Raw genomic sequence first — 115,343 nt, 5'->3', positions numbered from 1 at the left:
TGAGCGGCCATGTCAGGGGATGGAAGTGGAAATCATATTTATCGACGAAGATTTGGGATTTTAAAGGAGACTTGAAATGAATATCTTGTTTTTTCTGACGCCGAAAAGCGACGTGGCTTATATCCATGACGACGAAAGCCTGAGACAGGCACTGGAGAAGATGGAACATCATAAATATGCGGCTGTTCCGGTCGTGAGCCGTCAGGGCCGGTACGTGGGGACCCTGACCGAGGGCGATCTTCTCTGGTACATAAAAAACCAGCTTGACTTAAGCCTTCAGGATGCGGAACGGATTTCCGTCATGGCAGTTCCGAGGCGTTCCGACAACTATCCCGTCAATGCCGACTGCCGGATGGAGGATTTGATGGACAAGGCGCTGAATCAGAATTTTGTGCCTGTGCTGGACGATGAAAAATCCTTCATCGGGATTGTCACGAGAAAGGACATTATGAAATATTTTATGAAACAGTATGGGAAGCAGGAATAGACATGGATGTGTTAAAGAAAATTCTGAAAGCATATACGGATGAGGAGATTACGCCGGAGTCCAGGCTGATCGAAGACCTGGGACTGGATTCATTCCTTGTGATTTATGTGCTGTCGGAGGTGGAAGATGCCTTCGATACACGGATTGAGGACTATTCCTCGATTGTGACGGTGAGGGATATTCTGGACTGCATCAAAATGGAAGGAAAGGGTGCATGAAGGAAATGTTTCACATTTTTTTCACATCCTAATCATAATTCCTTCACAAATTTCCTGTATCTTATTTCCTGTAACAAGGTGCCAGACCTTTTTATAAATAACTTTTTCATACTTAGCCAGCGGCGTGTGCCGCTGGCTCCTCCCTTTTTATGGGGCCGCATACCTGCCTATTCGGCAAGGCCGGCCCATTTTTCATATAATTCTTCCAGCTTTTTGGAGATTTCCTCTTTTTCCCTGTTGAGTTCCATAAGCTTTTTCACGTCGGTGAACACGGCTTCCTCGCAGAGCAGTCCGTCGATCTCCCCATCCCTGGTTTCCAGGCGGTGAATTTCGTCCTCCAGCTTTTTTAAGTCGTTTTGGCGCTTCCGCTGCCTGGCCTGCTCTTCCTTCTGGGCTTTCCAGTCGGCCTTGGTGCCGTCACCTGCGGATGTTCCGGCTTTGGAAAGCGCCGCCGTCGCCGCAGCCGGAGAGACAGGGGTCGGTGCCATGCTGCCGAAATGGGCGGCCATCATGTCGTCATGCTTTTCCAGGTAGTAATCGTAATTCCCGATGTAGTTCACAAGCGACCCGTTGGTGAGATCGAGAATCCGCGTGGCTGTCCGGTTGATGAAATACCGGTCATGGGACACGTAGAGGACAGTTCCCGTATAGCTTCTTAAGGCGCTCTCCAGGATTTCCTTGGAGGTGATGTCCAGGTGGTTGGTGGGCTCGTCCAGGATTAGGAAATTGGCCTCCGACAGCATGAGCTTTGCCAGGGAGACGCGTCCCCTTTCGCCGCCGCTGATGTCGCCGATTCGCTTGAAGGCGTCATCGCCGGTGAATAAAAAGGCGGCCAGGGTGTTGCGGATCTGGGTATTCGTCATGCCCGGGTAGGCGTCAGAAATTTCCTCAAACAGCGTTTTTTCCATGTGGAGAACCTGATGATCCTGGTCGTAGTAACCGATATGAACCTTGGAGCCCAGGATGATTTCGCCGGTGTCCGGCTCCACGAGGCCGTTTAAAATCTTTAAAATGGTGGTCTTTCCCGTGCCGTTGTCTCCGATAATCGCCACCCGCTCGCCGCGCTGGATTTCAAAGTCCACATGGGAAAACAGGTGGTTGGAACCGAAGGACTTGGAGAGGTCATGGACCGTCAGGACATCGTTTCCGCTCACAATGTTGGGCTCTAAGCGGATGTCCATGGCGTCGTTGATTTCCGTGGGCTTTTCCAGCACCTCGATTTTGTTTAGCATCTTTTCCCGGCTCTCGGCGCGCTTGATGGACTTTTCCCGGTTGAAGGAGCGGAGCTTTTCAATGACTGCCTCCTGATGGCGGATTTCCTGCTGCTGGTTTAAATAGGCCTTCATCTGGATCGCACGCATCTGCGCCTTTTTCTCGCTGTATGCCGTGTAATTTCCGGAAAAGACCGTGGCCTTCCCGCCGTCCAGTTCGATGACCTTCGTGACGATCCGGTCGAGGAAGTAGCGGTCGTGGGCCACGATGATGACGCTTCCTTTATAATTTAAAAGGTACGTCTCCAGCCATGCGATGGAGGACATGTCCAGATGGTTGGTGGGCTCGTCTAAAAGAATGATGTCGGGGCTTGAAAGCAGGAGCTTTCCTAAGGAGACACGGGTCTTCTGGCCGCCGGATAAGGTGGAAATCTGTTTGGAAAAGTCCTCCTCCGAAAAGCCAAGGCCCTTTAAGACGCCGATGATTTCGCTTTTCCAGGCGTAGCCGTTGATGAGCTCAAACTGGTGGCTTAAACGGCTGTAACTGTCCATCATGGACTGGAGCTCCTCGCCTTCGGCAAACTTCATGGAAATTTCCATGTCACGGAGCTTTTCCTCCATCTCGATCACCGGGCGCTTGACGTCCACCATCTCGTCGTAAATGGTCTGGTGGCTTTTTAAATCCTGGTTCTGAGCCAGGTAGCCTAAGGTTTTCCCCTTTGAAAGGACGACATCGCCCGCATCGGGAGCCAGCTCGCCGACGATGATCTTTAAAAGCGTGGATTTCCCGGCGCCGTTGATGCCGACGATAGCCGCCTTTTCATGTTCTTCTATGTGGAAGGAAGCGCTTTTTAAGATGTCGTCGCTTCCAAAGGATTTGCAGATATTGCTGCACGATAATATCATAATTCCTCCTGACAGTATGTGTAGGTCAAAAAATACCGATCTCTCCTAGTATAATACAGGATCCGCGATTTTTCAAGGGAAGCCTCGGGACGGAACTGCATTGCAGAAAAGTTCGGAAAAGCGTCGAAAAACCTTTGTGAAGGCTTTGACAAATTCGGAGGGTATGGTATAATAGACGGAAACGGTTATTATACCAGCGCATATCGGTTTTTGCGTTTACCGCAAAAATCCGAGCGCTAAAATCCGCCGGAGGCACCATGGCTGCGCAGCGGACATGGTATAATAGACGGAAACGGTTGTATTTTGCATGGGAATATGCAGAGTTTTGACAGGACAACAATATGACGGACAGAAATTCCTTGAGAGGGTGGAAGTAAATTATGGTAGACCAGAAGCAGATTTCCAAGGCAGTGATTTCCAGGCTGCCTCGGTATTATAGATATTTGGGGGAACTGATGGAGGAGGGGATCGAGCGGATTTCTTCCAACGAACTCAGCGCCAGGATGAAGGTGACGGCGTCCCAGATCCGCCAGGATCTCAACAACTTCGGCGGCTTCGGCCAGCAGGGCTACGGCTACAACGTAAAATACCTGTACACGGAGATCGCCAGGATCCTGGGTATCGACAGGCAGCACAATCTTATCATCATCGGCGCAGGAAACCTGGGACAGGCCATCGCAAACTATACGAATTTTGAAAAACGCGGCTTCATCATCAAGGGGATGTTTGACATCAACCCGCGGTTAATCGGCCTCGTGGTGCGCGGCGTGGAAATCCGCGGCATTGAAGATCTGGAGCAGTTCATCGTGGAAAACGAGGTGCAGATCGCAGCCCTTACGATTCCGAAGTCCAAGGCGCCGGAGATTGCCGACAGGCTTGTGAAGGCCGGCATCAAGGCCATCTGGAACTTTGCCCACACCGACCTCAACGTGCCGGACGACGTGGTTGTGGAAAACGTCCACCTGTCCGAGAGCCTGATGCGGCTGTCCTACCGCGTATGCAGCATGCAGGACGAGAAGGAGCGGAAGGAGCGGGCAAAAAAGACTGCGAAAACCGGGAAAAAGACGGAGGTCAAGGCGTAAAGGATGGTAATGGGGACTGGCTGCGACCTGATTGAGATTGAACGGATCAAAAAGGCCTGTGAGAGAGAGGCTTTTTTGGCGCGTGTATATACGGAGAAAGAACGCCGGCTGGCAAAGGGGAAAGCCTCTTTCCTGGCCGGCAATTTTGCTGTCAAGGAGGCCGTATCGAAGGTACTTGGCACAGGCTTTCGGGAATTTATGCCGGCGGATATCGAAGTCTTAAGGGATCCGCTGGGGAAGCCGTTTGTGTGCCTTTACGGGAAAGCAGAGGAAACGGCAAAACGCCTGGGTATCGTGCGGCTGGAGGTTTCCATCAGCAACACGAAGGAATACGCCATGGCATTCGCCGTCGGGGAGGCATAAAAATGAGAAAACTGGTAAGCGCGAAAGAAATGAAGGAAATTGACCGGGTGAGCATGGAGGAGTTTAAGATCCCGTCCATGGTTCTTATGGAACGGGCAGCCCTTTCTGTGGCTGAGGCCGTGAAAAAGCGGATCCGTCCAGGCGGGACGGTGCTCTCTGTCTGCGGCACGGGAAACAACGGCGCCGACGGGGCGGCCGCCGCCAGGATCTTATCGTTCTGGGGCTATTCCTGCCGGATTTTAATCCCGTCTTTGCGCGGCAGGGAAAGCAGAGAGTTTTTAGCCCAGCTCGAAATTGCAAAAAAAGCCGGAATTTCGGTGGAGACGGCCGGGGACTGGATCCCAGGGCCCTGCGACGCCGTCATCGACGGGATTTTCGGAGTCGGCCTTTCCAGGGATGTGGAGGGCGAATACAGGGAGATGGCAGAGCTCATCTCAGAGCTTAAGAATGCGGCAGGAGAGCCGGCACTCACGGTGGCCGTGGACATGCCGTCTGGCATCAGCTCCGACACGGGAGCCGTTTTGGGATATGCCGTCCGCGCCGATGTGACCGTGACCTTCGGGGAGATGAAGCTTGGACAGGCGCTGTTTCCCGGGCGGGAATACTGCGGGGAGCTGATTGTCGCTGACATTGGCTTTCCGCCGGGAGCCGGCGGGGACGGGCATGTCTTTTCCTATGAAATCGGCGACCTGACAAAGCTTCCCGTGCGCCCGGCTTACTCCAATAAAGGCACCTTCGGAAAGGTTTTAGTGGCTGCCGGTTCCAAAAATATGGCGGGGGCGGCTTATTTTTCGGCGCTTGCCGCCATTCGGTGCGGAGCCGGACTTGTGAAAATTTTGACGACAGAAACCAACCGGGAAATTCTCCAGGCGCGGCTTCCGGAGGCCATCCTTTCCACTTATGATCCGGCCATGGCCGGGGAAGCGCCGGAGGAATTCCAGGCGCTTTTGCGGAAAGAGGCCGCCTGGGCAGACGTGATCGTTTTAGGGCCGGGGCTGGGAAAAGAGCCGTATGCCAGGAGACTGACGGAAACCATCTTAAGCGATGCCTGCGTCCCCATTATTATGGATGCGGACGCCATCAACCTGGCGGCAGAGTATCCGGAGCTTAAGACCTACTTTACGGAAAATATTATCGTGACGCCCCATCCCGGCGAGATGGCGAGGCTTACGGGAACCTCGGTTGGGGAACTGAAAAAAGATCTCATCGGCGCAGCCGTTTCTCTCACGGAATGCTGCGGCGTCACCTGCGTCTTAAAGGATGCGGCCACGGTGGTTTCCGGAAGCGACGGCCAGGTATTTGTCAACCGAAGCGGTTCTCCTGCCATGGCAAAGGGCGGTTCCGGCGACGTGCTCACCGGCATCATCGCAGGCCTGATCGCCTGCGGCATGGAGGAATGCGAAGCGGCGTCCTTCGGCGTCTGGCTCCACGGCCTGGCCGGAGAGGAGGCCGAAAGGCGGTTTGGAACGCATTCCGTGCTGGCGGGAGAGCTGGCAGACTGCCTGGGGGCTGTACTGAAACGGGCAGAAGAGGAAAGGGGGCCGAAACGATGAGACTTCCTGACAGAGCGTATGCGCCGGTGCATCTGGATCGGATCCGGGAGAACATGGAACTGCTCACCGGACGGCTCACGCCCGGCACAAAGGTCATCGGCATCGTAAAAGCCGACGGCTACGGCCATGGGGCGTCCCAGACGGCAAAGGCCATTGAGCCTTTTGTCTGCGGCTACGGTGTGGCAGCGGCCGATGAGGCCGTAAGGCTTCAGGAGGACGGGATCAAAAAGTGGATTCTCGTTCTGGGGCCGGTATCGCCCGTCCGGTTCGAGGAGATGGTAAACCGGGAAATCCGCCTTCCCGTGTTCCGTAAGGAACAGGCAGAGAAGCTTTCGGAAACGGCCGTCCGTCTCGGGAAAACGGCAAACATCCACCTGGCCGTGGACACCGGCATGAGCCGCATCGGCATGGAGCCGAACGAGGCGTCGGCCGGTCTGGCCCTTTCCATAAGCCGCCTTCCCGGCATCGAAATCGAGGGGATTTTTACCCATTTTGCAAAGGCGGACGAAAGGGAACGGGAGACGACGGAGCGGCAGCTTTTAAAGTTTAAAAACTTTGTCACCATGCTTTCGGAGCGGGGGCTTAACATCCCGGTCTGCCACTGTTCCAACAGCGCCGGCCTTATGAAATTCCGGGAGGCCGATTTAAACGCCGTCCGGGCCGGGATTGCCATGTACGGCCTTCATCCGTCCGGCGAGACAGCAGAGACGGGGCTACGGCTAAAGCCTGCCATGGAGCTTAAAAGCTTTGTGACGTTTATCAAGGAGGTTCCGGCCGGCGCCGAGATAAGCTACGGCGGGACGTATAAAGCCGAAGCGCCCATGCGGATTGCCACCGTGAGCATCGGCTACGGCGACGGCTATCCGCGGAACCTCTCCGGAAAAGGCGACGTACTGATCTGCGGAAAGCGGGCGAAGATCCTTGGCCGCATCTGCATGGATCAGCTCATGGCCGACGTGACCGGGATCCCGGAGGCGAGAGAGGGCGATGTAGTGACGCTTCTCGGCCGCGACGGCAGCGAGGAGATCACCATGGAGGAGCTGGCAGAAAGAAGCGGCGGCTTCCATTACGAGATCCCCTGCACCATCACGAAGCGGGTGCCGCGGGTCTATTTTGAAGGCGGGCGTCCCATTGCCATGTCAGACGTGCTTTTGTAAGGCAAAAACGGCCGGAAACGCATAAGGTAATCATATACTGTCAATACTACCTGTATCGGGGAAACCCAAATTGCAGCAGCGGAGTGTGAAAAATGTGATTATCAGACGCGGTGATATTTATTATGCGGATTTGAGGCCGGTGGTCGGCTCCGAGCAGGGAGGCGTCCGTCCCGTCCTGATTATACAGAACGATGTGGGCAACAAGCACAGCCCGACGGTGATCTGTGCGGCGATCACCTCGAAGATGAATAAGGCAAAGCTGCCCACCCATGTGGAGTTAAGTGCCAAGCAGTGCGACATGGTGAAGGATTCCGTGATTCTTTTGGAGCAGCTTCGCACCATCGACAAGCAGCGGCTCAGAGAGAAAATCTGCCACATCGACGGGGAGCTGACGGAGCGTGTCAACCAGGCCCTGCGGATCAGCCTGGAGCTGGTTACATAAGCCAGGCTGCATGCGGCAGTTGACGAAATGCCCAAAGAATGCTATATTGATGTACAAAAGAGTTAAAGGAGTGTTAAGATTTCTCATGGACGATGGTAATTCATGGATAGGGATTTTGCTGCTGTTTGCGGCAGTCTTCCTGTATGCCGTCTTATATGGTTTTGGGGCGGCAGTCCAGTCACTGAATACGAGTGCGCTGGAGGACGAAAGGGACGAAGGGAATAAAAAAGCGGAAATGCTTTTACATATTCAGGAATCGCCCGTTTCGTTCATCCGTACAAACCAGCTTGTAACCTGCCTTGTGGGGCTTCTCACAGGCGCTCTGTCCCTTGTGTGGGCGGCAGGGAGACTGCGGGCCGCGGTCTCGGGGGCGTTTGAGCTTCCGCCGGCCCTGGCTTTAGCAGTGTCCTATGTGGTTGCCCTGCTTCTTCTGGCATCGTTCCTGATCTGTTTCGGCATGGTGATTCCGAAGCGGATTGCCGGAAAGAGCCCGATCCGGTTCTGCTATAAGACGCTGTCCGTGGTAAACGTGCTGATTAAGATATTTTCGCCGTTTACCTGGCTGATCGAAGGTGTCGGCTATGTTGTTCTTAAAATCATGGGCATCGACATCCACGCAAAGGGCGAGAACGTGACCGAGGAGGACATCATGTACATGGTAAACGAAGGCCATGAACAAGGCGTCCTGGAGGCAAGCGAGGCCGAGATGATTACCAACATCTTTGAGTTTGACGATAAAGAAGCGGCCGATATCATGACCCACAGAAAGAGCATGGTGGCTCTCGACGGGGAAATGCCCCTTTCCGAAGCCATGGCCTTCGTGGTGAAGGAGGCCGTCAATTCCAGGTTCCCGGTCTATGAAGAGGACATCGACAACATCGTCGGGATCCTGCACATGCGGGACATGCTGGCTTTTGCCGAAAAAAGGGAGGATCTGGACAAGCCTATTTCCAAAATCCCCGGGCTTTTGAGGGAAGCCCACTTTATTCCGGAGACGAAGAACATCAACGCGCTGTTTAAGGAAATGCAGTCCGAGAAAATCCACATTGAGATCGTCGTGGACGAATACGGCCAGACGGCCGGCCTTGTGACGATGGAGGACATCCTGGAGGAAATCGTCGGAAATATCATGGATGAGTACGACAAGGAGGAGCCGGACATCGTGGAGCGCGGGAACGGCGCGTTCCTGCTTTCGGGACAGGCGCCGCTCGACGACGTGGAGGATGCCTTAAAGATCGAATTTGAGGAGGAAGACAGGGACAATTTTGATACCCTAAACGGCTTCCTGATTTCCAGGCTCGGACATTTGCCGGAGGAAAATGAGCGGGCGGAGGTCACATACGGAAATTATGTGTTCCGTATCCTGAAGGCAGAAAACAAGGTGATCCGAACGGTGAGCGCCGTGCCAGTCAAAGAAGAAAAAACAGAAGAATAAATGAAGCGAAGCAGACGGCTTTGGGAGCGGCGTTCCCGGCTGTCTGCTTTTTTGCTGTACAGGCCTGGCAAGCGGCATTATGCCTGCATGAAATTCCGTACAGGAGAAAACAGCCGCGTTATTTATGGTTTGAATTCCGAAAGAATGAGAAAATTGTCGCTAAGATGGCGGTACATGCCGCTAAAGACGCATTAAATTATAAAAAATCTATGGACGGTTTCTAAAAAAACTGTTAAAATTGAGACCAGTTAGGATAATTCGGATCATAAAAATGGGAAGGGGTTTGCTTATGAAAGAAAACACAGTAGAAAAAAGGACGTTTTTAGACAAATTTATGGATGTCGTCGAACGTGCCTGCAACAAACTGCCGCCGCCGGCCATTCTGTTCTGTATCCTGTTTGCGATTGTGGCAGTGCTCGGCGCGATCTTCACGGCTCTTGGAACGAGCCTGACGAACCCGGCAACCGGCGAAGTCGTCATGTCCAAGAACCTGTTCACAGAAGAAGGGCTTCATTGGTTCCTCGATAACATGGTGAAGAACTTCACCGGTTATGCACCGCTCGGCCTGGTGCTCTGTATGACGCTCGGAACCGGTATCTGTGAGGAATCGGGACTTCTCGTTTCCCTTCTGCGTTCGGCCATGAGAAATGTGCCCGGAGCTCTGGTTCCTTATGTATGCGTTTTCATCGGTATTATCGGAAACGTCGCTTCCGACGCGGCAAGCGTTATGATCCCGCCGCTTTCGGCGCTGGCGTTCATCGGTGTCGGAAAGAACCCGATTGCCGGTATGATCTGCGGCTACATCGGCGCGCAGGTCGGTTACGCTTCCAACCTTGTCATTTCCGGTACGGATACGCTGTTAATGGGTATCACCAACGACAGCCTTGCGGCGTTCCTTCCGGATGCCGGATTTACCGTCGATGCAACCTGCAACTGGTTCTTTAAGATTGGTTCCACATTCCTCTGTACGGTTGTTGCCGGTGTTTTGACAGAAAGAATCGTAGAGCCGCGCTTCGGAAAATATGAGGGCGAGGTTGAGGAAATTGAGGATATCACGGCTCAGCAGAAGAAAGGCCTTCGCGCAGCCGGTATCGCCTGTCTCGTCTATATTGCGATCCTTGTGGCACTGTTTCTGGCAGGCCCTCTGGCAGCAGAAGACGGCGGCATCATTGGTTCCCCGTTCCTTTCCGGCCTGATCCCGATTCTGTTCCTGTTGTTCATCACTGCAGGTATTACATACGGCTTTGTGGCAGGTACGTTTAAAAATGTTGCAGATATCAACACCGGCATGGTGAAGCAGATGGCAGCCATGGGCTCCTATGTAACCTTCTGTTTCTTCGGCGGACAGTTCCAGGGACTTTTCAACTGGACCCAGATTGGTACGCTTTCCGCCATTGCAGGCGCTGACTTCCTTGAGAGAATCGGCTTTACGGGAATCCCGATGTGCGTTGCATTCATTGTTCTGGTAACGGCAGTCGATATTTTCTTCTCCTCCGGTTCTGCAAAATGGGCGATCTTCGCACCGATTTTTGTCCCGATGTTCATGCTTCTCGGCTACCATCCGGCATTTGCCCAGGTAATTTACCGTCTCGGCGACTCCGCCGGAAACCTGTTCGGCCCGACGTCTGCTTACCTGTGGATGATGCTCAGCGTGGCTCAGGCCAAGTACGACAAGAACATCAAGATCGGCCAGATCATTTCCTGCAACTTCTCTGTTGCCATGATTCTGGAGATCTTCTGGCTCGTCATGCTGGTTGCATGGATGCTCCTTGGGCTTCCGATTGGACCTGGCGTAGGCGTCTATCTTCCGGAAGGAATTATCTAATTTTAAATGCTCTGATCTGAATTATCTGGGGCTGCCGGCGGGCAGCCCCTTTTTTCCGCTATGCGGAGACGAAAAAAATCCGCCCCATGCTTTTTAGCCGGGGCGGATTCGTCTGTATTCCGATTACTTTAAATAGGTGTCCATCCAGTTTACGATTTCCGTCATGCGGTCAATCCTGTTTTCCGGCTTTCCGGAGCGGGAGAGCTCATGGTTTTCGCCGTGGAACAGGCAGAGCTTTGCCGGAACGCCGTTTCTCTTTACGGCGCTGTACATGGCGAAGCCTTCTGCCATATAGCAGCGGTAGTCTTCATCGGAGTGGATGAATAAGGTCGGTGTCTTGCAGTTCGGCGCATACTGGAGCGGGGACTGTTTCCATAAAAGCTCCACGTTTTCCCGCGTGATCGTGCCCTGGTTATTGGGCGTGAAGGTATGTCCGATATCGGAGTTATGCTCGAAGGAAACCCAGTTGGCGATGGAACGCTGGGAGCAGGCAGCGGCGAACCGGTCGGTATGGCCGATGATCCAGTTTGTCATGAAGCCGCCGTAGGAGCCGCCGGCAACGCCGAGGCGCTTCTCGTCGATGTCCGGATATTTTTTCAGGCATTCGTCGGTGAATTCCATCAGGTTTACATAGTCAACGGTGCCGTAAATGCCGTTGATATTGCCAAAGTCGGTTCCGCGGCCGTCGGAGCCTCTCGGGTTGCAGAAGAGAACGAAATAGCCGGCATTGGCCCATACTTCCATCTCATGATGGTAAACATCGGAGAATACGGTGCGCGGGCCGCCATGGATATGGAGAATGGCAGGGTAGGATGTCCCTTCCGTATAGCCGGCAGGTTTTAATACCCATCCATGGATTTCCACACCGTCGGAGCCTGTGTAGGTGACAGCCTCCGGGACAGAGACAGAATATTCATTTGTGAAAGAGTCGTTAAAGTGTGTGATCTGCTCCCCGTCAAGATAGAGCTCGGCCAGCTTCATGCCCTGGAGCTCGCAGCTTACAAGATGGTCTTCGTTGATATCGAAGCTGTCGCAGCTGCTGCCCTTTGTAAGGCTTTCGGAGATTTTGCCGTCCTTGTCCAGCTTGAGAAGGTGTGCATAATCATTGACAGTAGAGATAAAATAAAAATCACCGTTCATGGCCTTCTGCGCCCGACCGGCCCCATATCTGGCATCGGAACCGACAGAGCCGCTTCCAATGGAGGCGTCATAGGGAAGATAGAATGTGAGGGAGGCGTCCGCCAGGTTTAACTTGTAGAAGTCGCAGTATTTTGTCGCATCCTTGTAGCTGTTGTCGGCGGCGGCAACGATGGCCTCCTTGTCATTTAAGAGCTCAAAGGTACCGGTACGCATGGTATCCGGCTCCAGCATGGTTTTCGTGGTCTTGTCGGCCATATTGTAGAGGTAAAGGCCGGCATTGGGGCCGTGAACACCATCTTTCCAGGGATATGCGCGGTAGAGGATCAGGTCGCCGTACACAGAAGCCTGTGTGCAGTCGGTCCACTCGCAGGCAAGGAAGGTGTTCTCCCCGGTATTTGCATCATATACGGAATAGCGGTTTCTCTTGGCGTTGGTAAAGCCGAGGCCGTTTCCCCAGAACGGAAGCTCGTCGATGATCTCATAGGATTTCTTCCGGATGTCCTTATGGTTGTCGTGGAGCGAGGTGAGAAGATAGCGGCCGCCCGTCAGGGTGCGGATGCCTGTCACCTTAAGCGGTACGGTGAAGGCTTCGGCGGCCTCTCCGCCGCAGGGGCAGATTTCATAGAAGGAAGTGATCTCCTCGCCGGCTTCGGCCTTCTTTTTGTTCTCCGGATTTCTGGATGCCGGGAAAAGAAGGGTGTTGTTTTCCGTCCATACATAGGACTTGGCGTCGCCGCCGCTTGTGAGCTGGCGCACCTCTTTTTTCTCCAGATCGTAAAGATGGAGGTTTCCCTTGTATGTATTGTCTGCCTTATCAGCAGTGCATACAACGAAGGCGACATATCTTCCGTTAGGGGAGAATGTCGGGTTGCTTACGAACTGGAACTGGAGAAAGGAATCAATTTCAATCTTCTTCATAATGTCTCCTTCTTTTTTCGATAAATTTATACCTCTATTATAACATGACGCAAAACGGTGTCAAGAAAAGCTCTTGCCTTCTTAAAAAAATAATGCTAGAATATTTAAGATTGACGGACTTTTGTGCGGAATGCACGGAAAATAAAGACGGACAGCAGATAGAAAGGGAGCGAAACGAGATGTCAGGACATTCCAAATTTGCCAACATCAAGCATAAGAAAGAGAAAAATGATGCTGCAAAGGGGAAAATCTTTACGGTGATCGGAAGAGAGATTGCCGTTGCAGTAAAAGAGGGCGGTTCTGATCCGGCCAACAACAGCAAGCTCCGCGACGTCATTGCGAAGGCAAAGGCCAACAACATGCCGAACGACACGATTGAGCGCGGAATCAAGAAGGCAGCCGGCGACCTGGGAGCCGTAAATTACGAGAACCTCACGTATGAGGGGTACGGCCCGAGCGGTGTTGCCATTATTGTCGATACCCTCACAGACAACAAAAACAGGACGGCGGCCAATGTGAGAAGCGCCTTCACGAAGGGCGGCGGAAACGTCGGCGCCCAGGGCAGTGTTTCCTTCATGTTTGACAGGAAGGGCCAGATCATCATCGACAAGGAAGAGTGCGAGATGGATGCGGACGAGTTAATGATGGCGGCTCTCGACGCCGGCGCCGAGGACTTCTCCGAGGAGGAGGACAGCTACGAGGTCGTGACGGATCCGGATTCCTTCAGCGCTGTGCGCGAGGCTCTGGAGAAGGCAGGAATCCCGATGATGCAGGCCGACGTGACGATGATCCCCCAGAACTGGGTGGAGCTTACGGACGAGGATGCCATCAAGAAGATGAATCGGATTCTTGATCTCCTCGACGAGGACGACGATGTCCAGGCCGTGTACCACAACTGGGACGAATAAAACGAAAACTGGGATCTCCTACCGGAGGCATGGAACATGCGGCGGCGGGAGATTCTTTTTTATTTCATAGGAAATTGCGTCCTATGAAATAAAACGCTCCGCGAGGATGCGCACTTCGCGCAGAGGAATATGGCTGCTGGCGCAGCCGCGCTCCGGCGCGAGTGTGCGCCGCGGCGCACACTTTTTTTCATGACCTATTCCTTATTTTCAGAAAATATGGTATGATGTTCCTAACATGAACATGATACCTGCGCATACCGGTTTCTGCGTTCACCGCAGAAATCCGGGCGCTAAGTTCCGCCGGAGGCACCGTGGCCGCGGAGCGGACATGGTAGAATGAAAATAATTCTTTGATACAGGGAGGCCTTCCATGAATAAGATTGAACTTGATACCTTTCTTAAGTTCCAGTTCGTAAGCAATCCTCATTTTTCTCCGGATGGTTCGGCGGTGGCTTTTGTTGTGACGACGGCAGACCGGGAGCAGAATACATACCACGGGAACCTGTATGTTTACAGGCTGGAGACGAAGACTCTTTTCAAACTGACTTCCGGCGGCGATGTGAAAACGTATGCCTGGAATTCGGACACGACGCTTTTATTCACGGCCGGACAGGGCCGCAGGACATCAGGCGGCAGCGAAGATTCTACGGCTTTCTATGAAATCTCCATCTGCGGCGGCGAGGCTCTGGAGGCTTTTTCTGTGCCCGCCAGGGTAACTTCGGTTCGCACGCTTTCTCGGAACCGCTATCTTTTCATGATCCCCTTTGACAATTATAAGGAAACGCGGAAAGCTTCCTATGAAGTCATTGACGAGCTTCCGTTCTGGAGCAACGGCCGCGGCTTTACAAACGCCAGGAGAAACCGGCTTGCCGTCTATGACCGGGACGCGGAAACGCTTTCCTGGGTAACGGACGAATGGACGGACTGCACGGCGTATTCGGTGTTTGGGGATCAGATCCTTTACCGCGGTTACCGGTGGAAGGATGAGGTTCAGGGGCCGAAGCCGGGCGTTTATCTCTATTCCATGAAGACGGGAGAGACGAAAACCATGATTGCTCCGAAAACCATGCGGACAGATGTTTTGGAGCTTTTAAGCGGGAGGGAAGCCATTGTCTCGGCTCTGCCGCCGTCGGAGCGGGAATATAACGAATACTGTGATTTTTATAAGCTGAATCTGGAGGACGGCACACTTTCGCTTTTTGCGCCGTTTGACGCTTCCGTGGGCTCATCCGTCGGCACGGATTCAAAGTACGGTTCCGGCCAGACCCGCAAGGCCGTGGACGGCGAGCTTTATTTTACCTCCACCACAGGCGACTATTCCTATTTATATAAGTTAAAGAAGGACGGAACCATTTCCGGCCCGCTGACGAAAGGGAGCGCCTGCGACAGCTTCGACATTTCTGGCGGACACCTGGCGACCTGTGAATTCCGCGGCCTGGCGCTTTCCGAGCTTTTTATCGACGGAGAGCAGGTGACGCATTTTAACGACTGGCTCGGAAACGAGTATGCCTTATCGGTTCCAGAGGCTTTTTCCTATACGGGAACGGACGGCTATGAGATCCACGGATGGGTCATGAAGCCGACGGAATATGAGGCGGGGAAATCGTATCCTGCGATTTTAAATATCCACGGCGGCCCCCGCTCGGCCTTTTCCGATGTCTACTATCATGAAATGCAGGTGTGGGCGGCTGCCGGATACTTTGTCTTTTTCTGCAACCCGAGAGGTTCCGACGGACGCGGCGCCGACTTCGGCGATGTGGACGGAAAGTATGGGACGATTGACTATGATAATCTGATGGAATTTACCGACGAGGTGTTAAAGCGGTATCCGGAGATTGATGAAACGCGTGTCGGCGTGACCGGCGGCTCCTACGGCGGATACATGACAAACTGGATCGTCAGCCATACGGACCGGTTTGCGGCTGCCGCGTCCCAGAGATCCATCTGCAACTGGGTTTCCTACGAGCACAGCTCCGACATCGGCCACACGTTTGTTTTGATGGATCTGGGCGGAAATACGAGAAATAACCTGGATCTGCTCTGGAAGCAGTCACCGCTTCAGTTTGCGGAAAATTGCAAAACGCCGATTCTCTTTATCCACTCTGACGAGGACTACCGCTGCTACATGGCCGAGGGCTTTGCCATGTTCAGCGCCGTAAAGAGGAATGGCTGTCCGGCAAAAATGTGCCTGTTCCACGGGGAAAACCATGAGCTTTCCAGAAGCGGAAAACCGGAAAACCGCATCGACCGCATGGCAGAGATTTTAAGCTGGATGGATACCTACTTAAAATAAGAATTGTTTTCGGCAGAAGAATTCCCTTCTGCCGGCTGCAAAACCATAAAAATCAACAGAAAATAAGGAGGAACTGCAAAAATGGAATATCAGGTATCGGAAAAGATTCAGGAAAAATTAAAGGCTCTGACGGAAAATGCCGATGTGCAGAAAGCTCTTGCCTTTATGGAGGAGGATCAGGAGAAGGTCATCGAGAAGCAGATCGAACTGACGCTCATTCCTGCGCCCACCTACCATGAGCAGGAGAAGGCCGCCAGAATGCTGGAAATGTTTAAGGAAGAGGGGCTTACGGACTGCCATATTGATGAGTACGGGAACTGCGTGGGAATCCGGAAGGGAACCGGCGGCGGAAAGACGACGCTCGTAGAAGGCCATATGGACACGGTATTTCCGTTGGATACGGAGCTTAAGATCGTCCGCGAGGACGGCTACATCAAGTGCCCGGGAATTGTGGATGACACAAGGGGCTGCGCGGCTGTCCTTTCTACGGTTCGGGCGTTAAATGCCGCGGGAATCCAGACAAAGGGCGATATTCACTTTGTGGGCACGGTTCAGGAGGAAGGAACCGGCGCTTTAAAGGGCATGCAGTATTACGTCAATCATCATCCGGAGCTTGAAGCCAGCATTTCCGTGGACGGCGCAGGCTATCAGGAGATCGTCTACGAGGCGACAGGCATCCAGACCTATGAGGTCAACTTCCACGGAATCGGCGGACATGCCTGCGGAATGTTCGGAAAGGTGGCAAACCCGCTCCACGCGGCTGCCAGGGCGATTTCCAAGATCGCCGATTTCCAGGTTCCGAAGGAGCCGATGACGACGTTTGCCGTGACGAACTTCCATGCCGGAAGCTTTGAATCGGTTCATGCCATTGTTCCTACGGCTCAGATCCGCTTCAATTTCCGTTCCAATTCCCAGGAGGAGCTTGAAAAGCTTCGTGACAGGATTTTCGCTGCTATCGAGGAGGCCTGCAAAGAGGAGACCGACCGCTGGGGACAGGATACGATCACGTATGATGTGAAGCATATCTGCGATGTCAACGCAGGCGGCCAGGATGCCCACGCGCCCATCGTGGAGGCTGCCATGGCGGCTTCCAAATATATCGGCGGCGAAGAAATGGAGCCGAAGCTTGGAAACGGCGGATCCACCAACTGCAACCGCGCGCTGGAGGCCGGGCTTCCGGCCGTGTGCCTGGGGATGGGCGCCGATTATGACTCCATGGCCCATACTTTAAGCGAGCAGTTTAAGGTTGAGGACGCTTATAAGGGCTGCCAGCTTACGCTTCTTCTTGCGCTTTTATGCGCCGGGACAGAGGCAGCGGACAGTGTGATTGAATAAGGGCTGAATTTGGAGAGGGGAGTTCCCGGAAGGTGTCGGGAGACTCCCCTTTTTGACTTTTCATAGAACCGGAATTTTCAGGAAACCGGATTTTTGCATTGACGCGGCATGGGAGACATGCTATAATGCGTGGAACTGAACAAGCTGTTTGCAGACGAAGCAGACAATGAAGATGATAGAGGCGCAGGCTTCAAGAGTACCAGAGCCGTTTGGCTGACCCGCTGTTTCTGGGAAAGGGGAGACTGCCGAAGGGATTCATGCCGGGTCAGGCTGGATTTCCTGGGCCGACGCAGAATATGCGGCGGACTGTCACGTAACGTGGAGCGCTATCTGTGCTGTTGGTTTCTATTTTTTGTATCTTACACCACAAACGCGTTTTCCGTCGGGGACTGTCGTTTGCGGTGCTTTTTTCTTTTCCGGGGAATTTTGCGGGAAAGTGTTCAGGAATCTGAAAAGAAAGGTACAAAAATATGAAGAAGAAACTGTTTCGGTTGGTTCTGGCTTCGGCGCTTCTTTCCGCATGTTTCTGCACGACTGCGTTCGCTGCGGACGGGGCAGAAGCGTACGTGCCGGGAACCTACGCGACGATCTGGGCGCTTTTGCCGCCTGTGGTGGCCATCTGTCTGGCGCTTATCACGAAGGAGGTGTACAGCTCGCTGTTTTTGGGGATCCTGGTGGGGGCTGTCCTCTATTCCGGCTTTGATTTTGAGATGGCTGTGACGCACATATTTGAGGGCGGGCTGATAAATGTCCTCTCCGACAGCTACAACGTGGGGATTCTGATGTTCCTTGTGATCCTCGGCACCATGGTCTGCCTGATGAACCAGGCCGGCGGTTCGGCCGCCTTCGGACGGTTCGCCGCGGAGCGGATTAAGAGCCGTGCCGGCGCGCAGCTTGCGACGGTGCTTCTCGGCGTCCTGATTTTCATCGACGACTATTTTAACTGCCTGACCGTCGGAAGCGTCATGCGCCCGGTTACGGACAAATTCCGGATTTCCAGGGCAAAGCTTTCCTACCTGATCGACGCCACGGCGGCGCCTATCTGCATCATCGCGCCGATTTCTTCCTGGGCGGCGGCCGTGACCGGCTTTGTGGAAGGCGAGGATGGCTTTTCCATTTTTATCCGGGCCATCCCGTATAACTTTTACGCGATTCTCACGCTTTTTATGATGGTTTCCATGATTGCCATGCGCGTGGAATTCGGGCCCATGAGACGTCATGAATTAAACGCCATAAACGGCGATCTTTTTACGACGCCCGGCCGTCCCTATGAGGAGGCGGAAAAGGAAGCAGCGTCCGGAAAAGGGGCGGTTATGGATCTTTTGATCCCGATTTTTTCCCTGATTGTCTGCTGTATCATCGGGATGCTGTACACCGGCGGCTTCTTTTCCGGGACGGATTTCGTGACGGCCTTTTCCCAGAGCGACGCCTCTTTGGGCCTTACGCTTGGGAGCTTTTTCGGCCTGGTGATTACGGTTCTCCTTTACCAGGTGCGCCGCGTCTTAAGCTTTTCCGACTGCATGTCCTGCATTCCGGAGGGCTTTAAGGCCATGGTTCCGGCCATTTTGATCCTGACCTTTGCATGGACGTTAAAGGCCATGACTGACAGCCTGGGCGCCAATGTTTATGTGGCAGGTGTGGTGGAAGAGGGCGCGAAAGGACTTCTCAATTTCCTTCCGGCCATTATTTTCCTGGTGGGCTGTTTCCTGGCGTTTGCGACGGGCACCTCCTGGGGGACTTTCGGCATCCTGATTCCCATTGTGGTATCTGTGTTTGAAAAGAGCAATCCGGAGCTTATGATTATCTCCATTTCCGCCTGCATGGCAGGGGCCGTCTGCGGCGATCATTGCTCGCCGATTTCTGACACGACGATTATGGCCTCGGCCGGGGCCAGGTGCGAGCATGTGAACCACGTGATGACGCAGCTTCCCTACGCGGCAGCAGCGGCGGCCGTCTCGTTTGTCACTTACCTTGCGGCAGGTTTTGTACAGACGCCGTGGATTGCGCTGCCGGTCGGGATTCTTCTCATGGCCTGCGCCCTGGCCTTTCTGCGGGTTTTCGGAGATACGGTTCCGGAATAAAGCTTATTCCAGCCCCTCAAACTGCATCTTATAGTAGTGGGCGTAAAGGCCGTTCTTTTCCAGAAGCTCTTTGTGGGTGCCGCGTTCGGTGATGTTCTGGTCGTGGATGACGATGATTTCGTCGGCATTCCGGATGGTGGAAAGCCGGTGGGCGATGGTGATGGTGGTGCGGTTTTTCGACAGCGCCTCCAGGCTTTTCTGGATATGGCGTTCGCTTTCGTTGTCCAGGGCGCTGGTGGCCTCGTCTAAGATCAGGATCGGCGGGTTTTTAAGGAAGACCCGGGCGATGGAGATCCGCTGCTTCTGGCCGCCGGAAAGTCTGGCGCCGCGCTCGCCCACGAAGGTGTCATAGCCGTCCGGCAGATCCATGATGAAGTCATGGATGTTGGCCTCTTTGGCGGCTGTGATGATTTCTTCTTCGGTGGCGTCCGGTTTTCCGTAGGCAATGTTTTCGCGTATGGTGCCGCCGAAGAGATAGACCTCCTGCTGGACGATGCCGATATTTTCGCGGAGGCTCTTTAAGGTGACGCGCCGGATGTCGCGGCCGTCGATGGTGACGGAGCCGCCGGTTACGTCATAGAACCGCGGCAGGAGAGAGCAGATCGTCGTCTTTCCGCCGCCGGAGGGGCCCACAAGGGCAATGCTTTTTCCGGCAGGGATGGAGAAGGTGACATGCTCTAGGACGGGCTCTTCTTCGTTGTAGCGGAAGCTCACATCCTGATAGGAAATGTCACCTTTTACGTCTCTTAAATCTTCGGCGTCCGGTGCGTCGACGATTTCCGGCTCCGTCTCAATGACGGCGAGGAAACGGCGGAAGCCGGAGAGGCCTTTCTGCATCATTTCCGTCAGCTCCACGAGAATCTGGATGGGGCTTATGAAAATGCCGATGTAGAGCGCGTACATGGCGAGATCTTCCGGCGCCATGTCACCGATGGCGATTAAAAAGCCGCCGGCCACCAGGACGAGAAGGTACATGAGCCCCTGGAAGAAGGCCGTGCCGGCCTGGAAATTGCCCATGCAGCGGTAGTTCCCGTCTTTGGAGATCAGGAAGTTTTCGTTGCTCACATGGAATTTCTTCCGTTCGATGTCCTCGTTGGCAAAGGACTGGACGACGCGGATGCCGGCCAGGGTGTCCTGGAGCCTGGCGTTTACGTCGCCGATTTTTTTCCGGTTGTCCATGAAGGTGGCCTGCATGCTGGAATTCTGGCGGTAGCAGAAGATCACCATGAGGAAGACAACGGCGGCGAGGACGAGCGCCAGCTTCCAGTTGATGAGAAACAGGAACACAAAGGAGCCGACGATTTTAATGGAAGAGATGAAAAGGTTCTCCGGGCCGTGGTGGGCGAATTCCGAGATATCGAACAGGTCGCTCACCAGCTTGCTCATCATCTGGCCCGTATTGTTTTTGTCGTAATATGAGAACGAAAGCTTTTCATAATGGTCGAAAAGCTGGCGCCGCATGTCGCGTTCCATGTAGGCGCCCATCACATGTCCCTGGTAAGAGACGAAATACTTGCATGCGGCCTGAAGAATGTAGAGAATTAAAAGGCCGAAAAGCAGAAAGCCCAGGGAATGAAAGATGACTTCTTTCGATTCCGTAAACAGGGTTTTCGTGGCTGTCCGGAGGATCTGCGGAAACGCCAGATCCACGACGCTTATGTAGGTGGCGCAGATCAGATCCAGAAAGAACAGCTTTTGATATGGTTTGTAGTAGCGGATAAATTTTTTCAGTACGTCCATGTTTTCCTCCCTGACAAAAATGCGGCCTGCCGATGGCGATGGAAAGGCGCTCTGTCCCCATCATAACCATAGCCGCACAGCGGCCATGGTGCACCCGGCAGATCTTGGCGCCCGGATCTCTGCGGCAAACACAGAAACCGGTATGCGCTGGTGCGATGACCGCTATGCGCCCATTGTACCATGAAGGGCGGAAGATGTAAACCTGGTTGATGGGACGCGTTTGTAATAAAACCGTAAGCTTTTTTTAAAGTCTGAGGGCGAAAAATGGAGTATATTGGAGATACAGATTTTTACAGAAAAGAGGAGAACACCTATGCGAACATATAAGAAAACGGCCGCGGCACTTTTGACGGCATGCCTCTGTCTTTCGTCTGCCATGACGGCGCTTGCAGATGAAACGATTCCCGTGGAGGGCGGCCCGGGGACGGAAGGCGGCCCCGGATATATGGTTACGGCCTGGGAGAAGATGGACGGGACGTATTTTGACGATCAGGGGAACGCCATCGAGGGGGCGCTCCTTCGCGGCATCAGCGTGTCCAAGTTCCAGGGAAATATCGACTGGAGCCGGGTGGCGCAGGACGACGTATCGTTTGCCATGATCCGTATGGTTTCCTACGGGTATGAAGGCGAGTACACCATGGACGAGACATTTGACCGGAACATGCGGGAGGCGGCGGCCAACGGAATCCATACGGCGCCTTACATCTACCTTCAGACGAGAACCGTCGAGGAGGCCAGGGAGGCAGCCAGGTTCGCCGTGGATACGGCGAGAAATTATCCGGTGGATTATCCCATCGCCGTGGATGTGGAGTCCCAGTATATTCTGGATCTTTCCACCCAGGAGCTGACGGACGTGGTGAACGCGTTCTGTCAGGTGGTGGCGGAGTCCGGATACACGCCGATTATTTACAGCGACTATTCAAAATTTACGACGGAGATGGATACGAGCCAGTTCCCGTATGATCTGTGGTTTGCAAGGTACGGAAGCAGCCATGAATTCCCGGGCCGCACCATGTGGCAGTGTACGGACAAAGGCCAGATTGACGGGATCGAGGGCAATGTCTGCCTGGAGTTTGCTTTTAAGGATTATGCGGCCCAGGGGCAGCCGGGGATTCCGGACGGCTGGCGCCCTGAAGCTGACGGGAAATGGTATTATTATACCGGCGGAAACAGAAAGACCGGATGGGTGGAGACAGACGGCGTGTGGTACTACCTGGATCCGTCGGCAGACGGCGCCATGGTTTCCGGTACGTCTATGGTGATTGACGGCGTTTCCTACGAGTTTGACGGAAGCGGCGCCATGATGTAAAAAACAGGCGCCCCGGCAGCTCATTCTTTTGCCGGGGCGCAGCTTCCCGGGGGGGATTATTCTTCCCACGGGAGGTTTACAAGCGTATATTCATGATGGACAGCAGGCAGGAATTTTTCCAGGATGTCTGCTGTCTTTATTTTCAGGCTGGAGGTATTCATGCAGGGGTGGCAGCCGATGGAATTGTCTTTCAAAACGTCGGCGTCAATTAAAAGCCGCACATGGTTTTCCGTGTCGTTGGCAAGCCCCAGGATGCTGACAGAGCCGGGCGTGATATCTAAGAACTGTTCCATGTATGTGCCGTCGGCGAAGGAGAGCCGGGCGGAGCCAATCTGCTTGGAGAGGTTTTTCGTTTTGAATTTCTTGCCGCCTGGCATCATGAGAAGATAAAAGTTTGTCTTTTGAGCGTTGCAGAGAAATAAGTTTTTGCAGATGGTGATGCCGAGCAGGGACTCGACGTCATGGCAGTCCTCGATGGTGGCTGCGGCGTCGTGGTCCATGCGGAGATAGGGGATGTTTAAGCTGTCTAAAAGGTCGTAGGTGCGGATTTCCCTCGGAAGTCGCGCGGATACGTCCTCCGGGCGCCCGGAATATACGGTTTTGTCGATATAGAATGCCATGGATTTTGTCCTTTCTTATTAAATGATTACTCCGGCTGTGAAAGTGCTGGCGTATTTTGACAAAAAAAGTTATACTTGGTGATAAGGGTACCAGGGATGAAATCCGGTATCACCGAAGTCAAAAGATCCTGGAACCTCGACATCTATTATAATCGAAGAATGAAAAAAATCAAGAAAATGGCAGCAGCCTGGCCGTTGTTTAAAAATCCGTCAGGGGACGGATGGCAGGGGCGGGCTGTTTGCAGGAAATATGAGGAGATGCCTACATGAAAGAATGCCCGATTTTTAAAAAGTGCGGCGGATGTCAGTATCTGGATGTGCCATATGAAAAACAGCTTGAGAAGAAGAAGGGGGAACTGGACAGGCTTTTAAAACCGTTCTGCCGGGTGGAGAAAATTTATGGCATGGACGATCCCTATCATTACCGAAACAAGGTGCATGCCGTTTTCGGCCGTGACAGGCGCGGGAAGATCATTTCCGGCGTTTATAAGGAAGGGACGCATACAATCCTGCCGGTGGACAAGTGCCTGATTGAGGATGAGAAGGCAGATGAGATTATCGTTTCGATCCGCAGTCTGCTCCCGTCGTTTAAGATCCGTGTGTTCGATGAGGACACGGGGTACGGGTTTCTCCGCCATGTGCTTGTGCGGACGGCCAGGGCGACGGGGGAGATCATGGTGGTGCTCGTGACGGCGTCTCCGGTGTTCCCGTCGAAAAATAATTTTGTGAAGGCCCTTAGAAAGCTGCACCCGGAGATTACGACTATCGTCCAGAACATCAATGGCAGGGACACCAGCATGGTTTTAGGAGAGAAGGAACACGTGCTTTACGGGCCGGGGTTCATTGTGGACGAGCTCTGCGGGTGCAGGTTCCGGATTTCTTCCAAGTCCTTTTATCAGGTGAATCCTGTCCAGACGGAGGTGCTCTATAACAAGGCTGTGGAGGCGGCCGGGCTTACGGGAGAGGAGACGGTGGTGGATGCCTACTGTGGAATCGGCACCATCGGGATTGTGGCCTCCCGCCATGCAAAGGAGGTCATCGGCGTGGAGCTCAATCAGGATGCCGTCCGGGACGCCGTGACGAACGCGAAGCTAAATGGGCGGAAGAATATTCGGTTTTATTCCAACGATGCCGGGCGTTTCATGGTTCAGATGGCTTCCCGCGGAGCGAAGGCAGACGTGGTGTTCCTTGACCCGCCGCGAAGCGGCAGCACCGAGGAGTTTATCCGCGCCGTGAAGATTTTGGGGCCAAAGCGTGTGGTATATGTTTCGTGCAATCCGGAGACGCTGGTGAGGGATCTGGGATGGTTCCGGAAGTGCGGGTACGAGGCGAAGATGGCCTGGGGTGTGGATATGTTTGGATGGACCGGGCATTGTGAGTGTGTGGTGAAGCTGGAGAGAAGATAGGCGGTGAGGGAGCGGAAATAAAGAAAGCAGCAGAGCGGTTTGTTTTTCCGGATGCGTACGGGAATCCTGTCCCGCTGTCAGGAGTTTTGCTTTGCGGCCTGCCAGGGGACAGTGTATCCTGAAGAAAGCTCATATTAGGAGAAGGCTGCGTTTTGCAAATGGTTCAGAAGCCCTTTGCACCCTTCCAGGACATCCTGGTAAGTGTCATCAAAGTTTCCTGTGTACCATGGGTCAGCAATGTCTTCTCTGGCGCGGCCTGCGAAGTCCAAAAGAAGATGAATTTTCCCTTCCGGGTCGCCGCCCAGCATCCGGTTCATGTTCCGGATATTCCATTTGTCCATCCCGATCAGGTAGTCATATTTTCCATAATCCGCCCGGCAGAGCTGGACGGCATACTTGCCTGCGGTGGAGATTCCGTACTGCCGAAGTTTTTCACGTGTTCCGCGGTGAACGGGATTTCCGATTTCCTCGGTGCTTGTGGCGGCAGAGGCGATGAAAAAGTCATGACTGCGGTTTTGTGACTTGACTAAGTCCTTCATGATGAATTCGGCCATGGGGGAGCGGCAGATGTTGCCGTGGCAGATGAATAGTATTTTTATCATATATCTTATATCCTTTCCTCATTTTTGGATAAGGTACAATAAGTTTCGCAAATTGAAAAGTAGTTAAAAAGAGACATGGTTTGCAGCCCTCTGGTAGAATGAAGTCACGACACACCATTCTGAAAGGAGACAACAAACCATGTCCGAAAAGATTGTACAGCTTAACGAGGAAGTAATCAAGGGTCAAATCAAAGAACTGGTACGAGGCAGCGTAGAGGAAACCCTCAACGAACTGCTGGAGGCCGAGGCGGAGAAGCTGACCCAGGCGGCCCGGTACGAGCGCAATGAGCAGCGTCAGGGCTATCGCAGCGGCCACTACAACCGTAACCTCACCACCACTTCCGGGGACGTCACTCTCAAGGTTCCCAAACTCAAGGGAATCTCTTTTGAAACCGCCATCATTGAGCGGTATCGCCGCCGGGAGAGCAGCGTGGAAGAAGCCCTCATTGAGATGTACCTGGCAGGCGTATCCGTTCGGCGTGTGGAGGATATTACCGAGGCCCTCTGGGGTAGCAAAGTCTCTCCCTCCACTATAAGTGAGTTAAACAAGAAAGCGTATGTCCACATCGAGGATTGGCGGAACCGTCCTCTGCAAGGCGGACGATATCCGTATGTCTATGTGGATGGGATCTATCTGCGCCGTAACTGGGGCGGCGAATTTGAAAACGTAGCCATTCTTGTGGCAATTGCGGTCAATGAGGACGGATACCGTGAGGTTCTGGGTGCCGCCGAGGGCATGAAGGAGGACAAGTCCAGCTGGGTCAGCTTCTTCCAGTGGCTGCGTGGCCGAGGTCTGGACGGTGTGAAACTCATTGTTGGAGACAAGTGCCTTGGTATGCTGGAGGCCGTGGGAGAAGTATTCCCCGAAGCCAAGTACCAGCGCTGTACCGTCCACTTTTACCGCAATGTATTCTCGGTCACGCCTCGCTCCAAGGTGAAGCTGGTGGCAAAGATGCTCAAGGCGGTCCACGCCCAGGAAAGCAAGAAAGCAGCCCGGGAAAAGGCCAAAGCTGTGGTGGAAGAACTGCGCTCCATGAAACTGAAAGAGGCGGCCAAGAAGGTAGAGGATGGCATTGAGGAGACGCTGACCTACTGCGATTTTCCCAGCGAGCACTGGACTCGCATCCGTACCAATAACGTTATTGAACGACTCAACCGGGAGATCCGCCGCCGTACCCGTGTGGTGGGCAGTTTCCCGGACGGCAATTCCGCCCTTATGCTGGTCTGTGCCCGGCTGCGCCATGTGGCCGGCACCCAGTGGGGCAACAAGAAGTACATGAACATGAAGCACCTGGAGGCAGCCCTTGAAGATGCCTCCATTGCTGGCTGACTTCACTCATGCCAGACCCTGCAAACCATTTTGCGAAAAATACTTGACACTACCCATTTTTGCGCTGTTTTTCAGCGCATCAGGGATACCCGGAGGGTGCTTCATAAGCCTTCAAACCTTGATATTACGGGCTTTCCGGCGTACTGACTTCTTTTAAGTCAATGATTTTCGCCATCTGCCCCGCTGCCCGGTCATAGCTCGCATGGGTGTAGACGTTCAGCGTCACTCCCACATCAGAGTGTCCCATTACATACTGCAAGGTCTTTATGTCCATACCAGCGTTTGCCACATTGGTACAGAATATATGGCGGAACACATGGGGCGTGATGTGCGGCAGCGGCTTGTCCGGGTATAATTCTTATAAGACCGTTATTATCTGGCTGGTTAAACCCTGGATAAGTCGGATTCCCGCCGACTTAGTTACACACCTTTAGCTGGGCGCACAACGGGGAGTTGATTATTTCCCCTTTCTGAAACACCCGCTTCCTCGGTAAGTGACACCAGTGCAAGTAAAGCACTGACCACAATTTTTACATTTAATCACATGACTTATAGCATCATCTATCCAATGTCCATTTTCATTTTTTATTTTATCTGTATCACAATCCTTAAATTCAAATTGAAAACTCCCACTATCCACCAAAGATTGTATGTATTGCAGACAGTCAAGATATGCTTTAGGAGTAGGAAAGAAATCAATCAATTTTACTTTTTCACATATTTCGCACATATGCTTTTCCTCGTCAACCTGGAATTTACTTAGCAGACTTGTTTATCCACTCATCAAGAAGTTTTTAAGTTCTGTATCTTTCCACAATTTTATTCGTGTCTTACTTTTACAAATAGGGCATAGAAGCCATTCTTTTTTTCATACCAACCCCTCACCATTGATTTACTCATACTATTCGTCTGTTTTTTTGTTGTATATCACAACTGTTAAAATCGAAACAAATACAATCACAGTATTTGCTACAACAGTTCCTGCCCAAGATGTTGTAGTAGTTGCAAAAACAGAATAAGCAGCATTAAACAAGGTATGAAATAGTACGCACATGAACACATAGCTTTTGCCCGATATTTTGCAGATCGCTCCAAAGAAAAACCTCAAAGCCATACATTGTATGGCAAACATTCCAAAATTGATAAGTCCCTCTTCATGATTTGTTCCTGGTATGAAAAAAAGCGGAATATGCCATGCAATCCAAATAATACCGGATAAGATACAAGATAGAACATAACCAAATTTCTTATTCAGTCCTGGTTGCAAAATATATGCCCAACCTGTTTCCTCCAAGCCTCCGATAAAAAGATTACCTGGTAAGGAAAGAAAAAATGTATAAAATGGGAGCGTTAATTCTACACTTCCTGTAATAAGAGCGTGTATTGAAAAGTACAAAATAAGTCCTGCAACAACAAAGAAATAAGGGTATATGTTGTTTTTAACGTAAAAAACAGTTTTTAACCATTCCCAAAGGTTTATTGTTTTGTTATTTTTCTTTAAAACGAAGTAAGAGGCAATAGCTGGTGACAGAATATATATCGCAAAAGGAATATCCATACAAAATTGCGGTAACGTATTAACCCAACCATAAACTCTATATCCCAATTTTCCAAGAACAATTAAACTGCCTGATACAAGATAGGCTATACAAAATGTTAGGACAGTAAAATGCACTATAATTTTTTTATCAGTCAAAATTTTCTCCCCCTCATATCATCTGTATAGTTTCTGTACTGTATATGCGCTATACAAAAAAGGCAAAAAAGAATATTTCGTATAAATAGCTATTATCAATTTTTATTTTCAGCAATTTGTTTGTCAAGGAATTGCTCAAATTTTTTTAACATCTTAAACAAATCGTTATAAGCACTTTCTGGTATTTCTCTTAATGCTACAAAGATTTCATCACTTAGCTGCTCATGAAGTTTTTTATGCCCTTCATAATAGTTGTCCTCCACAACTTCCGATTTGTCACTGGCTTTATTATACTCTATTTCATCACATAAGTATAGCTGTCTGCGGCGTTATCTGTCAAAATCGTATTTAAAGATTGCTGTCAATCGCGTTTCTGTGATGTAGTCCTCTGTGTCCCGGTCTACCCGTCCATCGACAAGAGCGTAACAACAGATACCCCCCGGTAATGCTGTAAAACAGTGTTGACCGTCTCCGGCTCGCCGCTGGTGGCCTGCACGATTGTTTCATAGGGGAGAAGTCGGCTATTCCTCATACGCCATTCCCTCCATTTCCTCATAAAGCCGCCGTATGGACTTGCGGATATGGCGGCCAGTCGCGCTGCGGCTGCGCCTGTACAGCTTGCCGATTTTCTCCTGTGAAATGCGGCGGTCGCCCTCTAGCTCGGCTGGCTTTGCTGCTTAGCCTAACGATTTTAGACTATTCCGATATTCCATCATTTTCGTTTCATCTGTCGTGTCAATGACATACTGTAATTCGCTGATTACGGAATCACGTTCTTTTGGCAAGTATGCTGTTATAGGATAAAAATTTGATTTTGAATTAGCAAATAGATGTGTGCGTATCTGTAAATTCTTTATGAAAATCTGTAATTCTTCTAACCGCTCTTTTTCTCCCGCAGGTATAAACTTTCCTTCCTGCGCCATTTGGTATAATTCCGTATCTGGAAATAGAGTCAAAGAATCAACCGAAATAAAACGCGGATTTACTTTGCTGAATACTCTCGCGCTATTAACAGCATTTCGATCACCATTTCCTTTCCCGGCAAGTCCTGTCATATATACAAAATAGTATTCCATACCCGCTGCATCTAATTTCCTGCATTGTTCAATCAATTCTTTTGCGGTATAGCCTTTATTCGCCAAAAGAAGTGTACTATCATCACCTGTTTCTGTTCCTATACTCAAACCGTTAATACCTAATGCGTGTAATCTTCTAAGCTGCCATACTTTCTTGTCCTTTATATCACGAATACTCGAAAACATAGCTATCGTTTGACATTCTACAAGATAGTCATGGACTAATAATGCCCGCTCAGCCAATTTTTCGTAATTCATAGCAAAAGGGTTCGCACCAGTCCAAAAAATGCGTCGTGCTGTTGGCTGATATTTTGCTAATTCTTTCAGATCCTCCTCAAATTCTTGTAATGGCGACATACGAAAACATTCATTTTTGTACAAGCTGCAAAACCTACATTTATTGTAAGTACAGCCTGACGTAACCTGTACGATAAAGGAATTTGTTTCATAGGGTGGCCGCCATGTCCTACCAGTAAAATGCAAAGTTAAAATCCTCCTTTATAAATGCCGGAGATTCTTTCTGTAATGTCGCAGTTCGCTTTCATCAACACTACCAATAATCTGCTCTAATACATTTATCACTTTTTTGTATCTTCCGGCAATGTACCTTGAATGGGAATCGCATTAGACGCCCCCATAGCTGCAAACCAAACAGGAATATTCAAATTTTCAACAAGCGCTTTTAACTCTTTATACTTTTCAATCTCTTGTTCTTCTTTCCAGTTTCCTTTTTGGATTTCTTCATACAGTTCGGAATTTGGATAAATTGTCAACATACTGGCTCCTATGATTTGAGGACGCAGTTGGTTACATACTGCGGCGGTTGCCTTTGCCCCAAACTCGCCGCGTCCTGCGCCGGAAACGCCTGTAAGATAGAAAAAGTTATAGCTGATCCCCACATCATCTAAACGCTTGCATTGAGTGACAATATCAGCCGAAACATACCCCTTGTTCATAAATATGAGTGCCTCGTCATCGCCTGTTTCAATTCCGATCGTCAGTCCATCATAGCCAGCTCTATGCAATTCTGCTAATTCTTTATCTGTTTTAATTGCAACATCGGTAACGCGTGCAAAGCTGCCTATCGTTTTACAAGTGGGAATGTATTTTTTTATTAGACCTGCAATTTCCAGCAGCTTTTCTGTTTTCAGCACAAATGGATTTGCGCCTGTATGGAATGTCCGACTGTATTTCAATCCATGCCACAATTTTACTGTTTCAGCAGTTTCTTTCAAATCAGCCTCTATGTCCTCAACCGGCGACATTCTAAACTTAAAAGGTAAATCATCATAAAGCGTACAGAATTTACATTTATGGTGGGTGCAGCCTGCTGTGACTTCCAGCAATAATGAAGAAGCCTCATACGGCGGACGCCAAATAGTTCCAGTATAGTGCATAAATATATCGCTCCTTTTCGTAGTTTTCTTTTCATCACTAAAATACCTTATTGCTCTGTCTGATACAAGTACTGTCTTTTTTGGTAGTAGTATCATTTTTAATACTAAAGCCAAAGAATCGTAGTACCTTGATTTTTGAGAGATTTTGAAATATACTTCTGTGTAAAGAGAGGTGTTTTATATGTCTGAAAACAAATTTAGTGATAAGAATGTGATTGCTCGCTGTGTGCCTATGAGTAAGTTACAATCTGTTATCGGTGGCAAATGGAAAATATTGATTTTGTGGTATGTTGCTTTCTATAAAGTCCAGCGATTCGGAGAGCTTATGCGCCGCCTTGATGGTATTACGCAATCCACATTAACAAAACAGCTCCGCGAATTAGAAAATGACGGATTTCTTCATAGGGAAATTTATAAAGAGATTCCTCCAAAAGTAGAGTATTCTCTCACTGATTTTGGAGAAAGTTTCATCCCTGTTCTTCAAACCATGATGACATGGAGTGAAAAATATTTATGCCCAGATTACGTTAATCCATATCAAGAAAAACCATAAGAAAAAAGCGTGTTTGTGAGGCGATAGCATGGAAAACTTTAATGAAATTTTAAGTTCATACATAAGCCGGTTTGAATTAACAAATGGGCTTAATAAAACTGCCATTCCCTATATTTCTATCTTGTTCTGCAATCAACAGGATTTTCTTTTGCCGGATATGGGAAATCCCTACATTCTCCTTGTGGTAGACGGAAATATGCGGCTTTACAATGAGAACGGATTTTGCGATTATTCTCCGGGACAATATTTTATTTCTGCCATTGACAGCCCTCGGACAGCAGAAACTTTTTCTGCATTATCAGAAAATACGTTTGCCGCACTTCTGATAGAGTTCTCTTTGGACGATGTGATTTCCGTCATGCTGGATATTGACGGCGATTTGCCTGAAAAAATATTTGACGAAAACATATCTGAACCCGTATTTTCCTGTACTGATGAAAAAATTATAAATATCGTTGTGCGGCTCTTTTCCATGACTTCTTCGGAATTATCCTTTATGGGAAAGCATTTGAAAAAGGAATTGATATTTGACCTTATTACCGGGCTGCATGGAAAGCAGTTTATGCAAAACATGATCAATATTCAGCAGGCAGGAGATATTTATTACATCAATAGCTGGATTAAACAAAACTACAAAATTGATTTTTCGGTTGAGGATTTAGCAGAACAGGGCAATATGAGCCTGTCCAGCTTTCATCAAAAATTCAAAAGCGCCGTAGGCATGGGGCCATTACAATGTCAAAAGAAACTTCGCCTTATGGAAGCCCGCCGCCTTATGTTGGACAACTCGGCAAATGTAACGGACGCAGCTATGGAAGTCGGCTATGAAAGTGTGTCGCAATTTATCCGCGATTATCGACGTATGTTTGGCCGTTCCCCGCAAAAAGATGTTCAGGAAATAAAAGAGTGTATCGGGGCGCAGGCAAAGAAAACGTAATGCTCCGATACGGAAGAAAGGCGCAGTTTTTTGTAACTGTGCCTTTCTGTCCGTAGAGGGCAGATAACACATTTATTTCCCCATATGCAGTACAGCGCGGAAATGTGTTTTTGCTGCCATCATTTTTTCGTATGCCTCTTTTGCCCGCTCCAACGGGAATACTTCAATCATAGGGCGAACATTGGTTAAAATGCTGAATCGGACAGCAGCCTCCATTTCCTTTATGTCTGTGAAAGTACCCTTGACCGTATTGGGGCCATTCAGAAAATCCATAGCAGACCATTTGAGCGGATTATCGTCTACGGCGGCAATAATTAACTCTCCTCCAGTACCCAGCCCGCCCATAAGTGAGGAAATGACATCTGCATTAGGAGCAGTTGCAAGAATAACTTTTGCGCCTCCCAAAGACTGCAAGGTTTCAGCGGCATTTTCCTTTTCACTGTCGATATAATGATGTGCGCCCAGTTCTCTTGCAAGCTGTTCCTTATCCTTGCCGCGGGAGATAGCCACTACCTCATATCCGGCTTTTTTCGCATACTGTATTGCAAGGTGTCCTAATCCTCCGACGCCGGATATTGCTACTAAATCGCCGGGTCTTGCGCTGCTGTTATGAAGTGCGCTGAATGTTGTTTCTCCTGCACAAAGCAGCGGGGCGGCTTCTTCGGCGGTAATTTCGTCGGGAATGGCAATCAGCCCATCCTCGTAAGCTACCATATACTCTGCATAGCCGCCGTCCGTTGTAAGTGCGGTTGTATGTCCATGCCCGCCATGCCAGCCGATTCCCACACGCTGGCCTACTTTCCACTGGCTGACTTCATCGCCTAGCTTGTCTACAATCCCGACTACCTCATGTCCGGGAATACGGGGATATGAGGACGCCGCGCCCTCAATTACTTTGGAATCGCCATGACAGATACCGCACGCCTCAACTTTCAAAAGCACCTGTCCTTTTCCCGGCTGAGGAATAGGGATTTCCACTAATGTCATAGGCTCGCCTTTTGCTGCTACCTGTATTGCTCGCATTGTTGCCATTGTCTTTACCTCCTGTTTGGTTGTTTAATCCCATTTTACAGAAATGACCGTCAAAATACTTGCCTGTTCCTACGAAAAAATTGCTTGATTCTCTTTGTGGAATACGGAATAATGGGGTGGCGTCTATCAAACCTTTTTGTGTTATTTTGTGTCACAGGTAGTGTCAAGTATTTTTCGCAAAATGGTTTGCAGGGTCTGGCATGAGTGAAGTCAGCCAGCAATGGAGGCATCTTCAAGGGCTGCCTCCAGGTGCTTCATGTTCATGTACTTCTTGTTGCCCCACTGGGTGCCGGCCACATGGCGCAGCCGGGCACAGACCAGCATAAGGGCGGAATTGCCGTCCGGGAAACTGCCCACCACACGGGTACGGCGGCGGATCTCCCGGTTGAGTCGTTCAATAACGTTATTGGTACGGATGCGAGTCCAGTGCTCGCTGGGAAAATCGCAGTAGGTCAGCGTCTCCTCAATGCCATCCTCTACCTTCTTGGCCGCCTCTTTCAGTTTCATGGAGCGCAGTTCTTCCACCACAGCTTTGGCCTTTTCCCGGGCTGCTTTCTTGCTTTCCTGGGCGTGGACCGCCTTGAGCATCTTTGCCACCAGCTTCACCTTGGAGCGAGGCGTGACCGAGAATACATTGCGGTAAAAGTGGACGGTACAGCGCTGGTACTTGGCTTCGGGGAATACTTCTCCCACGGCCTCCAGCATACCAAGGCACTTGTCTCCAACAATGAGTTTCACACCGTCCAGACCTCGGCCACGCAGCCACTGGAAGAAGCTGACCCAGCTGGACTTGTCCTCCTTCATGCCCTCGGCGGCACCCAGAACCTCACGGTATCCGTCCTCATTGACCGCAATTGCCACAAGAATGGCTACGTTTTCAAATTCGCCGCCCCAGTTACGGCGCAGATAGATCCCATCCACATAGACATACGGATATCGTCCGCCTTGCAGAGGACGGTTCCGCCAATCCTCGATGTGGACATACGCTTTCTTGTTTAACTCACTTATAGTGGAGGGAGAGACTTTGCTACCCCAGAGGGCCTCGGTAATATCCTCCACACGCCGAACGGATACGCCTGCCAGGTACATCTCAATGAGGGCTTCTTCCACGCTGCTCTCCCGGCGGCGATACCGCTCAATGATGGCGGTTTCAAAAGAGATTCCCTTGAGTTTGGGAACCTTGAGAGTGACGTCCCCGGAAGTGGTGGTGAGGTTACGGTTGTAGTGGCCGCTGCGATAGCCCTGACGCTGCTCATTGCGCTCGTACCGGGCCGCCTGGGTCAGCTTCTCCGCCTCGGCCTCCAGCAGTTCGTTGAGGGTTTCCTCTACGCTGCCTCGTACCAGTTCTTTGATTTGACCCTTGATTACTTCCTCGTTAAGCTGTACAATCTTTTCGGACATGGTTTGTTGTCTCCTTTCAGAATGGTGTGTCGTGACTTCATTCTACCAGAGGGCTGCAAACCATGTCTCTTTTTAACTACTTTTCAATTTGCGAAACTTATTGTACCTTATCGTGTCACATGAGCATTTACTCAAGATTCATATCCACTGCATGAAACAAGCGGCGATACTCCTACTTAGGAATACCGCCGCTTGCGTTTTCGTCTATTAAAATTTGTCACATCAAGGTTCTTTCTAAAATGGTGTAGTAGTGGTGTAGTAAGTGCCGTTCCTCTCCGTGAAACCATTGATTTTACTGGCTTTTCCGGAACTTTTCAAGATACTGCCGTGGCAGATGAAAAGTATTTTAATCATATTCGCATTTTTCCTTATATGTTGGTTTTCTTTGAGAAATTATATGCTTTATTTCTCTATGTTACATTGAACTACATATTTTTACAATTTACCGAAAGCATTATAACGTAAACTCTATGGTTACTTTTCCTTTTTATATACAATTTTACACTGTTGGCAAACTTTCTTTGTTAGTAACAGATTCCATGCATGCATTCTACTATGCCAGCGTTTATTCTTCAGAAATGTATTCCAATCCATTTCTAATACCGTTTGTAACTCATAGTTATCATCAAACTTACATACAATAACATATTCAAACTTCTGATTATCTGGTATATTTGATCCTGGTTCTTCTAATCCATAAAACACACTTGTTGTATTGCTACTTGTTGATTTTATACTGTATCTATCACCTTTTCTGCTAATTGCATCAATATTTTCTGTTCCTACTGGTGCGGGTGAAAGATTAGGCAAACCAGGTGTATTATTATATAGCTCTATTGCCAAATATTCGCCAAGTTCTCCAACTACATTATTTGTTCTAATAACCCCACGGTGTTTTAATTCTTTTATGGCCATACTATACAGTTGAATTATTTCTTTCGTTTCTTTTTCTTGTAAAATAATCATTTTATCCTCTGTTCCTTTAAATATTCAATCTTTGCCATATTCTCTTTTCAGTCTTCCTTCTCCTGTAAAGCTGGATGCTGCATGAAAAAGATTTCTTTCTGCCGTTCAATCTCTACCCGCAACTGCTCTTTTGTCGGCAAATAAGTTAGATATTTTGACATAAACAGCCGGTTGTTGTCATGGAGCACTGAGTATCTGGCTATATCCTCGTCCGTTTCTGAACACAATAAAATTCCAATGGTAGGATTGTCTCCTTGTCCCCTCTTTAACTCATCATACATACGCACATACATATCAATTTGTCCTACATCTTGATGGGTAATCTTTCCCATTTTTAAAGCCGAGAAATTCCGCAATCACCGGACTTTTAATCAATTCAAATTGGTTTTTCTGATATTCCGCAGTTTTTTGTTTCATTTCTTCAATTACAGCCTCCTTTTTTGGTGTCTGAAGAAGTCTGTAATAATATTGCGTACTGATATTACGGTCTAGCGTTCTTGAACTCCAGTTCTCGTCAATCGCCTCTTTCATATACCAATAGCGTGCATTTTCATCCGCAACACGAAGAAGGCTCCTAATATGCGTCCAATTAAGATTGTGAACGCATGCGTTCACAATCTGCTCATCGGTAAAGCACTGGTAAAACTTGATGTAATAATGCAAGTTCCTTTTGGAATAATTTTTACCAAACTCCTTTGTCAACTCCTCTGCCAAGGCAGAAATCAAACCTCTACCGTACTCTGCGCGTTCACTGCCGCCCAGTTCCTGCTCTACAATTCGTTTGCCTATATTCCAATAGGTAAGCAGCATCGCCTTACTGGATGCGCTATAAGCAGCTTCTTGTCCAGAAGAAATAATACTTTTAATTTCTGCAATAACTGATTCGTACGGCGTTAAATAATTCTCCATCATGTCACCTCAATTTTCCATAATAATTATATTTTAACTTTCTTTTTCTGTCACATCAAGGTTCTTTCCAAAATGGTGTAGTAGTGGTGTAGTAAACGCCGTTCCTCTCCATAAAACCATTGATTTTACTGGCTAAAGCATCTTAATCATATTTGAAACCCCTCCTAAAATGCGTATTCTGCCCCGTTTTGCCGCAATTTGCCAACTATTATTTTACCCATCAGCTTGCTAAATTTATCATAGAATAGGCAAAATGCGGCATATTGAGGACATCAATCGTAAGCCTTTTACTATTTGAAGCTCTTCCCATTTCCGCTTCTCTATTCGATCAATTCCCGTCTACCCTTTCAAGTTCTTTAAAGCAGATGGATTATTCTCTAAAATTGCCCCAACAAGGGGACATTTTTCCAAATCCTCGCAGCTGCCGCAAGTGGCGGCCCCTTTTTTCAATGCACACTGGCGGATACCACAGATACTGTCACAAAATACGGTTTTCATGCCATCGGCACGGCAGCCCTGGCAGTTAATATGTTCAGGAAGGATCGGTGCATGATTTAATTCAGCCCATAACTTTGCAGTTTTTATCCGCAGCTCCTGGTTGTCGTTGATTGTCGCAAGATAGGCGTCACATTTTTCACAATCCAGCCCGCAATATGCAATCAATTTTTTCATCATGATACCTCCTCAAAATCGTTTTTGCTGGTGGATATATTATACTATGGCCGGCTGCTTTTGGGAATAGGAAACGGCATCTGCCATAGGAAAATGCGCTGTGCTGTTGGCGGATTCTCCATAGGGCGGCCGCCATGTCCTGCCAGTAAAATGCAGGATAAACTCCTCCTTTATAAATGCCGGAGATTCTTTCTGTAATGCCGCAGTTCGCCTTCATCAACACTCCCAATAATCTGCTCCAATACATTTAATACTTTTCTCGTATCTTCTGGCAGCGTTCCCTGGATAGGGATGGCATTGGAAGCCCCCATAGCTGCAAACCAAACAGGAATATTCAAATTTTCGACAAGAGTTTTCAACTCTTTGTATTTTTCAATTTCCAGCTCTTCTTTCCAATTTCCTTTTTGAATTTCTCCATACAGTTCGGAATTTGGATAGATTGTCAGCATACTTGCTCCTATGATTTTGGGGTGCAGTTGGTTGCATACGGCGGCTGTTGCCTTTGCCCCAAATTCGCCGCGTCCCGCACCGGAAACACCTGTAAGATAGAAAAAGTTATAGCTAATCCCCGCATCGTCTAAACGCCTGCATTGAGTGATAATATCTGCCGAAGCATACCCTTTGTTCATAAATGTAAGTGCTTCGTCATCGCCAGTTTCAATACCAATAGTCAGACCGTCATATCCGGCATTTTTTAGCTGTACAAGTTCTCCATCCGTTTTCAGCGCAATATCCGTTATCCGCGAAAAGCAGCCGATTGTTTTACTGTCTGGAAAATATTGATGTATCAGGCCAGCAATTTCTAACAGGCGGGAAGCCTTTAACACAAAGGGATTTGCCCCAGTCAAAAATATGCGTGATATTTTATGACCGATAAGAAGACGGAGCTGCCCTTTTGCCTCCTTTAAGTCGGATTCCATATCTTCCAGAGGTGTCATTTTAAATTTGAATGGTAAATCATCATATAGTGTACAGAATTTGCATTGATGATGTGTACAGCCTGCTGTGGCCTCCAAAAGTAATGAGGAAACCTCATAAGGCGGCCTCCAAATGGTTCCTGTATAGTGCATAAAAATCGCTCCTTTCATGTTCTGTGCCCCCTATTATATCAATGTACAATAATTTGAAAAGTACTGTACTTTTTTGAAGTACATTGATTCTCTGATGTAAGCATGATAGGATAGAGTATAAGGAAGGGAGTGGCAAGATGAGAAAAAAGAAATTAGCGATTGAACGCTGTGCAACAATATCAACCGTACAGAAGTTGTTAGGCGGGAAATGGAAGTTGGAAATTCTCTATTATATGGGTGTCAAAAATATTCAAAGGTTTGGGGAACTTCGGCGGCACATTGGTGATATTACGGAGTCGTCTTTGACAAAACAGCTGAGGGAATTAGAAGCGGATGGTTTTATCTCCCGTTTCGATTATAAAGAAGTGCCGCCGAGAGTGGAATATTCTTTAACAGACCTCGGTAAGAGCTTTCTGCCTGTGCTGGATGTTATAAAAGAATGGGGAGAACAAAATCTGAACATCAGCGGATGAGCGTGTATTTGGGGCAGGAAAATTTCGCGGCTTTTAACGGTATGCAGAATTCGCATAAATGCTTTGCGATTTTGTCGGCGGAATATCGTTCAATGATTGGTTTTGTTTCGTCTATTGGCAAATTGCCGGCCGATTGCTGTATATTGCTCCAAAAGCAGGCAACATCTTGTTCCGTATGTGGAAGTTCAAATACAGCATAGATACCGTCTGGGATTTTGCGTATGCTTAATTCTGTGCTGCGGTCTTCGCTGATGATAAGACCAACATCGTACCGTAATTTGTCTTTCTCAGTGACAGCGGGGTTATCCAATGCGATTCCTAAAATAACGCTGTCCTGATCCAAAAGATGCTTCTCTTTTAAATATTCTTTGAAGTTCTCCATAAGAATTTTGTTTTCAGGGCCGTAACTGCCTGTCCGCCGCATATATGCGATTGTAATGTTTTTAAATTCTTCAATTTTCATAGATTATCCCTCCATATTTTGAACTGCTGAGTCCATCGTAAGGGCAATTAAAATGATTTTCAAGAACTTTTTTAAAATGGAGACGTACATGCAGAAACTTGTAAAAAAAGTTGCGAAACTTTTTCGTATAAGTTAAAATGATATGGAAGCCGCGGTCAAGCAAAGATCGCGTGAGTAGAAATTGTTATATTATGTATAATGACCACCACAGGCAGAAAAATGTCTGATGATGGTCATTTTTCTGTTGACGAACAGAGATGAAATTGAATAACCGGGCAGCCGGCCAAGTTTCCTCAAAAGCAAAGAAATCGGAATAAGAGCGGCCAATGTGCGCGGCCAGCTTTCCGGAAAAGCAGATGGGTACATATTTTTTGGAAATGACGTTGCAGTCGCCGCCGAGAGACCTGTTAATTGCCCTGAAGAAAAGAAAATTACCAGGCATGCTTTTGATGGAAGAGAGGATAGGGAGAGTTAGCTCCTTTATTATCTTTGTTATATTATTTATAAAAAATATAAAAAAGGGTTGCACTTATTCATAAGAAGTAGTATGATATGAATATACCAAACCAATCTTGCAGATTCCGAAAGGATGATCTCAATTGCAGAAATACATTGCCCACAGGAACGAACATACTGGCTTAATTCAGACCGTGAAGGAGCACAGCGAGAACACGGCGGCTTTGTGCAGGGAGTATGCGGTGCCGGAGCTTAAGGCATTTATGTATGCTGTCGGACTTCTGCATGACTGCGGAAAATATCAGACAAGCTTCGCAAAGCGGATCAACGGAGCCAACATCCGCGTGGAACATTCGACCTGCGGGGCGCTGGCGGCCAGGGAGCAATATGAAGTTTTTCCCATGGCGCTAATGATGGCATACTGCATTGCAGGCCATCATTCCGGTATTCCGGACGGCGGTTTCCCAAACGATGATAAAGACGAACCGACGCTTCAGGGACGGATGCACAGAAGCTTCGAGGATTTCAGCGCATATAAGGAAGAACTGGCGCTTCCTGAGCTGGATGGGCGGGAATGGCTTAAGTACCTTGTGGGAGACTGCGGAAACAAGATGGAAATGCTGATTGACAAATTTGCATTTCTTACGAGGTACGCCTTTTCCTGTCTGGTGGATGCGGACACGAGAGACACTGCGGACTTTTGCAGCGAGGGGGAGAGGCCGAAGCGGCTGCATGCAGATTTTTCCGCCTGTCTGGAACGGGTGAATGCCAGACTGGGATCTTTTGTCTGCAAGACGGATTTACAGCGAACCAGGGCGGTTCTTCAATCCCAGGCTTTCAGCCGGGTGAAACAGGAGGGGGAAATCTACCTGCTGAATATGCCCACAGGGAGCGGGAAGACGCTGGCCAGCGTGAAAATTGCTCTTGAAAGGGCACTTGCCGGCGATAAAAAGCGGATCATCTATATTATTCCGTACAATAGTGTAATTGAACAGACGGCAGACGAATTTGCAAAATTATTTGGGACGGATGCAGAGATTCTCCGACATCAGTCAACTTTTTCCTATGAGGAGAAAGAGAACGGAAGTGAGGACTACCGGGAAGCGGCAAAAAGCGCGGCAGAGAACTGGGAGGCCCCATTTATCATCACTACGGCGGTTCAGTTCTTTGAATCTGTCTATGGAAATAAGCGGGGAAAACTCCGAAAAATGCACAATATGGCAGAAAGCATCCTGGTTTTTGATGAGGCGCATTTAATGCCGCAGGCTTATCTCCAGCCCTGCTTGCAGGCGGTGGCATACATAACAAGGTATCTCCACAGTCAGGCGATATTCCTCACAGCCACCATGCCGGATTATGAGCAGCTGATACGGGAATATGCACTGCCGGACTGCCGCATGGTGAAGCTGATTCAGGATACGTCCATGTTCGCAAAATTTCAGAAATGCAGATATCAGTATCTTGGAGAAGTGGAGCAGACGGAACTGCTGCGGCAAAGCAGGGAATTTTCTTCGTCTTTAATTATTGTGAACCGGAAGGCGGCGGCCAGAGAGCTGTACCGGCAAGCCAATGGAAAAAAGTATCATCTTTCCACGTATATGACGGCATATGACAGATCCCGTGTCCTGAAAGAAATCAGGGAAGAACTCAGGGAGTTAGAGAAGGACTATCCTGACGGTATGAATGTGCCGGAAGACAGGCGAATTACAATTATCTCCACATCGCTGATTGAGGCAGGCGTGGATCTGGATGTCTATACTGTTTTTCGGGAACGGACAGGGCTTGACAGCATTCTTCAGACAGGCGGCCGCTGCAACCGGGAGGGAAAGCGCGAAAAAGGCGATGTCTTTATCTTTGATATGGAAGAAGAAAACGGACGGGCGTCTGTTGATGAACGGTCGAATTTTACAAAAGGGCTGCTGGAAAAATATCCTGATATTTCTGCCGCGGAATGTATTGAGGAATATTACTCAAGATTGTTTCAGATGAAAAAAGAAGAAATTCAGAAAAATACCATGCACCAGTCCTGCTCGGACATTGCGTCCATCCCGTTTAAACAGTATGCTGAAAAATTTGAACTGATTGATTCCAGAACCATATCGCTTGTGGTGCCTGAAGATGCACAGAGTGAGCAGCTCATCGAGACACTGCGGTACACAAAAATGGGAAATGTCAGGCAGATGCAGAATTATACCTGCTCTGTGCGGATAAGGGAGCTAGCGGATCTGCTTTCCCAGCATGCGGCGGACGATTTTGGAACCGGGATTTTCTGTTTGACGAATAAAGATTATTATGATAAGAACCTTGGCGTTTTGTTCGAGGCAAGCGATTACTTTTTATAGAGAAAGCGGGTGGGAAAGATGAGTTATGGATTTAAGATTATGGTAGAAGGGGATTATGCCTGCTTTAGCAGGCCAGAGCTTAAGGTGGAACGGGTGAGTTACGATGTGCCTACTCCGGGGGCCTTGGAGGGGATGTTAAAGAGCGTCTACTGGAAGCCCTCGATCCGATACGTATTGGATAAAATCATTGTTTTCCAGGCCATTGATTTTGTGAATATCCGGAGAAATGAGGTGAAGGATAAGGTCCTCCTCAGCGCCGTGAAAAGCCAGATGAATAAAAAAGGCGGAGATCCCTGCATTTACACAGCAGAAAGCAGAAGCCAGAGGGCATCCATGGTACTGAAGAATGTGAAATACGGGATCGAGTTCCATTTTGAGCTGACCGGGCTGCGAAACGATCAGGAGACGGATGCGGAGAACAAGCATTATAATATCATCAAGCGGAGACTGGAGAAGGGGCAGTATTTTCGGACTCCATGCCTGGGGTGCAGTGAGTTTCCCGTAAAGCGGATGGAACTCGTGGAGGAATTTGATGAGAAGCTGATCAGCAGGGAAATATTGGATATGGGCGATGTGGATCTGGGCTACATGAGCTATAAAGTCGTGTTTGCGGACGGAGGAAGGCCGGTCAATGGGGACTGGGAGAATCCACGCTTTTCCGACCGTGCATCGACGGCATATTACCGGCCGCACATGGTGCGGGGCGTGATTGATGTACAAAAATACAGGGAGGAGATACGGTGCTGATAAAGGCGTTATGCGATTATTATGATATCCTCTCAAAAGAGGGAAAGGTACTTCCCGAGGGATATTCCAATGTGAAGATCCATTACCTGATTGCCCTGTCGGCAGACGGAATGATTGATGAAATCATTGACTGTCAGAAAACGGAGGAAGTTCCGGCAGGAAAAGGGAAAATGAAAACGCGGAAGGTTCCAGCCGAGATGCGGATGCCCCAGAGAACGGAAAAGCCGGGAATTGAATCCAGCATAATCGAACACAGGCCAACGTACATTTTTGGCCTGAATTGGGAGGCGGATGCCTTTTCTCCGGATGATCGGACGAACAAGGCGAGAAAGTCTCATGAGGCTTTTGTGGAAGCCAACCTGAAGTTTACGGAAGGGCTTTCATCGCCGGTTGTGACGGCGTACAGGAAGTTTCTTACAGACTGGAAGCCGGAAGAAGAAACAAAAAATCCATGGCTCCTTCGCCTGGGGAAGGAATATGGAAAGTCCGGCTTTGCGTTCTGCCTGTCCGGAAGCCCGGACCATCTGCTTCATGAAGACCCTGAAATTAAGAAAAAATGGGAGGAACAGCAGGCTGCCGGGAGCCGGGAGAATGACGGGGTAAGAGTCGGCCAGTGTGCGGTAACGGGAGATGTGGCACCCATTGCCAGGATCCACAGTAAGATTAAAGGGGTTTACGGCGGACTTGCCACGGGAAGCGTGCTGATCGGCTTCAACAATGATTCGGAGAATTCTTATGGAAATGAGCAGTCTTACAACAGCAATATTTCCGAGATGGCGATGAAAAAATATACCGAGGCTCTGAATTACCTGCTCGGAAACAGCAGGCATAAGGCGATGCTGGATGATATGACCGTCGTGTTCTGGGCAATGAGCGGTGAGGAAGCGTACCAGGATTTGTTTTCCATGCTGCTTATGGGAACGCCGGATCAGATGGGGGCAGGGCAGACGGAACAGATGCTTAAGGCACTGATGACGGATGCTGCGAATGCACAGGTGGCAGGGGAGCGCCTTCAGTCTCTTGACGGGATTGACCCGAATGTGGATTTTTACATGCTGGGGCTGAAACCAAATTCTTCAAGACTTTCGGTAAAATTCATCCTGCGGAGAAAATATGCCGACGTGTTGTGGAACATTGCACGGTTTCAGAAAGAGCTTCAGGTGACGGAAACGGTATATTCTGTTCCCCTGTGGCAGATTAAAAATGAACTGATCTCACCGAAAAGCAAGAATGATAAAGTAGACCCGGCGCTGATGGCAAGGCTGCTGGAAGCGATTATTTACGGCAGCGATTTTCCGGGCTTTTTGTTGAATACCATGGTGAGGCGGGTAAAAACAGACAGCGGAAACGATGACATAACGCCGGGGCGTGCCAGGATCCGGGCCGGGGTCATTAAGGCATGCATCAATCGAAACAGTGCAGAGGAGGAATTAAAAGTGGCATTAGACCGAGAAAACCAAAACCAAGCGTATCTGTGCGGCAGGCTGTTTGCGGTGCTGGAGAAGCTTCAGCAGGAAGCCTCCGGCAATTCACTGAACCGGACAATCAAGGATGCCTATTTTGCGTCAGCTTCGTCGAAGCCAGCCCTGATATTTCCCAAATTGATCCGGCTGGCGCAGAATCATCTGAATAAGGTAAAATATCCGGTTGTCTACAATAAGCTGATTGGGGAAATACTGAACGGACTGAACGGGGAGTTCCCGGAAACGCTGTTCCTAAAGGATCAGGGACGGTTTATCGTAGGATATTACCAGCAGTACCAGAGCTTTTTTGAGCGGACGGAGAAAACAGAAGAAGAGGAGGAAAAGGAATAATGGCACTTTCAAACCGATACGATTTTGTAATGCTTTTTGACGTGGAAAACGGAAATCCCAACGGAGACCCGGATGCAGGGAATGCGCCCAGGGTGGATGCTGAGTCAGGATATGGGTATATTACCGATGTTTGCCTGAAACGGAAAATACGGAATTGCGTGGAGCTTTTTATGGAGGGGCAGCCAGGTTATAATATACTGATTAAGCCGGATAAGGCGCTGAATGCAAAGTTTGCGGAGGCGTATGAGGAGTTGGGGCTTAAGGTTAAGAACAAGGGGAAAGATCCTGACGATGTGAAAAAGGCGCGCGATTTTATGTGCAGGAATTATTTCGATGTGAGAGCATTTGGGGCGGTGATGTCCACGGGCGATGATCCCTGCGGAATTGTCCGCGGCCCGGTGCAGATCAACTTTGCCCGCAGCATTTCCCCGGTCAATGTACAGGATGTCACGATTACCCGGCAGGCCAGAACTACGGCGGATCGGAAGGAATCCGGCGATACGGAGATGGGAAGAAAAAGCGTGATTCCGTATGCGCTTTACCGGGCCGAGGGGTACGTTTCGGCTGCGCTTGCCAACAAATCTACGGATCTCTCAGAGGCAGATCTGGAGGTTTTATGGTCGGCGATTATCAATATGTTTGAGCATGACCACAGCGCAGCGCGAGGAAAGATGTGCATGCGCAGGCTCTATGTATTTCAGCATGATACGGTACTGGGAAACAGCCCGTCCCATGTGCTTTTCGACAAGATCTCTGTGAAAGAAAAAGAGAATATACTGCCGAGGTCTTTTGAAGATTATGAGGTTGCCGTGGACGAGCATATGCCGGCTGGCGTTAAATTGATTCAGAAACTATGAGCTTTGCGGAAATAACCATCCGCTCAATCCAGCATTATCTGTATTGCCCCCATCGCTGGGGGCTTTTGGAGATTGATAAGGCATGGGCAGAAAATTATTTCGTGACAAAGGCCAATCTGATGCACGAACGGGTGCATGATCCGGAAAGAAGTTATACGGCCAGAGGCAGGAAAGTATTTACATCCGTGCCGGTATATCATGATCTGGAACCATATCATCTGTATGGAGTGACAGACTGCCTGGAACTGACGGAAAGCAGCAGAGGTGTGCCGGTTCATGGAAGTCAGGAAAAATATCAGATATGCATTGTTGAATACAAGCCCACAAAGCCGAAGGAATTGCCTTACAGGGAAGATGACGTGATGCAGGTGTTTGCACAGAAAATCTGTGTCGATTATGTATTTGGCGGAGATTGTGACGGCGTTCTGTTCTACGGTGATGTGAAAAAGCGCATTGCGCTGCCGTTCAGAGAAAATTTTCAGGAATATGATGAAAAGCTGCGCCGTATTTTGGGGGAGATGCGGGAGTGCCTGAAAAATGGACGGATTCCGCCGGTGAGAAAGGGGCAGAACTGTAATGGCTGCTCCATGAAGGATTTATGTATGCCCGCCGCGAAGCCGGTGAAAAGCGTTCGGGATGAGATCAAAAAAATAGAAAGGGCAGCGCAATGAGAAAGCTTTTGAATACGGTTTACGTGACGAATGAATTGGCATATCTGACCCTTGATGGGGAGAATCTCGTCTGCAAAATTGACGGGGAAATCAAGCTGCGCATTCCTTTTGAGAACATTGAAAACATCGTATGCTTTAACTATATCGGCTGTTCTCCTGCTTTGATGGGAAAATGCGTGGGAAAGACCATTCCTATCAATTTTATCTCGCCCCAGGGCAGATTTCTGGCAAAGGTGTGCGGAGAGACAAAGGGGAATGTTTTCCTGCGGGTGGCGCAGATCGATAAATTCCGTCAGCACGGCCTTGTGCTTGCCCAGAATACGATGGCGGCGAAATTCAGCAACACGCGTCAGCTGATCCGGCGGACGCTTCATGACAATGCAGGTTTGAGGGAGGACGAGGAGATTCAGAAGGTGCTGGAAGCTCTGAGTACGGGAATTGATCAGGTGTATGAAGCGCAGAGTGTAGAAGAAGTGATCGGTATTGAAGGATACTGTGCACAACAGTATTTTTCTATATTTGACAGGCTGATTACCAATAAAAATGTGCCCTTTTCTTTTCAGCTGCGTACAAAAAGACCGCCTCTTGATCCGATCAATGCGGCACTGTCTTTTGTTTACACGCTGGCAACCAGTGAATATGCGGCGGCGCTGGAGACCGTTGGATTGGACAGCTATATTGGATACTGCCATTCCCTGAGAAGCGGAAGAGTATCACTGGCCTGTGATCTGGTTGAGGAAGCGAGGTGCCTGGTAGAGCGGTTTGTTTTAACGCTTTTGAATCTCCAGATATTAGGCGAGAAGGATTTTGAAGAGCAGGTGTCCGGTGCCGTGTGGCTGAATGAGGAAGGCCGGAAAAAGGTGCTTGCCCGCTGGCAGGAGAGAAAACGGTCGGAGATGATGCATCCGTATTTGAAACAGAAGATACCGATGGGGCTGCTTCCCTATGTTCAAAGCAATCTTTTGGCCAAATATGTGCGCGGAGATGTGGATACCTACCCTTCCTTTCTCTTAAAGTAGGTGAAAGATATGATGGTTTTAATCAGCTATGATGTCAGCACGGTCAGTCCGGCCGGGAAGACGAGGTTAAGAAAAGTGGCGAAGGAATGCCAGAACCATGCACAGCGGGTTCAAAATTCTGTATTTGAGGCAGACCTGGACTATTCCGCATTTTTGCGGCTGAAGGACAGGCTGCTGAAACTGATTGACATGGAACAGGACAGCCTTCGGTTTTACTATCTTGGTAATAACTGGGAGAAGAAGGTTGAGCACGTAGGTGCAAAAAAGACGTATAATCCGGAGGGGGTTATTATTATTTGAGGGATTCGTTTCATGGTCTGGTGTGACGTATGGGCGAACCTGCGGTGATTTGAAAAACGCGGCAGGTTCGCCTGGGAAATGTGGGCAAAATGTCGGGGGAAAGATGCTTGGAAGGGGAAGATGGTTGGAGTGAGACGAGATGTGGGAGGAGGGATGGTGGGTAATACAAGATGTAGCGGTCACGCCCTGCGAGGGGCGTGTGAGTAGAAATGGTATTCCAGTTTTGAGAAAAGCGGAAGAGGACTCGTCACGCCCTGCGAGGGGCGTGTGAGTAGAAATTGATTGGATTGGTGTGGAAACCGTAAAGGTGTTCGTCACGCCCTGCGAGGGGCGTGTGAGTAGAAATTTGTATGCAATTTTCCAACGTGAGAGTCCGCTGGTCACGCCCTGCGAGGGGCGTGTGAGTAGAAATGGGACACTATGACGGTGCAGCCTTGGCCGGCTTCGTCACGCCCTGCGAGGGGCGTGTGAGTAGAAATTGAGAGCTGGAATGAGTTAGGGGCCGGTGCCACCCGTCACGCCCTGCGAGGGGCGTGTGAGTAGAAATCCAGACCAACATTCTATTGCATTTGGATGGGATGTCACGCCCCGCGAGGGGCGTGTGAGTAGAAATCAGATCAGCAGTCGGCTGGAAATTGGCCTGCATTTCGTCACGCCCCGTGAGGGGCGTGTGAGTAGAAATATCAAAGCCGGGATATGTACCAAAACAGAGCTTGGTCACGCCCCGTGAGGGGCGTGTGAGTAGAAATCGCAAGTCAAAAATTCCGACATACTCGCCATACAGTCACGCCCCGTGAGGGGCGTGTGAGTAGAAATGGATTTTCCCTTCCGGATACCAATAATGCGTGGAAGTCACGCCCTGCGAGGGGCGTGTGAGTAGAAATTGGTAGGCACAGAAATCCTGGGGGCGAAACGATTGTCACGCCCCGCAAAGCGTCCCTGGGCCCCCCTAGATTATCTGCCTCTGCGTCCTACCATCGGAAAAATATTGACGGTTTGGAACGCTTCCGGTTCCATAAGTCTCCACTTATGAAACGCATAATCAAAGACGAAGACAGGAATTCCGGCACGCTGGAAGAACTTTCCATGAAGGAAAACACAGAAAAACTCTTTTACGCATCGAATATCCAGGTTTCTCTGGATTTTGAAAAAGTGAAGAGATACAGAAAAGTATGGAATATTATCAGATCGTAACAAGCAAGCTGACTGTGAATCCCTCAGAAGTGATTGAGAAAACATCGGGCTGGCATCAATTGCGGATCCATTTCAGGCGACGAAAGAGAATTTGGAGACACGGTTTTTGTATGTTCAGCACCAAAACATGCTGATAAACATCTGATGATATGCCTGATCGCTCTCCATAAGTGGTATGTATGGCCTTTTGGAAATGACCGTTTCTGGAATGATCTGTTTTTTGATTCCGGTAATTCTACGAGGAATATCCCAGTCCTCATCCATTTCCTGATCCAGAGCACCTTCCGGGATGATGGACATCAAATCCCGCATAATGGAGTTGACATCGGTTCCATCTTTGGGATTCTTCCTCCTGTTCATGATGACACTATGTGGGATATTAGTAAGTCAAGCCTGCCTGATGTTGCAGATGAAAAATTACCATTTCAATAATCATATCCAAGAGAAGTCGGCGGCCCCAATGACCGCCGATAAAAAATTGCACACTTTACTTGACAAACTCTAATGGCAATTAAAATAATTTATTCAACTCTTTAAAAATTTTTCTCTTTGCTATAAAACAATCTCCATGCCGTCATAGGCAAAAGAGACATTGTCCAAGGATTTCTCCACTTTTTGATAGTCAGCATATGATTTGCCCCAGTATTCATCAATATGTGTGACAATAATCTGCTTGATCCTGTATTTATGCTTGATTTCCATTATTTCATCCATCGTAAACATGTCATCTTTAAACGGGGCATTTTTCAGAAGGTTCCCGCCTTTCAATATTCCGTCATCAGAAACAAGGCCAATAATTAAAACATCGGCATCAAAGTACAATTCATTATGAACAAATGGTTTTACATCACAGCAGGCATAGACCGCCTTCTTGCCCTTGTCGGAGATGACATAAAATGTCATATTGCCGCGATGCGTCTTATTGTTGACTAAATGGATTTCGATGGTTCCAATTTTAATATAATCCGTTTTGATGATTGAAATACAGTGAAGAATATCCTGGTAATAATATAAACCGTCCCCGTTCCATGCGTTGATATCGTCGACAACCTCCGGCAGTGCGATAAACGGAATAGGAGTTCCTTTATCGGCGATGCAATCATAACCCAAAGGTTCTACAATCCGCATACCTCTGGTATGATCCGGGTCTTTATGCGAGATAGAAAGATATTTTATCTCGGAAATACCTTGTCGGTCACATGCGATACCAATATCTTCCGGCGTGTCAATGAGCATTTGTATGTCTTCGATGTAAATGCTCGGGCCCAACCGTTCATATTTCCCTCTTTTTGCCCGTGCCTCCTCACAAATGGGACATCTGCAAAAAGGATTCGGTATTTGAAACATTCCTCCGCTTCCAACAATCTTTAATTTCATATTGGCAGTCACCTCCAGATAATGATAACTGTTGCATACATTGAGACACTCAATCCCGTAAAAGCGTCTTTTTTATATGATTGATTATCCGCCTAGGTATTTGTTCATCAATGGGGAGTATCGCTGCAAACATTCGTACCCCCTGATAAGAAAAAATAATTAAGTCAATTATTTCTTCGATATTAACATCTTTAAATTCTCCTCGATCTGTTCCATAGGATATGAAAGTTTCCCACATTTCTTTCGAATAAAGGTATTGTTTAAAAAGCATATTATCATTGTTATCAGAAGGATTTTCGCTGTAAAATTCCAGTATGGCGATACTCAAAGATCCAGAACTATCCAGCATTTCTTCCTGATACCGTTCTAAAATTTCATTCAGTATGATGGGCGCCGGAACTTTGTTTCTCATTTTTTCAGAAAGTTCGTTATCCTGCCTTTCCATTAGAATCTTTATAATTTCAGCAAAAATTTGATGTGTACTCTCATAGTGCCGATAAAGCCCGCCTCTGCTTAAGCCAGTTTCCATGCAGATGTCCTTCATTGTGACATTTTTGAAGCCTTTTTCTGCAAATAGTGGCAATGCCTTTTCTAAAATAAATTCTTTTGTTTTGTCCCCTTTTATTCCCATTCTTATCTCCTTATTTGCGACATGTATGTCGCAAATAATTATAAGACACATGTGTCGCTTTGTCAATTGTTTCTGTCGGACTTGTGCCAGATATTGCTGAGGCAGACGGGCTGTGCACGGATTTGGTTTATGCCGCAGAAGCAGTTATTTTTTGATAAAACGCATTAAATTCTGTAAGCTATTTTTCAAAATCTTTCTGAGAGGAGTATTGGCAGTAATACAAAAATGCTGAACAACTTGTATTAAATGCTAAAATTTTGTAATTTGACTAAACAAGAAAAGGAAAAATGAATAAATATAGTGATAATATCCAAAAATCGATTGACAAATACAGATAAATATTGTATATATAAATATATACTAAAATACACAAAAACAAATATTAAAACATAAATACCTGTAATATCAGTCCCCAGGCTTTTTACAGAAAGGCAGAATTTCTCACATGCCGCAGACAGCAATTTCCAAGATATTTCCCAGATTTTTACCAAACCTATAAAAGCTCCGATGAAACCGGCCGGGCAGGCTCCGGTCTGTGCATAAAACGAAAAGGAGGAGACATTTATGAAGCGATATGTACTGGACGAGATGATATGGCCCGAGGTGGATGCGGTCAGGGAGAAGCTTAAAATGGTTGTGATTCCAACAGGCTCCTGTGAACAGCATGGGCCAAACACAACCTTTGCAACGGACACGGTGAGAGCCTATGAATTTTGCAAGCTCCTGGGCGAGAGGATGGGAGATCAGATTCTTGTCTGCCCGCCTGTAACCTACGGCCTTTCCGGGCACCATATGGCCTTTCCGGGAACAATTACCATCAGGCCGGAAACCCTGGTACATATTTATATGGACATTGTTTTATCCCTTCATAAGCATGGCTTTAAGAAGTTCCTATTTGTCAACGGGCACGGCGGAAACCGGACAGCCTTAACTATGGCAGTGACGGAGCTTTATGAAGCGCATGGGATTCTGGCGTACTGGACGGGAATGGGCTCTCCGTTTGTAAAAGACATGTTTGCGGGCATTGTAGATCCGGATCAGCCGCTGTATGGGCATGCATGTGAAATGGAAACATCCCAGGTCATGTATCTTGCCCCATGGGCGGCGAGAGAGGACAGAAAGAAGGGAGAAATACAGGATTCTGTTTATTCCAGGAGGATTTTTAAGGACGGCGGCGGCCCGGTGGACTGGCGGTCAGACGCATCGGCAAACGGGGCCTTGGGAGACGCGAGAAAGGCGACGGCCGAACTGGGAAAAAAGATGACGGAACGTATTCTGGACGAGGTAGAGAATCTGATTTTTCAGCTGACCGAAGAAGACGCAAAAAAATGGCAATGAGCAGAATTGCTAGTAATTCTTTGAGCGGAATCGGGAAAGCATGACTGTAAGGATGCAGGCAATAAACAGTGAAAGGAATGCGGCCCAGATAAAATCAGCATTCCAATAGACCAAAAATAAAAAAACAACAAAAGCGAGCCAGCTCAGAGAAACGGCCAACAATAAAAACTGATGCAGTCTGACATTTTTCATAGAGACCTCCATGGAGCCATTTTTCAGGGAACAGGATCGAACCGTTCCAAAGAATATAGGTAAACCATAACATATTTGTGCGGGGAATACAAGTACAGAGAAACGGATTTCCAGAGAGGGAAGGATGAGATGAACTTTGGGATAAGAAACTCAATCACAGAAAAATATTATGAAAAAGGAGAAAACAGTATGAAGAAACACATTCGCAAGCTAGCAGCTATCTTTATCCTGGCGCTGTCAGTCAGTGTATGTTCCGGGTGCCAAAACAGCGGCGATACCCAAAAAGATACATTGACAGTGGCCTTCCGCAACGAACCGGCCAACATGGATCCGACTGGAAGCTCGGCTCTTACCGCCTTCTGTATCCAGTTCCAGAATTTTGACCGGCTGATTGTGAACAACGGAGACGGGACGTTTTCCCCGTCCCTGGCAAAAGAGTGGGAGCAGATCGATCCGCTGACCTACCGTTTTTATCTGGAAGAAGGCGTGAAATTCCATGACGGTTCAGAAATGACCGCCGAGGATGTGGTCTATACCATCGCCAGAGCGGAAAAGTCCAGTTACAGTTCCTCCTTCTTTGGATATTTTAACGGGGCGGCCTGTAAAGCCATTGATAAATATACGGTAGACATTGTCACCTACGAGCCGTTTGCACCGTTTCTGACATATCTGGCGTCCTCCCGAGGTTCCATTGTGCCGAAAGCATATATCGAGAAAGTCGGGGCAGAAGAATTCGGACGGAATCCCGTTGGGACAGGTGCCTTTAAGTTCGACTCCTGGACCTCCGGAGACAATATCACGATGGTAAAAAATGAAGACTACTGGAATAAGGATAAGGAGATTGCCTGCAATAAAATCATCAATCGTTTTGTTACAGATACGTCAGCCAGAGCCATCGAAATCGAATCCGGTGCCGTAGACATCTCCCTGCATGTGGCCGGCAACGACGCTGCCCGCCTGGAATCGACGGAAGGTGTCAAAACACAGATCGGCCCCTCTTACAGCACGACATATCTGCGCTTTGACACAGTCAATAATGACACTTTTGCAGACGAAAACATCCGTAAGGCACTGAGAGCGGCGATTGATATGAAGACGGTTGTAGAGACCGTATGGGGAAACGGCGGAGAAGTAGCAGAAAGCTATTATTCACCGGTGCTTTTGGGCTGGAAGGACGTGTGCAGCAGTGATTATGACGAAGAAGCAGCAAAGGAGTATCTGGCGGCGGCTGTTGCAAATGGCTTTGATGCGGAAAAAACATACACCATTTACTGTTCCGGAGATTCTCTGGAGACGAACGCTATCCAGGCCTTTATGAGCCAGTGGAAGAATGTCCTGGGTCTTAATTTTGAAATGAACATCATGGACAATGCGACTCTGACAAGCAAGCTTAACGAAGGCACCGGCGAAATTCCTTTTGTGGTTTCTTCTACCAACGCCGCAGCAGGAGATCCTGATCACGGACTGTTTGTCTATAAAGGGACTACGTGTACGACACATAACGACCCGGAACTTTTTGCCCTGATTAACGAAGCGGCGGCGGAATTTGATACAGAAAAAAGAATTGAGCTTTACGGACAGGTTCAGGACATGCTTCACGAAGGGTGCTATACGATCCCGATGGTCAACACGAATGCCATCTACGGCCTCAATGCAAATGTTCAGGGACTTAAAACAGATCCCGGCTATGTTCCGGATCTTACAGGCGTCTATTTTGAATAGTTTTTGGGAATCCGTCCGGGAGCTGCCGTCTGGTGACAGCGGCAGCTCCTGCTTTCCCTAAATGAAGGAGGCAGGATTATGCATAAATATATTTTAAAACGTCTGCTGCTTCTGATTCCGGTTTTGATCGGAGTCAGCCTGGTGGTATTTGTGATGCTGGAGATCACGCCCGGAGATCCTGCCAGGCAGTTGGCCGGATCGGATGCCACAGAAGAGGCCGTGGAGCAGCTTCGGGAGGAACTGGGCCTCAACGATCCGGCGCTCACGCGGTTTATCCGCTATATATGGGACGCCTGTCATGGGGATCTGGGAAAATCCTATACGACAAAAGCACCGGTCATCCATGAAATTATGAACCGTTTCCCGACCACATTCACGCTGGCATGCCTTAGTACACTGATTGCCGGCTGTACAGGAATCCTGCTCGGCATTATCTCTGCCACGCATCAGTACAGCTTTCTGGATCGCTTTGCCACAGTATTTGCGCTTTTGGGCGTTTCCATGCCGGTTTTCTGGCTGGGTATGATGCTGATTGTTTTCTTTTCCGTCAAGCTTTCCATCCTCCCGTCTTCCGGCTTCAGTACACCCCTCCACTGGATCATGCCCGCAGTTGCAGTGGGATACAGAGCCTCTGCCATCATAACAAGGCAGACAAGATCTTCCATGCTGGAAGTCATCCGCCAGGATTATATCCGTACTGCCAGGGCGAAAGGGCAGTCGGAAAAAGTAGTGATCTACAAGCACGCCCTGAAAAATGCCCTGATTCCAGTTATTACTGTTTTAGGCCTTCAGTTCGGTGCCGGACTTGGCGGCGCCGTGGTGACAGAAACCGTATTTTCCATCCCAGGTCTCGGGAAATTGATGGTGGATTCCATCAATTCCCGCAACTATCCCATGGTTCAGGGCGGCGTACTGGTGATAGCCTGTGTCTTCACGCTGGTAAACCTGGCTGTGGACGTGCTGTACGCCTATCTGGATCCGCGGATCAAGTCGCAGTATGGCGGAAAAGTAAAAGCTAAAAAGCTCATGAAAACGGAGAAGACTGGAAAAGGAGGCGATAAAGGATGAAAGAGCAGGCACCATCCATGAAAAAGAAAAGCATGGCGTCAGAAAAATTTCATGCTTTTATGAAAAACAGGCTGGCAGTGGCAGGAGCGGTGCTCCTTATTGTCATGATCCTGATCTCCGCGTTGTCTCCGGTCATTGCACCGTATGGATATGATGAACAGAACTACGAGTCGGCCCGTCAGACGCCTTCCTTGAGCCATTTGGCCGGCACCGATGAACTGGGACGCGATATCTTCTCCAGGATCCTTTACGGCGGGAGAGTGTCTTTGACCATCGGCATTATTTCTGTGGGAATCGGACTCTTTTTTGGCGGTTCCCTGGGGATCCTGGCGGCTTACTACGGCGGCATTGCCGAGACCGTGATCATGCGTATCATAGACATTTTGATGGCAATCCCCAGCATTATTCTTTCGATTTCCATCTGCGCTGCCCTGGGCTCCGGCATTGTCAACACCATGATCGCCGTCGGAATCAGTTCCATCCCTACGTATGCCAGGGTGTTCCGGTCTGCGGTAATCTCGGAAAAATCCAGGGAGTACATCGAGGCCTCCCGGGCAGTCGGCGCAGGAAATATGCGGATTATCCTTCGGCATATCCTGCCAAATTCCCTGGCACCAGTCATTGTCCAGGCCTCTCTGGGAGTCGCCCAGGCAATCACGACGGCAGCCTCTTTAAGCTTCATCGGGCTGGGTATCCAGCCGCCGAACCCGGAATGGGGCGCTCTCCTTTCCGGCGGACGGCAGTATATCCGTGATTATCCTCATATGGTTGTTTATCCGGGAATCGCCATTATGCTGACGGTACTGGCCCTTAATCTGATTGGAGACGGCCTGCGGGATGCGTTGGATCCGCGGCTGAAACGCTAGAAGGAGGAAGCCTATGAATCTGTTGGAGTTAAAGGATCTGACGATCCATTATTTTACGGACGAAGGCGTGGTAAAGGCTGTAAACGGCCTGAATTTGTCGGTGAAAGCGGGAGAAACCGTAGGACTGGTTGGGGAAACCGGAGCAGGAAAGACCACAACAGCTTTGGGCATCATGAATCTGGTGCCGGATCCGCCTGGGAAAATTGTGTCCGGTGAGGTGCTTTATAACGGCGAAGACCTGGCAAAAAAGAGCCAGATTGAGATGCGCGATATCCGCGGCAGGCAGATCTCCATGATTTTTCAGGATCCGATGACGGCATTAAACCCGGTTCTTACGGTGGGAGAGCAGATTGCAGAAGTGATCCGTCTTCACGAGGAGGTGTCGAGGGCGGATGCCTATATAAAAGCGGCTGAGATGCTGGAACTGGTTGGAATCCCGGCGGAACGTCTGGGAGAATATCCCCACCAGTTTTCCGGCGGGATGAAGCAGAGAGTCGTCATTGCGATTGCTCTTGCCTGCCATCCGAAGCTGCTCATCGCGGATGAGCCGACGACGGCGCTGGACGTGACAATCCAGGCACAGGTATTGAATATGATGAACGACCTGAAACAAAATCTGGGCACGTCCATGATTCTTATTACTCATGACCTGGGTGTGGTGGCAGAAACCTGCGACAAGGTGGCGATCATGTACGCCGGAGAGATTGTGGAGTCTGGTTCACTGGAAGACATCTTTCTCCACACAGCCCACCCCTATACGAAAGGCCTGTTTGAGTCGATCCCGAGCCTCAAGAAGGATACGAAGCGGTTAAAACCCATTAAAGGCCTGATGCCGGATCCCCGCAGTCTGCCGGAGGGGTGTTCCTTCTGTCCGCGCTGCCCTTATGCCAGAAAGGAGTGCATTTCCCATGATCCGCAGCCTGTTGAGATTGCAGATGGGCATTTTGTGAAATGTCCCTACTGGCGTGAAGTCCATTTGAATCGGGAGGAACTGTAATATGGCAAATGATCAGGTTCTGCTTCAGGTCAACAACCTGAAAAAATATTTCAAAACGGCTAAAGGACAGCTCCATGCAGTCGATGACATTACATTTTCCCTGGAACGCGGGAAGACGCTGGGCGTCGTAGGGGAATCCGGATGCGGAAAATCCACGCTTGGCAGAACAATTCTGAACCTGCTTCCGGCCACCTCCGGTGAAGTGATTTTTGATGGTGTCCATGTGGAAAATGCGGATAAGAAGCAGATCAGGCGTCTGCGGCAGGAGATGCAGATCATCTTTCAGGATCCCTTTTCTTCGCTGGATCCGCGTCTGTCCGTCAGTGAGATCATTATGGAGCCGTTGGAAATTTACCGCGTATATCCGACCAGGCAGGAACGGCAGAAACGGGTGGAGGAGCTAATGGATACAGTGGGACTGGCCCGCAGGCTTTCCAATGCCTATCCTCATGAGCTGGACGGCGGGCGGAGGCAGCGCATCGGCGTTGCGCGGGCCTTGGCGTTGAATCCGAAATTTATTGTGTGCGATGAGCCGGTGTCGGCCCTGGATGTTTCTATCCAGGCTCAGATCCTGAACCTCATGCAGGATCTTCAGGAACAGCATGGGCTGGCCTACCTGTTTATCACACACGACCTGTCAGTGGTAAAACACATTTCCGACGATATTCTTGTCATGTACCTGGGGAAGCTGGTGGAAAAATGCCAGGCAAAAGAGCTGTTCCGAAATCACCTTCATCCCTACACCAGTGCTCTTTTGTCGGCAATTCCCGTGCCGGAAATCGGTGCGGCTAAAAACAGGGTGCTGCTCCAGGGAGAACTGTCGTCGCCAATCAACCCGAAACCGGGATGCCGGTTTGCAAACAGGTGCGCCTATGCCTGTGAAACCTGCCTTCGGGAGGAACCGGCTTTGCGTGAGCTGGCGCCGGGACATTTTGTGGCGTGCCACCTGGCAGAAGAACGAAAGAAAGAGAGGAAGTGACATCATGAACTCCAAGAAACCAGTGATCCTGATCGCACCGAGCGACCATGTTTTTGATTCAGAATACGAAAGACGCCCGAAATTTGAGCTGTATAAAAACTATGCGAGAGCCATTTATGCGGCTGGCGGTGTACCGGTTATGTGTACAGAGACGGATCTTGCAGAGGAATACGCAGAGCTGTGCGGCGGCGTCATGTTTACGGGCGGAGGCGGAATCCATCCGAGCTGTTATGGCGGAACCTTTAAAGAGCCGTGGCTGATCCCGGGGGCCACCAACATTCCAAGAGACGAAATGGAGTTTGCCCTGTTTCATGCCTTTTGCAGCCGCAAGAAGCCGATCATGGGAATCTGCCATGGTTTCCATCTGATCAATGTTGCCATGGGAGGAAGCCTGATCCTCAATTTTCCAAAGGATGTGGGCGAAGAACATGTAAACGGCTGCGACCATATGGTAAACGCTGAGCCGGGTTCTCTGGTTTATAAACTGTTCGGTGCCCGTTTTCAGGTAAACAGCTACCACCGAAACACCTTGGACCGTCTGGGAGACGGAATTACGGTCACCTCCCGTTCCGATAAAGGGATTATTGAATCCTTTGAGCATGAATCCCTTCCGCTTTTTGGCTATCAGTGGCATCCGGAGCGGGCAAGGGCAGATCAGCAGGTTCCCAATCCCTACCGCGGCCCGGACATGACGCCGGTATTTGAAGATTTTGTCTGCCGCTGCCGGTGAGCTGCGCCGTACATAGGAAAATTTTGAAAACGCCATTCCCAGAAAAATAATTTCACCTCATGAAAAGGACAGAGCTTATCCACCAGGCCCTGTCCTTATTTTTTCCCAAATCCACTTCTTTTGTCATTCCCAGTCCCCATAAATTCATCCTTCTCCCCCACCATCATTTCCACACACTCAGCATGGTTAATCGAAAAATGTTAAAACTATACAAAATTCCCCTCGTTTTTTCCTGCACAATCCTGATTGACATTCCAATCATCCTTTTATATAATTTCATTAAATAAAAATCATTTTTATTAAATGAAAAAAGGAGAAAAATCATGGCTCAAGCATTAGAAGGAATCCGCGTCCTGGACTGCGCCAACGTCATCGCCGGCCCGTACTGCGCCAGCATTCTGTCAGAGTTCGGCGCGGAGGTAATTAAAATTGAAATGCCGGGGAAGGGAGACAATTTCCGCTCCATGGGCCCGTTAAAAGACGGAAAGAGCACGAGATGGCCGTCCATGGGAAGAAATAAGAAGTGCATTACCCTGGATTTCCACTACGAGGAAGGAAGAAAGGTGTTCCTGGAGCTGGTGAAAAAGTCCGACGTCATCATCGAAAACTTCCGCACCGGCACCTTTGCAAAATGGGGACTGGATATGGAGACATTAAAGAAAGCCAACCCCAGGATCATCGTGACCCACGTGACCGGCTACGGGCAGACCGGCCCCAATAAAGAGCTTTCCGGCTTCGGCGGCCCGTTAACCGGCTTTGCCGGCGTTGTTTACACCACCGGTTTCCCGGACCGTCCGCCTGTGAGCCCAAGCTTTTCCCTGGCTGACTATGTGGCCGGCCTCAATGCCGTGATCGGCACCATGCTTGCGCTGTACCACCGGGATATCACGGAGAAAGGCAATGGGCAGGAGGTAGATGTGAGCCTCTACGAGGGACTGTTCCGCATGCAGGACGCCCTGATTGCCGACTACGACATCAACGGCGTTGTGAGAGAACGGGCGGAGCGCCAGCGGGGCGCTTCTGTACCGGGCGGAAAATTCCTCACAAAGGACGGAAAGTGGGTGTTCCTCGCGTCCTCCACGGACAACTCCTTCAAATACCTGGCAAACGCCATGGACAGGCCGGAGCTTTTTGAGAAGTATCCCACCATGCGCGACCGCTTTGAAGCCGCTGAATACATTATGGAGGAGACAAGGAACTGGTTTGCCGGCATCGACTATGAAGAGGCGATGAAACGCTGCCTCGACAACAAAGTGGCCTTAAGCCCCATTTACAGCATCGCCGACATCTGGAAGGATCCTCAGTACAAGGCAAGGCACAACCTGGTGGAATTTGACAGCCCGGATTTCGGAAAAGTCCATATTGCCTCTGTGTGTCCGGTACTCAGCGAGACGCCAGGCAAGATCAAATGGATCGGCCAGCCCATCGGCTCTGCCAACGATGAAATTTACAAAGGGCTTCTGGGAATGGAAGAGGACGAGCTAAACAGCCTAAAAGAGAAAGGGATTATTTAGAACAATCGAACGATATGAGGAGGGGAAAAAATGAGTTACCTGGGATTTCTTGGGATTGCAATGGTAGTTGTTCTGCTTGTACTTTTACTGAGGGGAAAAATGACGCCGGCCATTCCCTTTGCCGTCATTCCGTTACTTTTCGGCATCCTTGCCAGCTTCCAGGCGGATTTTACCATCATGGATATCCCGGCCTTCGCTGCCTCCGGTGTTTCCAAGGTGGCGACCACGGCAATTTTATTCATCGGCACGATCATGTTTTTCAACATCATGGGCGACGCGGGAATGTTTGACCCCATGGTGAACCGGCTGGTACACTTCGCAGACAAGGGCGTCACCAGCATCTTCATGGCGACGGCGGCCATCGCCATGATTACCCACTTAGACGGGGCCGGCACCAGCACCTACCTTCTTACGATCCCCGTCATGATGCCGCTCTATGAAAAATTCAAAATCCGGAAGCTGGATCTGCTTCTTACAACGGCCCTTATGGCAGGCGCCATGAACCTGGTTCCCTGGGGCGGCCCCTTCGTGAGAGTCGGAGCAGTTTTAGAGCAGGATCCCAGCATCTGCTGGTATCAGCTTCTTCCGGCGCAGATTTTCGGCGTGGTTCTCGTTTACGTGATCGCGTTCTTCCTCTCCAAACGGGCCATCCGCTACGGGGCAGGACAGAACATTGAGAGCACGGTTACGGCTAAAGATGCCATTGAAAACGCCGCCGACCAGTCCTTAAAACGCCCCCATCTGGCGGTGTTAAACTGGATTGTTACGATCATCGTCCTTGCACTCCTGTTCATGGGAAAAATCCCGTCCTACCTGTTATTCCTGGTGGGAACGGCCCTTGCACTCTTAATCAATTACCGGACGGTAAAAGAGCAGAATGACCGGCTGAAGGCACACGCCTCCCAGGCCATCGCCATGGTTGTGGTAGTAATTTCCTCCGGGATTTTCCTGGGAATCTTTACGGATACTGGGATGGTGGATGCCATGGTAACGCTGTTAATCGGCATCATTCCGAAAGGCCTGGCTCCCGTCCTCCATATTATCATCGGGCTCTTTGCGGCGCCCCTCGGCATGTTCATCGGCGCTGACCCCTATGCATACGGCATGCTGCCGGTCATCCTCGGCGTCACCAACAGCATCGGCATCGACCCCAATTCCGTGGCCATCGCCGTCGTCATGGGCGAGTGCGCCGGCTGGACCATCAGCCCGGCCGTCTCCACGGTCTACCTTGGAATCGGTCTGATCGAATGCGAGCTGAAGGACTGGCTGCGCTATTCCGTCCCGATTGTATGGGCCTTCACGGTTGCCCTCTTAATCTTTGCAGTCATCACCGGCTGCGTCGTCATCTAAGGAGAGAACGGACATGGAACAAAAACCGACCGTCATTTATATACCGGGAACCTTAATAAGCCCGGAGGTTTTCCGAAAAATCAAAACACCGGAGGGCTTCGGGGAAATCCGCCTTTCCTGGATGGATGCCCCCGGCTCCCACGATGTCCGTGAGGTGGCGAAGGCCCTTGCCGGACGGATCGCAGCGGAGGGGCTTGGGCCGGTGATTTTAGCCGGCCACTCCTCCGGCGGCTCCATCGCCATGCTGACCTACCTGGCGTTGAAGGACAGGACGCGGGTTGGCGGGATGATCCTCTCCAATACCGGCGCCAACAACAACGGCCACAGCAACCAGAAAAGCAGGGAGGAGCTGATCGCCTCCTGGAACTATACGGAGTTGGATCTGTTTGTGCGGAAGTGCTTCAAAAAGCCCCTGGATGCGGACATGTACGAAACGCTCATGGGGTACGGAAAAACCATTTCCGCCGAGGTGCGCGTGGAACCGTTAATGTCCCAGCGGGAGATCGACCTTTCGGGACGCCTTCCTGAGATCACATGCCCAACGGTGATTGCCCATGGGAAACTGGATACCATCCGCACCCTGTCCCACGCAGAAGAGCTTTCTGCGGGAATCCCCCATGCGGAGCTTGTCCTACTGGATGCCGGGCACAGCCCCATGTATGAGGATCCGGACACCTGGCAGGCGGTGCTCAACCGTCTTGCCGCCCAAATAATGAATCCATAAAAATGCCGGCGCCATGTCCTGTCAGAAACACAGGCATGGCGCCGGCATTTTTGCCGGTCACTTATTCAAAGATGTTGGGGTCAAAAGGTATTTTGACCCCGTTGATACCGGATTGCTCCGCACTACGTGCTCCTGCAATCCGCAAAAACATTCATAATCCGCTCATTTTTCTACGAAAAATGGCTGCTTATTCATGTTTTTGCGGGTCCCAAGGTCAAAAATCCTCTTGCAAGCAAGCTTGCATCGGATTTCCGACCTTTTGACCCTGGTATCATTCAAAATACGTCATCATGAACGCCGCAACAATCTTCATTCCCATTTCCAGATCCTTTACGTTCAGCCATTCCTCCCTCGTATGGGCGCCGACACCCATATGGCCGCCGAAGCAGATGGACGGAACGCCGACGGAAAGCGGGATGTTGGAGTCGGTGGAGCTGGCATAGCATCCTACGCGTTTCCCGGTGTAAGCCTCGATAATGTCCAAAGCCTTGTTCTCCAGGGCCCCCTGCTTTTCCGGATCCACATCGCCTGTGCAGGGACGCTCGCCGAGAAGCTCACAGTCCACCTGGACGTGATCCATGTTCCGGTATGCCTCCAGGACAGACAGGAAGAACTTGTTCATATCGGCCAGGCTTTCGCGCACATCGGAGCGGTACTCGAACCGCATTTCCGCATACTGGGCGATGGTGTTGATGGAGGTTCCGCCGGAGATGGTGCCCACGTTATAGGTACTTCTTCCTGCCGTCGGGACTTTGTAGGTGTAAAGCGTATTGATGATGGAAGAGAGCACCTGGATGGCGTTTAAGTTGCCGAACTTCCCGTAGGAGTGGCCGCCCTCGGTGTGGACGCCGACACGGTAGCGCAAGGAGCCGACGGCGCCGTTTGTCAGGCTGTCATAGGAGCCGTCGATGGCGACGAGCTCGGCGATTTTGCCTTCATAGTCCTTCATCACCTGGCGCACGCCCTTTAAGTTTCCAAGGCCTTCCTCGCCGGAGCTTGCCACAAACAGGATGCCCTGCTTCGGAACCATGTTTTTCTCCGTGAAATATTTGGCGAGAAGCATCAGCATTGCCAGGTTCGCCGTATTGTCGCCGACGCCCGGGCAGCGCATGATGTCGCCGTCGTAAATGACGTCAAATGGCTCCGTGTCCGGGAACACCGTATCGCTGTGGACCGTGAATGCCACAAGGTTCTTCTGCTTTTCGCAGTGGAACGGATAAATGACGTTTAAGGCACTGTCGATGTAGGCGTCTTTGCATCCGGCTTCCTCAAACCAGTTTTTGATGAATTCCGCGCGCCGCTCCTCGTGGTTGGACGGAGACGGAATCCGGCAGAGCGTGTCTAAAAGTGCGATGAGATCCTTTTGTCCCTCCTCGACATACGCCTTCAATTCTGCATGTAACAGTTCTTTCATGATTGTAACCCCTCCTGTTTTTTAAATAGTCTGTCCTATTTTCTTTTCTTCGCTGACCGGTTCGCAGGTCAGATCGATTCCAAGCTTTTTAAAGATTTTTAAGTCCACATCCGACAGCATGACCGAGGTATGTACCTGACAGCCGCGAAGCTTCGGGAGCTGATCTAAGGCCTTCTGGGCGTTTTCGTCCGTGGCCGCGCAGATGGAAAGGGCGATTAACACCTCGTCGGTGTGGAGGCGCGGGTTCACGCTCCCGAGATAATTGACTTTTAGCTTCTGGATCGGGGCGATGGACTCCGGTGAAATCAGATCCAGATCATGATCGATGCCGCCCAGCTCCTTCACTGCATTAAGCAGAACGGCAGCAGAAGCGCCCAGAAGCTCTTTTGTCTTTCCGACAACGATTTTTCCATCGGGAAGCTCAAGGGCAGCCGCCGGAGCGCCGATTTCTTCGGAAAGCGCAAGCGCAGGGGAGACCACGTGTCTATCGGCAGGCGTGATCTTTGCCTGCTTCATGAGAAGCTCGATTTTGTATGCCTCGTCCCTGGCGACGCCGTCCTGGGCAATTTTATTGAGCGCCTGATAATAGCGGCGGATGATTTCCTGGCGGGAGGCCTCTCTGCACGCTTCGTCGTCGACGATGCAGAAGCCGGCCATGTTGACGCCCATGTCGGTGGGGGATTTATAAGGACACTCCCCAAAGATCCCCTCGAAGATAGCGCTTAATACGGGGAAAATCTCCACGTCGCGGTTATAGTTGACCGTTGTGACGCCGTAAGCGTCCAGATGGAACGGGTCGATCATGTTGACGTCGTTCAAATCGGCGGTGGCCGCCTCGTAAGCCAGGTTGACCGGGTGCTTTAAAGGCAGGTTCCAGACCGGGAACGTCTCGAATTTGGCATAGCCGGCCTTGATGCCGCGCTTGTTTTCATGGTAGAGCTGGGAGAGGCAGGTGGCCATTTTTCCGCTTCCCGGACCTGGGGCCGTCACGATGACAAGGGGCCTGGACGTCTCGATGTAATCATTTTTCCCGTAGCCCTCGTCGCTGACGATGAGCGGGATGTTGCTCGGATAGCCGTCGATGGTGTAGTGCTTGTAGACGCGGATCCCCATCTGTTCCAGCTTGTTTTTAAACTGAAGAATGGACGGAACCTCGGCGTAATGGCTGATGACGACGCTGCCCACATAGAGGCCGCGGTCGGTGAAGGCTTTGATGAGGCGGAGGACGTCGAGATCATAGGTGATGCCGAGGTCGTACCGGATTTTATTTTTTTCAATGTCAGCAGCGTTGATGGTAATGACGATTTCCGCCTGATCGGCAAGCTGCATCAGCATCCGGAGCTTGCTGTCAGGGGCAAAGCCCGGAAGCACCCTGGATGCATGGAAATCGTCAAAGAGCTTTCCGCCGAACTCCAGATACAGCTTGTCTCCGAACTGGCTGATCCGCTCCCTGATATGGTCGGACTGCATGGCAAGGTATTTGCTGTTGTCGAACCCCTGTTTTATCATATCGTGTTTCCTCCTGTGTCCACGTAAATCATGTTGTCGTCTGGTTGGATGATAAAATTCACACGCTACCATTATCTAACAAAATCGGTCATTTGAACAGAGGTTTTTTAAAAAAATTTCACGGCATCTTAACGCATGGCGGCATGGGCGGGAATGGGCCCTCAGAAAAACCCCTGGTAAAATCAGAGGATTTATGGTAAAATAACCGCACAGCGGGCATGATGCCTGCACATTCCGGTTTCTGCGTCCACCAAAGAAATCCGGGCGCCAAATTCCGCCGAAGGCGCATGGCCGCGCAGCGGACATGGTTAGACTATAAACAAATATGCGTAAAATCAGGCAAAAGAGGAACGGATAAAATGAAAAAATGTATCTTTGCGGCCCTTCTGGCATGTCTCATGGCATTCACGGGCTGCAGCCGGTATGAACCGGCAGAAGAGCCGGCCCCGGAGGAGACGGTGCCTTCTTCGGCATCCCCGGAAGAGGAGACAAGCGGCATCAAAGTGATCGAAAATGCAGGGCCAAATCAAGACAGGACAATATCGCTCCGGATCGTAGATGAAAACAATCCGGCGCTTCCCGGCCGCGTGCCGGAAAAGGTGCGCGGGATTTACATTACCGGCCCGGTTTCCGGAAGCCCCGAGCTGTTTAACAATATTTTGGACAGTGCGGCGACCACGGAGATCAACACGGTCGTCATCGACTTTAAGGACGACGAGGGCCGGATCACCGCCAATATCGACACGCCGACGGTGACGGAGATCGGCGCCTGCCGCGCCTACATGAAGGACGCAGAGTCCTTAATCGCTTCCTTAAAAGAGAGGGGCCTCTATGTGATCGCCCGCGTGGTGGCGTTCCGCGACCCGTATCTTGCGGAGAAAAAGCCGGAATGGAGCCTTCATCTGGCCGACGGGAGCCTTTACCGCGACCGTCAGGGCATGGCCTGGGTGGATCCCTACCGGAAAGAGGTGTGGGATTACCTGATGGAAGTGGGGACGGCCGCAAAGGAGCTGGGCTTCGACGAGGTGCAGTTTGACTATATCCGCTTCTCCACAGAAAGCTCCATGAATAACGTGGTTTTTGACGAGGCCGTGACCCAGGGCCGCTCCAAGACCGACGTCATCACGGAATTTGTAAAATATGCCTACGAAAACCTGGCGTCCCAGGGGCTGTTCGTGTCGGCCGACGTGTTCGGCACCATCATCGGCAGCGAGATCGACGCCAATGCCGTGGGCCAGATCTATACGGAGATGGCAAAGCATCTGGACTATATCTGCCCGATGATTTATCCGTCCCACTACGGCGACGGGAATTTTGGCCTCGAACACCCCGACACGCAACCCTACGATACGATCCTGGCGGCTCTCCAGAAGTCGCGGACGGTTTTGGAGGCAGCGGCCGAGGAGGACGGCCATGTGAGCAATCAGGCCATTGTACGGCCGTGGCTCCAGGATTTTACGGCTACGTGGCTCACACACCATATTGAATACGGCGACAATGAGATTGCCGCCCAGATTCAGGCCGTAAAAGATGCAGGCTATGACGAATGGATGTTATGGAGTGCTGCGAACCGCTATCACTTCGGCGGCGTTGCGGCCAGGGAGTAAAAAAATGAATGAAAAAAGAAATGTGCCGGTGCCGGGAGAATTTTACCGGCACTTTAAAAATAGGATTTATCAGATCGTGACAATCGCCTACCATTCCGAGACGGGAGAGCCCATGGTGGTGTACCAGGCTTTGTACGGCGACTACAAAATCTGGGTGCGTCCCCTCGCCATGTTCATGGAGAAGGTGGACAAAGAAAAGTACCCCGAGGCGCGTCAGGAGTACCGGTTTGAGCCGTTTACCCCGTCAGAGGCAGAATGCGGGGAAGGCACCGGGGCTTCGGACATGGAGGAAGCGGCCACGCCGAACCCGTACCTGATGGAATTCCTCGATGCGCTGGATTCGAAAAATTATGATTGGAAGTTCACCTGCCTTGCCAGGCTTTCCGGCCATGTGACACAAAAAGAGCTGGACGACATCTACATGGTTTTAGATATGCACCCGGCAGGCGGGGAAATCGCGGAGCAGCTTTCGGCCATCCGAAGACATCTCTTGCTGCTCCAGAAATATGATGGAGAGAGACTGCGTTGACGGAACAGGATACCCCTTTTAATATAGAAGAAGAACTGAAAAAACTGCCGGCCTCCCCAGGCGTCTACATCATGCACGATAAGCGCGATGAGATCATTTACGTGGGAAAGGCCATCAGCCTTAAAAACCGTGTGCGCCAGTATTTCCAGAGCAGCCGCAACAAGACGGCGAAAATCGAAAAAATGGTGTCGCGGATCGCCAGATTTGAGTACATCATCACCGATTCGGAGTTGGAAGCCCTGGTTCTCGAGTGCAACCTCATAAAAGAATACCGTCCAAAATACAACACGATGTTAAAGGATGATAAGACCTACCCTTACATCAAGGTGACGGTGGACGAGGACTTCCCGCGGGTACTCTTTTCCAGGACGATGAAAAAGGACAAAAGCCGGTACTTCGGCCCCTACACAAGCGCCGGTGCCGTAAAGGATACCATTGATTTGATCCACAAGCTCTGGAAAATCCGCACCTGCAATCGGAATCTGCCGAAGGACATCGGCAAAGAACGCCCCTGCTTAAACTACCATATCAAACAGTGTTCGGCTCCCTGCCAGGGCTATATCAGCAAAGAAGAATACGGAAACGCCGTGGCGCAGACCCTGGAATTTTTAAACGGCCACTACGGGCCGGTGCTTTCTATGCTGGAAAAAAAGATGCTTGACGCCTCCGAGGAGATGGACTTTGAAAAGGCCATCGAGTACCGGGAGCTGTTAAACAGCGTAAAACAGGTGGCCCAGAAGCAGAAAATCACAAGTCAGAGCATGGAAGACAGGGACATCATCGCCATGGCCAGGGACGATGCCGACGCCGTCGTCCAGGTCTTTTTTGTCCGCGACGGGAAGTTAATCGGAAGAGAGCATTTCCATGTTTCCGCGTCCACGGCCGAGGACGACGGCCAGATCATCGGGAGCTTCGTCAAGCAGTTTTATGCCGGGACGCCGTTCATTCCCAGGGAAGTCTGGGTACAGCAGGAATTTGAGGAGATGGAGTTAGTCTGCCAGTGGCTCACGAGGTGCCGCGGCCAGAACGTGAAATTCGTCGTGCCGAAAAAAGGCCAGAAAGAGCGGCTTGTGGAGCTGGCGGCAAAAAATGCGCTCTTAGTGCTGTCCCAGGATAAAGAAAAAATCAAGCGCGAGGAGCTTCGTACCATCGGCGCCATGAACCAGATCGGGGAGTGGCTGGGACTCGGGCATCTCCGCCGGGTGGAGGCCTTCGATATCTCCAATATAAACGGCTTCGAGTCCGTGGGCTCCATGGTAGTCTACGAGGACGGGCGGCCTAAGCGGAATGATTACAGGAAATTCCGGATTAAAACCGTCAAAGGCCCCAATGACTACGCTTCCATGGAAGAAGTGCTCACGAGACGGTTCGAGCATGGCCTTACAGAGCGGCAGGCCATGGCGGAGGAAGGCGGCGACGCCGATTTCGGAAGCTTTACCAGGTTCCCCGACCTCATCATGATGGACGGCGGCCGCGGCCAGGTAAACATCGCCTTAAAGGTTCTTTCGGAGTTAAAGCTTTCGATCCCGGTCTGCGGCATGGTAAAGGACGATAACCACAGGACGAGGGGGCTGTACTATCAGAATGTGGAGATCCCCATCGACCGTTACAGTGAAGGCTTTAAGCTCATCACGCGGATCCAGGACGAGGCCCACCGCTTCGCCATCGAATACCACAGAAGTTTAAGGAGCAAAGGGCAGGTGCATTCGATCTTGGATGACATCGAGGGCATCGGCCCGGCAAGGCGCAAGGCGCTTATGCGGCGGTTCAAATCACCGGAGGCCGTCCGGGACGCAAGCCTTGAGGAGCTCGCATCCACCGAAGGGATGAACCGGAAGGCAGCCGAGAACGTGTACCGGTTTTTCCATGAAACCCGTGACAACGAGAGCAATGTATGTTAGGATGAATGAAAACGCAGGAGAGGGAATAAAAGTATGTATGGAGTTACGATAACGGAACTGATTAACAAGATGGGCCTTAAGAACCTGACTCCGGAGCTGGACACCGATAAAATCGTGGTGGCTCACCCGGAGGTGAACCGGCCGGCCCTCCAGCTCACCGGCTTTTACAGCCATTTTGACAACGAGCGCGTCCAGATGCTTGGAAATGTGGAGATCGCCTATCTCCAGAGCCTTCCCATCGAGCGCAGGAAGGCCATGTATGACAAGCTGATTTCCAGCAAAATCCCGTGCATCCTGTTCTGCCGGAATCTGATGCCGGAGGAGTGGGTGACGGAGCTCTGCAATCACTACGGCGTGGCCTGCCTCGTTTCGGAAAAGACCACATCCGACGTGATGGCGGAGGTAATCCGCTGGATGAAGGTAAAGCTTGCGCCCTGCATCAGCATCCACGGCGTCCTTGTGGACGTATTCGGCGAAGGCGTTTTAATTACCGGTGAGAGCGGCATCGGTAAGAGCGAGGCTGCTCTGGAGCTCATTAAGCGCGGCCACCGTCTCGTAAGCGACGACGTGGTGGAGATCCGCAAGGTCAGCGACGAGACCTTAATCGGCTCTGCGCCGGACATCACGAGATATTTCATCGAGCTTCGCGGCATCGGAATCATCGACGTAAAGACCTTATTCGGCGTCGAGAGCGTAAAGAACACCCAGTCCATTGACATGGTGATCCAGCTTGAGGAGTGGGATAAGGACAGAGAATACGACCGCCTAGGAATGGAAGACCAGTACACGGAATATCTGGGAAACCGCGTCGTCTGCCATAAGATCCCGATCCGCCCGGGCCGCAACCTGGCCATCATCGTGGAGTCCGCCGCCGTCAACTACCGCCAGAAGAAGATGGGCTACAACGCGGCCAAGGAGCTCTACAACCGGGTACAGGCCAACATGGCAAAAAGAGATTAGGAGAACTGCTCCATGGAAGTTAAGATCAGGGAATCAATGAAGCGCCATACGACGTTTCGTGCCGGCGGTGAGGCGGAATGGTTCCTTCTGCCGGAGACGGCAGAGGAGCTGGCAGCCGTCTTAAGAGCCATAAAAAAGGCCGGAGCGGCCTGGTATATGATAGGAAACGGGAGCAATCTCCTTGTGAGCGACAAGGGCTTCCCGGGAGCCGTGATCTCCATGGAACGGTTCCGGAACCTTTCTGTTTCCGAAAATACGATCCGCGCCGGAGCCGGCGTTTTGCTTTCAAAGCTTGCGGGAGAGGCTTTAAAGGCCGGCCTTTCCGGCCTGGAATTTGCGGCCGGGATTCCCGGGAGCCTGGGCGGAGCCGTCGTTATGAATGCCGGTGCCTACGGCTCGGAGATGAAGGACGTGCTAAAGTCGGTTTCGGTGCTGTCGCAGGAAGGGGAGATTTTGGAGCTTCCCTGCGAGGAGCTCTGTCTGGGTTACCGGAAAAGCTGCATCGGAGAGAAGGGCTTTACCGTCCTCGAGGCAGAAGTTTCCCTGGAAAAAGGGGAGCCGGAGACAATCCGCGCCAGGATGGAGGAGCTTGCGAAACAAAGGCGGGAGAAACAGCCCTTGGAGTTTCCAAGCGCCGGAAGCACCTTTAAACGGCCGGAGGGGAATTTTGCAGGAAAACTCATTGAAGAAGCCGGCTTAAAAGGCTTTTCCATCGGAGGCGCAGCCGTTTCCGAAAAGCACGCCGGTTTCGTCATCAACAAAGGCGGGGCGGCTGCGGCCGATATTTACCGGCTTTGCAGAGAGGTCAGGAGACGTGTTTATGAGAACTCCGGAGTCCTTCTGGAGTTGGAGATCAGGCTGTTAGGGGAATTTGAGGAGTAAGGACGCAGGAGGAATGGCAAGGTGAGGCTGGTGATTGTGACAGGCATGTCCGGGGCGGGAAAGACTACGGCGCTTAAAATCCTGGAGGATCTGGGATTTTACTGCGTGGATAACCTGCCGGTGCCGCTGGTGGAAAAATTTGCCGAGCTTACGAGGGACAATCCGGGCGGCAGACAGGACGCAGCCCTGGGAATCGACATCCGCAGCGGCGAGGAGCTGCCGCTTTTAAAGGACGTGATCCGGAAATGGCGGGAGACAGGACAGCCGTTTACGATCCTGTTTCTCGATTCCGGCGACAGTGTCCTCATTAAACGGTACAAGGAGACGAGACGAAGCCATCCGCTTTCGGGAGTCGGAAGGCTGGAGCGGGGCATTGCCCTGGAGCGGGAAAAGCTCTCGTTTTTAAAGGAAGAGGCCGACTATATCCTGGATACCAGCCGGCTTCTCTGGAAAGACCTGAGACAGGAGTTGGAAAAAATCGTCTGCGGCGACGGGATTTTCCAGAACCTCTATGTGACAGTTTTAAGCTTCGGCTTTAAGCATGGGATCCCGGCTGACGCCGACCTGGTTTTCGATGTGCGGTTTTTGCCGAACCCCCATTATATCGAGGAGCTGCGGCCCCACACGGGAAATGACCGGGATGTCCAGGAATATGTGATGCAGGGCGGCACGGCCGGCCAGTTCCTTGATAAGCTGGAAGACATGCTGGACTTCCTGCTTCCGAAGTACATTCTTGAAGGCAAGACACAGCTTGTGATTGCCATCGGCTGTACGGGCGGGCGGCACCGCTCCGTCACCATCGCCAATGCCCTTGCGGGCCGCCTGTCCGCCGCCGGTCATTTTGGCGTGCGGTTAGAGCACAGGGACGCATTCCGGGACGGAGGGAGATAACATGTCTTTTTCTTCCAAAATTAAAGACGAGCTTTCCAGGCAACTAAGCCCGGCCAGACACTGCCAGATTGCGGAAATCGCCGCAATTTTGAGCCTATGCGGCCGGATCCAGATTTCCGGGGACGAGCGTTACAGCATTAAGATCCACACGGAAAACGTGACGGTTGCAAGAAAATGCTTTACATTATTGAAAAAAACATTTAATATAAATACGGATATTTCCATCCGGAAAAACGCCCACCTCGGCAAAAACCGGATCTATTCGGTCTGCGTAAAGGAACACGAGGATGCGCTCCGGGTCTTAAAAGCCACAAAACTTCTGGCCGACGACGGGGAAATCAGGGAAAACCTGTCCGTAGTCGGCAATGTGGTGGTGCAGAATCCCTGCTGCCGGCGGGCTTTTCTGCGGGGGGCATTTTTAGCGTCCGGTTCGGTCAGCGATCCGGAAAAGTTTTACCATCTTGAGATTGTCTGTACCGCCGAGCCAAAGGCAAGACAGCTTCAGTCCATTATGGCAACATTTGACATGGATGCCCGCATCGTCATTCGGAAACGATATTTTGTGGTATATATCAAAGAGGGGAACCAGATCGCAGACATGTTAAACGTGATGGAGGCGCCCCTTGCCCTAATGGAATTTGAGAATATCCGGATTCTGAAGGAAATGAGAGGGAATGTGAACCGTCAGGTAAACTGCGAGACGGCAAACATCAACAAAACGGTATCGGCTGCTATGAAGCAGATAGATGATATACAATATATCAGGGATACAATCGGCTTTGAAGGCCTGCCAGCCGGCTTGGAGGAGATTGCCAGAGCCAGGCTTGAAAAGCCGGAAGCGACGCTGAAAGAACTTGGTGAGGAGCTGGAACCTCCCGTTGGGAAGTCCGGGGTCAATCACCGACTTCGCAAGCTTTCTGACCTGGCCGAAAGGCTCAGGGAAGAGCGGGCGGAGAATTAAATGGATGCTAGAGCCATTTAGATGCAGTTGAGGAGGATTATTATGACGAAGCGAACCGTAACAATCGAATTGGCTTCCGGGCTGGAGGCAAGACCTATTGCCATGCTGGTGCAGCTTGCCAGCAGCTATGAAAGCAAAATTTATGTTCAGAGCGACAGCAGGAAGGTGAACGCGAAGAGCATCATGGGGATGATGACTCTGGAACTTCCGGTCGGCGAGCAGGTGATTGTCATGGCTGAAGGAGAAGACGAAGAAAAAGCAGTGAGCGATATTGAGAAATATCTGAGCAATAACTGATGATGAGCCATGGGGCTGCTGCCAGGGGAAGGCGGCAGCTCTTTTGCATTGTAAGATAGAAAAACGGAGGAAAAGATGGCATTTACACATTTGCACGTCCATACGGAATACAGCCTTTTGGACGGCTCCAGCAAAATCGGGGAGCTGGTGGCAAGGGCGAAGGAACTGGGCATGGACAGCATGGCCATTACGGACCACGGAGCCATGTACGGCGTCATTGATTTCTACCGTGCGGCCAGGGAGGCAGGCATCAAGCCGATCATCGGCTGCGAGGTCTACGTGTCGCCGGGCTCCCGGTTCGACAGGGAGACTGTCCACGGCGAGGACCGCTACTACCATCTGGTGCTTCTTGCCGAAAACAACCTGGGGTACCAGAACCTGATGAAAATTGTCTCCAAAGGCTTTGTGGACGGCTTTTACTATAAGCCGCGGGTGGACATGGAGGTCCTTCGGGAATACCACGAGGGAATCATCGCCTTAAGCGCCTGCCTGGCCGGCGAGGTGCCGCGGTTCCTGGCAAGAGGGCTTTATGAGGAGGCAAAGGAGGCGGCAAAGCGCCATCTTGAGGTCTTTGGCGAAGGCAACTATTTCCTGGAGATGCAGGATCACGGGATCCCGCTCCAGCGCCAGGTGAACCAGGGAATCCTGCGGCTGAGCAATGAGCTTGGAATCCCCATGGTTGTCACCAACGACTGCCACTATATTTACGCAGAGGACTGGGAGGCCCACGACATCCTTCTCTGCATCCAGACGGGGAAAAAGGTCTCCGATGAGAACCGGATGCGATACGAGGGCGGCCAGTATTTCGTAAAATCCGAGGAGGAGATGGCAGAGCTGTTCCCATACGCCAGGGAGGCCATGGAGAATACCCATAAAATCGCCGAGCGGTGCAATGTGGAGATCGAGTTCGGCGTCACAAAGCTCCCGCGCTACGACGTGCCGGAGGGGTACGACGCCTGGGGCTATTTAAACCATCTCTGCGAGACCGGTTTTGCAAAGCGGTACCCGGACGGCGGAAAAGACTTAAGGGAGCGGCTTTCCTACGAGCTCGGCGTCATTAAGAGCATGGGCTATGTGGACTATTTCTTAATCGTATGGGATTTCATCAATTTCGCCAGGTCAAACGGCATCGCCGTCGGCCCGGGACGCGGTTCGGCGGCCGGAAGCATCGTGGCCTACTGTCTCCAGATCACCGACATCGACCCGATCAAATATCAGCTCCTTTTCGAGCGGTTTTTAAACCCGGAGCGCGTGTCGATGCCGGATATCGACGTGGATTTCTGCTACGAGAGACGCCAGGAAGTCATTGACTACGTGGTGAGAAAGTACGGGAAAGACCAGGTGGCCCAGATTGTGACCTTCGGTACCCTGGCGGCCAAGGGCGTGATCCGCGACGTGGGCCGCGTCATGGACCTGCCGTACAGCCTCTGCGACCAGGTGGCGAAGATGGTGCCGGCGGAGCTCAACATGACGCTGGATCTGGCCCTGGAGAAGAACCCGGAGCTAAAGGCCTTCTATAATACGGATGAACAGGTGAAAAAGCTCATCGACATGTCCAAACGCCTGGAGGGCCTTCCGAGGCACACCTCCATGCATGCGGCCGGCGTCGTCATCAGCCGGACGGCCATGGATGAATATGTGCCCCTTTCCAGGGCATCGGACGGAACTATTACGACCCAGTTCACGATGACGACCCTGGAGGAGCTGGGCCTTTTAAAGATGGACTTTCTGGGCCTTCGGACGCTGACTGTGATCCAGGACGCCGTGAACATGATCGAAAAAGACCACGGCCTCCGGCTGGATCTGGATGCCATCGACTATGAGGATCCGAAGGTCATGGAAGCCCTGGGAACCGGCAGGAACGAGGGCGTGTTCCAGTTGGAAAGCGGCGGCTTCAAAACCTTCATGAAGGAGCTGAAGCCGAAAAAGCTGGAGGATATCGTGGCCGGAATTTCCCTTTACCGGCCGGGCCCCATGGACTTTATCCCAAAATACCTGAAAGGAAAGAATGACCAGGCGGCCATCACCTATTCCTGCCCGCAGCTGGAGCCGATCTTAAGCCCCACCTACGGCTGTATCGTCTATCAGGAGCAGGTCATGCAGATCGTCCGCGACCTGGCCGGATACACGCTCGGAAGAAGCGACCTGGTGCGCCGCGCCATGTCCAAGAAAAAGGCGTCGGTCATGGAAAAGGAGCGGAAGAATTTCGTCTACGGGAACCCGGAGGAAGGCGTCAAGGGCTGCATTGCCAACGGCATCAGCGAAAAGACGGCGAACCAGATCTATGACGACATGATTGACTTTGCAAAGTATGCCTTCAATAAATCCCATGCGGCTGCCTATGCTGTTGTGGCATATCAGACGGCATATTTGAAATACTATTACCCGGAGGAATTCATGGCGGCGCTCATGACGTCGGTCATGGACAACGTGACGAAGGTTTCCGAGTACATCCTGGCCTGCCGGAGCATGGGGATTTCCATCCTGCCGCCGGATATCAACGAAGGAGTCAGCGGCTTTTCCGTATCGGGAAAGGACATCCGCTATGGACTTTCGGCCATCAAGAGCGTCGGCCGTACCGTGGTGGAGGCCATCATCGCCGAGCGGGAGGCAGGCGGCCCGTTTTCGTCCATCGACGATTTCGTCACCAGGATGTCCAACAAGGAGGTCAACAAGCGGACCCTTGAGAGCTTCATAAAATCCGGCGCCTTAGACAGCCTGCCGGGAACGAGGAAGCAGAAGCTTTATGTATCGGCGGAGCTTTTGGAGCAGAAGAGCAAGGACAAAAAATCGGCCATGGAGGGCCAGATGAGCTTTTTCGACTTCGTGGACGAGGGCGAAAAGGAGAACTTCCAGATCACCTTCCCAAATGTGGGTGAATTTGACAAGGAGACGCTTTTGGCCTTTGAAAAAGACACCCTGGGGATCTACATCAGCGGTCATCCCATGGAGGAATACCAGGAAATCTGGCAGAAGAACGTGACGGCAAAGACGTCGGACTTCATTGTGGACGAGGACGGCGAAACGGCGGCGGAAGACGGCTCCATCGTCGTCATCGGCGGTATGATTACGTCGAAGAAGGTCAAGACGACGAAGACGAACCAGCTCATGGCCTTTGTCACGCTGGAGGACATGGTGGGAACCGTCGAATGCCTGATTTTCCCGAAAATATATGAAAAGAGCAAGGCCTTTTTAAACGAGGACGCCAAGGTTTTCTTAAGGGGGCGCGTATCCATCGGCGACGACCCGGTGGGAAAGCTGGTCTGCGAGGAGGCCGTGCCGTTTTCCGATATCCCCAACGAGCTCTGGCTCCAGTTTAGAAACCAGGGCCATTATAAGGAGACCGTGGACGCTGTCATGGCCGTGCTGCGGGAATCCGAGGGGAAAGACCGGGTTGTCATGTACTTAAGAGAGGAGAAGGCCATCCGGCGCATGTCGGAAAACTGGGCCGTCCGCGCCGACGCTTCCTTAAGGGAGGCGCTTTCCGGCATCCTCGGTGCGGAAAATGTGAAGGTGGTTCAAAAAAGCCTGGAAGCAGGCGGCAGACGGAGAGGCGCTGCGAGAGCATAAGGCCGGGACGCAGGCGCGATGGAAAATGTAGCTGTTTAAACCGCGCGCCCCGGCGTTATGCGAGCCAGGGCGCATGCCTGACAGAAGGAGAACAGATATGAACTGTGCAGACAGGGAATACCGGGAAAGAATGCAGATTGCACTCCGGGCTGCGGAAATCTGTATTTTTGAGGTTGATCTTACCGAACAGAGATATACGTTTTTTGAAAACTCCGAGTGTATTTTTCATAAAAGCGGGGAACAGATTTTAAGGGAAATCGAGTGCTACGCCTCGCTGCCGCAGGAAGAATACCAGAAAGGCGTTACGGAATATTTTTCCCACCCCGGCGACAAGGCCGTAGTCGATAAAGCCTTTGAGGCAATCGGAAACGGGCACAGCTACACCTATGAGGCCAGGATGAAGGCGGGAGACCAGGAGTACACCTGGTGCCGGCTCAACGTGGCGCCGGTGATGGAAAACGATGTTCCGGTGAAAATGGTGGGGATTATCTCCAATATCCAGCTCACAAGGGAGAAGATGGACAGCCTGAAGACGGCCGTCTATCAGGATCCCTATACGAAGCTGCTGACAAAAACGAGGCTTAAGGAGCTTACGGATCTGGTTTTGGGCGAGAAGCCGTTTGCGCCGTGCGTCATGCTGGCCATCGACCTGGATCATTTTAAGTCCGTCAACGACACCTACGGTCACACCACCGGCGACGAAGTGCTGTTTTCGGTGGCCGCCCATTTAAAAAGCTTGTTCCGGAAGACGGACATCGTTTCCAGGTTCGGCGGCGATGAGTTTGCCGTTTTGATGGTGGACTGCGAACTGGAGGCGGCGGAGAAGAAGGTACGGCAGTTCCTTTCGGAAAAAGACAATGCCTACGGCGTCACGAAGAGCGTAGGCATTGCGGCCAGAAAATCTGAGGATATGGATTTCGAGTCCCTGTTCCGGAAGGCCGACAAGGCGCTTTATCTGGCAAAGAGGACGAGAAACACGTACCATATTTTTGAGTAGAGACTAAATGGAGAGGCCGTCGATCTTCTGGAATTCGACGGTGTATCCGTTGGGATCCTCGAGGAAAAAGGAATAGACAGGGAAACTGGGATGTTTGGCAGGCGCTGTCCTGACGGGATATCCCAGTTTTTTTATGCGGGCATATTCCGCATCGACGGCCTCGCGGCTTTCACAGTTAAAGGAGATGCAGATGCGGCCTTCAGCCAGAATGCCGTCCCCGTAGTCCACGAAGCCGATGTTTCCTTTCGGGGAGGCGAACACACACTGGCGTTCTTCGTCCATGACGGCCGTCAGGCCGATGATTTCCGTATAAAAGCGGACGGTTTCCGAAAGGCTTTTTGCCGGGTAAAAGGAAAGAGTGGATGTAATCATAAAAGAACCTCCTATGCTGGTTTATTCGCCGTCGGACAGCCTGCGGTAATGCTTGTAGTGCCAGTTGATCTCAGCTCCGAGAAACAGGATGCAGATGCAGAAGTAGAGCCAGAGCATCAAAAGGACGAGGGCCGTCAGGCTTCCGTACATGTTGGCGTAGCTGCTGAAATATTTAAAATAGATGGAAAAAGCGAAGGAAAACAGCGTCCAGGCGGCAGCGGCGAAGGCAGCCCCCGGGAACTGGTACCGGAACCTCTGCTTTTTAAAGGGCAGGAACGTATAAATGCCTACGAAAAAAAACACGAGCATGAACAGGGAGAACACGGCCCGCCCCTGGGAAATCAGGACGGAAAAGCGGTTTAAGAACGGGAAGACCTCGAGAAGATGCCTCTGGAGCGTCTCGCCGAACACAAGAAGCAGGAGGCTGATGACGCAGACGAGGCTGAAAACCACGGTGTAGCCGCTGCATATGAGCCGCCTTAAAATATAGTTTCTCTGCACCTCCACGTCGTAGACCCGGTTTAGGCCCCGCTCGATGCTAAGCATCCCGCGGGAAGACGACCAGAGGGCCGCCACGGCCGTGGCCGAGAGGATCGCCACCGGGGAGTCCGAGTAGAGGGTGTCCACGAGGGTGATGACAAAGGAATCCAGGGTGTCCGGCACAAGCTCCGTGAGGACGAGGAACAAGTCGGACTTCTGGATGAAGGGAACGAGCTGGATCAGGGACAGAAGAAGCATCATAAAGGGAAATGCGGCCAGGATGATGAAAAACGAAGCCTGGGCGGCATATACGGACATTTCGTCCCTGGAGAATTTATCAAATATCTGTTTTCCATAGAGTAGGATACGGATCATCAGAAACCTGCCTTTCTGGAATTTCCCGTTTGGGGCGGGGTATTTGGCAATATGATGATACCATGCACAGGGGAAAATAACAAGACGGAAAACCCTCGAATCCTGTCGTACTCTTTTTTCTTTTCCGGTTCTAATCCCGGAATTTTCGCATACACATAGTATTGAGCCGGGAGAAAATCGCCGGCCGGTCAATTCTGGACTGATTATAAGTAAAAGGAGAAATACTATGTCGGAAAAAGTTATGGAAAACAACAAGGTCAGTGTCATCGGGACGGTTGTCTCGGAATTTACCTTCAGCCACGAGGTGTTCGGGGAGGGCTTTTATCTCGTGGATCTTTCTGTCAGCCGTTTAAGCGAACAGGCAGACATTATCCCGCTCATGATTTCGGAGCGGCTTATTGATGTGACAAAGAATTATGAGGGCTGCACGGTGGAGGCCATCGGGCAGTTCCGTTCCTATAACCGCCATGAGGGCGCGAAGAACCGCCTCGTCCTCTCGGTCTTTGTGAGAGAGGTGAACTTCCTTCCGGAGTTTACGGATTATACGAAGACGAACCAGATTTTCCTGGACGGGTACATATGCAAGGAGCCGATTTACAGAAAAACACCTCTCGGGCGGGAGATTGCCGATATCCTGCTGGCAGTGAACCGGCCCTACGGGAAATCGGATTACATCCCCTGCATCGCCTGGGGCAGGAACGCCAGGTACGCATCAGGCTTTGCCGTCGGCACAAGGGTCTGCATCTGGGGGCGCGTCCAAAGCCGGGAGTACACGAAAAAATTAAGCGACGTGGAATGCGAAAAGAGGGTGGCCTACGAGGTTTCTGTCAGCAAACTGGAGTGTGAATAAGGCGGAAGATGTCCCGGAACTTGCATTTATCTTAAAAATATGGTAAGATAGGCACGTTTCTTACGACTGGAACACAAGATACGATGAAGAGGTGTTAGCATGGAAAAGGGCACAGTTCGGATCATATGCGGGCCGGGAAGCGGTAAGACGGCTTCCGCAGTTGGCCTTGGAATGATGGGGGTATTCGCGGGAAAGCGCGTGATTATCGTACAGTTCTTGAGAGGAGAGCTCAATGAGGCTGCCTCCTGTGTGATGAAACGGATGGAGCCGGAGATGAAGCTGTTCCGCTTTGAGCGGTCCCCTGGGTATTTCGAGGACCTCACGGAGGAACAGAAAAAGGAAGAGCTGGTGAACTTAAGAAACGGCTTTAATTTCGCAAAGAAGGTTCTCGCCACAGGGGAATGCGACAGGCTGATTTTAGACGAGGTACTTGGGCTTTTGGATCAGGGGATCGTCTCCATGGAAGAATTCCAGGGGCTTTTAGCCTCCAGGATGGAGGAAACCGACCTGGTTCTCACCGGCCGCGTGTGCCCGGAGGAGTTAAAACAGTATGTGGATATCATTTCCTATGTGGAGAATATAAAAGTTGACAACTCCGCGGAATGATGCTAGGATAGTCATAGAAAACATAGAAAAAGTAGAGGTCGCGCCTGACATGAGGAAACCGGCGGATGCGGGGGACAGAGAAGCCGGGGAAGGGGATGGCGCCGAAGGCTGGTTCACTTCCCCAAAGGGGCTGTGCCTGGGCATATGGTGAAGAACCATATGACTGTCATCTTAGTGCAGATAAGGTGGAGGGCTACGTGATTTGCTTTTGCAGGGCTGGCACCTTATGGCGTCGGCCTTTTTCTATGGATGGAAGCCGTTCCGGAACGGGCGGGACGGCCTGCGGATATGCATCTTTGACCGGAAAAACAGGAGGATATGTTTATGGCAATTTTTGAGGGAGCCGGCGTGGCGATTGTTACGCCATTTAAGGAGAACGGAGAAGTCAATTACGAGAAACTCGATGAGCTTTTGGAGGAACAGATTGCGAACCATACGGACTGCATCGTCGTGACCGGTACGACCGGCGAATCGGCGACGATGACAGAGGAGGAGCATGTGGACGTGATCCGCTTCACCTGTGAGCGGGTGAAGGGGCGGATCCCGGTTGTGGCCGGGACGGGCTCCAACTGCACCCACACGGCCATGGTGCTTTCCAAAGAGGCCGAGGAGGCCGGAGCCGACGGCGTGCTTTTGGTGTCCCCGTACTACAATAAGGCGACCCAGAACGGCTTAAAAGCCCACTTTACGGCCATCGCTGAGGCCATCAGGATCCCGGCAATCCTTTACAACGTGCCGAGCAGAACCGGCGTCAATATTTCTTCCGAGACGTTGGCGTATCTCTGCAACAACGTGGAGAACATCGTGGGCGTGAAAGAGGCGGCCGGAAACGCCGGTGCTACGGCCATGTTAATGAACCTGACGGACGGAAAGGCAGACGTCTATTCCGGAAACGACGACCAGATCGTGCCGGTTCTTTCCCTTGGCGGAAAGGGCGTGATCTCGGTGCTCTCCAACATTGCGCCGAGACAGACCCACGATATCTGCGAGCTGTATTTCACAGGGAAGCTGGAGGAGAGCCGCAGGCTCCAGTGGCGTTCGATGCCCTTAATCAACGCTCTGTTCAGCGAAGTGAACCCGATCCCGGTGAAGGCGGCCATGAACCTGATGGGAAAGAACGTGGGAACGCCGAGGCTGCCGCTTACGGTCATGGAGCCGGAGCACCAGCTTGTTTTAAAGAAGGCAATGGAGGAGTACGGGCTTTTGTAAGCCTGAACCGGACAGGAGGAGATCAAACATATGGTAAAAGCAATTCTGCACGGCTGCAACGGGGCTATGGGCCATGTCATCTCGGAAATGGCAGAAAAGGATGAACAGCTTCAGATCGTGGCAGGCGTGGATAAAAATACGGAACAGCATTACGGATACCCGGTTTACGGCTCCTTAAAGGAGTGTAGGGAGGCCGCGGACGTAATCCTGGATTTCTCGGTGGCAAAGGCTTTGGAAGGTCTTTTTGATTACTGCGGGGAGACGAAAATCCCGGTCGTCCTCTGTACGACAGGGCTTTCAGAGGAGCAGCTTTTAAGAGTGGACGCACTTTCCAAGGAGACGGCAGTGCTCCGCTCCGCCAATATGTCCTTAGGTATCAACCTTCTTTTGAAGCTTTTAAAGGAGGCAGCAAAGACACTGGCGGCTGCGGATTTTGATATCGAAATCCTGGAAATGCATCACAACAGGAAGTTAGACGCACCAAGCGGGACGGCGCTTATGCTGGCTGATTCCATCAACGAGGCCATGGATGGCGCGTATCATTATAAATACGACCGGGCGTCGGAGCGGGCAAAGAGAGATAAAAAGGAGATTGGCATCCAGTCTGTCCGCGGCGGTACCATCGTCGGCGAGCACGACGTGATTTTTGCAGGCGAGGACGAGGTCATCACGTTCCGCCATACGGCATATTCCAGGGCGATTTTCGCAAAAGGCGCTGTCCAGGCAGCAAAGTTTCTGGCTGGCAAGGGGCCGGGCCTTTATGATATGTCGGATGTGATTGGGTAGCGGAAGGCCGATGAAAAGCCCAATAAGTTTTTGATAATAAAAAGTGCCCGTTTTTCTTGATTTTCAAGAAAGGCGGGCACATATTGCTCCGACAGAAAATGCAAAAGGAGCCGTTGCAAAATAGATGAGTAATCATCTATGGAGCAGCGGCTCCTTTTTTATGCCCTGAAAACAGAAAACGGACCCTGAAGAGCCCGTAATCCATGGTATAATAAGATATGACCAGTAAATTAAAATACCATAAAAATTATACCGAATTCGGTGAGCCTTATCAACTGGTTTTGCCATTAAATTTGGAAGGTTTGGTTCCTGATGATGATTCTGTTCGACTGCTGAGCCACGAATTGGAGGATTTAGATTACAGCTTGCTGTATCAGGCTTACTCTGCCAAAGGCAGAAATCCGGCAGTGGACCCAAAGACCATGTTCAAGATCCTGACTTATGCCTATTCCCAGAACATCTATTCATCCAGAAAAATTGAAACCGCATGCAGACGCGACATCAACTTTATGTGGCTGCTTGCCGGACAAAAAGCACCGGATCACAGCACCATTGCCCGTTTCCGAACCGGTTTTCTGGCAGATGCCTGTGAAAATCTGTTCTACCAGATGGTCTGCCGCCTGGAAGCAAGCGGAGAATTATCAAAAGAAACCGTATTTATTGATGGGACAAAACTGGAAGCCTGTGCCAATAAATATACCTTCGTCTGGAAGAAATCGGTGGGGAAATGGGAAGCAAAGATGTACGAACGGATTCAGGAGGCAGTCTGTCTTCTGAACCAGGATTATATCTGCGGGTTCCATGTGGGAGAGGAAAGCCGTACCCAGGATCTTCAGGAAATCTGCCGGTTTCTGGAAGAACGGTGCCGTCTGGATGGGACGGTTTTGGTACATGGAAGAGGAAAACGCAAAAGCCGGAATCAAAAATATCTGGAACTGTTCCGCCGGTTTCTGGAACGCCAGACGATCTATGACTGGCATACAGCTAGTTTCCAGGGCCGGAATAACTACTGCAAGACGGATCCGGATGCCACTTTTATGCACATGAAGGATGATCATATGAGGAATGCCCAGCTGAAACCTGGATATAACGTCCAGATCGCAGTGGACAGCGAATACATTGTGGCAGCTGGGATTTTTCAGGATCGGAATGATGTATGGACACTGGTGCCGTTTCTGAAAAACATGGAAGTGAACCTGGGATTTCGATATCCCAGTGTGACTGCGGATTCGGGGTATGAAAGCGAAGAGGCTTATGAATATCTGAAAAGCCAGGGTCAGATCCCTTACATCAAACCGCAGACCTACGAAAAATGGAAAAAGAGAAGTTTTAAGAAAGACATCAGTAAACGGGAAAATATGGCGTATAAGGAAGAGACAGACACCTACACCTGTCATGCAGGAAAAACACTGAGAGAAGTGTTTAAAAAGAAGCAGAAAAGCAAAAGCGGCTATCAGTCCGAGGTAACAGTATATGAATGTGAGGATTGCGGCGGATGTCCGTATAAGAAAAAATGTACGAGGGCAAAGGGAAATAAGAGGCTGTATCTTTCCAAAAACTTTTTGAAAAAGCGTCGGGAATCTTATGAGAACATCATAAGCGAAAAAGGGATCCAGTATCGGACAAACCGTTCGATTCAAGTAGAAGGAGCCTTTGGGGTGTTGAAAAACGATTATGAATTCCAGAGATTTCTGCTGAGAGGGAAAACGAAGGTAAAACTGGAGATCCTACTGCTGTGCCTGGGGTATAATCTGAATAAATTGCATGCTAAGATCCAAAATGGCCGGACAGGAAGCCATCTGTTTGAAGTAAAAACTGCATAGAAAAATCATAAAACCGAAAGGTTTTATTAAAGTACGGCAAAAATCCGGCGATCTGCTCTGAAACCATAGGGAGCGCCGGATTTTTTGCTGTAACAAGCAGAAGTGCCGCTCAATCATCTATTTTGATGATTTTGCGACACTCCCTTTGTGTTTTGAGTGGAGCTGAGGGGAATCGAACCCCTGTCCGAAAACCAATCCCCTGTTCTTCTACTATCATAGTCTGCTGTTATTCATTCCCTCCTGAATCCGGGAACAGACACCCAAATTCATTCAGTAGCTTCATAATACGCCCGCGCGCTCAAAGCTTTGCGCGTGTCGTTTCTCACAAAAATGATGCCGGGATCTTAAAGTGTGAGTGCCCTAAGGCCGACAGCCGCCTTAATTAGGCAGCGTATGCTAATTCTCTATCGTTAGCGTTTATATTTAGATTTGCCATTTAACGCATCGCATGCGGATAGCTTCACCAGCTTCATAGCCCCCGTCGAAACCAGTACAACCCCTTACTGGCGCTCATCTGGAGCAGTCTTATCTTAACACGTTTCGAAAACCGTGTCAAGAGGGGCAGAGAGATGGTGGTTTTTCTCAGCAGATTCCGGTTTCCTCCCTCATCTTCCTCATCCGTCTAAGCGCCTCCGCAAGCGTCTCCTCGCCGCAGGCAAAATGCATGCGGATCAGGTGGTTCACAGGCTCTCGGAAGAAGCTGGAGCCGGGCACGGCAGCCACTTTATAATTTGTAATCATCCACTCGCAGAACTGAAGGTCGCTCCAGCCTTTAAACTGCGGCGGGGCGAAAAAATCGGAAATATCTATGAGGACAAAGTAGCTTCCCTGGGGCACCGTATGGGAAAAACCGATATCCGTAAGGCCGCCGCAGAAGAAATCCCTCTTTTTCGTGTACAGCTCTTTTAGCCATTCATAATATTCCGGCCCCATGGTAAGACCTGCCACGGCGGCGGCCTGGAGCGGGGCAGCGGCGCCCACGGTCAGGAAGTCATGGACTTTTTTGGCTCCCTCGATCACCTGCTCCGGGCCGATGAGGTAGCCGAGGCGCCAGCCGGTGATGGAGTAGGTCTTGGAGAGGGAGCTGCATGTGATTGTCCTCCCGGCCATGCCGGGAAGGGACGCCATGCAGATATGCCGGTATGGCTCGTAGACGATATATTCATAGACCTCGTCGGTGATGACGAAGGCGTCGTAGCGCACGGCCAGCTCTGCGATATCGGAAAGCTCCGAAGCAGAAAACACCTTTCCGCAGGGGTTCGACGGATTGCAGAGAATGAGCGCCTTTGCGCCCTCTCGGAAGGCATCCTCCAGCGCAGCGCGGTCAAAATGGAAATCCGGCGGCACGAGGGGCACAAAAATCGGCTCGGCGCCGGAGAGGATGGCGTCCGCCCCATAATTTTCATAAAACGGGCTGAAAACGATCACCTTGTCGCCGGGATTGCAGACGGTCATCATGGCCGTCATCATGGCCTCCGTGCCGCCGCAGGTGACGACAATCTCCGTCTCGGGATCCGGCCGCTTCCTAAGCTTTCCTTCATAGAGGTCGGCCAGGGCATTCCGGAAGTCCTCGGCCCCGAACGTAATGGAATACTGGTGCGGCCCGCGGTAAGAGACTTCGGCCAACGCATCCAAAAGCTGCTTTGGCGGGTCAAAATCAGGGAAGCCCTGGCTTAAATTGATGCTCCCCGGTGTCATGTCGTTGATTCTTGTCATCCTGCGGATCACAGAATCCGTAAAAGAAAGCACACGTCTGCTCAGTTCAGGCATGAGGTTCATCCTCCTTATCTTTTTGTCCTTCCCGCTCGCGCATCATGTTCCAGATCAGGTCGTGCATCCACTGGACTGTCTCCTCGAGCTTTTTATTGGCATCCCGGAGCCTTGAGACTTCCTCCTCAAGGGCGTGGATCAGCTTATCTTTTTCATCCATGTTTCATGGCTCCTTCCAGATTTTTGCTGAAAACCAGTATAGCATTTTGGCCGCACCGTGTCCAGACGAGAAAAAGAAAAGAAGGATTGATTCCCCCAAAAGTTTGTACTATAATAAATCGAAGCGGAAAACATGTGCCCCCATTTTTGCATACAGGGCGGTACATGTTCCAATGTCCGGAAGAGCGGGCATGATTTTACACGGGATGGAGTTTCAGTCATGGCAATTCAAAACGATTTTTCCCAGGGCAGCGTCGTCAAAAACATCATGGGTCTGGCGGTTCCGATGACCCTGGCGCAGCTCATCAATGTCCTCTACAACGTCGTCGACCGGATTTACATCGGTCATATTCCCGAACACGCAACCTTATCCCTCACAGGCCTCGGCGTCTGCCTGCCGGTGATTACCATCGTCATCGCCTTTGCGAACCTGTTCGGCATGGGCGGGGCGCCGCTCTGTTCCATTGAGCGGGGAAAGGGGAACGAGGCGGAAGCAGAGTCCATCATGGGAAATTCCTTTACGCTGATGATCCTGTTCGGGATCCTGCTTACGGTGCTCGGCCTGATTTTTGAGCGGCCGCTCCTTTACCTGTTCGGCGCCAGCGACGCGACGTATCCTTACGCGAAATCCTACATGACGATCTATCTTCTCGGCAGCGTTTTCGTGATGACAGGCCTCGGGATGAACGCCTTCGTCAACTCCCAGGGCTTCGGGAAGGTGGGCATGATGACCGTGCTTCTCGGCGCAGTCACCAACATCATTTTGGATCCGATTTTTATTTTTGTCTTTGACATGGATGTTCAGGGAGCTGCCCTGGCGACGGTGATTTCCCAGTTTCTGTCCGCGGCGTGGATCTTAAAATTCCTCACGGGAGACAAGGCGATCTTAAAGCTCAAGGTCTCCACCATGCGGCTTAAGAAAAAACGCGTCATAAAGATCGTGTCCATGGGGCTTTCCAGCTTCACGGCCGGCTTCACCAACAGTCTTGTGGCCGTCGTCTGCAATGCGACGCTCCAGGGATGGGGCGGAGATCTCTATGTTGGTGTCATGACCGTGCTTCACTCCGTCAGGGAGATTGCGGAAAACATCGTGAAAGGCGTGACAAACGGCTCGCAGCCGGTCATGGGCTTCAACTACGGCGCCGGAAAATACGACAGGGTTAAGTCCTGCATCAAGTTTGTGTCGGCAGTGGCCATCTCGTTTACGGTGTTCGCATGGGCGCTAGTGTCCCTGTTCCCGGAATTTTTCATCCGGATTTTCAACCATGACGAGGAGTTAATCGCAGCGGCCATCCCGGCCATCCGCATCTATTTCTTTGGATTTTTCATGATGTCGCTCCAGTTTTCCGGCCAGGCTACCTTTGTGGGCCTTGGGAAAGCCAAGCAGGCCACGTTCTTTTCCATTTTCCGGAAACTGATTATCGTGGTTCCGCTGACGCTTCTTCTCCCGTATGTGGGCGGCCTCGGGCCCATGGGCGTCTTCATGGCCGAGCCGTTGTCCAACTTCATCGGCGGCGCCGCCTGCTACGGCACCATGCTGTTTACCATGTGGCCGGAGTTAAGCGGAAAGAAAAAAGGAAAAAGAGGAGAATAGGCAGAGACTATGGGAACGGTATTTGTGAAAGCGGCATGCTTTATTCTCATCATTTTTCTCGGCTATGCATCGAAGCGCATGGGGCTTTTGAGGCAGGAGGATCTTCCTGTTTTTTCAAAGCTCGTCATTAAAATCACGCTCCCGGCCGCCATCGTCACGAATTTCAGCCGGATCACCATGGACGTGTCCATGCTCTCCATCGTTGCCGTGGGCTTCCTTTTAAGCGGCTTTTATATGGCGGTGGGGTATCTGCTGTTCTGGAATGGGACGCGGGAGGAAAAGGCCTTCGGGCTCTTAAATGCGTCCGGCTACAACATCGGCTGCTTTACGATGCCATTTGTCCAGAGCTTTTTAGGCCCTGTCGGCGTCGCCGTCACCAGCCTTTTTGACGCGGGAAACTCCATGATCTGCACGGGGATTTCCTACACGGCTGCTTCGGCCGTGGCTGGAAAAGGGAAGAAAAGCGGGCCTGCGGGGATGGTGCTTCGGCTCTTTTCCTCGATCCCCTTTGACTGCTACATCCTTATGACAGTCCTGACCCTTTTGAACCTCCGGCTGCCGGCCGTGGTTCTGAGCTTTGCGGAGACCGTGGGAAATGCCAACAGCTTTCTGTCCCTGATGATGATCGGCCTGGGCATCAACCTTCATATGAGCAGGAAACAGGTGAAAAGCGCAGCAAAGATCGTCGGGACGCGGCTCCTTATTTCCGCGGCCCTGTCAGCCGGCTTTTATTTCTTCGGCCCGTTTTCCGAGGAGATCCGCCATGCTTTGGCAGTCCTGATGTTCGCGCCGGTGGCCTCCCTCTGTGTGGCCTACACGTCCATGATCGAAGGCGATGTGAACCTGGCAAGCGCCGTCAACTCGGTTTCGATCCTCACAGCCATTGTGAGCCTGACGGCAGCCGTATTACTTTTAATTTAGAAGAGGTAGCATATGAAACTGAAAAAAGACGTGAAACCGCAGCTTTCCAAGCTGCCCCGTTTAAAAATCAAATACAATATCATGGTGCCGCTCATCGGCCTTGTGGATGCGGCGACCATGTTCAGCTTTTACAGGAACCCGGTTTCGGAAGGCAATCTGTTTTTCAAAGTGTTTTTCATCTTTTTCGCCCTGGTGGGACTGGGCTTTACTTATTGGGGAATCATGTGGCAGGTGACGGCCGAAGGGGAAACCGTCCGCGTCCGTCCGGCCTTTGGGCGAAGCCGTACCGTGGCCGTAGGGGACATCCGCCGCGCCGTCATCCATAAACGCGCAAAGGGCGGGACGCTGTCCTACTACGAGCTGTTTGATAAAGACGGCGCAAGCATCGTGAAAATTTATCCTTTAATGAAAGATTTTGCCACATTCCTCGAGCGGTTAAAGCGTTTCGGCGTGCCGGTGAACGAGGTTACGGATTAAAAGGGGAAAACTGAGCATACTACCTTCTGTAATGAAAGAAGAAGGAGGAATGCGAAGTGACAAGACTGGAATGTTCGGTAAAGACATGCGTCCACAACTCGGAAAACTGCTGCTGCAAGAGCGGGATCTATGTGGAAGGCCAGGCGGCGAAAAACTGCTGCGATACCTGCTGCGGAAGCTTTGAGGAGAACCGCGGCGGCATGTTCAAGAACCTGTTCAAAACACCGGAGACGAAGCTCATGGTGGACTGTGACGCCGTAAACTGCGTCTACAACGACGACCACCAGTGCCGCGCAGAGAGGATTTCCATTGCCGGCGACGGCGCAAAGACCGTCGGCCAGACGGAATGCAAGAGCTTCAAGACGAAATAACATGCATGGACGGGGATTCGCAGGCGCTGCGGGTCCCTTTACATATGGAAAGAAAATTTTTCCACAACCCATTGACAAATGCAGGCAGATATAGTATAGTTACAAAGGTTGTGAATACAGCCAACAGGAAAGCAGGTATCCGCCTCACCCTGGCACGAGCAAGTGACCCGGGTTCATAGACAGAATTGGTTTACGGCCGTGCAGCAGCATAAGCAAAACCGATGCAGTTCATTGAGCGGATAGTTTTCTATCTGCTTTTTCTTTTCTATCAACTACTCATCTTTGATGTTATGGAGGTGCACGACTATTAGCGATTTAATGATTAACGAACAGATTCGGGATAAGGAAGTTCGTTTGATTGGGGAGAACGGAGAGCAGCTTGGAATCATGTCCGCAAAGGATGCCTACAAAATGGCCCGCGACGCGGAACTGGACCTGGTGAAGATCGCGCCGACTGCAAAGCCGCCGGTCTGCAAAATCATCGACTACGGCAAATATAAGTACGAGATGATCCGCAAGGAGAAGGAAGCCAGGAAAAAGCAGAAGGTTATCGAGGTAAAGGAAGTCAGACTTTCCCCGAACATTGATACCAACGATTTGAATACCAAGATCGGCTCAGCCAGGAAATTCATCGAAAAAGGGAACAAAGTAAAGATTACCCTTCGTTTCCGCGGCCGTGAAATTGCCCATATGAACCAGTCGAAGTACATTCTGGATGACTTCGCTGAAAAGCTTTCCGATATCGCTGTGATCGACAAGCCTTCCAAGGTAGAGGGAAGAAGCATGGTTATGTTTTTAACTGCAAAAAGATAGGAACAAGTTTAAGGAGGAAATCACTATGCCTAAAATGAAAACAAGCAGAGCAGCTGCAAAGCGTTTCAAAAAAACCGGAACAGGCCTGTTAGTAAGAAACAAAGCCTACAAATCCCATATCTTAACTAAGAAATCTACGAAGCGGAAAAGAAATCTGAGAAAAGACATCGTTACCGACAGCACCAACAGCAAGGTAATGAAGAAGATTTTACCGTATTTATAATAGATTCGGAATTAAGAAGGAGGAAATAAGCAATGGCAAGAATTAAAGGTGGCTTAAACGCCAAGAAGAGACATAACAGAGTGCTGAAGTTAGCCAAAGGTTACAGAGGCGCCCGTTCCAAACAGTATAGAATTGCAAAACAGTCCGTAATGAGAGCATTAAAGAGCTCCTACGCAGGCAGAAAAGAGAGAAAGAGACAGTTCAGACAGCTCTGGATCGCACGTATCAACGCTGCTGCCAGAATGAACGGCCTTTCTTACAGCAAGTTTATGTACGGCTTAAAGCAGGCTGGCGTAACCTTAAACCGCAAGGTTCTGTCCGAGATGGCAATCAACGACGCAGAAGGCTTCGCAAAGCTGGCAGAGCTGGCAAAATCCAAGCTGGCATAAATTACCAGGGATATCAGGAACAGAAACGAGACAGACGGCAAAGTACAAAAGTTGTACAAGCCGTCTTCTTTTTTTGCGCCTTTCCACAGAAAATATAACCGGGGTGGACAGGAATCTGCTGTTTTATAAATCATTGTTATATCTGCCATGAAAAATCCGAATGCGCGAACATCTTGACTTTAACACCGCGCAGTGATATCATAGCGAGAAAAATAGCTGATTGGAGGAGAAGATTATGAAAAAGAGGAAGGCAGCGGCCGCCGTAGCGGCGGTTCTGGCAGCAGCAATGATGCTTTCGGCCTGCGGTTCCCAGAATTCCGGTTCCGGAACCACGGCAGCCGGCACGACAGACGCCGGTACATCGGCAGAGAGCTCCTCGGCAGAGTCGGGAGACGGCGCCGTCACACGCGATGAGATTATCCTGGGCGGAAAGGCCGATATCAAATCTACGGACCCGGCAGGGCAGTCGGACGTTTATTCTGCCATGCTGGTGCGTCATATGTACAACGGACTTTTAAAGCTGGACGAAGACGGGGAGACCGTGATCGGCGACCTGGCGGAATCCTTTGACATGCCGGACGACACCACGTATCATTTTGTCATCAAGCAGGGCGTAAAGTTCCACGACGGCACCGAGCTGAAAGCCAGTGACGTCAAATTCACCCTGGAGCGGGCAAAGGAAATGGCCAGCACGAAGTCGACGGCTTCTTATTTCGATACGGTCACGGTGGACGGCGACTACGAGGTGACGCTGACTTTAAACCAGCCCTGCGCCGCCATGCTGTACCTTTTAACAAACTCCAACATGATGATCGTGTCGGAGAAAGCCGTCACGGAAGCGGGAGACCAGTACGTCGAGCAGCCGGTGGGAACAGGCCCGTTCAAATTTGTGGAGTGGGTGCCCAACGACCACTGGACGATTGTGAGAAACGATGACTATTTCGGGGAAAAGCCGATCACAAGCAAGCTGACCTGCCGCGTGATCGTAGAGGAGACGTCCAGGGTAATTGCCCTGGAGACCGGAGAGATCGATATGGCTCTGGACATCGCGGAGACGGAGGCTGCCAATGTGGAAGCCAATCCGGAGCTGGTGCTTGAGGCAGGCCCGAGCCCGTCCATCGAGTTTTTGGGGCTGAATTTCCAGAACGAATACTTAAGCGACAAGCGGGTGCGCCAGGCCATCGCCTACGCTATCGACAAAGATGTTTTCATCGACGCCATCGTTGAGGGCCGCGGAGAGGTGGCAAACTCCTGTATCGGAAAGACCGTGCCGGGCTGGAGCGAATCCGTTGAGGCATACCCCTATGACCCGGAAAAGGCAAAGGAACTCCTTGCGGAGGCCGGCTATGCCGACGGCTTTGATCTGGAGGTTATCGTATCCAGTGAGATCCGCAACCGGACGGCGCAGTTAATCCAGGCACAGCTTCTGGAGCTGGGCATCAACGTGGAAATCAGCATGTACGACTTCGGCGCCTTCCAGGATATGCTGGCGGACGGCGACAACGACATGTTCATTCTCGGCTGGAGCAACAGCAACGTGGATCCGATGCGGAGCACGACGCCGCTGTTCCACGGCGACTACTGCGGACGCAACGGAAACAACTATTCCTTCATGCAGAACGACGAGCTGGATGCCCTCATGGACGAGGCGGCCTCCGAGCTGGATACGGAGAAGCGGATGGATCTCTATTTGCAGATCCAGGAGATGTTAAAGGAAGAAGTCCCGATTGTCCCGCTGTATTATAAGCAGAACATCAATGCCAGAAGGGCAGACTTAAAGGGCTTTGTCTTCAATAAGGCGACAAACCACTATTACGGAAATCTTCACTACGAGAACTAAACAGGCAGAAGAGAGCGCAGGCGCAGACGGAAGAACTCCGGATGCGGCCTGCGTTTTTTCTGCCTCTAAAGCGGATTTACCACACTGCATTGTTAAATCGCACAAAATTTGATAAAAAATCTCTAAACAAATTGTAAAAAATGCGTGACAGAATGGCTTTTTCGAGGTATATTATAAGGGACAGATATTATACCAATTAAGGGGGTAAAACTGTATGGATCTTTTTAACGAAATCCTTTTAAAGACCAACGACATATTGACCGGATATGTCCTGCTGGCAGCCCTTGTGGGCGGCGGCATCTGGTTCACGTTCCAGACTGGCTTCGTCCAGGTTCGTGAATTCGGACACGGCTGGAACCGGGTTTTCGGCGGTCTCTTTAAAAAGGACAAATCCAAGAAAAAAGAAGAGGGCGGTATTTCTTCTTTCCAGGCTCTTACGACGGCCATTGCGGCTCAGGTAGGAACCGGAAACCTGGCAGGTGCTGCTACGGCTATCGCGGCAGGCGGCCCGGGCGCAATCTTCTGGATGTGGGTATCTGCATTTCTTGGAATGGCAACGATCTTCTGTGAGGCGACTCTGGCTCAGGTGTACCGGACCAAGGGCGACGACGGACAGATCACAGGCGGCCCTGTTTACTACATAAGGGCGGCTTTCAAGGGCGGCTTCGGCAAGGTGCTGGCAGGAATCTTCGCAGTCCTGATTACGCTTGCCCTCGGCCTATTCGGCAATGCAGTTCAGGCCAACTCCATCACGGATGCCTTCCATACGGCATTCTTCTCTCATGTTGGAAACATCAGCCTGCTTGGGCTTGAGGTTCCGATGGATAAGCTGATTGTCGGCATCGTTCTGGCAATTATCGCATTCCTGATCTTCGGCGGCGGTATCTCCCGTATCGGCCAGATCACGGAAAAAATGGTTCCGATTATGGCCTGCTTCTATCTGCTTGGCGGCCTGATTATCGTTATCATGAACATCGCCAATGTGCCGTATATGTTTGCTTCCATCATCCAGGGTGCATTTAATCCCCAGGCTGTATGCGGCGGCGCGTTCGGTGTTGCCATGAAGGAAGCTGTAAAGAAGGGCGTTGCAAGAGGCCTCTTCTCCAACGAAGCCGGTATGGGTTCCACGCCGAATGCACATGCACAGGCAAACGTGGATCATCCGTGCCAGCAGGGCCAGGTTGCAATCGTATCCGTATTTATTGATACGTTCCTGGTTCTCAACATGACGGCATTCGTTATCATCGGCACCAAGATGCTGGAGCCGGGTTCTGCCGCTTATGTGAATGGCAGCCTTGTAGAAGGTATTACCCTGACCCAGACAGCGTTCCAGGCAGCGTTTGGTTCCTTCGGTGCGATCTTTATCGCAATCTGTATGCTGTTCTTTGCGTTCTCTACGATTCTCGGCTGGTACTTCTTCGGTGAGACCAACGTGAGATACCTGTTCGGCGCAAAAGCAGTGAAACCGTATATCGCACTTGTATGTGTATTCATCATTCTTGGATCCCTGATGAAGGTTTCTACGATTTGGAACATGTCCGACTGCTTCAACTCCCTGATGGTTGTTCCCAACGTCATCGGCCTGTTTGCACTGACCGGAGTTGTGAAGAAGACCTACAAGGAATACAAGGAAGATTTCCTTCCGAAGCATCCGGAAAACTAAAGACAGAAGACGGCGGCAGTGTCCATTTAAAAAGACGCTGCCGTCTTTTTTGCGGAATGGGAGCAAAAAATTTGAAAAACTAGAAAAAAACAGTTGCCAAGCAGACAGTTTTATGCTATACTATCGTTCGTCGGTTAAAGAAAATAATTTCTTCGCCAGACATGCGGAAGTGTCGGAACTGGCAGACGAGCAAGACTAAGGATCTTGTGGTGGTTACATCGTGTGGGTTCAAGTCCCATCTTCCGCAGGAAAAAAGAAATCCGAAACTGTTTCAGGAGAGACAGTTCCGGGTTTTTTTGTTGCATGGGAAACTGCGTTCCCGATGCAATAAAAACCTCCGGCGGAGGCGCACTCCGCGCAGAGGAAAATGGCTGCCGGCGCAGCCGCGCTTCGGCGCAGTGTGCGCCTGACGCACACGTTTACTGCATGGGAAATGACGAAAAGAATCGGTTTTTGTCGACTTCCTTCGGAAAAGAGAGGATCCGGATCCGGGCAGCAAAACAGATACACCTCAGTCCTCTAAAAAGCGGACGATATCGTTTGGTGTACAGTTCAGGTATCTGCAAAGCCGTTCCAGTGTGAGCAGTGTGATATTTCTGTTGTGTTTGATTCCGTCGAGTGTTTTATTATCAACAATGCCGTCCTTTAACAAACGGTACTGTGTGATGTCCTGGCGGGCCATTGTGGCCCATAGAGGACTGAAGTCAATCATATTACCGAATCCTTTGCCATTTGAAGCTGTATGGTTATCAGTATAGACAAAATTAAACAATATCAATATTGTGAACATAAGCACAATGTGATATGCTGAGAAGAGAGGAGGAAATACCATGGAGTTTGATATCAGGAAGCTGGAGGAGAGAATGGAAGCGTTTGGCAGGGCGCATAAACTGGCGGAGGTCCCGGGCCGGAAAGCGTTTTTGGACGCAGCGTTTGAGCGTCTGGAGCTGGAGCTAAAGGGGGAGGCCGTCTTAAACCGTGAGGAGAACGGCAGGATTCTCCGGATAACGGTTACGGGAAACAGCTTCTTTTCCTGTCAGGACGGCTGTGAGACATTGAAATTCCTGATTGGAGCCGCCGATATTTTTGAGGCCGGCGCGGCAGACGGGAATGTGGTAATCCGCCTGTCCTTTGCGCTTGAGGAATGGGAAGAAGTTTAATTCTTTCTTAATTCCAGTTTTTCCAGCCGTCTTTGTCTTGCATCTGTTCCTTTTTCCCTGTATAATACCGGCATCAGGGAAATACAGCAGGAAAAGGAGCTGATTCATATGAAATTGAAACGCAGATTTTTACTTTTTGCCATAACCTTGTCCATGGGAGCGGCAGCAGCATTTCCGGCAATGGCGGAGCCGTCGGAAGAAGCGGAAGAGCCTGCTGTCCGGTTTGGATGGACGGAAGAGGACGGCCGCTGGTACTATTATGATGCCAACGGGAACCGTAAGACAGGCTGGCTGGAGGCAGAAGGCGGAGACGGCCGCGGGAACGAAGTCTGGTACTATCTGGACGGCAGCGGCGTGATGGTAGCAAATGAGACGCGCACCATCGACGGCGTCTCCTATACCTTTGGAGAGGACGGCGCCTGGGTGAACGAGAAGGCTTACCAGGGGGCCCCGGCCGGAACGATGGAGGTGTCGACCTTTACCAACAACTGGTCAAATATCAAAATCACCTTCCCGGCCATGTACTATCTGGCGGATGCATCGGAGCTGGCAAGCTATGAGGATTACTTCCAGGACGACGATTACGCGTCCATCGGAAAACCGAAGCTCACCTATGATTTCCAGGTGGAGACAGACGGCGACGGCTCCTGCCTGGAGCTCTACTATGCCGATATGTCTTCCAAGCCTGATATGACGCCGGCAGCCTTTGTGCAGGCCATGGCAGAGATTTATGCAAAGAGCGATTACTTCACCGTCAGGGAAGCCGCTTCCGACGTGACCGTAGGCGGCCAGACCTATACGAAGATTTCGCTGATTAACGATGTGGACATGCGCCGTGATTTTTACTGCCGGAAGCAGGACTCCTATATGGTCGTTCTTGCGGCCTACGGGGAGAGCGCAAATGCCGGTTCTCTGGAAACAGCGCTGGCTGCGATTCAGACGGCTCATTGATCCCGTGACAGGCGGAGTAGGTAATTGGTGAAAAATTCAAAAAAGAATTGACAAATCTCCATTCTTATATTATAATTCTTTTCGTTGCCGGTGTTAAGCACCGGCACGATGCAGAAGTGGCGGAATTGGCAGACGCGCACGGTTCAGGTCCGTGTGGTAGCAATACCGTGAGAGTTCAAGTCTCTTCTTCTGCACGAGGAAACCCAGGCTGAAACGCCTGGGTTTTTTGTGTTGTGGGAGACGCGTTTCCCGGAGTATGAGGCTTCCGGCGGCATGCTGCGCCTGCCACGTCATTTGCCATGGAACATGGAAATCAGAAAGCAATTCTTTGTCAATTCAAAAGAACTTTCCGCGAATTTTGACTTTCAATGACGTCCGTATTGACTTCAATGTATGACAATGTTATAATTCAAATGGAAATTCTTTACATAATTGGGGTTGTGTAAAGAAAATTATTTTAGTGCGTAAAAATACAGGGAAATTGCTTTTTTATGCACAATATTGTAAGGGGGAAAGTTTTATGAGTGTTGTTGAACAAGTCCAACAGGTATCAAATTCCTCAATCCTGTGGCTCCTCTGCGGAATCACGGTCTTAATCTCAGCCCTTCAGGCGGCCCTTTATATCAGGCAGAGCCAGAAGATGACGAAAAAGGCCGGAATTGATCCCAGAATCCCGAAGGAGGCGTTCCGCGTGGGCTGCATCTCCGCCATCGGGCCGGCTCTCGGCGTTTTTATCGTCATGGTGGGCCTCATGGCTTCCATCGGCGGCCCCATGGCCTGGCTGCGCCTTTCCATCATCGGTGCTGCCGCGACGGAGCTGTCGGCTGCCAACATCGGCGCTGAGGCCTGCGGTGTGGCCCTGGGCTCGGAGCAGTACACGCTTGTCTGCCTGGCTGTGTCCTGGTTTACCATGGCTTTAAACGGCGCCGGCTGGCTTTTATTCACAGGTGTGGCGACTCCGTCTCTGGAGACGCTCCGGAACAAGGTGTCCGGCGGCGATATGAAATGGCTGGTTGTTTTAAGCGGCGCCTGTTCTCTGGGAATTTTCGGCTATCTGAATGCCGGTGAGGTCTTAAAGGGCATCGGAAACACCATCGCTGTCCTTGTGGGCGCCATTTCCATGATGATCCTGGTGAAGACCGTCTGCAAAAAGGTACCGAAGTTAATGGAGTATTCCCTGGGAATCGCCATGATTATCGGCATGATATTTTCCGTCGGATATGACCAGTTATTCCGGTAAGCCAGAGGAGGGAGATTATGAACGAAAAAGAAATTATGCAGGAATGGAAACGCGACAGTATCCGGATCGGTTCTCCGACCAACATCTTGGCGGCCCTGACCGCCTTTATCCCGGTCATCTGGCTGTGTACGGTTTATGACTGCTGGCCGCCGGTCAGCACAGTGCTTACGGCCTGGGGCATGGTGGCGGCATCCTTTGCGGCCATGTATTTCGTGGAGCCGGTTTCCTATTATGCGGCCCTCGGCCTTACAGGTACATACTTGAGCTTCCTTTCCGGAAACATCGGGAACATGCGTGTGCCCTGTGCGGCCCTGGCTCTGGATGTGACGGATTCCACGCCGGGAACCATCCAGGCAGAGGTAGTGTCCACCATGGCCATCTGCGGTTCCATCATTACAAACCTGATTGCTACCACGTCGGCCGTGATTGTCGGCAGCGCAGTTCTGTCGGTTCTGCCGGAATTTATTGTATCCGGCCTGACCCAGTACGCCAGCTCCGCCATTTTCGGGGCTACCTTCGGAAACTTCGCCATCAAATATCCGAAGATTGCTGTTTTTGCCCTGGCGATCCCGGTTGTACTGAAAATGTTTACGCCTCTCGCGGCGGCATGGGTGATTGTGATCACCGTATTCTCGACGCTGTTTATTGCGAGAGCCATGTATAAAAAAGGAATGCTGGCATAGGCCGGCAGCGGAAGGAGTGGAAACGAGCATATGTGGGAAAAATGTAAAGGACTTCAGGAAGAACTGGTATCCATGCGCCGGGAGCTCCATCAGATCCCGGAGACCGGCGGCGACCTGCCCAAGACGAAGGCGTATATCATGGGAAAATTAAAGGAATTGGGAATCCCGTTTGTGGAGAATGCGACGGACAGCGGCCTTGTGGCGACGATTGAGGGCGGAAAGCCCGGAAAGACCCTGGCGCTGCGGGCAGACATGGATGCGCTCCCGATTACGGAGGAGAACGACGTCCCCTACCGCTCAAAGCATGAGGGGAAGATGCACGCCTGCGGCCATGACACCCATGTGACGATGCTTTTAGGAGCTGCGAAGGTTTTAAATGAAAATAAGGAAAACATCCATGGAAACGTGAAGCTTTTGTTCCAGACGGATGAGGAAGGCTCCCGCGGGGCAGAGCGCCTCTGCGCGGAAGGCCATTTAAACGGCGTGGATGCGATTTTCGGCACCCACATCGGGACGATTATTTCCAAGGACATTCCGGCCGGTACGGTGATCAGCACTCCCGGCTGCTGCATGGCGTCCTTCGATAAATTTGTCATCAAGGTCAAGGGCTTCGGCTGCCACGGCTCTACGCCGGAAAAAGGCGTGGATCCCATTAACATCGCCTCTCATATTGTCATCAACCTCCAGGAGGTTGTGGCAAGGGAGATTGCGGCTGTGAAGCCGGCTGTCCTCACCATCGGCCACATTGAGGGCGGTTTTGCCTACAACGTGATCCCGTCGGAGGTGTTAATCGAGGGCACCATCCGCGCCCTGGAGGAGGATGTGCGCCAGGAGCTGGCAAAACGGATCGGTGAAATCGCAAGTGCGACGGCGGCTGCGTTCCGCGGCGAAGTGGAATATGAGATGATCTGGGGTGCACCGCCTGTCATCAACGACGCCGGCATGGCGAAGCTGGCGGCAGACTGTGCCCGTGATATCGTGGGCGATGAAAAGGTCATTGACCATGTGGATGCACCGAACATGGGCGGCGAGGACTTTGCATATTATGTGAAGCAGGTTCCGGGCGCCTTCCTGTTCTTAAGCTCCGCAAATCCCGAAAAGCATACGGATGTTCCCCATCACAATCCGAAGTTCAACGTGGACGAGGATGTGTTCTGGATCGGCTCCGCGCTGTTTGTGAGGATTGCAGAAAAATTCCTGGGAATTGACGAATAGAGGGGAATGGGATTATGACGCCGTTTACCTTATTTGCCGCTTACGCCGTCCTCTTGTTTGTGGCGATTTACATCTTTGTCTATATTCCTAATAAGAAGAAACAGAAATCGAGGCAGGAGCTCCATAAGTCCTTAGTACCCGGCGACACGGTGATTACCATCGGCGGGCTCGTGGGATCCGTCCAGGCGGTGGAGGGCGATTATGTGACGCTGCTTCTCGATGAGAAAACAGGAGCGACCGCGAAAGTCGTTCTCTATTCCATTAGTCAGAAAATAGCATAAAGCGAAAACGAAAGCAGGCGCGCCACGGGAGAGAGGTCTCCTCATGGTGACGCCTGCTTTGTCTCCGGCACAATGAAAAAGCCCCGCATCTTTCGATGCGAGGCGCTTCCTGCGGAAGATGGGACTTGAACCCACACGATGTAACCACCACAAGATCCTTAGTCTTGCTCGTCTGCCAGTTCCGACACTTCCGCATATCTGGCTAAGAAATTATTTCTTTGACCGACGAACGATAGTATAGCATAAAACCGCCGCCATTGCAAGCGTTTTTTTGACAAAAATTTCCGAAAAAAGAATTGACAAATTCCTATTCCTATATTATAATTCTTTTCGTTGCTGGAAACAACAGCACGATGCAGAAGTGGCGGAATTGGCAGACGCGCACGGTTCAGGTCCGTGTGGTAGCAATACCGTGAGAGTTCAAGTCTCTTCTTCTGCACGAATCAAATATGGATCGCAGGAGGCGGCATGGCTTTTTGGCTGTGCCGCTTTCTGTATTGTGAAAAAGGAGGCGTCCGGCAGATGCGGCATCATGCCGGGCCTGGCTGCTTTCTTTTCACAGCTCCCGCTGGTAATTTGAAGGAAAATGGTATATAATAGCATCGTGTGTAAAAATAGGACCGACCAGTTCATACATCACAGGAGGAATTATGTTAGAGTTACAGAATCTTTCCTTTGGCGTGGCTGAAAGCCAGGGGAAAAAGGAAATCATAAAAAATGTAAGCCTTTCGGTGCCGGACAATCAGTTTGTCGTGATTACGGGGCCCAACGGCGGCGGGAAGTCGACGCTTGCAAAGCTCATCATGGGCATCGAGAAGCCGGGCAGCGGCCGCATCTTGTTTGACGGGACGGACATCACCGAAAAGAGCATCACCGAGCGCGCAAACTTGGGGATCAGCTTTGCCCTCCAGCAGCCCGTGCGCTTTAAGGGGATCCAGGTGTTAGACCTTCTGCGTCTGGCTGCCAGGAAAAATCTTTCGGTGGCCGACGCCTGCCAGTATCTTTCTGAGGTGGGCCTCTGCGCCAAAGACTACATTAACCGCGAGGTCAACGCCAGCCTTTCCGGCGGCGAGTTAAAGCGGATCGAGATTGCAACGGTTTTAGCCCGTGCCACGAAGCTTTCCGTCTTCGATGAGCCGGAGGCCGGAATCGACCTCTGGAGCTTCCAGAACTTAATCCAGGTGTTTGAGCGGATGCGGGAGACGACAAAGGGCTCCATCATCATCATTTCCCACCAGGAGCGGATTTTGGAAATTGCCGACGAGATTGTCGTGATTTCTGACGGAAACATCGCAGAGCAGGGGCCGAGGGAGCAGATCCTTCCGGGGCTTTTAGGGACGGCTTCGGCTCAGAGCGGCTGCCAGTATTACAGGAGGGACAACTAACATGGACAAGATTCTCGAAGAAATGCTGTTAAAAGTTGCGGATTTGCATGGCGTGCCCTCGGGGGCCTTCAACATCCGGGCGAACGGGCAGACGGCCGGGCGGAATACGACGGCCAACATCGACATTGTGACGAGAGAGGACGGCAGCGGCATCGACGTGCACATCAAGCCGGGCACGAAAAACGAGAGCGTCCATATCCCGGTCATTTTAAGCCAGACCGGCCTCACAGAGCTGGTATGCAACGACTTTTTCATCGGCGAGGACGCCGACGTGACGATTGTCGCCGGCTGCGGCATCCACAACGGCGGCGACGAGGAATCGCGCCATGACGGCATCCACCGGTTTTTCGTCGGAAAAAACGCGAAGTTAAAATATGTGGAAAAGCATTACGGAGACGGCGACGGGCGCGGCGGCCGCATCATGAACCCGCGGACGGAGATTACCATGGAGGAAGGAAGCTATATGGAGATGGAAACAGTCCAGATCCGCGGCATCGACTCCACGAAGCGGGAGACCGAGGCCCATTTAAAGGACGGCGCGAAGCTGGTGGTTCAGGAGCGGCTGATGACCCACGGAACCCAGTACGCCGGAAGCCGGTTTGATGTGTTCATGGACGGGGAAAACTCCAGCGCCAACATCATTTCCCGCTCGGTAGCAAAGGAACAGTCGGAGCAGATGTTTTACTCCAACTTGGTGGGAAACAATCTCTGCGCCGGCCATACGGAGTGCGACGCCATCATCATGGGCAATGCGAAGATCAGCTCCCTGCCGGAGATCACGGCGAACCATCCCGACGCGGCCCTGATCCATGAGGCGGCCATCGGAAAAATCGCCGGCGACCAGATTATCAAGCTCATGACCCTCGGCCTTTCGGAGGAGGAAGCGGAGAACCAGATTGTAAACGGCTTCCTGAAATAGGGAAAGAAGGGGAATGAGTATGGTACTTCAGTCGATAAAAAGCGTGTTTACGCTGATGATCCTGATTCTGACAGGATACTATTTCACGGGAAAGAAATGGTTCGGGAAGCCGGGCATGGATTTCCTCTCTAAATTTACGGTGCAGGTTTCGGTGCCCTGCTATATGTTTTACAACATGTATGAGGACATTGACGGGCGCGGCGCGCTCCTTGATCTGGCGGTGAAGCTGCCGGTGACCTTTGGCTCCATCCTTTTAAATCTGGCCGTTACGGCCGTGGCCTGCCGGCTCCTTAAGGTCGGCGAAGGACGGAGGAACACCTTCGTGGCGGCGGCCGGCTTTGCAAATGTGGTGTTCATCGGCTTCCCCGTGATCCAGTCGCTCTGGGGCGAGGGGATTACGTCCACCGGCGTCATCTACTATATTTCCAGCACCCTGCTGTTCTGGACGGTGGGCACGGCGCTTTTAAGGCGTGACAGCCGCCTTCCGGGAAAAGGGGAGGCGAATTTCCTTGGGAACCTGAAGAAAATCCTTTCTCCGCCGATCATCGGCCTCATTGCCGGTGTGGCGGTGGTGCTTTTGGAGGTGGAGCTTCCGGACTTTATCTTATCGCCCGTGAGCATGTTAAAGAGCGTCACATCGCCCCTGGCCATGGTTTTCATCGGAAGCGTGATCCGGAACATGGATCTTCGGAAGATGGAGTTTGGCCGTGATTTGTATGCAGCCCTTGGGATGCGGTTTTTAGTCCTCCCTGTGGTGACAGCGCTGTTTCTGCGGGCCATGCCGGTTCCAAGTGAGATGAAGCAGGTGTTCTTCGTCCTCTCCACCATGCCGTCCATGACCCAGATGGGCATCATGGCGAAGGAATATGAGAGCGATTACGAGTTTGCCTGCACGGTCATCACGGCGACGACCATTGTCAGCATGCTGACGATCCCGGTGTTCATGTACCTGATGCAGACGTTCCGGATATTCTAAGAGCTTTCCTGCCTACATATTCCTGTAAAAAAGGAAACAGGAAAAACATGACGGATCAGAAAGCAGATAACCTTTTAAACCTTGCCCTCGATACGCCGGAGGAGGAGCGGGAGCAGACCGAGGAATTAAATGTGGGCTATATAAAGTCCACGCGTTCCTGGGAGCTGATTGTGAAATACAACGGGGATCTGGCGGCTGTTCTTTCCGGAAAGTTCCCCGGGGCGAAGATGACGGAGCTTCTAGGGGGCTTTGCGGTGCTTACGGTTCCGGAGGCCCAGGTGGAGGACGTCATCGCCTTAAGTGAAATTGAATATGCGGAAAAACCAAAGAGGCTGTTCTTCGCTGTGAACCAGGGAAGGGCGGCCTCGTGCATTTCACCGCTTCAGGCCGGAGAGAGCGGCCTTTTCGGAAAAGGCGTCCTTGTGGCTGTCATTGACTCGGGCATCGACTATTTCCACGACGATTTCAGAAATCCTGACGGCACCAGCCGGATCCTCTATTTAAATGACCAGCGCTCCGGCGTCACCTACACGAAGGCTCAGATTGACGAGGCGCTGCGCTCCGGGAGCAGGGAACAGGCCGCCCGCCTCGTCCCGGTCACGGACGTGAGCGGCCATGGGACGGCAGTGGCCGGGATTGCCGCCGGAAACGGCAGGGAGAGCGGCGGGCGCTACCGGGGCGCGGCGCCGGAGAGCGAGCTCATCATCGTCCGTCTGGGAACGCCGGATCCCGACGGCTTTCCAAGGACGACGGAGCTGATGCGGGGGCTTGATTTTGCCGTGCGGACGGCCGTCTCCCTTGGCCGTCCCCTGGCCGTCAATTTAAGCTTCGGGAACACTTACGGCTCCCACGACGGAAACGGGCTCTTGGAGCGGTATATTGACACCTTATCCGGCATCGGGCGGAACGCATTCATCGCGGGGAGCGGAAACGAGGGCGACGCCGGCGGCCATACGTCGGGGACGCTTTCCGAAGGTACGGAGCAGGTCATTGAGCTTTCGGTGGCGCCCTTTGAGACGGGGCTTAATGTGCAGCTCTGGAAATCCTATCTGGACGACGTGGACATCTATCTGGCAAACCCGTCCTTAGAGCATGTGGAGCGGATCAGCAGCCGTCTTGGGCCCCACAGGCTCGATATGGGGAGTACGGATGTGCTGGTTTACTACGGGGAGCCGGGGCCTTTTAACGAGTCCCAGGAGATTTATTTTGACTTTATCCCCAACGGAGGCTACGTGGAGAGCGGGATCTGGAAGATCATTCTGCGGCCGGTGCGGATTGTCCTCGGGCAGTATGAGCTGTGGCTCCCGTCGGAGGCTGTCTTGAACCGGGCCACGCGGTTCCTTAAGCCGACGCCGGATCAAACGCTGACAATCCCGTCGACGGCGGCCCGGGTCATTACGGTCGGCGCCTACGACGACGCCACGGAAACGTATGCGCCTTTTTCCGGCCGCGGCGGCGGGATGGGGAACTGGCAGCAGAAGCCGGATCTTGCGGCGCCCGGCGTCGGCATTATCGCACCCATGGCCGGCGGCGGCTACGGCCCGGTTACGGGCACCTCGTTTGCGGCGCCGTTTGTGACCGGGGCAGCGGCGCTTCTCATGGAATGGGGGATCGTGCTGGGGAACGACCCCTATCTCTACGGCGATAAGCTGAGGGAATATCTGCGGAAGGGTGCCAGGAGGCTTCCGGGCGAGACGGAATATCCCAATCCCCGCCTTGGTTTCGGGGCGCTTTGCGCGGCGGACAGCATCCCGCGTTGAGGTGATTCGGCCGGTTTCTTTTCTGTTTATATATTTTTTCTGAAAATTTACGATTTTTGTCCATGAATATACATAAATCGGGGTTCTAAAATGGACTGGTTTGTGATATAATATTACAAAATGCCGTTCTTCTCGGCAGACGGTTGACTAAGGAAGGGAGGCGGTCTGTCTGAATATCCGGGAAATGCTGGAACAATGGGAACGTGAAAACTTAAGCCCCTACGCGTCATTAAGCGCAGAAACCATGGGGCGCGATGTCTGGGAGGAGCCCTGCGATATCCGGCCTGCCTATCAAAGAGACCGGGACAGGATTCTTCACAGCAAATCTTTCCGCAGGATGAAGCACAAGACCCAGGTCTTCCTTGCGCCCGAGGGCGACCATTACCGGACGCGGCTGACTCACACTCTGGAGGTGGCCCAGATCGCCAGAACCATTGCCAAGGCCCTCAGGATGAACGAGAGCCTGACCGAAGCCATCGCCCTGGGGCATGACCTGGGCCATACGCCGTTCGGCCATGCCGGAGAGTACATATTAAACGAGATCAGCGGTGTTGGCTTCACCCACTACGAGCAGAGTGTCCGGATCGTGGAGGTGCTGGAAAAGAAAGGGCGCGGGCTAAACCTCACAAAGGAAGTCCGGGACGGGATCAAGAACCACCGCACCAGCGGCCATCCGTCGACCCTGGAGGGCTGCATCGTCCGGCTTTCCGACAAGATCGCCTACATCAACCACGACATCGACGACGCCCTTCGCGGCCGGATCATCAAAGAGGACGATCTCCCGAAGGCGTTTACCGACGTGCTTGGGACGACGGTAAAGGAGCGGTTAGACATTATGATCCATGACATTATTTTTAACAGCATGGACAAAAACGAGATTATCGTGTCGCCGGACGTGGAGTATGCCATGGTGGGGCTTAGGAAATGGATGTTTGAGCATGTCTATAAAAACAACGACGCCAAGGGCGAAGAGGGCAAGGCACAGCAGCTCATCGTCAGCCTGTTCGAGTATTATCTGAAGCACATCGACCGGCTGCCGGAGGAGTATCTGGACATGATGGAAAAGCGGAACGAGAAAAAGGAGCGGGTTGTCTGCGACTATATTTCAGGAATGAGCGACAGCTACGCCATTGATAAATTTGAGGAATTGTTTGTGCCGAAATCCTGGAACGTGTAGGCGTGCCGGGAGCGGCAAAAAACGGAGGATGCATGTATTATCCCGAAGATGTGATTGAAGAGGTACGGACGAGAAATGACATTGTCGATGTGATTTCCCAGTACGTCAGCTTAAAAAAGAAGGGAGCCAACTATTTCGGGCTCTGTCCCTTCCATAATGAGAAATCGCCGTCCTTTTCCGTGTCGCCGTCGAAGCAGATGTACTACTGCTTCGGCTGCGGGGCAGGCGGCAACGTCATCACCTTCGTGATGGAGTATGAAAACTATTCCTTCGTGGAGGCGCTTAAAATGCTGGCAGACCGGGCCGGGATCACGCTGCCGGAGATGGAATACTCGAAGGAGGCGAAGGCCCAGGCGGATTTGAAGGCCACGCTCCTGGAGATTAACCGGCTGGCGGCCAACTATTTTTACTACCAGCTCAAACAGCCCCAGGGACATCTCGGATACGAATATCTGAAGCGCAGGGCATTAAGCGACGAGACCATCCGCCATTTCGGCCTTGGCTTTGCCAATATGACGTCGGACGACCTGTACCGGTATTTAAAATCCAAAGGGTACAGCGATGCCGTCTTAAAGGAGACAGGCCTGGTGTTCATCGAGGAGCGGGGCTCCAGGGACAAGTTCTGGAACCGTGTCATGTTCCCGATTTTAGACGTGAACAACCGGGTCATCGGCTTCGGCGGCCGCGTCATGGGCGACGGGGAGCCGAAATATTTAAACTCTCCGGAGACGAAGCTGTTTGACAAGAGCAGGAACCTTTACGGCCTCAATTTTGCCAGGACGTCCAGGGCCGGGTACATGTTAATCTGTGAGGGCTACATGGACGTGATCGCCATGCACCAGGCCGGCTTTACCAACGCGGTGGCCTCTCTGGGGACGGCGTTTACGTCCCAGCATGCGTCGCTCTTAAAGCGGTACACCGACCAGGTTGTCTTAACCTACGACAGCGACGGTGCCGGCATCAAGGCCGCCCTGCGGGCAATCCCGATTTTGAAGGAAGTCGGGATGTCGGTGAAGGTTTTAAACATGAAGCCATATAAGGATCCCGACGAATTCATCAAAAACCTTGGAAAAGAGGAGTTTCAAAAGAGAATTGATTCGGCCGTCGGGAGCTTCTTATTTGAAATTTCGGTCATCCGCAGCCAGTACAGCATGCAGGATCCCGAGTCGAAGACCCAGTTTTACAATGCCGTCGCCAAAAAGCTCCTGGAATTCCCGGAAAAGCTGGAGCGGGACAACTATACCGAGGCCGTGGCGAGGGAGTACATGATCCCGGCCGAGGATTTAAAGCGTCTCGTCAATTCCCTGGGGAGCCGGATCGGGACGGGAAAGACGGCGAGAGAGTATGAGGCGGCAAGACCTGCCAGGAAAAAGGATAAGGAGGACGGGATCAAGAAATCCCAGCGGCTCCTTCTCACCTGGCTCATCGAGCGGCCGGAATTATTTTCCGTCATCGACGGCATCATCGGCCCGGAGGATTTTGCGGACGAGCTTTATGCGAAGGTGGCCGGGATGGTATTTGAGGAACACAAAAAAGGAAAAATAAGTCCTGCCCAGATTTTGAATCAATTCATTGACGGTGAGGAACAATACAGGGAGGTGGCTGCGCTGTTTAACGCCAGCCTTCAGGATTCCTTGAACAACGAGGAACAGAAGAAGGCGTTTTCTGAGACAGTGAAGAAAATCAAGAAAAACAGTCTGGAGGTTCAGAGCCGGAACGCAAAGGATATCGGCGAACTGCAAAGGATCATCAGGGAACAGTCAGAGTTGGCAAATTTACGGATTACGCTGGACTAGCCGAAAATGCCAGGAAGGATGGGAAACTTATGGAAGAAAAAACGCTTACATTTGGAGAAAAACTGGAAAAGCTTTTGGAACTGGCAAAAAAGAAGAAAAACGTCCTGGAGGAGCAGGAGATCCTTGACTGCTTTTCCGACGAGGAGCTGACTCCGGAAAAGCTTGACCGGATCTATGACTTCCTGGAAAACAAAAATGTGGACGTGCTCCGGATCTCTGCGGACGACGATATTGATCCGGATCTGTTTTTAGAGGACGATGTGGATGAGGAGGAGCTGGACGCGGCCAACCTGGATCTGACGGTGCCGGAGGGCGTCGGGATCGAGGATCCTGTCCGCATGTATTTAAAGGAGATCGGCAAGGTACCGCTCCTTTCTTCGGAGCAGGAGATCGAGCTGGCAAAGAAAATGGAGCTTGGCGACGAGGAAGCAAAGCAGATGCTTGCCGAGGCGAACCTGCGCCTTGTCGTCAGCATCGCCAAACGGTACGTGGGGCGCGGCATGCAGTTTCTCGACCTGATCCAGGAGGGAAACCTGGGGCTTATTAAGGCCGTGGAGAAGTTCGACTACCGCAAAGGCTACAAATTCAGCACCTACGCGACCTGGTGGATCCGCCAGGCCATTACCCGCGCCATCGCCGACCAGGCCAGGACGATCCGCATCCCGGTGCACATGGTGGAGACCATCAACCGCCTTGTCCGCACCCAGAGGCAGCTTCTCCAAAGCCTGGGCCGCGAGCCATCGGCGGAGGAGGTGGCAAAGGCCATGGAGCTTCCTGTGGATCGTGTCCGCGAGATCATGAAGATTTCCCAGGATCCCGTCTCCTTAGAGACGCCCATCGGCGAGGAGGAGGACAGCCATCTCGGCGACTTTATCCAGGACGATCATGTGGAGGTGCCGGTGGATGCGGCCACGTTTACGCTGCTCCATGAACAGCTCATGGAGGTTCTCGATACCTTAACCGACCGGGAACAGAAGGTTTTACGGCTGCGGTTCGGCTTAGATGACGGCCGGCCGAGAACCCTGGAGGAGGTTGGAAAGGAATTTAACGTGACGCGCGAGCGGATCCGCCAGATCGAGGCAAAGGCCTTAAGGAAGCTGCGGCATCCGAGCCGCAGCAAGAAACTTAAGGATTATCTGGACGAATAAAGAGTTTAGTATAGAAGGGATTTTTGACGGATGAAATTATCAGGACGTCTGGAGCTTGTGGTGTCGTTTGTGCGGCCGGCAAAGCAGGCCGCCGACATCGGGACGGATCACGGGTATGTGCCGGCGGAGCTTGTAAGGCGCGGGATCGTGGACTCGGCTCTGGCCATGGATGTGAGAAAGGGGCCGCTTCTGCGGGCGGAAGAGACCATAAAAACGGCAGGTCTGTCTGAACGTATCAAAACGCGGCTTTCCGACGGCCTTGAGGGGCTTTTGCCCGGCGAGGCGGAGGCAGTCGTCATTGCCGGCATGGGCGGGGAATTGATGATACATATCCTGGAAGCAGGGAAACATATGTGGGATTCTGTGTCCCAGTGGGTGCTGTCTCCCCAGTCAGAGCTTCCGGCTTTTAGACGGTGGCTTCTCATAAACGGCTTTTTTACGGAGCGGGAGGCCATGATCTGCGACGAGGGAAAATATTATACGGTGTTTGATGTGCGAAGAAGGAGAGAGGGCGATCCGGGGCCGGTTTTTGACGAAAAGGCTCTTGCTTACGGGGAATTCCTCATAAGGGTAAAGGATCCTGTCCTTCTGTCTTATCTGGAGGAAGAGGAACGGCGGCTTTTTGGTCTCCTTTCTTCCCTGTCTGCCGCGGCGGAAAGCTCTGAGCGGGCGATGGAGAGGAAGAGGGAGACGGAGGCGGCGCTCTCCATGAATCGGGAGGTTTGGAATGAAATGCAGGGAAATCATTGAAATCCTGGAGCGGCTGGCGCCGCGGGCCTGTGCCTGCGACTGGGACAATCCGGGACTTTTGGCTGGGCGGCAGGAAAAGGAAGTAAAGAAGCTCCTGCTTACGGTGGATGCCGACGACGAGGCGGTGGCGGAGGCCATAAGAGGCGGCGCCGATATGATCCTGAGCCACCATCCGTTAATTTTTAAGCCGGTGCGCCATGTGAGCGACGAGGATTTTATCGGAAGGCGGCTTGTTTCCATGATTCAGGCCGACATTTCCTATTTCGCAATGCACACCAACTACGACGCCGCACCGGGCTGTATGGCCGATCAGGCGGCAGAGCGGATCGGGATTTTAGGCGGAATGCCGTTGGAACCCATGGGAGAGCTTGCGGGAATCCCCTACGGCATCGGAAAAATCGGGGAGCTTAAGACGCCGGTTTCCGGGAAGGAGTTGGCGGAACTGGTGAAGAACACCTTCGGCCTCCCGTTTGTGACGGTTTACGGCGGGGAGCTTTTTGAGACGGAGCCCATCAGGCGGGCGGCTGTCTGCCCAGGCTCCGGCGGAAGCACAATTTCTGCGGCCCTGAAGGGCGGCGCCCAGGTTCTCATCACAGGCGACATCAGCCATCATGAGGGAATCGACGCGGCGGCCCAGGGCATGATGATTCTGGACGGCGGCCATTACGGTCTGGAACACATCTTCTTAGAAGACATGGAAGCGTATTTAAAGCGTGAGCTTGGAAATGAAATCGTGATAGAAAAGATGCCGGTAAGATTTCCGGCTCAGATGATCTGATAACAGAGAAAGGGGTGCGCGATGCCGGCTGTAACAGTAAACGGAAAAACAAGGGAATATCCCGAGGGAACGGCGTTTCTTGCGGCTGCCCAGGATTTCCAGCCGGACTATGAGGACGAGATCCTTCTTGTCCGGGCAAACGGGAAATTAAAGGAGCTTCACAAAACCATCGCTCAGGACTGTGAGGCGGAGTTTATCACGGCTTCCGACCGGGTCGGAAGGAAGACGTATGAGCGGAGTGCCGTGTTCGTGATGTTAAAGGCCTTTTATGACGTGGTTCCGAGAGAGAAAATCGAGAAAATCCAGATCGAGTTTTCCATGGGAAACGGCGTCTATGGCGAGCTCATCGGCGGCGTGTCTGTGGATCAGGCGCTCATCAGCCAGGTGAAGGCGCGGATGGCGGAGCTTGTGGAGGCGAAGCTTCCGCTCATGAAGCGGAGCGTCAACACCGACGAGGCCGTGGAACTGTTCGGAAAGTACGGGATGCGCGATAAAGAGCTGCTTTTCAAGTACCGCCGTGCGTCCCGGGTGAATATTTACAGCATCGGGAATTTTGAGGACTATTTCTACGGCTACATGGTTCAGAATACGGGCTATGTGAAGTATTACGACCTGATTCCCTATGAGGGCGGTTTTCTGCTCCTGCTTCCGGGAAGCGGCGATACAAGAAAGATTGCGCCCCACAACCCGCAGCCGAAGCTGTTCCATGTGTTAAAGGAGTCGAATCACTGGAGCGAGCTTCTCGAGGTGCCGAATGTGGGAGCGTTAAACGAGATGATTTCCGGCGGGCGCATGAACGAGCTGATCCTCATGCAGGAGGCCCTTCAGGAAAAGAATATCGGAAAGATTGCGGAACAGGCGGCGGGGCAGGCGGAAAAGAAATTCATCCTGATTGCCGGCCCGTCGTCGTCGGGAAAGACTACCTTCTGCCACCGGCTGGCTGTCCAGCTTAAGGCTCTGGGACTGACGCCCCATCCGATTTCCATGGATAACTATTTTAAGAACAGGTCGGAGTACCCGAAGGATGAAAACGGCGAGCAGGATCTGGAGGCATTGGAGTGCCTGGATATCGAGCTTTTCAACCGGGACATGAACGCATTGCTTCGCGGGGAGCGGATTGAAATGCCGCGGTTTAATTTCATCACCGGCTGCCGGGAGTACCGCGGGGATTCCATGCAGCTTGGGCGTGATGACGTGATGGTAATCGAGGGGATCCACTGCCTGAACCCGAAAATGTCGGCCAACCTGCCAGAGGAAAACAAGTTCCGGATTTACATCAGCGCTCTGACCCAGCTCAACGTGGATGAGCACAACAGGATCCCCACCACTGACGGGCGGATTTTAAGGCGGATGGTGCGGGATGCCAGGACGCGCGGAACCTCGGCAGAGGAGACGTTAAGGCGCTGGCCGTCGGTGCGCCGCGGCGAGGATCGGAATATCTTCCCCTACCAGGAGATGGCGGACGTGACATTCAATTCGGCGCTCGTCTATGAGCTGGCCGTGTTAAAGCTTTATGCGGAGCCGCTTTTGTTCCATATCCCAAGGGATTCCGAGGACTACGACGAGGCCAAGCGTCTTTTGAAATTCCTCGACTATTTCCTCGGAGTCGGCAGCGAAAATATCCCGAAGAATTCGATTATCCGGGAGTTCATCGGCGGAAGCTGCCTGCGGGTATAGAGAAACTGCGGCAGGTTTCGCTGGCGGCATCGCTCCGTTTGGCGGAGTGCGCTTTCCGTCCAGAAGGCGGCTGCGTGAAATTGCCTGCTGGACAGACAGGGGAATTTGTGATATGATGATTGGGCTTTGAGTAGGACAGATGGTCGCTGCCGTGGCTGACACGGGAGAGGAAAGTCCGGGCTTCACAGGGCAGGGTGCCAGATAACGTCTGGCGGGGGCGACCCCAGGGAAAGTGCAACAGAAATAAACCGCATGGCGAAAGCCGTGTAAGGGTGGAAAGGCAGTGTAAGAGACTACCGCCTTGCTGGTAACAGGAAGGGCACATGCAAACCCCATCTGAAGCAAGGCCAAACAGGAGGCATAAGGCGGCCCGTCTGCCTCCGGGTAGGCCGCTCGAGCCGTCCGGTGACGGACGGCCTAGATAGATGACCATCCGCGCGATGCGTGACAGAACCCGGCTTATCGTCCTGCTCAAAGGAAAGAGGGATGCTGCTTTGCAGGTGAAGAGAATCGCCTGCGGGGCAGTGTCCCTCTTTTTGTGTGCCGGGAAATTCATGAATTTAGTTGACTTTCCAACTTTCTTGCAGTATAGTAGAAATATAATTGTTGGACAGTCAACTAAATTCCGGCAAAGGAGGACAGGTTTTGATGCAGGATGCATTCACCGTTTTAAAATATATTTCCATTATTCAAAGGAACACGCAGAAGTTTTTTGATTTGAATCTCTGCGGGGATCAGATCGGGAGTGGGCAGCAGTTTTTCATCCTGCGGATTGCGGAAAACGAAGGAATGATGATGCATGAGCTTGCCCAGACCGGGAATTTTGACAAGGGGACTGTCACAAAAGCCGTGAAAAAGCTCTGGGAGGAAGGGTATATCCGGATCGAGGCGGATGAGAAGGACGGCCGCGTCCGGCGTCTTTACACGACCAAAAAGGCGGAGGCCCTGGTGCAGAAGGTTTACAGACTGCGGGACGAATGGAACGAGAACCTGATGGAGGGGCTGGCGGATGAGGAAGCCGATGCTTTGAAGGCGCAGCTTCGCCGGATGGCCGAGCTTTCCTGCCGGAAGCTGGAATGGGATACAGAAAGAGAAGGGAGAAAGAACGCATGACAGAAACTGCGACAGGGCAGGCAAAGGCATATGAAAACCCGTTGGGGACGGAATCTATTCCGAAGCTTCTGGTGACGTTTTCCGTGCCGGCTATTATTTCCTGCCTGATCAATTCCATTTACAACATCGTCGACCAGATTTTCATCGGACAGGGCGTCGGCTATCTCGGCAATGCGGCGACGACCGTGTCCTTTCCGATTATGACGATCCTCGTGGCCTTCGGGACGCTGGCCGGCTCCGGCGCCAGTGCTTACGCTGCCATCAAGCTCGGGGAAAAGAAGGAGGACGAAGCCAACAGGACGTTGAACAACGCGCTGTATTTTACGGCTATCATCGGCGTGATCCTGATGGCGGCCGGCCTTCTTGTGCTGGAACCTCTCCTTCGCCTGTTCGGGGCGACGGAAAACATCATGCCTTATGCCATCGACTACACTTCGATCATCTTAATCGGCACGCCGTTCAACCTGGTATCCATTGCCCTTTCCAATCTGGCGAGAACCGACGGGAACCCGCGGCTTTCCATGTATGGGATCCTGGTGGGAGCGATTTTGAATACGATCCTGGATCCGATTTACATATTCGTGTTCCACTGGGGCGTGGCCGGCGCCGCCGTTGCGACCATTACGTCCCAGATTATTTCGGCGGTGATCCTGTTTACCTATTTTGTCAGGCCGTCAAAAAACAATCCGCAGCACATGCGCCTGAAATTGAAAGGGGCGCGTCTGGAGCCGGCGTTAATTAAAAGCTTCCTGGCTCTCGGCATTTCCTCCGGGATTACCCAGTCCGTAGCCTGCGTCATGCAGGTGATTATGAACAATTCCCTCGTGTACTACGGAAACCAGAGTCCCATCGGCGGCGATGTGGCCTTAAGCGCCATGGGCATTGTCATGAAAATTTCCATGATTATGGCGGCTTTCGGCATCGGCGTTGGAATCGGCTCGCAGCCGATCTTCGGGTACAACCGGGGCGCATTAAAATACGGCAGGATTAAGACCACCTATAAAATTGCCGTCACCCTGGCAACGCTTTTAATTTTCGTTGGCTGGATCGTCTGTCAGACCATGCCGGAGGCGATTGTATCCATCTTCGGCCATGAGAACGAGCATTTTACGGAATTCGCCGTAAAGTGCCTGCGGATTTACCTGTTCGGCATCTTCTGCGCCGGTTTCCAGATTGTTTCCACCAATTATTTCCAGGCCACGGGGCAGCCTTTAAAGGCATCGATTTTATCGGCGCTGCGCCAGCTCCTTCTTCTGGTGCCGATGATCCTGATCCTGCCGCTTTTCATGGGGCTGGACGGAATCCTTTACTCGGCGCCTGTGGCAGATATCGGTTCGGCAGTCATCGTCGCCTGCTTCATCATTCCGGAGATGAGGAAGCTGAACCGGCACATCAAAGAGGCGGGGGAAGCTGCATAGGGAAACTTACAGAGGCAGTGCTCCGGCGCGCCTTAAAAATACAGGCAGACTCGTCACCTGGGAGCCGTTGCAAAATAGATGAGTAATCATCTATGGAGCAGCGGCTCCTTTTTTATGCCCTGAAAACAGAAAACGGACCCTGAAGAGCCCGTAATCCATGGTATAATAAGATATGACCAGTAAATTAAAATACCATAAAAATTATACCGAATTCGGTGAGCCTTATCAACTGGTTTTGCCATTAAATTTGGAAGGTTTGGTTCCTGATGATGATTCTGTTCGACTGCTGAGCCACGAATTGGAGGATTTAGATTACAGCTTGCTGTATCAGGCTTACTCTGCCAAAGGCAGAAATCCGGCAGTGGACCCAAAGACCATGTTCAAGATCCTGACTTATGCCTATTCCCAGAACATCTATTCATCCAGAAAAATTGAAACCGCATGCAGACGCGACATCAACTTTATGTGGCTGCTTGCCGGACAAAAAGCACCGGATCACAGCACCATTGCCCGTTTCCGAACCGGTTTTCTGGCAGATGCCTGTGAAAATCTGTTCTACCAGATGGTCTGCCGCCTGGAAGCAAGCGGAGAATTATCAAAAGAAACCGTATTTATTGATGGGACAAAACTGGAAGCCTGTGCCAATAAATATACCTTCGTCTGGAAGAAATCGGTGGGGAAATGGGAAGCAAAGATGTACGAACGGATTCAGGAGGCAGTCTGTCTTCTGAACCAGGATTATATCTGCGGGTTCCATGTGGGAGAGGAAAGCCGTACCCAGGA

The 115,343-nt window shown here is 51.3% G+C and carries 104 protein-coding genes, 4 tRNA genes, 2 other RNA genes, 5 pseudogenes and 1 CRISPR repeat array (2 of these 116 running past the window's edge); of the genes and pseudogenes, 84 read left to right on the top strand and 31 right to left on the bottom strand.

Annotated elements, in window-relative coordinates; all coding sequences use genetic code 11:
* The 3 genes in view from KE531_00865 to KE531_00855 are tightly spaced (at most 12 nt apart) and all read left to right on the top strand, a layout consistent with a single transcriptional unit that may run on beyond the window.
* A protein-coding gene (locus tag KE531_00865) for a lactate utilization protein (protein MBR9952182.1) crosses the window boundary here: on the top strand, nt 1-64 show its 3' portion. The gene continues 533 nt to the left of window position 1, outside the view; 64 of the gene's 597 nt are visible here — the last part of the coding sequence; the start codon falls outside the window, past its left edge; the stop codon is at nt 62-64.
* A gap of 12 nt (nt 65-76) precedes the next feature.
* On the top strand, nt 77-487 hold the full coding sequence (locus KE531_00860) for a CBS domain-containing protein (protein MBR9952181.1): 411 nt from the start codon (nt 77-79) through the stop codon (nt 485-487).
* Between the two features lie 2 nt (nt 488-489).
* Nucleotides 490-705, top strand: a complete 216-nt coding sequence (locus tag KE531_00855) for a phosphopantetheine attachment site (protein ID MBR9952180.1) — start codon at nt 490-492, stop codon at nt 703-705.
* A 167-nt stretch (nt 706-872) separates the two neighbouring features.
* Here KE531_00855 and KE531_00850 read toward each other — a convergent pair whose 3' ends face one another.
* Complete coding sequence (locus KE531_00850) at nt 873-2,822, bottom strand: ABC-F family ATP-binding cassette domain-containing protein (GenBank protein ID MBR9952179.1); 1,950 nt, start codon at nt 2,820-2,822, stop codon at nt 873-875.
* Nucleotides 2,823-3,202: 380 nt separating this feature from the next.
* Between KE531_00850 and KE531_00845 the strand changes: the two genes are divergently transcribed.
* The 7 genes from KE531_00845 (at nt 3,203) to KE531_00815 (ending at nt 10,679) form a co-directional block, all read left to right on the top strand.
* Complete coding sequence (locus KE531_00845; GenBank protein ID MBR9952178.1) at nt 3,203-3,904, top strand: redox-sensing transcriptional repressor Rex; 702 nt, start codon at nt 3,203-3,205, stop codon at nt 3,902-3,904.
* Between the two features lie 3 nt (nt 3,905-3,907).
* Nucleotides 3,908-4,267, top strand: a complete 360-nt coding sequence (gene acpS, locus KE531_00840; GenBank protein ID MBR9952177.1) for a holo-ACP synthase — start codon at nt 3,908-3,910, stop codon at nt 4,265-4,267.
* 2 nt (nt 4,268-4,269) lie between these two features.
* Nucleotides 4,270-5,820, top strand: a complete 1,551-nt coding sequence (locus KE531_00835) for an NAD(P)H-hydrate dehydratase (protein ID MBR9952176.1) — start codon at nt 4,270-4,272, stop codon at nt 5,818-5,820.
* Nucleotides 5,817-6,977, top strand: coding sequence for an alanine racemase (alr, locus tag KE531_00830; GenBank protein ID MBR9952175.1), 1,161 nt, complete (start codon nt 5,817-5,819; stop codon nt 6,975-6,977). Before KE531_00835 ends, alr begins: the two co-directional genes overlap by 4 nt.
* A gap of 94 nt (nt 6,978-7,071) precedes the next feature.
* On the top strand, nt 7,072-7,419 hold the full coding sequence (locus KE531_00825; GenBank protein MBR9952174.1) for a type II toxin-antitoxin system PemK/MazF family toxin: 348 nt from the start codon (nt 7,072-7,074) through the stop codon (nt 7,417-7,419).
* Between the two features lie 85 nt (nt 7,420-7,504).
* Complete coding sequence (locus KE531_00820) at nt 7,505-8,854, top strand: HlyC/CorC family transporter (protein ID MBR9952173.1); 1,350 nt, start codon at nt 7,505-7,507, stop codon at nt 8,852-8,854.
* Nucleotides 8,855-9,143: 289 nt separating this feature from the next.
* Nucleotides 9,144-10,679 carry an AbgT family transporter gene (locus tag KE531_00815; protein ID MBR9952172.1) on the top strand — a complete coding sequence of 512 codons (1,536 nt, stop codon included), beginning with the start codon at nt 9,144-9,146 and terminating at the stop codon, nt 10,677-10,679.
* Between the two features lie 123 nt (nt 10,680-10,802).
* Here the strand turns inward: KE531_00815 and KE531_00810 are convergent, their stop codons facing one another.
* On the bottom strand, nt 10,803-11,660 hold the full coding sequence (locus tag KE531_00810) for a S9 family peptidase (GenBank protein ID MBR9952171.1): 858 nt from the start codon (nt 11,658-11,660) through the stop codon (nt 10,803-10,805).
* Between the two features lie 1,256 nt (nt 11,661-12,916).
* Here KE531_00810 and KE531_00805 point away from each other — a divergent pair.
* The 4 genes from KE531_00805 (at nt 12,917) to KE531_00790 (ending at nt 19,354) form a co-directional block, all read left to right on the top strand.
* A complete protein-coding gene (locus KE531_00805) occupies nt 12,917-13,645 on the top strand; it encodes a YebC/PmpR family DNA-binding transcriptional regulator (GenBank protein ID MBR9952170.1) in 729 nt (242 codons plus the stop codon).
* 1,066 nt (nt 13,646-14,711) lie between these two features.
* Nucleotides 14,712-15,938: a S9 family peptidase gene (locus KE531_00800; GenBank protein MBR9952169.1), complete on the top strand. Its 1,227-nt coding sequence runs from the start codon at nt 14,712-14,714 to the stop codon at nt 15,936-15,938.
* An 81-nt stretch (nt 15,939-16,019) separates the two neighbouring features.
* Nucleotides 16,020-17,273 (top strand): M20/M25/M40 family metallo-hydrolase, encoded by a 1,254-nt coding sequence (locus KE531_00795; protein MBR9952168.1) that lies wholly within the window; start codon nt 16,020-16,022, stop codon nt 17,271-17,273.
* 470 nt (nt 17,274-17,743) lie between these two features.
* The gene (locus tag KE531_00790; protein ID MBR9952167.1) at nt 17,744-19,354 is read left to right on the top strand and encodes a Na+/H+ antiporter NhaC family protein; all 1,611 of its coding nucleotides are present in this window, start codon (nt 17,744-17,746) and stop codon (nt 19,352-19,354) included.
* Between the two features lie 3 nt (nt 19,355-19,357).
* Here KE531_00790 and KE531_00785 read toward each other — a convergent pair whose 3' ends face one another.
* The gene (locus KE531_00785; GenBank protein MBR9952166.1) at nt 19,358-21,094 is read right to left on the bottom strand and encodes an ABC transporter ATP-binding protein; all 1,737 of its coding nucleotides are present in this window, start codon (nt 21,092-21,094) and stop codon (nt 19,358-19,360) included.
* A gap of 313 nt (nt 21,095-21,407) precedes the next feature.
* Here KE531_00785 and KE531_00780 point away from each other — a divergent pair, with 313 nt between their 5' ends.
* The gene (locus KE531_00780) at nt 21,408-22,403 is read left to right on the top strand and encodes a glycoside hydrolase (protein ID MBR9952165.1); all 996 of its coding nucleotides are present in this window, start codon (nt 21,408-21,410) and stop codon (nt 22,401-22,403) included.
* Between the two features lie 56 nt (nt 22,404-22,459).
* On the opposite strand, the gene KE531_00775 is transcribed toward KE531_00780, so the two are convergent.
* Nucleotides 22,460-23,023, bottom strand: a complete 564-nt coding sequence (locus KE531_00775) for a prolyl-tRNA synthetase associated domain-containing protein (protein ID MBR9952164.1) — start codon at nt 23,021-23,023, stop codon at nt 22,460-22,462.
* A 275-nt stretch (nt 23,024-23,298) separates the two neighbouring features.
* On the opposite strand from KE531_00775, the pseudogene rlmD reads away from it, so the two are divergent.
* Nucleotides 23,299-24,429, top strand: a pseudogene (gene rlmD / locus KE531_00770) (23S rRNA (uracil(1939)-C(5))-methyltransferase RlmD).
* A gap of 134 nt (nt 24,430-24,563) precedes the next feature.
* Here rlmD and KE531_00765 read toward each other — a convergent pair.
* The gene (locus KE531_00765) at nt 24,564-25,031 is read right to left on the bottom strand and encodes a low molecular weight phosphotyrosine protein phosphatase (protein MBR9952163.1); all 468 of its coding nucleotides are present in this window, start codon (nt 25,029-25,031) and stop codon (nt 24,564-24,566) included.
* Between the two features lie 139 nt (nt 25,032-25,170).
* On the opposite strand from KE531_00765, the gene KE531_00760 reads away from it, so the two are divergent.
* Nucleotides 25,171-26,361: an IS256 family transposase gene (locus KE531_00760; protein ID MBR9952162.1), complete on the top strand. Its 1,191-nt coding sequence runs from the start codon at nt 25,171-25,173 to the stop codon at nt 26,359-26,361.
* A 124-nt stretch (nt 26,362-26,485) separates the two neighbouring features.
* On the opposite strand, the gene KE531_00755 is transcribed toward KE531_00760, so the two are convergent.
* The 7 genes and pseudogenes from KE531_00755 to KE531_00725 form a co-directional block, all read right to left on the bottom strand.
* Complete coding sequence (locus KE531_00755) at nt 26,486-26,698, bottom strand: tyrosine-type recombinase/integrase (GenBank protein ID MBR9952161.1); 213 nt, start codon at nt 26,696-26,698, stop codon at nt 26,486-26,488.
* A gap of 435 nt (nt 26,699-27,133) precedes the next feature.
* Entirely contained in the window at nt 27,134-27,205 is a 72-nt protein-coding gene (locus KE531_00750; protein ID MBR9952160.1) for a hypothetical protein, read from the bottom strand.
* Nucleotides 27,206-27,262: 57 nt separating this feature from the next.
* On the bottom strand, nt 27,263-28,057 hold the full coding sequence (locus KE531_00745) for a CPBP family intramembrane metalloprotease (protein MBR9952159.1): 795 nt from the start codon (nt 28,055-28,057) through the stop codon (nt 27,263-27,265).
* A gap of 95 nt (nt 28,058-28,152) precedes the next feature.
* Nucleotides 28,153-28,320: a hypothetical protein gene (locus KE531_00740; protein MBR9952158.1), complete on the bottom strand. Its 168-nt coding sequence runs from the start codon at nt 28,318-28,320 to the stop codon at nt 28,153-28,155.
* Nucleotides 28,321-28,386: 66 nt separating this feature from the next.
* Nucleotides 28,387-28,589: pseudogene (locus KE531_00735) on the bottom strand (helix-turn-helix domain-containing protein).
* Between the two features lie 145 nt (nt 28,590-28,734).
* Nucleotides 28,735-29,616 carry a radical SAM protein gene (locus tag KE531_00730; GenBank protein MBR9952157.1) on the bottom strand — a complete coding sequence of 294 codons (882 nt, stop codon included), beginning with the start codon at nt 29,614-29,616 and terminating at the stop codon, nt 28,735-28,737.
* Nucleotides 29,617-29,631: 15 nt separating this feature from the next.
* Nucleotides 29,632-30,530, bottom strand: a pseudogene (locus KE531_00725) (radical SAM protein).
* Nucleotides 30,531-30,711: 181 nt separating this feature from the next.
* Here KE531_00725 and KE531_00720 point away from each other — a divergent pair.
* Complete coding sequence (locus KE531_00720; protein ID MBR9952156.1) at nt 30,712-31,083, top strand: winged helix-turn-helix transcriptional regulator; 372 nt, start codon at nt 30,712-30,714, stop codon at nt 31,081-31,083.
* 28 nt (nt 31,084-31,111) lie between these two features.
* Nucleotides 31,112-32,020, top strand: a complete 909-nt coding sequence (locus KE531_00715) for a helix-turn-helix domain-containing protein (GenBank protein MBR9952155.1) — start codon at nt 31,112-31,114, stop codon at nt 32,018-32,020.
* 72 nt (nt 32,021-32,092) lie between these two features.
* On the opposite strand, the gene KE531_00710 is transcribed toward KE531_00715, so the two are convergent.
* The 6 genes and pseudogenes from KE531_00710 to KE531_00685 all read right to left on the bottom strand — a co-directional run bounded on the left by KE531_00710 (nt 32,093) and on the right by KE531_00685 (nt 38,070).
* Entirely contained in the window at nt 32,093-33,052 is a 960-nt protein-coding gene (locus tag KE531_00710) for an alcohol dehydrogenase catalytic domain-containing protein (GenBank protein ID MBR9952154.1), read from the bottom strand.
* Nucleotides 33,053-33,262: 210 nt separating this feature from the next.
* Entirely contained in the window at nt 33,263-34,453 is a 1,191-nt protein-coding gene (locus tag KE531_00705) for an IS256 family transposase (GenBank protein ID MBR9952153.1), read from the bottom strand.
* A 474-nt stretch (nt 34,454-34,927) separates the two neighbouring features.
* Nucleotides 34,928-35,419 carry a hypothetical protein gene (locus tag KE531_00700; protein MBR9952152.1) on the bottom strand — a complete coding sequence of 164 codons (492 nt, stop codon included), beginning with the start codon at nt 35,417-35,419 and terminating at the stop codon, nt 34,928-34,930.
* A 47-nt stretch (nt 35,420-35,466) separates the two neighbouring features.
* Nucleotides 35,467-36,331: pseudogene (locus KE531_00695) on the bottom strand (DUF1016 family protein).
* A gap of 336 nt (nt 36,332-36,667) precedes the next feature.
* Entirely contained in the window at nt 36,668-37,000 is a 333-nt protein-coding gene (locus tag KE531_00690) for a DUF3795 domain-containing protein (protein ID MBR9952151.1), read from the bottom strand.
* 170 nt (nt 37,001-37,170) lie between these two features.
* A complete protein-coding gene (locus KE531_00685) occupies nt 37,171-38,070 on the bottom strand; it encodes a radical SAM protein (GenBank protein ID MBR9952150.1) in 900 nt (299 codons plus the stop codon).
* Nucleotides 38,071-38,207: 137 nt separating this feature from the next.
* Between KE531_00685 and KE531_00680 the strand changes: the two genes are divergently transcribed.
* Entirely contained in the window at nt 38,208-38,543 is a 336-nt protein-coding gene (locus KE531_00680) for a winged helix-turn-helix transcriptional regulator (protein ID MBR9952149.1), read from the top strand.
* On the opposite strand, the gene KE531_00675 is transcribed toward KE531_00680, so the two are convergent.
* Nucleotides 38,533-39,006, bottom strand: coding sequence for a GyrI-like domain-containing protein (locus KE531_00675; protein ID MBR9952148.1), 474 nt, complete (start codon nt 39,004-39,006; stop codon nt 38,533-38,535). The two genes, KE531_00680 and KE531_00675, sit on opposite strands and share 11 nt — an antisense overlap.
* A 599-nt stretch (nt 39,007-39,605) precedes the next feature.
* On the opposite strand from KE531_00675, the gene cas3 reads away from it, so the two are divergent.
* From cas3 to cas2, 7 genes are read left to right on the top strand one after another with little or no spacing between them, the layout of a single operon-like run.
* Nucleotides 39,606-41,804, top strand: coding sequence for a CRISPR-associated helicase Cas3' (cas3, locus tag KE531_00670; GenBank protein MBR9952147.1), 2,199 nt, complete (start codon nt 39,606-39,608; stop codon nt 41,802-41,804).
* 18 nt (nt 41,805-41,822) lie between these two features.
* Nucleotides 41,823-42,551 (top strand): type I-C CRISPR-associated protein Cas5, encoded by a 729-nt coding sequence (cas5c, locus tag KE531_00665; GenBank protein ID MBR9952146.1) that lies wholly within the window; start codon nt 41,823-41,825, stop codon nt 42,549-42,551.
* The gene (gene cas8c / locus KE531_00660; protein ID MBR9952145.1) at nt 42,545-44,365 is read left to right on the top strand and encodes a type I-C CRISPR-associated protein Cas8c/Csd1; all 1,821 of its coding nucleotides are present in this window, start codon (nt 42,545-42,547) and stop codon (nt 44,363-44,365) included. The genes cas5c and cas8c overlap by 7 nt, the downstream gene beginning before the upstream one ends.
* Complete coding sequence (cas7c, locus tag KE531_00655) at nt 44,365-45,222, top strand: type I-C CRISPR-associated protein Cas7/Csd2 (protein MBR9952144.1); 858 nt, start codon at nt 44,365-44,367, stop codon at nt 45,220-45,222. Before cas8c ends, cas7c begins: the two co-directional genes overlap by 1 nt.
* Entirely contained in the window at nt 45,219-45,893 is a 675-nt protein-coding gene (cas4, locus tag KE531_00650) for a CRISPR-associated protein Cas4 (GenBank protein ID MBR9952143.1), read from the top strand. The genes cas7c and cas4 overlap by 4 nt, the downstream gene beginning before the upstream one ends.
* Nucleotides 45,890-46,912 (top strand): type I-C CRISPR-associated endonuclease Cas1, encoded by a 1,023-nt coding sequence (gene cas1c / locus KE531_00645; protein MBR9952142.1) that lies wholly within the window; start codon nt 45,890-45,892, stop codon nt 46,910-46,912. The genes cas4 and cas1c overlap by 4 nt, the downstream gene beginning before the upstream one ends.
* Before the next feature lie 9 nt (nt 46,913-46,921).
* Complete coding sequence (gene cas2, locus KE531_00640; protein ID MBR9952141.1) at nt 46,922-47,212, top strand: CRISPR-associated endonuclease Cas2; 291 nt, start codon at nt 46,922-46,924, stop codon at nt 47,210-47,212.
* Nucleotides 47,213-47,390: 178 nt separating this feature from the next.
* Nucleotides 47,391-48,096: a CRISPR direct-repeat array (repeat unit 23 nt; unit sequence GCGAGGGGCGTGTGAGTAGAAAT).
* 862 nt (nt 48,097-48,958) lie between these two features.
* Here the strand turns inward: cas2 and KE531_00635 are convergent.
* Both KE531_00635 and KE531_00630 read right to left on the bottom strand, forming a co-directional pair.
* Complete coding sequence (locus KE531_00635) at nt 48,959-49,783, bottom strand: metallohydrolase (protein MBR9952140.1); 825 nt, start codon at nt 49,781-49,783, stop codon at nt 48,959-48,961.
* A 49-nt stretch (nt 49,784-49,832) separates the two neighbouring features.
* Complete coding sequence (locus KE531_00630; GenBank protein ID MBR9952139.1) at nt 49,833-50,414, bottom strand: TetR/AcrR family transcriptional regulator; 582 nt, start codon at nt 50,412-50,414, stop codon at nt 49,833-49,835.
* A 564-nt stretch (nt 50,415-50,978) separates the two neighbouring features.
* On the opposite strand from KE531_00630, the gene KE531_00625 reads away from it, so the two are divergent.
* The gene (locus KE531_00625) at nt 50,979-51,752 is read left to right on the top strand and encodes a creatininase family protein (GenBank protein ID MBR9952138.1); all 774 of its coding nucleotides are present in this window, start codon (nt 50,979-50,981) and stop codon (nt 51,750-51,752) included.
* 9 nt (nt 51,753-51,761) lie between these two features.
* Here KE531_00625 and KE531_00620 read toward each other — a convergent pair whose 3' ends face one another.
* A complete protein-coding gene (locus tag KE531_00620) occupies nt 51,762-51,944 on the bottom strand; it encodes a hypothetical protein (protein MBR9952137.1) in 183 nt (60 codons plus the stop codon).
* A 189-nt stretch (nt 51,945-52,133) separates the two neighbouring features.
* Here KE531_00620 and KE531_00615 point away from each other — a divergent pair, with 189 nt between their 5' ends.
* The 9 genes from KE531_00615 to KE531_00575 all read left to right on the top strand — a co-directional run bounded on the left by KE531_00615 (nt 52,134) and on the right by KE531_00575 (nt 61,894).
* The gene (locus tag KE531_00615) at nt 52,134-53,666 is read left to right on the top strand and encodes an ABC transporter substrate-binding protein (protein MBR9952136.1); all 1,533 of its coding nucleotides are present in this window, start codon (nt 52,134-52,136) and stop codon (nt 53,664-53,666) included.
* Nucleotides 53,667-53,744: 78 nt separating this feature from the next.
* Complete coding sequence (locus KE531_00610) at nt 53,745-54,734, top strand: ABC transporter permease (protein MBR9952135.1); 990 nt, start codon at nt 53,745-53,747, stop codon at nt 54,732-54,734.
* Nucleotides 54,735-54,751: 17 nt separating this feature from the next.
* Nucleotides 54,752-55,600, top strand: a complete 849-nt coding sequence (locus KE531_00605) for an ABC transporter permease (protein ID MBR9952134.1) — start codon at nt 54,752-54,754, stop codon at nt 55,598-55,600.
* 13 nt (nt 55,601-55,613) lie between these two features.
* A complete protein-coding gene (locus KE531_00600) occupies nt 55,614-56,597 on the top strand; it encodes an ABC transporter ATP-binding protein (protein ID MBR9952133.1) in 984 nt (327 codons plus the stop codon).
* A gap of 1 nt (nt 56,598) precedes the next feature.
* Nucleotides 56,599-57,576 carry an ATP-binding cassette domain-containing protein gene (locus KE531_00595; GenBank protein MBR9952132.1) on the top strand — a complete coding sequence of 326 codons (978 nt, stop codon included), beginning with the start codon at nt 56,599-56,601 and terminating at the stop codon, nt 57,574-57,576.
* 4 nt (nt 57,577-57,580) lie between these two features.
* Nucleotides 57,581-58,306 (top strand): gamma-glutamyl-gamma-aminobutyrate hydrolase family protein, encoded by a 726-nt coding sequence (locus KE531_00590; protein MBR9952131.1) that lies wholly within the window; start codon nt 57,581-57,583, stop codon nt 58,304-58,306.
* Between the two features lie 323 nt (nt 58,307-58,629).
* Nucleotides 58,630-59,820: a CoA transferase gene (locus tag KE531_00585; protein MBR9952130.1), complete on the top strand. Its 1,191-nt coding sequence runs from the start codon at nt 58,630-58,632 to the stop codon at nt 59,818-59,820.
* A 30-nt stretch (nt 59,821-59,850) separates the two neighbouring features.
* Nucleotides 59,851-61,170 carry a citrate:proton symporter gene (locus tag KE531_00580; protein ID MBR9952129.1) on the top strand — a complete coding sequence of 440 codons (1,320 nt, stop codon included), beginning with the start codon at nt 59,851-59,853 and terminating at the stop codon, nt 61,168-61,170.
* Nucleotides 61,171-61,183: 13 nt separating this feature from the next.
* The gene (locus tag KE531_00575) at nt 61,184-61,894 is read left to right on the top strand and encodes an alpha/beta hydrolase (protein ID MBR9952128.1); all 711 of its coding nucleotides are present in this window, start codon (nt 61,184-61,186) and stop codon (nt 61,892-61,894) included.
* A gap of 271 nt (nt 61,895-62,165) precedes the next feature.
* Here the strand turns inward: KE531_00575 and KE531_00570 are convergent, their stop codons facing one another.
* Both KE531_00570 and KE531_00565 read right to left on the bottom strand, forming a co-directional pair.
* The gene (locus KE531_00570; GenBank protein ID MBR9952127.1) at nt 62,166-63,308 is read right to left on the bottom strand and encodes a M20/M25/M40 family metallo-hydrolase; all 1,143 of its coding nucleotides are present in this window, start codon (nt 63,306-63,308) and stop codon (nt 62,166-62,168) included.
* Between the two features lie 21 nt (nt 63,309-63,329).
* Nucleotides 63,330-64,814 carry a DUF1846 domain-containing protein gene (locus KE531_00565; protein ID MBR9952126.1) on the bottom strand — a complete coding sequence of 495 codons (1,485 nt, stop codon included), beginning with the start codon at nt 64,812-64,814 and terminating at the stop codon, nt 63,330-63,332.
* Between the two features lie 362 nt (nt 64,815-65,176).
* Between KE531_00565 and KE531_00560 the strand changes: the two genes are divergently transcribed.
* The 10 genes from KE531_00560 (at nt 65,177) to KE531_00515 (ending at nt 77,412) form a co-directional block, all read left to right on the top strand.
* Entirely contained in the window at nt 65,177-66,424 is a 1,248-nt protein-coding gene (locus tag KE531_00560; GenBank protein MBR9952125.1) for a putative glycoside hydrolase, read from the top strand.
* A gap of 4 nt (nt 66,425-66,428) precedes the next feature.
* Nucleotides 66,429-66,953 carry a DUF1653 domain-containing protein gene (locus tag KE531_00555; GenBank protein MBR9952124.1) on the top strand — a complete coding sequence of 175 codons (525 nt, stop codon included), beginning with the start codon at nt 66,429-66,431 and terminating at the stop codon, nt 66,951-66,953.
* On the top strand, nt 66,950-68,854 hold the full coding sequence (gene uvrC / locus KE531_00550; protein MBR9952123.1) for an excinuclease ABC subunit UvrC: 1,905 nt from the start codon (nt 66,950-66,952) through the stop codon (nt 68,852-68,854). The genes KE531_00555 and uvrC overlap by 4 nt, the downstream gene beginning before the upstream one ends.
* A gap of 33 nt (nt 68,855-68,887) precedes the next feature.
* Complete coding sequence (gene hprK / locus KE531_00545) at nt 68,888-69,814, top strand: HPr(Ser) kinase/phosphatase (protein MBR9952122.1); 927 nt, start codon at nt 68,888-68,890, stop codon at nt 69,812-69,814.
* Nucleotides 69,815-69,826: 12 nt separating this feature from the next.
* Nucleotides 69,827-70,696: a UDP-N-acetylmuramate dehydrogenase gene (gene murB / locus KE531_00540; GenBank protein ID MBR9952121.1), complete on the top strand. Its 870-nt coding sequence runs from the start codon at nt 69,827-69,829 to the stop codon at nt 70,694-70,696.
* A gap of 21 nt (nt 70,697-70,717) precedes the next feature.
* Nucleotides 70,718-71,587 (top strand): RNase adapter RapZ, encoded by an 870-nt coding sequence (gene rapZ, locus KE531_00535; protein MBR9952120.1) that lies wholly within the window; start codon nt 70,718-70,720, stop codon nt 71,585-71,587.
* Nucleotide 71,588: 1 nt separating this feature from the next.
* Nucleotides 71,589-72,548: a DNA-binding protein WhiA gene (gene whiA / locus KE531_00530; GenBank protein ID MBR9952119.1), complete on the top strand. Its 960-nt coding sequence runs from the start codon at nt 71,589-71,591 to the stop codon at nt 72,546-72,548.
* 42 nt (nt 72,549-72,590) lie between these two features.
* Complete coding sequence (locus tag KE531_00525; GenBank protein ID MBR9952118.1) at nt 72,591-72,845, top strand: HPr family phosphocarrier protein; 255 nt, start codon at nt 72,591-72,593, stop codon at nt 72,843-72,845.
* A 75-nt stretch (nt 72,846-72,920) separates the two neighbouring features.
* The gene (locus KE531_00520) at nt 72,921-76,415 is read left to right on the top strand and encodes a DNA polymerase III subunit alpha (protein MBR9952117.1); all 3,495 of its coding nucleotides are present in this window, start codon (nt 72,921-72,923) and stop codon (nt 76,413-76,415) included.
* A 97-nt stretch (nt 76,416-76,512) separates the two neighbouring features.
* On the top strand, nt 76,513-77,412 hold the full coding sequence (locus KE531_00515) for a sensor domain-containing diguanylate cyclase (GenBank protein MBR9952116.1): 900 nt from the start codon (nt 76,513-76,515) through the stop codon (nt 77,410-77,412).
* 3 nt (nt 77,413-77,415) lie between these two features.
* Here KE531_00515 and KE531_00510 read toward each other — a convergent pair whose 3' ends face one another.
* Both KE531_00510 and KE531_00505 read right to left on the bottom strand, forming a co-directional pair.
* On the bottom strand, nt 77,416-77,784 hold the full coding sequence (locus KE531_00510) for a VOC family protein (GenBank protein ID MBR9952115.1): 369 nt from the start codon (nt 77,782-77,784) through the stop codon (nt 77,416-77,418).
* A gap of 21 nt (nt 77,785-77,805) precedes the next feature.
* Nucleotides 77,806-78,639, bottom strand: a complete 834-nt coding sequence (locus KE531_00505; GenBank protein MBR9952114.1) for a YihY/virulence factor BrkB family protein — start codon at nt 78,637-78,639, stop codon at nt 77,806-77,808.
* A gap of 226 nt (nt 78,640-78,865) precedes the next feature.
* Here KE531_00505 and KE531_00500 point away from each other — a divergent pair, with 226 nt between their 5' ends.
* From KE531_00500 to KE531_00480, 5 genes are all read left to right on the top strand, one after another.
* Complete coding sequence (locus KE531_00500) at nt 78,866-79,489, top strand: single-stranded DNA-binding protein (protein ID MBR9952113.1); 624 nt, start codon at nt 78,866-78,868, stop codon at nt 79,487-79,489.
* 99 nt (nt 79,490-79,588) lie between these two features.
* Nucleotides 79,589-80,095 (top strand): cob(I)yrinic acid a,c-diamide adenosyltransferase, encoded by a 507-nt coding sequence (locus KE531_00495; protein MBR9952112.1) that lies wholly within the window; start codon nt 79,589-79,591, stop codon nt 80,093-80,095.
* Between the two features lie 324 nt (nt 80,096-80,419).
* The gene (locus KE531_00490) at nt 80,420-81,304 is read left to right on the top strand and encodes a 4-hydroxy-tetrahydrodipicolinate synthase (protein MBR9952111.1); all 885 of its coding nucleotides are present in this window, start codon (nt 80,420-80,422) and stop codon (nt 81,302-81,304) included.
* 30 nt (nt 81,305-81,334) lie between these two features.
* Nucleotides 81,335-82,090: a 4-hydroxy-tetrahydrodipicolinate reductase gene (locus tag KE531_00485; protein ID MBR9952110.1), complete on the top strand. Its 756-nt coding sequence runs from the start codon at nt 81,335-81,337 to the stop codon at nt 82,088-82,090.
* 218 nt (nt 82,091-82,308) lie between these two features.
* A complete protein-coding gene (locus KE531_00480; protein ID MBR9952109.1) occupies nt 82,309-83,913 on the top strand; it encodes an IS1182 family transposase in 1,605 nt (534 codons plus the stop codon).
* Between the two features lie 154 nt (nt 83,914-84,067).
* On the opposite strand, the gene ssrA is transcribed toward KE531_00480, so the two are convergent.
* The 3 genes from ssrA to KE531_00465 all read right to left on the bottom strand — a co-directional run bounded on the left by ssrA (nt 84,068) and on the right by KE531_00465 (nt 85,843).
* Nucleotides 84,068-84,413, bottom strand: a transfer-messenger RNA (tmRNA) gene (gene ssrA, locus KE531_00475).
* Between the two features lie 82 nt (nt 84,414-84,495).
* Nucleotides 84,496-85,683, bottom strand: coding sequence for a pyridoxal phosphate-dependent aminotransferase (locus tag KE531_00470; protein ID MBR9952108.1), 1,188 nt, complete (start codon nt 85,681-85,683; stop codon nt 84,496-84,498).
* Nucleotides 85,676-85,843, bottom strand: coding sequence for a hypothetical protein (locus KE531_00465; GenBank protein MBR9952107.1), 168 nt, complete (start codon nt 85,841-85,843; stop codon nt 85,676-85,678). Before KE531_00465 ends, KE531_00470 begins: the two co-directional genes overlap by 8 nt.
* Nucleotides 85,844-86,062: 219 nt before the next feature.
* On the opposite strand from KE531_00465, the gene KE531_00460 reads away from it, so the two are divergent.
* The 10 genes from KE531_00460 to KE531_00415 all read left to right on the top strand — a co-directional run bounded on the left by KE531_00460 (nt 86,063) and on the right by KE531_00415 (nt 94,380).
* Nucleotides 86,063-87,436, top strand: coding sequence for an MATE family efflux transporter (locus tag KE531_00460; protein MBR9952106.1), 1,374 nt, complete (start codon nt 86,063-86,065; stop codon nt 87,434-87,436).
* Between the two features lie 9 nt (nt 87,437-87,445).
* Entirely contained in the window at nt 87,446-88,357 is a 912-nt protein-coding gene (locus tag KE531_00455) for an AEC family transporter (protein ID MBR9952105.1), read from the top strand.
* A gap of 12 nt (nt 88,358-88,369) precedes the next feature.
* Complete coding sequence (locus KE531_00450; protein MBR9952104.1) at nt 88,370-88,834, top strand: hypothetical protein; 465 nt, start codon at nt 88,370-88,372, stop codon at nt 88,832-88,834.
* Between the two features lie 56 nt (nt 88,835-88,890).
* Complete coding sequence (locus tag KE531_00445) at nt 88,891-89,205, top strand: DUF1540 domain-containing protein (GenBank protein ID MBR9952103.1); 315 nt, start codon at nt 88,891-88,893, stop codon at nt 89,203-89,205.
* A 318-nt stretch (nt 89,206-89,523) separates the two neighbouring features.
* Nucleotides 89,524-90,018 (top strand): translation initiation factor IF-3, encoded by a 495-nt coding sequence (infC, locus tag KE531_00440; GenBank protein MBR9952102.1) that lies wholly within the window; start codon nt 89,524-89,526, stop codon nt 90,016-90,018.
* Nucleotides 90,019-90,043: 25 nt separating this feature from the next.
* Nucleotides 90,044-90,241, top strand: a complete 198-nt coding sequence (gene rpmI, locus KE531_00435) for a 50S ribosomal protein L35 (GenBank protein MBR9952101.1) — start codon at nt 90,044-90,046, stop codon at nt 90,239-90,241.
* Between the two features lie 32 nt (nt 90,242-90,273).
* Nucleotides 90,274-90,630, top strand: a complete 357-nt coding sequence (gene rplT, locus KE531_00430; protein ID MBR9952100.1) for a 50S ribosomal protein L20 — start codon at nt 90,274-90,276, stop codon at nt 90,628-90,630.
* Between the two features lie 235 nt (nt 90,631-90,865).
* On the top strand, nt 90,866-92,470 hold the full coding sequence (locus KE531_00425) for a hypothetical protein (protein ID MBR9952099.1): 1,605 nt from the start codon (nt 90,866-90,868) through the stop codon (nt 92,468-92,470).
* A gap of 214 nt (nt 92,471-92,684) precedes the next feature.
* Nucleotides 92,685-94,133, top strand: coding sequence for an alanine:cation symporter family protein (locus KE531_00420; GenBank protein MBR9952098.1), 1,449 nt, complete (start codon nt 92,685-92,687; stop codon nt 94,131-94,133).
* Between the two features lie 163 nt (nt 94,134-94,296).
* Nucleotides 94,297-94,380, top strand: a tRNA-Leu gene (locus KE531_00415).
* Nucleotides 94,381-94,644: 264 nt separating this feature from the next.
* Here the strand turns inward: KE531_00415 and KE531_00410 are convergent.
* Nucleotides 94,645-94,845 carry a helix-turn-helix domain-containing protein gene (locus KE531_00410; GenBank protein ID MBR9952097.1) on the bottom strand — a complete coding sequence of 67 codons (201 nt, stop codon included), beginning with the start codon at nt 94,843-94,845 and terminating at the stop codon, nt 94,645-94,647.
* A 118-nt stretch (nt 94,846-94,963) separates the two neighbouring features.
* Here KE531_00410 and KE531_00405 point away from each other — a divergent pair, with 118 nt between their 5' ends.
* The 7 genes from KE531_00405 to yajC all read left to right on the top strand — a co-directional run bounded on the left by KE531_00405 (nt 94,964) and on the right by yajC (nt 99,663).
* Nucleotides 94,964-95,293 (top strand): hypothetical protein, encoded by a 330-nt coding sequence (locus tag KE531_00405; GenBank protein MBR9952096.1) that lies wholly within the window; start codon nt 94,964-94,966, stop codon nt 95,291-95,293.
* A gap of 108 nt (nt 95,294-95,401) precedes the next feature.
* Complete coding sequence (locus KE531_00400) at nt 95,402-96,244, top strand: hypothetical protein (protein ID MBR9952095.1); 843 nt, start codon at nt 95,402-95,404, stop codon at nt 96,242-96,244.
* Nucleotides 96,245-96,354: 110 nt separating this feature from the next.
* A tRNA-Leu gene (locus KE531_00395) sits at nt 96,355-96,438 on the top strand.
* Between the two features lie 326 nt (nt 96,439-96,764).
* Nucleotides 96,765-97,484: a DUF5058 family protein gene (locus KE531_00390; protein ID MBR9952094.1), complete on the top strand. Its 720-nt coding sequence runs from the start codon at nt 96,765-96,767 to the stop codon at nt 97,482-97,484.
* Between the two features lie 17 nt (nt 97,485-97,501).
* Nucleotides 97,502-98,167, top strand: a complete 666-nt coding sequence (locus tag KE531_00385; GenBank protein MBR9952093.1) for a hypothetical protein — start codon at nt 97,502-97,504, stop codon at nt 98,165-98,167.
* A 30-nt stretch (nt 98,168-98,197) separates the two neighbouring features.
* Complete coding sequence (locus KE531_00380; GenBank protein MBR9952092.1) at nt 98,198-99,382, top strand: amidohydrolase; 1,185 nt, start codon at nt 98,198-98,200, stop codon at nt 99,380-99,382.
* 14 nt (nt 99,383-99,396) lie between these two features.
* The gene (gene yajC, locus KE531_00375) at nt 99,397-99,663 is read left to right on the top strand and encodes a preprotein translocase subunit YajC (GenBank protein ID MBR9952091.1); all 267 of its coding nucleotides are present in this window, start codon (nt 99,397-99,399) and stop codon (nt 99,661-99,663) included.
* A gap of 110 nt (nt 99,664-99,773) precedes the next feature.
* Here the strand turns inward: yajC and KE531_00370 are convergent.
* Nucleotides 99,774-99,857: transfer RNA gene (locus KE531_00370), tRNA-Leu, on the bottom strand.
* A gap of 161 nt (nt 99,858-100,018) precedes the next feature.
* On the opposite strand from KE531_00370, the gene KE531_00365 reads away from it, so the two are divergent.
* The 15 genes and pseudogenes from KE531_00365 to KE531_00295 form a co-directional block, all read left to right on the top strand.
* A tRNA-Leu gene (locus KE531_00365) sits at nt 100,019-100,102 on the top strand.
* 211 nt (nt 100,103-100,313) lie between these two features.
* The gene (locus KE531_00360; GenBank protein ID MBR9952090.1) at nt 100,314-101,048 is read left to right on the top strand and encodes an ATP-binding cassette domain-containing protein; all 735 of its coding nucleotides are present in this window, start codon (nt 100,314-100,316) and stop codon (nt 101,046-101,048) included.
* Between the two features lies 1 nt (nt 101,049).
* Nucleotides 101,050-101,967, top strand: a complete 918-nt coding sequence (locus KE531_00355; protein MBR9952089.1) for a SufD family Fe-S cluster assembly protein — start codon at nt 101,050-101,052, stop codon at nt 101,965-101,967.
* A 13-nt stretch (nt 101,968-101,980) separates the two neighbouring features.
* Nucleotides 101,981-102,943 (top strand): AEC family transporter, encoded by a 963-nt coding sequence (locus KE531_00350; protein MBR9952088.1) that lies wholly within the window; start codon nt 101,981-101,983, stop codon nt 102,941-102,943.
* Between the two features lie 47 nt (nt 102,944-102,990).
* Complete coding sequence (locus tag KE531_00345; protein ID MBR9952087.1) at nt 102,991-104,703, top strand: S8 family serine peptidase; 1,713 nt, start codon at nt 102,991-102,993, stop codon at nt 104,701-104,703.
* A gap of 169 nt (nt 104,704-104,872) precedes the next feature.
* Complete coding sequence (locus KE531_00340) at nt 104,873-105,880, top strand: deoxyguanosinetriphosphate triphosphohydrolase (protein MBR9952086.1); 1,008 nt, start codon at nt 104,873-104,875, stop codon at nt 105,878-105,880.
* A 32-nt stretch (nt 105,881-105,912) separates the two neighbouring features.
* Nucleotides 105,913-107,676 (top strand): DNA primase, encoded by a 1,764-nt coding sequence (gene dnaG / locus KE531_00335; GenBank protein ID MBR9952085.1) that lies wholly within the window; start codon nt 105,913-105,915, stop codon nt 107,674-107,676.
* Between the two features lie 29 nt (nt 107,677-107,705).
* Nucleotides 107,706-108,824, top strand: coding sequence for an RNA polymerase sigma factor RpoD (gene rpoD, locus KE531_00330; protein ID MBR9952084.1), 1,119 nt, complete (start codon nt 107,706-107,708; stop codon nt 108,822-108,824).
* 30 nt (nt 108,825-108,854) lie between these two features.
* Nucleotides 108,855-109,574, top strand: a complete 720-nt coding sequence (locus KE531_00325; GenBank protein ID MBR9952083.1) for an SAM-dependent methyltransferase — start codon at nt 108,855-108,857, stop codon at nt 109,572-109,574.
* Nucleotides 109,552-110,352 (top strand): Nif3-like dinuclear metal center hexameric protein, encoded by an 801-nt coding sequence (locus tag KE531_00320; GenBank protein ID MBR9952082.1) that lies wholly within the window; start codon nt 109,552-109,554, stop codon nt 110,350-110,352. Before KE531_00325 ends, KE531_00320 begins: the two co-directional genes overlap by 23 nt.
* Nucleotides 110,353-110,373: 21 nt before the next feature.
* A complete protein-coding gene (locus tag KE531_00315; GenBank protein ID MBR9952081.1) occupies nt 110,374-112,029 on the top strand; it encodes a nucleoside kinase in 1,656 nt (551 codons plus the stop codon).
* A gap of 127 nt (nt 112,030-112,156) precedes the next feature.
* Nucleotides 112,157-112,507, top strand: an RNA gene (gene rnpB / locus KE531_00310) — RNase P RNA component class A.
* A 167-nt stretch (nt 112,508-112,674) separates the two neighbouring features.
* The gene (locus tag KE531_00305; GenBank protein ID MBR9952080.1) at nt 112,675-113,142 is read left to right on the top strand and encodes a winged helix DNA-binding protein; all 468 of its coding nucleotides are present in this window, start codon (nt 112,675-112,677) and stop codon (nt 113,140-113,142) included.
* Nucleotides 113,139-114,560 (top strand): MATE family efflux transporter, encoded by a 1,422-nt coding sequence (locus tag KE531_00300; GenBank protein ID MBR9952079.1) that lies wholly within the window; start codon nt 113,139-113,141, stop codon nt 114,558-114,560. Before KE531_00305 ends, KE531_00300 begins: the two co-directional genes overlap by 4 nt.
* Nucleotides 114,561-114,732: 172 nt before the next feature.
* A pseudogene (locus KE531_00295) lies at nt 114,733-115,343 on the top strand (transposase) (it continues 564 nt past the right edge of the window).

Source organism: Eubacteriaceae bacterium Marseille-Q4139, assembly GCA_018223415.1.
Taxonomy (GTDB): Bacteria; Bacillota; Clostridia; order Lachnospirales; family Lachnospiraceae; genus CABSIM01.
The sequence above is the reverse complement of the archived record's forward strand: the minus strand, read 5'-3'. Positions and strand labels throughout refer to the sequence as shown.

What these genes read in the sequence shown, in the direction of transcription:
- KE531_00455 (MBR9952105.1), top strand. Translation starts at nt 87,446, where the DNA reads ATGGGAACGGTATTTGTGAAAGCGGCATGCTTTATTCTCATCATTTTT.
- cas7c (MBR9952144.1), top strand. Translation starts at nt 44,365, where the DNA reads ATGGCACTTTCAAACCGATACGATTTTGTAATGCTTTTTGACGTGGAA.
- KE531_00345 (MBR9952087.1), top strand. Translation starts at nt 102,991, where the DNA reads ATGACGGATCAGAAAGCAGATAACCTTTTAAACCTTGCCCTCGATACG.
- KE531_00400 (MBR9952095.1), top strand. Translation starts at nt 95,402, where the DNA reads ATGAAATTGAAACGCAGATTTTTACTTTTTGCCATAACCTTGTCCATG.
- KE531_00525 (MBR9952118.1), top strand. Translation starts at nt 72,591, where the DNA reads ATGACGAAGCGAACCGTAACAATCGAATTGGCTTCCGGGCTGGAGGCA.
- KE531_00320 (MBR9952082.1), top strand. Translation starts at nt 109,552, where the DNA reads ATGAAATGCAGGGAAATCATTGAAATCCTGGAGCGGCTGGCGCCGCGG.
- KE531_00355 (MBR9952089.1), top strand. Translation starts at nt 101,050, where the DNA reads ATGGACAAGATTCTCGAAGAAATGCTGTTAAAAGTTGCGGATTTGCAT.
- KE531_00805 (MBR9952170.1), top strand. Translation starts at nt 12,917, where the DNA reads ATGTCAGGACATTCCAAATTTGCCAACATCAAGCATAAGAAAGAGAAA.
- KE531_00555 (MBR9952124.1), top strand. Translation starts at nt 66,429, where the DNA reads ATGAATGAAAAAAGAAATGTGCCGGTGCCGGGAGAATTTTACCGGCAC.
- KE531_00715 (MBR9952155.1), top strand. Translation starts at nt 31,112, where the DNA reads ATGGAAAACTTTAATGAAATTTTAAGTTCATACATAAGCCGGTTTGAA.
- cas2 (MBR9952141.1), top strand. Translation starts at nt 46,922, where the DNA reads ATGATGGTTTTAATCAGCTATGATGTCAGCACGGTCAGTCCGGCCGGG.
- KE531_00835 (MBR9952176.1), top strand. Translation starts at nt 4,270, where the DNA reads ATGAGAAAACTGGTAAGCGCGAAAGAAATGAAGGAAATTGACCGGGTG.
- KE531_00620 (MBR9952137.1), bottom strand. Translation starts at nt 51,944, where the DNA reads ATGAAAAATGTCAGACTGCATCAGTTTTTATTGTTGGCCGTTTCTCTG.
- KE531_00710 (MBR9952154.1), bottom strand. Translation starts at nt 33,052, where the DNA reads ATGGCAACAATGCGAGCAATACAGGTAGCAGCAAAAGGCGAGCCTATG.
- yajC (MBR9952091.1), top strand. Translation starts at nt 99,397, where the DNA reads ATGACGCCGTTTACCTTATTTGCCGCTTACGCCGTCCTCTTGTTTGTG.
- rpmI (MBR9952101.1), top strand. Translation starts at nt 90,044, where the DNA reads ATGCCTAAAATGAAAACAAGCAGAGCAGCTGCAAAGCGTTTCAAAAAA.
- hprK (MBR9952122.1), top strand. Translation starts at nt 68,888, where the DNA reads ATGTATGGAGTTACGATAACGGAACTGATTAACAAGATGGGCCTTAAG.
- KE531_00820 (MBR9952173.1), top strand. Translation starts at nt 7,505, where the DNA reads ATGGACGATGGTAATTCATGGATAGGGATTTTGCTGCTGTTTGCGGCA.
- KE531_00765 (MBR9952163.1), bottom strand. Translation starts at nt 25,031, where the DNA reads ATGATAAAAATACTATTCATCTGCCACGGCAACATCTGCCGCTCCCCC.
- KE531_00410 (MBR9952097.1), bottom strand. Translation starts at nt 94,845, where the DNA reads ATGATTGACTTCAGTCCTCTATGGGCCACAATGGCCCGCCAGGACATC.
- KE531_00490 (MBR9952111.1), top strand. Translation starts at nt 80,420, where the DNA reads ATGGCAATTTTTGAGGGAGCCGGCGTGGCGATTGTTACGCCATTTAAG.
- KE531_00405 (MBR9952096.1), top strand. Translation starts at nt 94,964, where the DNA reads ATGGAGTTTGATATCAGGAAGCTGGAGGAGAGAATGGAAGCGTTTGGC.
- KE531_00500 (MBR9952113.1), top strand. Translation starts at nt 78,866, where the DNA reads ATGTCGGAAAAAGTTATGGAAAACAACAAGGTCAGTGTCATCGGGACG.
- KE531_00360 (MBR9952090.1), top strand. Translation starts at nt 100,314, where the DNA reads ATGTTAGAGTTACAGAATCTTTCCTTTGGCGTGGCTGAAAGCCAGGGG.
- infC (MBR9952102.1), top strand. Translation starts at nt 89,524, where the DNA reads ATGATTAACGAACAGATTCGGGATAAGGAAGTTCGTTTGATTGGGGAG.
- cas1c (MBR9952142.1), top strand. Translation starts at nt 45,890, where the DNA reads ATGAGAAAGCTTTTGAATACGGTTTACGTGACGAATGAATTGGCATAT.
- alr (MBR9952175.1), top strand. Translation starts at nt 5,817, where the DNA reads ATGAGACTTCCTGACAGAGCGTATGCGCCGGTGCATCTGGATCGGATC.
- KE531_00785 (MBR9952166.1), bottom strand. Translation starts at nt 21,094, where the DNA reads ATGGACGTACTGAAAAAATTTATCCGCTACTACAAACCATATCAAAAG.
- KE531_00460 (MBR9952106.1), top strand. Translation starts at nt 86,063, where the DNA reads ATGGCAATTCAAAACGATTTTTCCCAGGGCAGCGTCGTCAAAAACATC.
- KE531_00610 (MBR9952135.1), top strand. Translation starts at nt 53,745, where the DNA reads ATGCATAAATATATTTTAAAACGTCTGCTGCTTCTGATTCCGGTTTTG.
- KE531_00605 (MBR9952134.1), top strand. Translation starts at nt 54,752, where the DNA reads ATGAAAAAGAAAAGCATGGCGTCAGAAAAATTTCATGCTTTTATGAAA.
- KE531_00795 (MBR9952168.1), top strand. Translation starts at nt 16,020, where the DNA reads ATGGAATATCAGGTATCGGAAAAGATTCAGGAAAAATTAAAGGCTCTG.
- KE531_00465 (MBR9952107.1), bottom strand. Translation starts at nt 85,843, where the DNA reads ATGGATGAAAAAGATAAGCTGATCCACGCCCTTGAGGAGGAAGTCTCA.
- KE531_00850 (MBR9952179.1), bottom strand. Translation starts at nt 2,822, where the DNA reads ATGATATTATCGTGCAGCAATATCTGCAAATCCTTTGGAAGCGACGAC.
- KE531_00705 (MBR9952153.1), bottom strand. Translation starts at nt 34,453, where the DNA reads ATGTCCGAAAAGATTGTACAGCTTAACGAGGAAGTAATCAAGGGTCAA.
- KE531_00480 (MBR9952109.1), top strand. Translation starts at nt 82,309, where the DNA reads ATGACCAGTAAATTAAAATACCATAAAAATTATACCGAATTCGGTGAG.
- KE531_00425 (MBR9952099.1), top strand. Translation starts at nt 90,866, where the DNA reads ATGAAAAAGAGGAAGGCAGCGGCCGCCGTAGCGGCGGTTCTGGCAGCA.
- KE531_00780 (MBR9952165.1), top strand. Translation starts at nt 21,408, where the DNA reads ATGCGAACATATAAGAAAACGGCCGCGGCACTTTTGACGGCATGCCTC.
- KE531_00390 (MBR9952094.1), top strand. Translation starts at nt 96,765, where the DNA reads ATGAGTGTTGTTGAACAAGTCCAACAGGTATCAAATTCCTCAATCCTG.
- KE531_00520 (MBR9952117.1), top strand. Translation starts at nt 72,921, where the DNA reads ATGGCATTTACACATTTGCACGTCCATACGGAATACAGCCTTTTGGAC.
- KE531_00300 (MBR9952079.1), top strand. Translation starts at nt 113,139, where the DNA reads ATGACAGAAACTGCGACAGGGCAGGCAAAGGCATATGAAAACCCGTTG.
- KE531_00685 (MBR9952150.1), bottom strand. Translation starts at nt 38,070, where the DNA reads ATGCACTATACAGGAACCATTTGGAGGCCGCCTTATGAGGTTTCCTCA.
- KE531_00580 (MBR9952129.1), top strand. Translation starts at nt 59,851, where the DNA reads ATGAGTTACCTGGGATTTCTTGGGATTGCAATGGTAGTTGTTCTGCTT.
- KE531_00385 (MBR9952093.1), top strand. Translation starts at nt 97,502, where the DNA reads ATGAACGAAAAAGAAATTATGCAGGAATGGAAACGCGACAGTATCCGG.
- KE531_00470 (MBR9952108.1), bottom strand. Translation starts at nt 85,683, where the DNA reads ATGCCTGAACTGAGCAGACGTGTGCTTTCTTTTACGGATTCTGTGATC.
- KE531_00720 (MBR9952156.1), top strand. Translation starts at nt 30,712, where the DNA reads ATGTCTGAAAACAAATTTAGTGATAAGAATGTGATTGCTCGCTGTGTG.
- KE531_00315 (MBR9952081.1), top strand. Translation starts at nt 110,374, where the DNA reads ATGCCGGCTGTAACAGTAAACGGAAAAACAAGGGAATATCCCGAGGGA.
- KE531_00515 (MBR9952116.1), top strand. Translation starts at nt 76,513, where the DNA reads ATGAACTGTGCAGACAGGGAATACCGGGAAAGAATGCAGATTGCACTC.
- KE531_00570 (MBR9952127.1), bottom strand. Translation starts at nt 63,308, where the DNA reads ATGAAAGAACTGTTACATGCAGAATTGAAGGCGTATGTCGAGGAGGGA.
- KE531_00630 (MBR9952139.1), bottom strand. Translation starts at nt 50,414, where the DNA reads ATGGGAATAAAAGGGGACAAAACAAAAGAATTTATTTTAGAAAAGGCA.
- KE531_00495 (MBR9952112.1), top strand. Translation starts at nt 79,589, where the DNA reads ATGGAAAAGGGCACAGTTCGGATCATATGCGGGCCGGGAAGCGGTAAG.
- KE531_00700 (MBR9952152.1), bottom strand. Translation starts at nt 35,419, where the DNA reads ATGATTATTTTACAAGAAAAAGAAACGAAAGAAATAATTCAACTGTAT.
- KE531_00595 (MBR9952132.1), top strand. Translation starts at nt 56,599, where the DNA reads ATGGCAAATGATCAGGTTCTGCTTCAGGTCAACAACCTGAAAAAATAT.
- KE531_00450 (MBR9952104.1), top strand. Translation starts at nt 88,370, where the DNA reads ATGAAACTGAAAAAAGACGTGAAACCGCAGCTTTCCAAGCTGCCCCGT.
- KE531_00760 (MBR9952162.1), top strand. Translation starts at nt 25,171, where the DNA reads ATGTCCGAAAAGATTGTACAGCTTAACGAGGAAGTAATCAAGGGTCAA.
- KE531_00615 (MBR9952136.1), top strand. Translation starts at nt 52,134, where the DNA reads ATGAAGAAACACATTCGCAAGCTAGCAGCTATCTTTATCCTGGCGCTG.
- KE531_00635 (MBR9952140.1), bottom strand. Translation starts at nt 49,783, where the DNA reads ATGAAATTAAAGATTGTTGGAAGCGGAGGAATGTTTCAAATACCGAAT.
- KE531_00690 (MBR9952151.1), bottom strand. Translation starts at nt 37,000, where the DNA reads ATGAAAAAATTGATTGCATATTGCGGGCTGGATTGTGAAAAATGTGAC.
- cas5c (MBR9952146.1), top strand. Translation starts at nt 41,823, where the DNA reads ATGAGTTATGGATTTAAGATTATGGTAGAAGGGGATTATGCCTGCTTT.
- KE531_00775 (MBR9952164.1), bottom strand. Translation starts at nt 23,023, where the DNA reads ATGGCATTCTATATCGACAAAACCGTATATTCCGGGCGCCCGGAGGAC.
- KE531_00380 (MBR9952092.1), top strand. Translation starts at nt 98,198, where the DNA reads ATGTGGGAAAAATGTAAAGGACTTCAGGAAGAACTGGTATCCATGCGC.
- KE531_00800 (MBR9952169.1), top strand. Translation starts at nt 14,712, where the DNA reads ATGCGGACAGATGTTTTGGAGCTTTTAAGCGGGAGGGAAGCCATTGTC.
- KE531_00855 (MBR9952180.1), top strand. Translation starts at nt 490, where the DNA reads ATGGATGTGTTAAAGAAAATTCTGAAAGCATATACGGATGAGGAGATT.
- KE531_00510 (MBR9952115.1), bottom strand. Translation starts at nt 77,784, where the DNA reads ATGATTACATCCACTCTTTCCTTTTACCCGGCAAAAAGCCTTTCGGAA.
- KE531_00505 (MBR9952114.1), bottom strand. Translation starts at nt 78,639, where the DNA reads ATGATCCGTATCCTACTCTATGGAAAACAGATATTTGATAAATTCTCC.
- rplT (MBR9952100.1), top strand. Translation starts at nt 90,274, where the DNA reads ATGGCAAGAATTAAAGGTGGCTTAAACGCCAAGAAGAGACATAACAGA.
- KE531_00585 (MBR9952130.1), top strand. Translation starts at nt 58,630, where the DNA reads ATGGCTCAAGCATTAGAAGGAATCCGCGTCCTGGACTGCGCCAACGTC.
- KE531_00845 (MBR9952178.1), top strand. Translation starts at nt 3,203, where the DNA reads ATGGTAGACCAGAAGCAGATTTCCAAGGCAGTGATTTCCAGGCTGCCT.
- murB (MBR9952121.1), top strand. Translation starts at nt 69,827, where the DNA reads ATGGAAGTTAAGATCAGGGAATCAATGAAGCGCCATACGACGTTTCGT.
- whiA (MBR9952119.1), top strand. Translation starts at nt 71,589, where the DNA reads ATGTCTTTTTCTTCCAAAATTAAAGACGAGCTTTCCAGGCAACTAAGC.
- KE531_00325 (MBR9952083.1), top strand. Translation starts at nt 108,855, where the DNA reads ATGAAATTATCAGGACGTCTGGAGCTTGTGGTGTCGTTTGTGCGGCCG.
- KE531_00815 (MBR9952172.1), top strand. Translation starts at nt 9,144, where the DNA reads ATGAAAGAAAACACAGTAGAAAAAAGGACGTTTTTAGACAAATTTATG.
- dnaG (MBR9952085.1), top strand. Translation starts at nt 105,913, where the DNA reads ATGTATTATCCCGAAGATGTGATTGAAGAGGTACGGACGAGAAATGAC.
- KE531_00675 (MBR9952148.1), bottom strand. Translation starts at nt 39,006, where the DNA reads ATGAAAATTGAAGAATTTAAAAACATTACAATCGCATATATGCGGCGG.
- KE531_00485 (MBR9952110.1), top strand. Translation starts at nt 81,335, where the DNA reads ATGGTAAAAGCAATTCTGCACGGCTGCAACGGGGCTATGGGCCATGTC.
- cas4 (MBR9952143.1), top strand. Translation starts at nt 45,219, where the DNA reads ATGAGCTTTGCGGAAATAACCATCCGCTCAATCCAGCATTATCTGTAT.
- KE531_00790 (MBR9952167.1), top strand. Translation starts at nt 17,744, where the DNA reads ATGAAGAAGAAACTGTTTCGGTTGGTTCTGGCTTCGGCGCTTCTTTCC.
- KE531_00600 (MBR9952133.1), top strand. Translation starts at nt 55,614, where the DNA reads ATGAATCTGTTGGAGTTAAAGGATCTGACGATCCATTATTTTACGGAC.
- KE531_00625 (MBR9952138.1), top strand. Translation starts at nt 50,979, where the DNA reads ATGAAGCGATATGTACTGGACGAGATGATATGGCCCGAGGTGGATGCG.
- KE531_00680 (MBR9952149.1), top strand. Translation starts at nt 38,208, where the DNA reads ATGAGAAAAAAGAAATTAGCGATTGAACGCTGTGCAACAATATCAACC.
- KE531_00810 (MBR9952171.1), bottom strand. Translation starts at nt 11,660, where the DNA reads ATGAAGCTGGCCGAGCTCTATCTTGACGGGGAGCAGATCACACACTTT.
- KE531_00560 (MBR9952125.1), top strand. Translation starts at nt 65,177, where the DNA reads ATGAAAAAATGTATCTTTGCGGCCCTTCTGGCATGTCTCATGGCATTC.
- KE531_00350 (MBR9952088.1), top strand. Translation starts at nt 101,981, where the DNA reads ATGAGTATGGTACTTCAGTCGATAAAAAGCGTGTTTACGCTGATGATC.
- KE531_00420 (MBR9952098.1), top strand. Translation starts at nt 92,685, where the DNA reads ATGGATCTTTTTAACGAAATCCTTTTAAAGACCAACGACATATTGACC.
- KE531_00575 (MBR9952128.1), top strand. Translation starts at nt 61,184, where the DNA reads ATGGAACAAAAACCGACCGTCATTTATATACCGGGAACCTTAATAAGC.
- KE531_00860 (MBR9952181.1), top strand. Translation starts at nt 77, where the DNA reads ATGAATATCTTGTTTTTTCTGACGCCGAAAAGCGACGTGGCTTATATC.
- acpS (MBR9952177.1), top strand. Translation starts at nt 3,908, where the DNA reads ATGGTAATGGGGACTGGCTGCGACCTGATTGAGATTGAACGGATCAAA.
- rpoD (MBR9952084.1), top strand. Translation starts at nt 107,706, where the DNA reads ATGGAAGAAAAAACGCTTACATTTGGAGAAAAACTGGAAAAGCTTTTG.
- KE531_00590 (MBR9952131.1), top strand. Translation starts at nt 57,581, where the DNA reads ATGAACTCCAAGAAACCAGTGATCCTGATCGCACCGAGCGACCATGTT.